The following is a 110,917-nucleotide window of genomic DNA, read 5'->3' on the forward strand; positions in this document are numbered from 1 at the left end:
TGTCAGCGCTGCACGATTCCCGGTTGGGCGGACATCGCCCGTTGGGCCGTGGCCCCGAAGGCCGAGCGCTTCTCCACGCAGCCGGAGAGCTCCGATGAATGGCGGGATTCGCGATATGTCTTGACCGGCTGCGTAAACGCGACATATCGTGTCGCTTGATCGACAAACGCGATACTACTCGTGCCCGGAGGTGGAGGCAATGAGACAAGAGCGAGTGCCCGTGCTGGTGGTCGGCGGCGGGTACGCGGGCCTGAGCGCTGCCGCGCTGCTGGCGTGGCGCGAGGTGCCCGTCATCCTGGTCGAGCGGCACCCGAGCACATCCATCCAGCCCAAGGCGTTCGGCATGGGACCGCGAGCCGTCGAGCTGCTGCGGCCGCTGCCGGGGATCGAGCAGACATTCGCCGACATCTGGATCGGCATCGGCGACTCCATGCGCATCGCGATCGCCAGATCGCTGGCCGACCCCGACCCGCAGATGATCTTTGAGGACACGGGCGAATCCGACGTCCTGGCCGACCTGACCCCCGTGCCCCGCGTGGGCGCCCCCCAGTCGGAGGTCGAGCGGGTGCTGCGCGCCTACGCCGACGAGCTCGGCGCCGACCTGCGCTTCTCCACCGAGCTGATCTCCCTCGACCAGGACGACGACGGCGTCACCGCCGTGATCCGCGCCGCCGACGGCGAGGAGAGCATCGTACGGGCCGACTACGTGGTGGCGGCCGACGGCCACCGGAGCCCGCTGCGCGAGCGGCTGGCCGTGCCCACCTCCGGCAGGGGCGACCTCGTGCAGATGTGCTCCATCATGTTCGACGCCGACCTGACCGGCCTGGTGAACGAGCGCGAGGTCATCATCTGGTACCTCCACAACGACGCGTTCACCGGCGTCATCGTGACCGGCACGGGCGTCGGCGCGCACGTGCTCGGCATCAACCAGACGCCCTCCGCGGACGGCGGCGCCGAGCCCCTCACCGAGGAGCGCTGCGTCGAGCTCATCCGCGCCGGAACCGGCATTCCGGACCTGGACGTGCAGGTGCTCGACACGGCGACGTTCAGCCTGGCGCACGTCGTGGCCGACACCTTCCGCGCCGGACGCGTCTTCTTCGCCGGCGATGCCGCCCACACCATGCCGCCCACCGGCGGCCAGGGCGGCAGCACCGCCCTCCAGGACGGCTGCGACATCGCCTGGCGCCTCTGGCTGGTGCTCAGCGGGCAGGCCGGCCCCGGCTTCCTGGACACCTACGACGCCGAACGCCGCCCGATCGGCGCCCTGACCGCCGACGCCCAGCTCGCCAACCTCAGCGTGCGGATGCCCGTGGACGAACGCTCCGACTACCCCGAGCCCCTGGAGGACTTCCTGCAGGCGATGCTCGGCTACCGGTACCACTCCGCCGCCGTCCTGGAGGAGCCCGGCGACGACGGCTCGCTGCTGGAGGACCCGCGCGTTCCGAGCGGGCGGCCCGGCAGCCGCGCCCCGCACGTCGTGCTCGACTGGGAGGGGCAGCGCATCTCGACCATCGACCTGTTCGGCTCGGGCTTCGTCCTGCTGGCCGACAAGAGCGGCGGCCAGGCGTGGATGGACGCCGGCCGCGTGGTCAAGGAGCGCCTGGGCGTGCAGCTCACCCGCATCCTGGTGGACGACGAGCTGGTGGACGTGGAGGGCCGCTGGCGGGAGCGGTACGGGGTACGGGAGGGCGGCGCGGTCCTGGTGCGGCCCGACGGGTACGTGGCCTGGCGTGCCCCTCGCCCCACGCCGGACCCCATGTCCACCCTCGACCAGGCTCTCACCCGGATCCTGCACCGCTGACCACCTGCCTCTCGCCGGACCCGGGCCCGATGGCCTTCGCCGGGGTCGTGAAACGTGCGTATGAGCGGGGAGGCACGTCCGTGCTCCATGGGTCTGGCCGTCTCGCGGGGGCGGAGGTCAGGCGGCGAGGGCCGGGCGTGCGGCGTGGTCGGCGGAGGTCAGGTCGAGGCTGCCGGCGGCGCGAAGCCAGTCGTTGACCGAGCCGGTGAAGCCGGACGGCGGCCCCACCTTCAGACAGGTGAGCCGGCCGGAGCCGGGGGCGGGGCCCACCTTCAGGCGACGGATGGCGCCCGAGCTGCCCGGCCCGCCGCGGTCGGCGGGGTCGGCAAGGTCCGCGAGGTCCGCGAGGTCGGCGAGGTCGGCGTCGCACGGGGTCAGTCGCACGCCGAACGGCGGGACGCCCCGGAGAGCGCCGGACGGCTGGATCCGCAGGAGGTCGTCGATCTCGTGGCAGGTGGCCAGCGGGTGCGCCCGCAGGTGGGCGAGCTGGTCGGCGACCAGACGATGGGCCACTGATCGGAGGAGGGCGGTCGCGCACAGGCTGTGGGCGCAGGCGGCGCCGTCGAGGGTGATCTCCGGCAGGGCGAAGCGGCGCAGGCCGCGCGAGGTGACGCGCAGGCAGTCGCAGGCGGCCGTCTCGGACGGGTCCCACGGCGGGCAGGTGGCGTCGTCGCGCATCTGCACGTCCCAGGTGAGCCAGTCGTCGGCGAGGCGGAAGTCTCCCGGCTCGCCCGGCGACCTCGGGCAGGCGGGCACGGCCGAGGCGGTGGACGGGTCGATCAGCAGGCCGCCGCACTGACGGGCGAGGGCGCGGGCGACGGCTCTGGCGGTCTGCACGTTGCCGGGCAGGCGGCGTGGGGGCGCGGTGGTGGACACCAGCACGTGGTGACCGGCGCGGCGCAGCCGCCGGCGTTCGTCGCTTGTGAGGGTGAGGCCGGCCGGTCGCCAGGGGGCGGGGACATGGGTGACGGTCAGGGAGGGCGGGGTGTCGAGCGCGTCACGGGCCGCCTTCCGGTACGGCCCGGGCACGCGCCAGGGCACGAACGTGTCGACGTCGAACGGCAGGTGCTCCACGGCTACGACGAACAGTGAGGTCAGCATGGCGGGGAGCGGCAGAACGATCTTCATGAGGTGCCTCGCCTTCGAAACGTGGTGAGGCACCCAGGATCCGGAACCGGGCCGGTTACGGTGCGGCCGAACCCGGTTCTGGGGACGAACCCGCCGACCGGCCCCCACCCTGTGGACAACCATCGGGGAGGCGGAGGGCCTTCGGTCAGGGAGTGGTGCGGGTGATGGCTAGGGTCTGGCCGGGGAGGCGGAGGCCGTCGGGGGCGGCGGCGACCGGGTCGTCCGAGGCCAGGAGGAGGGTGGCGCCCGCCGGTGGCAACGTCAGCGTCTCCGGGGAGAAGTTGACGCTGACGCACACCGTCCCGCGCCACATGACCAGCCACCTGCCCTCCGGATCGCTCTCCACCCGCACCCTGTCCAGCCGCGGGTCCGACAGCTCCGGCAGCGCCTTGCGCAGCGCGATGAGGTCCCGGTACCAGCACAGCAGGGACCAGTTCTCCTCCTCCTTCAGCTCGCTCCAGTCCAGTTTGGAACGCAGGAACGCCTCCTCGTCGGACGGGTTCGGCGCGTCCCAGGCGTATCCGAAGCCGTCGAACTCGCGCTCGCGCCGCGTCCCCTCGCTCTCCCGCAGCTCGGGCTCCACGTGGTCGGAGAAGAACAGGAACGGCGTGCCGGCCCCCCACTCCTCCCCCATGAACAACATCGGCGTGAAGGGCGAGGTCAGCAGCAGCCCGGCCCCCAGCCTGAGTGCGGAGACGGGCAGCCGGTCGCCGCCGGGCCGGTTGCCGATCTGGTCGTGGTTCTGCAGGCAGGCGACGAGCCGGTGGCCGGGCACGCCGGTGAAGGGCTGCCCGTGCGCCCGGTCGCGGAAGCTGGAGTAGCCGCCGTCGTGCAGCACGCCTCGGGTCAGCACCCTGGCCAGCGCCGACGGGTCGGCGAAGTCCTCGTAGTAGCCGTGGCTCTCGCCGCTCACGGCGGTGTGCAGGGCGTGGTGGACGTCGTCGTTCCACTGCGCGGTCATCCCCAGGCCGCCGGCCTCCAGCGGGCGTACCATGCGCGGGTCGTTGAGGTCGGACTCGGCGATCAGCGACAGCGGCCGGCCGAGCGAGCAGGCCAGCGCGTCGACCTCCTCCGACAGCTCGGCCAGCAGGTGGCGGGCGCGCTTGTCGTGCAGCGCGTGGACGGCGTCCAGCCGCAGCCCGTCGATGTGGTAGTCGCGCAGCCACTGGACGGCGTTGCCGATGAAGTACCGGCGGACCTCGTCGGACCCCGGCCCGTCCAGATTGACCGCTTCGCCCCAATAGCTACCAGCAAAGCCGGAAAAGTACGGACCGAAGGGGTGGAGGAAGTTGCCCGACGGCCCCAGGTGGTTGTAGACCACGTCCAGGATGACGCCGATCCCGGCCCGATGGCAGGCGTCCACGAACGACTTCAGCCCGTCGGGCCCGCCGTACGTCTCGTTGACCGCGTAGAGGTCGACGCCGTCGTACCCCCAGTTGCGCCCGCCGGGCACGGGGGCCACCGGCATGATCTCCACGAAGTCCACGGAGAGCTCGACCAGGTGCTCCAGCCGCTCGATCGCCGCGGCGAACGTGCCCTCGCCGGTGAACGTGCCGACGTGCAGCTCGTAGATCACCGAACCGCGCAGGTCGCGGCCCTTCCAGTCGTGGTCGGACCAGGTGAAGCGGTCGTGCTCGTAGACCGCGCTCGGCCCGAACACCCCCTCCGGCTGCCGCCGGGAGCGCGGGTCGGGGTAGGGCCCGCCGCCGTCGAGGACGAAGGCGTACCTGGTGCCGTGGCCGGCCTCGGCGACCTCGGCCCACCACCAGCCTCTCTCCCCCTGGGACATCGGCCGGCGTCCGTCCAGAACGTCGACCTCGACAGCCGTGGCCTTCGGTGCCCAGACCTCAAAGATCATGTCGCTCCAGCAGTGAGACGGGGTACTGATCGAGCAGCCGGGCCAGCGGAACCGTCCCCGAGTGCGGCTCGCCGGTGAGCAGGTCGCGCCAGGATCCACCGGGCAGCGTCAAGGTGGTGTCGCCCCACACCGAGTGGCCGGTGACCGCGGCGCGGCGCGCGAGGCGTACCGGCAGCCTGGTGGCGACCGCCACCGCCCGCGGGCCTTCGCCCCGGGCGAAGGCGATCGCGTGCTCGGCCGCCTCCCCATCGGCCCGCAGCGGCAGGTACGGCGCCGCGCCCCCGAGCCGCCGGCGCAGCCGCAACGCCTGCGTCGTGACCAGGAGCTTGGCGGCGTCCCAGGAGGTCTCGGGCTTGCGCGGGTACGTCACGGGCCGCCGGTTGTCCGGATCGACCAGCGAGAAGTCGGTGGTCTCGTTGCCCTGGTACACGTCGGGCACGCCGGGCATCATGAGCTGCACCAGCTTGGCCCCGAGCGAGTTCGACATCGCGAACGGCTCGATGCGCTCGGTGAACTCCTCCACCGGCAGCCGCACGGCGGCTTGCGCGAACTCCCGCAGCCGTCGCTCGTAACCGGCGTCCGGACGCACCCACGAGATCGCGGTCTTGGCCTCGCGCGCCGCCTTGAGCAGGTAGTCGGTGAAGCGTTCCGCGGAGATCGGCCAGGCCGCCATGAGGTTCTGCCAGGCCAGGTAGTCGAGGTGGGGGTCGAAGGAGAGCTCCCGCGACCACTCGGACACCGTGGACGCCCACTCCCGCGGCATCTCCGACAACACCGACAACCGGGCCCGCACGTCCTCCGACCGCTTGGTGTCGTGCGTGGACAGGGTCGTCATCGTGTACGGGGACATCTCCCCGCAGAAGTCGTGGAACTCCTCGACCGAGACGCCGAACACGTCCGGCTCGCCGCCCACCTCGTTGAGGCACGACAGGGGGAACCACCGGTACAGCGCGGTGTCCTCGACGCCCTTGGCCATGACCGGCCCGCACGTCTGCTGGAAGCGCACGATCGCCTCCGGCGAACCGTACAGGACCTGCTGGACGAGCGGCCGCACGGCGGGCGAGCACTCGGCGGCGGCCAGCTCGACGATCTCCACCGACTCGGGCGGCGGCTCCTCCCCCGGCACCAGGTAGGCGCGGTAGAGCGGCATCGCGGCCAGCAGCTCCGACACCGCTGAGGGCGCGCAACCGGTGACCCTGGCCAGCCGGTCGATCTCCGCCCCGAAGAACAGGTCGAGCACCTCGCGCTTGGCCTGCGTCATCACCGGACGGTAGTCGTCGGGCTGCCCGGTCAGCTCGCTGAACAGCCGGACCAGCGGCTCCTTGCCCGAAGGGTCGACGAACAGGCCGTTGACCCGGTTGAGCACCTCGTAGCCGGTCGTGCCGTCGCAGGCCCAGTCGGGCTGCAGCCGCTCGGGGCCGATGAGGATCTTCTCCACGACCGTCCAGACGCCGCCGGTCCGCTCGCGCAGCCGGTCGAGGTAGCCGCGGGGGTCGGCCAGGCCGTCGGGATGGTCGATGCGCAACCCGTCGACCAGGCCCTCGTCCAGCAGCCAGAAGATCACCTCGTGCGTGGCGGACAACACCGCCGGGTCCTCCACGCGCAGTCCGATCAGCGAGGAGACGTCGAAGAAGCGCCGGTAGCCGGGGCCCTCGCGCCAGTCGACCAGCCGGTAGTGGCCCGGGTGGGGGAAGGCGTGCTCGTGGTAGCGCAGGACGTCGCCGTCGACGACGGGCTCGGTGTCGTCGCCGAGCACCGGCAGCGCCACCTTCCCGTCCACCCATTCGATGTCGAACCAGTTCGCGTACGGCGAGGCGGGCCCGTCCTTGAGCACCGACCAGAACTGGGCGTTCATCGTGTTCATGTGGTTGGGCACGATGTCGATGACGATGCCCAGGTCGTGCGCGGCCAGTTCCTGGGCCATCTCGCGGAAGCCGGTGGCCCCGCCGAACTCCTCCCTGATCCTGGAGTGGTCGACGACGTCGTAGCCGTGCCGCGAGCCGGGCGTGGCCTGCAGCACCGGCGACAGGTAGACGTGGCTGACGCCGAGGTCGCGCAGGTAGCCGGCGATCTCGGCGACCTGCGCGAAACCGAAGTCGGGGGTGAGCTGCACCCGGTACGTCGAGGCCGGCCTAGACACGGCGCAGCACCCGCACGCTGCGTCCGGGGACCTCGATCGCCTCGCCCGCGCGCACCATCCGCACGTCGAGCCTGATGGGCATCGCGGTGTCGATCTCGGTGTGCCACATCTCGCCGTAGTCCTGGGGGATCGTGAACTTGATCGTGTCGTGGTGGGCGTTGAACAGCAGCAGGAAGGAGTCGTCCCTGATCGGGCGGCCGCGCCGGTCGGGCTCGGTGATGGCGTCGCCGTTGAGGAAGACGGCCAGCGACTTGGCGTAGCCGACGTTCCAGTCGCTGTCGGTCATCTCCTCCCCGGACGGGGTGAGCCAGGCGATGTCGCTCAGCCCGCGCACCGGCCTGCCGTAGAAGAACCTCCTGCGCCGGAAGACCGGATGTTTCTTCCGCAGCGCCGCGAGCTCCTGGGTGAACTCCAGCAGCAGCCAGTTCTCCCTGACGTCGGACCAGTCGACCCAGGTCAGCTCGTTGTCCTGGCAGTAGCCGTTGTTGTTGCCCTTCTGGGTGCGGCCCAGCTCGTCGCCGTGCGAGAGCATCGGCACGCCCTGCGACAGGAACAACGTGGTGAGGAAGTTGCGTTTCTGCTGCTCGCGCAGCGACTCGATGGCCAGGCTCGCCGGGCCCTCCTCGCCGCAGTTCCACGACCGGTTGTCGTCGGTGCCGTCGCGGTTGCCCTCCTTGTTCGCCTCGTTGTGCTTGTCGTTGTACGCGACGAGGTCCTGCAGGGTGAAGCCGTCGTGGCAGGTCACGAAGTTGATGGAGGCGGCCGGGCGGCGGCTGTCGTCCTTGTACAGGTCGCTGGACCCGGTGAGGCGGGAGCCGAACTCGGGCAGCGTGGCGGCCTGCCCGCGCCACAGGTCGCGGATCGTGTCGCGGTAGCGGCCGTTCCACTCGGTCCAGCGGGAGGGGAAGTTGCCGACCTGGTAGCCGCCGGGGCCGACGTCCCAGGGCTCGGCGATGAGCTTGACCTGCGACAACACCGGGTCCTGCTGCACCAGGTCGAAGAACGCGCTCAGCCGGTCGACCTCGTGCAGCTCGCGGGCGAGGGTGGAGGCGAGGTCGAAGCGGAACCCGTCGACGTGCATCTCGATGACCCAGTAGCGGAGCGAGTCCATGATCATCTGGAGGACGTGCGGCGAGCGCATGAGCAGGCTGTTGCCCGTGCCGGTGGTGTCGACGTAGTAGCGCTTGTCGTTCTCGACCAGGCGGTAGTAGTTGGTGTTGTCGATGCCCCTGAAGCCCAGCGTCGGCCCGAGGTGGTTGCCCTCGGCGGTGTGGTTGTAGACGACGTCGAGGATGACCTCGATGCCCGCCTCGTGCAGGCTGCGCACCATCGCCTTGAACTCCAGCACCTGCCCGCCGCGCTGCCCGGTGCTGGAGTAGCGGTTGTGCGGGGCGAAGAAGCCGATGGAGTTGTAGCCCCAGTAGTTGGACAGGCCGCGCTGCTCCAGGATGTGGTCGGTGACGAACTGGTGCACCGGCATCAGCTCCAGCGCCGTCACGCCGAGCTTGGTGAGGTGGTCGAGGATCTCGGGGTGGCCGAGCGCCGCGTACGTGCCGCGCAGGTGCTTGGGGATCTTGGGATGGCTTATCGTCAGCCCGCGCACGTGCGCCTCGTAGATCACCGTGTCGTGGTACGGCGTCGCCGGCGGCCGGTCGTGCCCCCACCCGAAGAACGGGTTGATCACGATGGACCGCGGCACGTACGGGGACGAGTCGGCGTCGTTGCGCGTGTCCGGCTGGCCGAACCGGTAGCCGTAGACCGCCTCGTGCCAGTCGACGCCGCCCTCGATCGCCATCGCGTACGGGTCGAGCAGCAGCTTGTTGGGGTTGCAGCGCAGCCCGCGCGCCGGCTCGTACGGCCCGTGCACCCGGTAGCCGTAACGCTGGCCGGGGCCGATGCCGGGCAGATAGCCGTGCCAGATGAACCCGTCGACCTCCGTGAGCGGCACCCGCGACTCGACGTTGTCCTCGTCGAACAGGCACAGCTCCACCGCCTGGGCGACCTCGGTGTAGAGCGAGAAGTTCGTGCCCGCGCCGTCGTAGGTCGCCCCGAGAGGATAGGGGTCTCCAGGCCAGATCTCGATCATCGAGGCTCCCTTGCGGTCTTTCCCCATGTTCCGTTCCCCCGCTCCGCCGGACAAGGCCACCCTGTTCCTTCCCACGCGTCCGTCCGGAATACTCCGAAAAATCGAGTGAGCCGCCTCCGACGGCGCGGTCTCGAAGGCGGCTCACGTGTTCGGCCCGGTGAGGGGTGTGGCGAGGTTCGCGGATCCGGTGCGCGGCCCCCGCGCACCGGTCCGCACCCGCGATCGGACGACGCGACGCTGCGCCCCCGATCCCCCGCGATCAGGACGGTCGATGCTCGCTCTGGCAGGAGCGAACGATCGTGGCGGCCGGGCCGACGAGCCCCCGTCGGCCCAGCCTTATGTGACGGACGGCCTCTGGTGAGCCATCACGCCAGGGAATGAACGCGGCATTTCGATCTCTGGTGGTTTGATCAAATCAGCCCCAGGGCATCCCCCTCTCTTACGGCTTGGCTGACTTTTACCCTCCGACGCCGGAATCCCACCCCGAATTGGCACTTGCCATAGGAACGTGCCGGTGACGATTACCTACCGCACATGCCTTCGAAACCGAACCCGGGGGTACGCTCCGGGGCAACCGGCCAGCGCGCGGGAAGGGAGTGTACGGCGATGACCATCCCCAACCCGACGCTCCGGCAGCGGCAACTGGCGATGCGCTTACGCGAGCTGCGCAACGAGAAGAACCTCAGCATCGCCGAGGTCGCCCAGCTCCTCCTGTGCTCCCCGGCCAAGATCAGCCGGATCGAGACCGCCCAGCGCGGCGTCAGCCTGCGCGACGTGCGCGACCTGTGCCGCCTGTACGAGGTCTCCCCCGCCGAGTCCGCCCAGCTCATGACGCTGGCCAAGGACGCCAGGCAGAAGGAGTGGTGGCAGTTCTACGACAATCGCGAGCTGCGGCAGATGCTCGGCCTGGAGGCGGAGGCCAGCGCCATCACCGAGTACGAGATCACCACCGTGCCCGGCCTGCTCCAGACCGAGGACTACGCCCGCGCCGTGATCCGCGGCTGGCTGCCCCGCATCGCGCCCGACGTGCTCGACGACCGGGTCAGGGTGCGGATGAAACGCCAGGAGTGGCTGCACCGGCCCGACACCCTGCGCTACTGGGTGCTGCTGGACGAGTCGGTGCTCTACCGGCACGTGGGCAGCCGGCAGACCATGCGCGAGCAGCTCGACCGGCTCATCGAGCTGAACGAGCTGCCGCACGTCACCATCCAGGTGATCCCGTTCACGGCGGGGGCGCACGTGGGTTTCGACAGCACCTTCCGGCTCATGGAGTTCGACCACGACTCCGGCATCGCCGACACCATTTTCGTGGAACATCAAATGGGCCTTTTCTACCTGGAGGCCGATAAAGTGGTCCGGCGTTTTCGCGAGATCATCGACCATCTGCGGGCCGAGGCCCTGGGCATCCAGGAATCGAAGCGGCGAATTACCGAGATGGCCGCAAGCTTCGGCTAGCACTCCGTCACGAGATCATCTCTTTTCTCCGGCCACCTGGCATGATGCCGCCGACACATCGAGAGCTCGCTTCCGTGGCAAGTGCCAGGTGCTACTGTTCATCCATTGGGACGCTTTCGCTCTCCACGTGAGATCGCCGGTGTCCGACCAACACGTCCCAGCGCGCCCGGCGAGGTCCGACCGCCGCCGCGCCCATTGTCGATGCACGAGGGGGAGACAATGACGTCCCACCACCCTGACGTCCAGGCGGGTCCGCGGTGGCGGGCCGCCTCGCGCTGCAACAACGGAGAATGCGTCGAGGTCGCGTTGCTGTCCGCCGGCGAGATCGGCGTGCGGGACAACAAGAACCCGGCCGGCCCGGTCCTCACTTTCAGCGCCCGGGAATGGGACGCGTTCCTGCGTGGAATACGTCAGCCCGACTGAGCGCGCGGCGCTTTTCACGGCGGTCGTCCGCACGGACGCCCGCCTTTTGTTTTGTCCGGCTCCGGCGGGTGCACTGCCCCTTTTGTCGCCTGGTCATCCTCGGCTGTCAAGGTAAAATCACCTTCGGCTCAATACCTCTACAGCCGCCTTCAGGAGGTAATGGATGAAACGCCCACCTGCCCTTGACCAGGCACGCTGGCAACGGTGCAACAATGGCGACTGCGTCGAGGTCACCATGCTCGCCGACCGGGTCTGGGTGCGGGGAAGTCAGGACGCCAGCGGTGCCGTCCTGTCGTTCACCACCGACGAATGGGCCGCGTTCCTCGACGGCGTACGGCGCGGCCACTTCGATCTCGAACGGCTCGCGCCCCAGGTCTGACCGGCCACGACGTTCTCCGTCGGGCTTCGTCGGGGGCCATCGGGGTTTCAGGCCGCGGCCCCCGGCAATATGCCGACTCCATGGGCGGTTTCAAGAAGTTCTTACTCCGAGGCAACATCGTCGAGCTGGCCGTCGCCGTCATCGTCGGCGCGACCTTCAGCGGGCTCGTCCAGGCACTGGTCACCGATCTCATCACCCCGCTCATCGGCGCGGTGACCGGCGGCCGGCAGCCGAACTTCGCCGAATACTCCTTCACCGTCAACGGCAGCCAGTTCAAGTACGGCGACTTCCTCAACCACCTGCTGACCTTCCTGGTCATCGCGGCGGTCGTCTACTGGCTGGTCGTGGCCCCGATGACGCGGCTGATCCACCTGTTCGAGCACGACAAGGCCGCGACGACCAAGGAGTGCCCCGAGTGCCTGTCCGAGATCCCGGCCGAGGCCAGCCGGTGCGCCCACTGCACGGTGGAGCTGGTGCCCCAGTCCGAGAAACCGCGCTGAACCGTACATCACGGACTCTTGACCCCAGTGGCGCGCCGGCACGGTGGTCGTTCGGCAAGATGGACCGATGAGCGTTGAGTTGATGGTCTGGGACGAGCCCGTGCCGATCAGCAGGGATCAGGCCCGGGCCACGTATCTGGCGGTGAAGCGGAGCGACCCCGTCGAGGGGGACGCGCCCGACGTCGCCAAGGAGCTGCCCGGGCAGGTCACCCTGTACCCCGGGCACGTCCTGGTGACGATGGACCTGGACACGATGGACGAGAGCTCGGCCCAGGTGTTCACCACAGCCCGCGCGCACGGCCTGGTCTGCTACGACCCCCAGCGCGACCTGGTGCACAACGTGGCCCCGCTCGGCGTGTACGAGGGCATGCAGCTCCACACCGGCGACGGGATGGTCGTGCACGACCCCGACCTCGGGCTGGTCGACGACGTCCTGGCCACCCTGTCGCCGCAGAACCCGTTCGTCGCCCTGGTGAACTTCGGCCGGCACTTCCTCCAGGTCTCCCCCGGCTACGAGCTGGAGTACAAGGAGGGCACGATGGTCCGCGCGGTGGTGCCCGAGCTGGCCGAGGTGCGGCAGGCCTTCCACGAGTACGCCACCGGCGAGCGCGGGTTCCTCACCCGCCACGCCTGGACTCAGGCGTAGACCTGGGCGAACAGCTCCGGATCGACGTTCCCCCCGGACAGCACGGCCACCGTGCGCCCGGCGGGGACGCGGCCCGACAGCAGGGCGGCGGTGGTCGCCGCGCCGCTGGGCTCGGCCACCAGCCGGGCCGTGCGCGCGATGTGCCGCATGGCCGCCCGCAGCTCGTCCTCCGACACGGTGACGATGCCTTCGAGGTGCTCGCGCAGGTGGGCGAAGGTCAGCTCGGACACCTGGTGCACGCGCAGCCCGTCGGCGATGGTCCGGAACGTGCGGGCGGTCTCCCAGGCGACGACGCGTCCGGCCGCCAGGCTCTCGGCGGCGTCGGCGGCCAGCTCGGGCTCCACGCCGTACACGCGCACGTCCGGCCGCAGCGCCTTGACCGCGGCCGCGACGCCGGCGGCCAGCCCGCCGCCGCTGACCGGCACGAGCACCGCCTCGACGTCCGGCAGGTCCTCGACGATCTCCAGCCCGATCGTGCCCTGCCCGGCGATGATCGCGCGGTGGTCGTAGGGCGGGACCAGCGTCAGGCCGCGCTCGCCGGCCAGCCGCTCGGCCGTCACCTCGCGCTGGTCGGGCGGCACGACCACCAGCTCGGCGCCCCACCCCTCGATGGCCGCCGCCTTGACCGCCGGGGTGCCCTCGGGCACGACGACCACGCACGGCACGCCGAACCGCGCCGCCGCGAACGCCAGCGCCTGGCCGTGGTTGCCGGAGGAGTGCGTGACGACGCCGGCGGGACGCAGCTCGGCCAGCGCGTTGTAGGCGCCGCGGATCTTGAACGACCCGACCGGCTGGAGGCTCTCGGGCTTCAGCCACGCCTCGCCCATCCTCAGGAGCGGCGTGCGCACCGCGATTCCGTCGATCCGGCCGGCCGCCGCGCGGATGTCGTCGATCGTCACCAGGTCCATACGGTCACTCTAGGCTCGGACCGGCACAATTCGGCCAGCTCCTGCTCCATGGCAGGATCGCGAGACATGAGAACTCTGTACCCGCCCATCGAACCCTACGAGTCCGGCCTGCTCGACGTGGGTGACGGCAACCAGATCTACTGGGAGGTCTGCGGCAACCCCGACGGAAAGCCGGCCGTCATGCTGCACGGCGGGCCGGGCGCCGGGTGCAGCGCCAACCACCGCCGGCAGTGGAACCCCGAGCTGTACCGCATCGTCCTGTTCGACCAGCGCAACTGCGGGCGCAGCCTGCCGCACGCCAGCACGCCGGGCACGTCGCTGGCCGCCAACACCACCTGGAACCTGGTGGCCGACATGGAACGGCTGCGCGAGCACCTGGGCATCGAGCGGTGGCAGGTGTTCGGCGGGTCGTGGGGCAGCGCGCTGTCGCTGGCCTACGCCCAGACCCACCCCGACCGTACGACCGAGCTGGTGCTGCGCGGGATCTTCACGCTGCGCCCGCACGAGCTGCGCTGGTTCTACCAGGAGGGCGCCAGCTACCTGTTCCCCGACCTGTGGGAGTCGTACCTGGCGCCGATCCCCGTCGAGGAGCGCGGCGACCTCATGGCCGCCTACCGCGCCCGCCTCGAAGGCGACGACGACGCGGTCCGGCTGGCGGCGGCCAAGGCGTGGTCCCAGTGGGAGGGCGCCACGATCACGCTGCTGCCCGACCCCAGCCTGGTGGCGGAGTTCGGCGAGGACAAGATGGCGGTGTCGTTCGCCAGGATCGAGAACCACTACTTCCACCACGGCGGCTGGTTCGAGCCCGAGCAGCTCATCAAGAACGTCGACCGCATCCGGCACATCCCGGCCGTGATCATCCAGGGCCGCTACGACGCCTGCACGCCCATGGCCACCGCCTGGGACCTGCACAAGGCCTGGCCCGAGGCCGACTTCCAGGTGGTGCACGACGCCGGGCACGCGGCGACCGAGCCCGGCATCGTCGACCGGCTCATCGCGGCGACAGACGGCTTCGCGCGAGCCTGACCGCGGGGGTGACCGCGCCGACCAGCAGCAGCGCGAACAGCGGCGCGAGCACCAGACCGAGCAGGAAGCCGCCGGCCACGTCGTGCGGGTAGTGCACGCCGACGAACACCCGGGAGAAGCCCATCAGGGCGGCCAGCGGCAGCACCACCCAGGCCAGGGCGCGCCAGACGAGGATGAGCGTGCCCGCCGCCCCGGCGGCGATCACGGTGTGGTTGCTGGGGAAGGACCAGTCCGTGGAGGGCGGGCAGGCCGCGATCGTGGCGATGCCGCCGCGGCACGGCCGGTCCTCCCGGACCAGCAGCTTCACGCCCTCGCTCACGACGTACGCGCCCACCACCCCGGCCGGCCCGGCGATGGCGAGCGCGAGGTCGCGGGCGGGGGCCTGGCGGGCCCGCCACCAGCACACGAGGAACAGCGCCGCGAAGATGAACAGGCCGGCGTCCGTGCCGAACTCGGCGAGGGCGTGCAGCCACCCGGGCGTGGTCAGGGCGAAGTCGACGATGTCGCGGTACACAGGTGTCCAATCCGTGAACGGGTAGTGGACACGACCTTATGAACTTTGATCGTCAAATGCTTCGACCGAAAGGGCGATTCCGGGCCTTACCCAAGATACTGGCGCACGAGGAGGGCGCGCCGCTGCTCCAGCTCGCCCTCGGTGATGAGGCCGCGGTCGAACGCCTCGGCGGTGGCGTCCCGCTCGGCCATGTAGTACGCGGCCATGATCTCGCTGCGCAGCGGGGTGAAGCCGCGCTCCACGCAGTCGGAGAAGACGGTGACCTTCTGCTCGACGACGCCGGCGGGGACGGTGCACGTCAGGTCGTGCGCCTTGAGCTGCTGAACCGCTTCACGAAGGGTGACCGGGCCAAGGGACCCGTTGAAACGGGTGTCAAGGGTGATCTTCACTGTTTTTACGCCTCCAATCGTTTCAAACGCATCGGCAGAGACCGCGTATTCCCAGTTCAGAGCGGGTAAGGAGGCAAACGTGATCGGAGAGCACGTGATCGTCGGCTACAGCAACGACCCCGGTGGGCGGGACGCCCTCGCGCTCGGGGCCGCCATCACCCGGCTGACCGGGGGCGAGCTCACGGTCGCGTCGATCTATCCCCCGGGCAGCCCCGGGCTGGCCGTCGAGGCCCAGGCCAACCTGGCGCACGCGGGTGAGGAGCTGGGCGTCGTCCCGGCCGAGTACATGGCGTTCGAGAGCCGGGGCACCGGCCGCGGGCTGGCGGTGCTGGCCAGCAGGATCAGGGCCGACCTGATCGTGGTCGGCTCGGCGAGCGGCGGCCAGTACGGCCGCATCGCCGTCGGCAGCACCGCCGACCACCTGCTGCACCTGTCGCCGGAGGCGGTGATGCTGGCGCCCTCGGGCTACGTGCCGCCCGACGAGCCCGCCCGGCTCACCCTGGCCTACGTCCACCGGCCGCAGTGCGACGCGGCGGTCGAGCGGGTGGCCCAGGCGGCGCTGCGGCTCGACGTGCCGCTCCGGCTGATCACCCTCGACCTGCGCACCGAGAACCAGGGCAAGCTGCGCGACGACCTCGCCCTGGCCGTACGGCTGGCCTGGGAGAGCACCGGCATCGAGGCCGAGTCGGAGGTGGCCGAGGGCCACGACGTGCAGGCCGCGCTCAAGGACGTCGAGTGGCTGCCCGGCGAGCTGCTGGTCTGCGCCGCCGGCGAGGACGCCCAGCCCCACCGGGTGTTCCTGGGCGAGCTGGCGATGAAGGTGCTGCGGTCGTCGTCCTGCCCGGTCACCGTGCTGCCGCGGGGGTTCTCCTAAGCTTCTGGGCGTGCGTGTCGCCCGATTGATCGTCGTCGTGGTGCTGGCCTCGCTGGCCGGCGTCTACGTGGTGGCCGGCGCCTGGGGGGCGCTGCCGGTGCTGGCCGCGCAGTGCGCCTTCACGCTGCGGGCCAGGAAGGGGTGGCTGCTCGCCGTCCAGGGCGTGCTGGTCTACGCGGTGACGCTGGGGCAGGGCGCGTCCGTCGCGATCCTGGGCTTCCTCGCCGGATCGCTGCTGGTGACGCGCTGGTGGGCGCTGGCGCCCGCGGTGGCCTTCAGCGGCGTCGTGATCCACCACTGGCGCAATTCCGGGGACGCGGTCTCCACGACGGACCTCGCGATCACCACGGTGCTGGTGTCGCTGGTCGTGTTCGGCCTGATCCGGCTGGTCGAGCGGGTGGCCGAGATGGAGGCCACCCGTCCCGCGCTGGCCGCGGCGGCGGTGGCCGAGGAGCGGCTGCGCATCGCCGCGGAGCTGAGCGACGGCCTCGGCCGCGGCCTGGCCGCGATCGGCGCGGGCGCGCGGCGGGCGCTGGCCGCGCCGCGGGACGCGGCCGGGACGCTCGGCGAGGTGGTCGCGACGGCCCGGCTGTCGCTGGCGGACGCCCGCGCCGCGGCGGCGAGCTACCGCGCGATGTCCCTGGCCCCCGAGCTGACCACCGCCCGCGCCCTGCTGGAGGCGGCCGGCGTCGGCGTGGAGGTGCGCGCCGCCCACAGCGAGCCGCTCGGCCCGGCGGGCGCGCTGCTCGCCTCGGTGCTGCGCGAAGCTGTCACGGACGTCGCCCGCCGCGGCACCGCCACGGTGTGCGTGATCGAGACCTGGGAGGAGCCGGAACGGGCCCAGGTGCACCTGCGCGTGGCCGACGACGGCCGCCGCACGGCCGAGGACGACGACGGCGGGCTCGCCGACCCGGCGGGGCTCGCCCGCCAGGTGGCGGCGGCGGGCGGCGCCCTGACCCGCGGCCTGTCCGGCCGGGGCCGGTACACGGTGGAGGCCGTGCTGCCCGCCACGCGCCCGCCCGCGGCGGCCCGCCGCGAGCCGCCCGACGTCTCGGTGGTCCTGCTGGCCGCCGTGCTGGTCGGGTTCAGCGTCAAGGCGCTGCTGCAGATCCCGGCCGGGCTGCTGGTCCCCGCGGTCGCGGCGCTGACCGTGATCGTCGTCATGCAGCTGCGCTCGGTCGCCGGCCGCCACATGGTGGCGCTGGGGGTGATGGCGGCGCTCACCTTCGCCCCGATCCCGGTGTTCGGGCCGATCTGGCTGGGGACGGCGGGCTTCCTCGCCGGTCCGGTGCTGCTCGCCTTCCGCCCGCGCACGGCCTGGCCCCTGACGGCCGCGATCCTGGCCGCCGTCTGGACCGTCGCCTCCCTGTACGAGCTGCCCGGCCGCGTCAACATCACGGTGAGCACGCTCACCACCGGCCTGGTGGTCTACAGCCTGCTGCGCCTGGCCCAGCTCGCCAAGGAGCTGCACGCCGCCAGGGAGAGCCTGGCGCGTTCGGCCGTCGTCGAGGAGCGCCTGCGGGCCGCCCGCGACCTGCACGACCTGCTCGGCCACAGCCTGGCCGCCATCCTGCTCACCTGCGAGCTGGCCCGCCGCCTGCCCGACCCCGTCCGGGAGCTGGAGAACGTCGTCGCCATGGCCGAGCACGCCGAGCACGACCTGCGCTCGGTCACCGGCGAGCAGCGCGAGCTGTCCTTCGCCGCCGAGGCCGAGTCGGCCGGGAAGGTGCTGGCGGCGGCCGGGGTCGAGGTCACCCTGCGGCTCGCGCACCGCGAGCTGCCGGCCGACGTCGAGACCGTGCTCAGCGCCGTGCTGCGCGAGGCCGTGACGAACGTCCTGCGCCACAGCGCCGCGCGCGCCTGCGTGATCTCCACCTCCGCGGCCGGCGGCGAGGTGAGGCTGCTCGTCCGCAACGACGGCGCGGCCACGGCGGCCCCCCGTCGCGGCTCGTCCGGGCTGGGCAACCTCACCACCCGCCTGGCCACGCTGGGCGGCCGGCTCACGACCGCCTGCGAGGCCGGCTGGTTCCGGCTCGACGCGCGCGCTCCGCTAGATCCAGCCGGCCTCGGTGGCGATGCGCACGGCGTCGGTGCGGTTGCGCGCGTTTAGCTTGGCCACGATGGCCGTCAGGTAGTTGCGCACGGTCCCGGCGGTCAGGTGCAGCCGGCGGGCGATGTCGGGGGCCTCGGCGCCGCCCGCCACCAGCCGCAGCACGTCGGCCTCGCGCGGCGTGAGCGGGTTGTCGGCCAGGTCCCAGGCGGTGACGGCGAGCGACGGGTCGAGCACCCGGCCGCCGCGGGTGACCTCCCTGATCGCCGCGACCAGGTCCTCCGGCGGGGCCGTCTTCAGCAGGAAGCCGTCCACCTGGGCGGCCAGGGCGCGCTTGAGATGGCCGGGCTTGCCGTAGGCGGTGAGCATGAGCGTGCGGCACGAGGGCACCCTGGCCCGGATCTCCGCCGCGGCGGCCAGCCCGTCGAGGGTGCCGGGCATGTCGATGTCCAGCACGGCCACGTCCGGCCGGTGCGCGGCGGCGGAGGCCACGGCGGCGTCACCGGACTCGACCGCGGCCACGATCTCGAAGTCGGCCTCCAGGCCGAGCAGGGTCGCGAGCGCGTGCCTGATCACGGCCTGGTCCTCGGCCAGAAGTACGCGAATCACCGGACATGTCTATCAGTCCGCGCGCAGCACCCGGTCGTACAGGTCGAGGTAGCGGTCGGCCATCACGCCGGGCGAGAAGCGGCGCCGGGCCTCGCGGCGGCACTCCTCCGGATCGATCTCGTCCACCCGCTGGACGTACTCGGCCAGCTCCTCCTCGGTGTCGGCGAGGAAGCCGGTGCGGCCGTGGTCGATGATCTCGGGCAGGCAGCCGCGGCGCAGGCCCACCGGCGGCACCCCGAGCGCCAGGGCCTCGACGACCGCCGTGCCGCCCGGCTCGTCCCACTGGATGGGGAAGAGCGCGGCGCGGGCCGAGGCGTACAGGTCGTCCCTTTCCTGGCCGCCGACCGCGCCGACCCACCTGACCAGGTCGCCGTCGAGGTAGCCGGACACCTGGTCCAGGTGGTAGCGCACGTCGGGGTGGCTGTGCAGCGGGTGGTAGGGGTCCTGCAGGACGACGTCCAGCTCGGCCTGGCTGTCCCGGCCGCAGACCGGACCGGCCACGACCAGCGGCAGGCCGAGTTTCTGACAGATCCGGGCGGCCACGTGCTGGCCCTTGAGTCCGCAGATCCGGCCCATGATCACCAGGTGCTCGCCGCGCTCGGCGCGGACGTCCTGCTCGGCGAGCGGGGTGGCCAGGTAGACGGAGCCCAGCGAGGCCGCGCGCAGGGCCTCCGGGGCGCGGGCGAGCTGCGAGTCCGACACCCCGTTGACCGCGATCGAGCGCGGGAAGTCGCCGTAGAACGCCGGGTGTTTGCGCAGGTCCCAGTGGAGGGTGTGGAGGACCGGCGGCCCGCCCAGCGCGGCCAGCACCGCCGGCCCGACGACCTCCACGTGGTCGTGCACGAGGTCGATGTCGTCGCGGGCGCGCAACTCGGCGGCCACCCGTGCCTGGTGCGCGTGCGCGATCCCCATGACCTGGTTGTACGGCTTCTGCAACTCCGCGAACTGGCCCTCGTCGTAGACGGCGATCAGCTCGTCGGCCTCCAGCGTGCTCGACGCCACGGAGGCCAGCACGACCTCGACGCCGCGTTCGCGCAGCGCCGGGACCAGGGTGGCGACCACATTCTCGATGCCGCCGTAGCCGGGCGGCGGGACCGCCAGCCACGGTCCCGCGTTGATCAGCACCTTCACGCGACGTCCTCCTCCAGCATGAGCGAGGCGAGCGGCGGCCGTTCCGCCACTCCCACGTCCACCAGGCCGGCCCGCCCGTCGAGACCGAACTGCAGCAGCGTGTGAGCCGGGGGTGTCGAGGACACCACGCGGCCCTGGCGTTCCAGCCGGGACCACGCGGTGAGCATGATCTGCCCGGCCATCCGGCCGAGCGCGTTCACGGACTGGTGGCCGTGCGCGCGGGAGCCCAGGTCCACCTGGGCCATCGCGTCGAGTCCCACCAGTTCGAGGAGGTCGACGAGGAGGCCGAACTCCACGCCGTACTCGGTGACGAAGGGGACCTGTTCCAGCACGTCGCGCCGGGCGGCGTACTCGCCGCCGAGGGGTTGGCGAAAGCCCGCCAGCTCCGGCCAGAACAGGTTGATCAGCGGTCTGGCCACCAGCTCGGTGACCCGTCCGCCCGCGCCGCGCCTGGGCACGCCGTCCTCGCCGGTGAAGGGCCGTTCGTACGTCGCCTTGACGAACTGGGTGCCCGGGTTCACCAGCAGCGGACCGACCAGCCCCGACACGAAATGCGCGCCGAAGTTGAGCAGGTCCGAGTCGACGAACGCGACGATGTCGCCGTGGGAGGCGGCCAGGCCCTTCCACAGCGCCTCCCCCTTGCCCGACAGGCGCGGCAGGTGGGGCAGCACCTCGTTCTGCGCCACGACGCGCGCGCCCGCCGCGCGTGCCCGTTCCGCCGTCGCGTCGGTGGAGTTGGAGTCGACGACGAGGATCTCGTCGACGAGTGGCGCCTGCTCCACCAGTTCACGTCTGATCACGGTGACGATGTCCCCGACCGTGCGCTCTTCGTCGCGCGCCGGCAGGACGACGCTCACCGTTGTGTTTCCCTTGGCCTCGATTAAGGCATCCACCGGCCATTCCGCAGCCGTACTGGAATGCGGGCCGCACCACTCCTGGGCCCTGGCCAAGGCTCGCACATCTGTCTCCATGCAGTCAGCCCCATCTCATAGGGGCACGACCCCTGCCCGATCTATGCGCCTTCGAACATCCTTGTTTGTTAACCCCTAGACGTGGCATATGTCGGGTTGTGTCCCCAATTACCCGTGTCGGCATCATTGGTGCCGGAAATGTCGCCGCTCGCCACGCAGATGTCCTGTCCGGCTTCCCCGATGTGACGATTGCCGGGGTGGCCGACACCGATCTCCACAAGGCTGAGGCGTTGGCCTCCGCGCACGGCGCCCCCGCCTACGGCGACCATGCCGGCCTGCTGGAGGCCGGCGGTCTCGACGCTGTCTACGTCTGTGTGCCTCCTTTCGCGCACGGTAACCCTGAATACGACGTCTTGTCGTGCAATCTCCCGATTTTTGTGGAAAAACCCCTTTCTCTCGACCTCCAAACCGCAGAAAACATCGCGGCCGAAATCGACCGGCGCGGGCTGCCGTCCGCCGTCGGCCACCACTGGCGCTACCTCGACATCGTCGACCGGGCCAGGGAACGGCTCGACGGCCGTCCCGTCCAGCTCGCGCTCGGGCACTGGCTGGACAAGGTTCCGCCGGTCGGCTGGTGGCTGAAGGCGAGCATGTCGGGCGGCCAGATCCTGGAGCAGGCGGTGCACGTCCTGGACCTGGCCAGGCTGCTGGTGGGCGAGGTGTCGATGGTGCACGCCGTACCGGCCGGGAACGCCGTGGACGGCGAGATCGACCGCGCCACCTCGGCCGTCATGAGCTTCGCGGGCGGCGCGACCGGCCTGCTGGCCACCTCCTGCCTGCTGCGCCGCAAGCACCGGGTGGGGCTGGAGGTGTGCGCCGACGGCATCGCGCTGGAGCTCAGCGAGACCCGGCTGCTCGTGGACGGCGAGGAGTCCGTCGAGGACGGCGGGCACGCCAAGACCCTCGTGGACCGCGCGTTCATCGACGCGGTGCGCGGGAAGGACGCCGACGTGCGCGCGCCGTACGGCGAAGCCCTGCGAACCCACCGCCTGGCCGTCGCGCTGGCGCGCTCCGCGGCGGAACGGAGGCCGGTGATGCTGGATGACTGAGGCGACGAGCACGATCCTGAGCATCGAGGCGCCCGGCGAGGTGTGCCTGGTCGAGGAGAAGCTGCCCGGCCTGCCCGAGGGCGGGTTCATGGTCGCCACCACGCACAGCGGCGTCTCGGCGGGCACCGAGCTGACCTATCTCAAGGGCGCCAACCCCTACCTCACCTCGGCCTGGGACCCGGCGCTCGGGCTGTTCCTGCCGGGCACGCCGTCGGTGGCGTACCCGGTGCGCGGCATCGGCTACATGCAGGTGGGCGTGGTCGCCGAGACCCGCACCCGGGCCGTGGCCGAGGGCGCGCGGGTCGCCATGGCCTACGGCCACCGCACGGCGTACGTGGCCGACCCGATGGCCGACCGGTTCGTCGTGCTGCCCGGCGACATCGACCCGCTGCTCGGCATCTACGTCGCCCACATGGGCCCGATCTGCGCCAACGGCCTGCTGCACGCGGCCGCCGACCTGCACGGCCCGGCCGTCCAGCACCTGGGCGACGGCGTGCGCGGCCGCCGCGTCGCGGTGGTGGGGGCGGGCGTGGTGGGGCTGCTGACCGCGTCCTTCGCCCTGTCCTGCGGGGCCGCCGAGGTGGTGGTCGTGGACGAGACCCGGGCCAGGCTCGCGGTGGCCGAGGCGATCGGCGCGCAGGTCCTGGCGGCCCCCGACGACGACCCGGCGGTGACGCTGAAGCGCCGCTGGCGGCACGCCCCGGGCGACCGCGGCGCGGACCTGGTCTTCCAGTGCCGCGGCCAACCGCGGGCGCTGGCCCTGGGGCTGCGGCTGCTGCGCCCGCAGGGCACGCTGATCGACCTCGCGTTCTACACCCAGGGCGCCGACGAGGTGCGGCTGGGCGAGGAGTTCCACCACAACGGGCTGGCGCTGCGCTGCGCGCAGATCGGCCGGGTGCCGCGCGGCCTCGCGCACGCCTGGGACCGGGAACGCCTGTCGCACGAGACGATCGGCCTGCTCAGGGAGCGCGGGAGGCTGCTACGCGAGCACCTGGTCACCGACGTCGTCGGCTTCGGGGAGGCCCCCGAACTTCTGACCGATCTCGCGGCCCGACGGCGGCAGGCCGTCCAGGCCGTGCTCAGCCACGACGTCGAGGATGAGGGCCGCTGACCAGCTGAAGTCCCGGCAACCGTGGCCGCGCAGCGTGAACGGGTTGAAGTACTCGCGGAAGCCGGAGTGGGCGACGGCGTGGATCATGCCCTCGGCGAGCAGGTCGGCCAGGTCGGGACGGCGGTCCCGGAGCCCCTGCCAGACCAGCCAGGTCAGGTTGATCCAGCTCGGCCCGCGCCAGTAGCGGGCCGGGTCGAACTCGGCCGTGGCCGGGGCGTGGCTGGGCAGCACGCCGTCCTTGAGGGAGAACTTGTCGAGGGCGGTGCCGATCAGCGCCTCGGCGATCTCCGTCGGCAGGCCCGGGAGCATGAGCGGCACCAGGCCGGCGGCGCTGCCCGAGCGGATCAGCCGGCCGGTGCGCAGGTCGCGGGGGCGGAAGTGGCCGTCCTGGTAGAGGTGGTCGACCATGGCCGCGGTGACGGCGGCGGCCTCGCGCCGGTGGGGCCCGGGATCGTGGCCGCACACCTGCGCGATCTCGGCGAGCGCCGACTCGGCCACGCCGTACGCGGCGTTGAACAGCGGGTCCTCGATCTCGAACGCGCCGGCCCGCTGGTAGCCGCTGTCGCGGTAGGCGCCGGCGAGGGCGACGTACCGCTCGTAGTCGCGGTCGGTGGGGCGCTCGTCGGCGCTGACGGTGTTGAGGTCCCGGCGGACGAAACCCGTCGCGCCGGTCTCCACGGCCCGCAGCGGCAGGTCCCAGGCCGGGCTGTTGTCCATGCCCGACTCCCACGGGTGGACGATCGAGATCAGGCCCTCGGGCGAGCGGCGGGAGGCGCGCAGGAACTCCTGCTGGGCGACGAGCTTGGGGTAGATCCTGGCCAGGAACGCCGGGTCGGGCTCGGCCTGGTGCACCTTCCAGGCGGCCAGCGCGTGCACCGGCGGCTGCACGATGCCGGAGGTCGCCGAGCCGGACGGCGCGCGGGCGCCCCAGAACTGCGGGCCGGGGAAGTAGGCGCCCTCGGGCACGACGGGGTTGAACACGATGTGCGGCACCCGGCCGTCGGCCCACTGGGCGCCGAACAGCGACAGCAGCTCCGCCCTGGCCCGCCGCGGCGACCAGCGGGCGTTGCCGATCGCGATGAAGGCGGAGTCCCAGCTCCACTGGTGGGGGTACAGCCGGCGGGAGGGGACCGTGTGGCTGCCGTCCCAGTTGGCGACGAGCACGCGTACGGCGTCGCGAAGGATCATAGGAATTTCCTGATGAAGGCCGCCGTCTGCGGGAGCACGATCTCGGGCTCGCCCCGCAGCCGGCATTCGAGGGCGAGGTAGCCGTCGAAGCCGACGGCGTCGAGCGTGGCGAGCTGCGCGCCCCAGTCGAGGTGACCGGTGCCGGGCTGGTTCCTGTTGGACTCGCTGATCTGCATGTGCGCGATGTACGGGGCCGCCTCCGCCAGGGCCCGGCAGGGGTCGTCCTCCTCGATGTTCATGTGGTAGGTGTCGCCGACGATCCTGATCGAGTCCATCGAGCAGTACGAGACCGCGTCGGCCAGCGTGTTGACCATGTGGTTCTCGTACCGGTTGAGCGGTTCGAGCATGATCAGCACGCCGTTGCGCTGGGCGTGCTCGCCGAGGATGCCGAGCGCCTCGGCCAGCACCTCGCGGTCGTCCGCGGCGGTGCGCGGCGGCTCGAACGGCGGCAGCCGGAGCGAGAACTGGCCCCATGAGGCCGGGGTCATGACGCCGATGCCGCCCAGCTCGGCGATCACGGTGAGCTGCGACCTGAGCTGCTGGATGGCGTCCTTGCGCCTGGCCGGGTCGAAGTCGCCGATGAAGTGGGGCATCTCGACGCACACCGTCGGCATCACGACGCCGTCGGCCAGCGCCCGCTTCAGCTCGGTCAGCCGGCCGGCGAAGTGGAAGTCGCCCTTCCCCCTCAGCTCGATCGCGTCGAACCCGGCCTCCACCGCGAACGCGAACTTCTCCTGCAGGCTGCGGCCGGGCAGAAGCTGCTCCTGGGCGGCGAGCTTCATCGTGACTCCTCGAAGGTGAAGACGAGCTGGAGGACCTCGGACTGGTGCTTGTCGATCAGGTCGAACGCCTCGGCCGCCTGCTCGACCGGCACGAGGTGGGTGACCAGGTCGCCGACCTCGACCTCGCCCCGGTGCACGAGCTCCATGAACGTGCGCTGGAGGCGTTCGACGTCCCAGCGATGGGCCAGCCAGGAGGCGACGCCGCCGATCTGGGAGGAGACGAGCTGCACCTGGTTGTGGTGGAACTCCTCGCCCAGCCGCAGCCCGATGCCGTCGCCCTGGTAGAAGCCGGCCGCCACGACCCGGCCGCCCTTGCGCACACTCCTGATGGCCTCCTGGAGGCCCAGGTGGTTGCCGCTGAGCTCGATCGCGGTGTCGGCGCCCTCGATGCGCTTGCGCAGGAACTCGGCGACCGAGCCGGACCGCACGTCGAACGTCTCGGCGGCGCCGAACTTCCTGGCGAGTTCGAGCCGGTCGGGGATGGCGTCGGCGGCCACCACCCGGGCGCCGCTGAGCACCGCCATGCGGGTGGCGAGCAGGCCGATGACGCCCTGGCCGAAGATCGCGATCTGGTCGCCCAGGTGCACGTCGGCGGCGTGGACGGCGTTGAGCGCGATGGCGCCGACCCGGGCGAAGACGCCCGCGACGGGGTCGGCCCCCGGCGGCAGGATGTGCCCGGCCAGCTTCTCGGCGGGGACGACGGCCTCGGCGCGGTGGCCCCAGATGCCCCACACGAGGCTGCCGACGGGCGGCTCGGCGACGTCGGGGGCCGCCTCCACCACCTCGCCGACCTCCTGGTAGCCCCAGCCGGACAGGGGGTAGGCGTGCGTCTGGCCTTCGAGGAAGAGCCGGCGCTCGGTGTCCCACTTGCGGGTGAGGTAGGGATTGGTGCCGCGATATGCGGTCAGCTCGGTGCCCGCGGAGACTCCGGAATAGAGGGTCCGCACCCGGACGGAGCCCGGCACGAGTTCGGCGGGCGACTCCAGGCTGACGCTGACACGGCCTGGCTCTTGGAAGGTGATGACGCGCATACCCCACACTTACGCTTTTTGATCAAACAAAAGTCAGAGATTTAGTGTTTGTTTGCACACCATAGTTGCGCTCGAAACACTCGTAAGTCTACGACTTCCGTCGATCGCGGCCGATGGAATCCAGGTTTCCGGTAGGGCGCGTTCTGGAAAGAGACCTTACCGACATGTCACGCCCCGTCTGTCCACCTGATCCGGAAGCGCCGGAAGCACTTGTCCGGGCAGCAACCGGATGACCGAAATGAGATCAGACCAGATCGTTTCGAGGTGGGCGTCCGTGATCGGTTCTGGGGAAGATTTGCCGGATCGCCGACCAACCTTTTACCGAAAGCCCTGATGACGCGCGGGGGCGGCCCGGCGAGGGTACAGGCCGGTCTCGTTCTCGCCTACGCCAGGTGCCTGGCCCTTTTCTGCGGGTAAGTGCGGCATATCCCCAACCAGAGGAGCGTGCCATGCCGAACAGGGTCACCGCCGTCCTCTCCGTCGCACTGCTGGCCTCGGCCGCCCTCACGGCCTGCGGCGACGGCGGCGAGCAGCAGTCCGGCGCGAACCAGATCACCGTCTGGACCGAGGAGAACCTCGGCGACCGGATGGCCGTGCAGAACCAGATCATCGCCGAGTTCACCAGGAAGACCGGGATCAAGGTGAAGCTGGTCGGCGTCGGGGAGGACCAGTTCAGCCAGACCGTGACGGCCGCCGCCGCCGCGGACGACCTCCCCGACGTCATCGGCGCGCTGCCGCTGGCCTCCGTCCGCGAGCTGGAGGCCAACGACCTGCTGGACACCGAGACGCCGGGCCGGATCGTGGACAAGCTCGGCAGGGACTCCTTCTCGCCGCGCGCGCTCGAACTGGACTCCTCGGGCGGCAAGCTGCTGGCCGTGCCCAGCGACGGGTGGGCGCAGCTCCTGCTCTACCGCAAGGACCTGTTCGACAAGGCCGGGCTGGCGCCGCCGGACACCTACGAGGCGCTGGAGGCGGCGGCGGCGAAGCTGAACGCGGGTGGGGTGGCGGGCATCACGCTGGCGATCGCGCCCAAGGACTCCTTCACCGCGCAGAGCTTCGAGCACGTGGCGCTGGCGAACGGCTGCCAGCTAGTCGACAATTCCGGAAATGTCACGCTAGACAGCCCACAGTGCGTGAAAGCCTTCGATTTCTACGCAAAACTGGCGAAGAACTACTCGGTCAAGGGCAAGCAGGACGTCGACTCCACCAGGGCCACGTACTTCTCCGGGAAGGCGGCCATGATGATCTGGTCGTCCTTCATCCTCGACGAGCTGGCGGGGCTGCGTAAGGACGCGCTGCCGAGCTGCCCCGAGTGCCGCGCCGACCCCGAGTGGCTGGCGAGGAACACCGGCGTGGTCACGGCGCTGAAGGGCCCCGGCGCGAGCGCGCCGGCCCAGTACGGCGAGATCGTCTCCTGGGCGGTGCTGCGCGGCGCCGCCGCCGATCCGGCCGCCAAGTTCGTCACGTACATGATGGACGAGGGCTACGAGCGCTGGATCGGGATGGCGCCCGAGGGCAAGTTCCCCACCCGCAAGGGCTTCGCCGACAAGTGGAAGAAGCTGCCCGCGGGCGTGGACGCCAAGAAGCCGCTGTCGGAGGTCTACCCGGCCGACGTGCTCGACGCGCTGCGCAGGAGCCCTGACACCTTCGCCCGCTGGGGCATCCCGCAGGGCCAGGGCAAGCTGGTCGGCGCCACGATGGGCGAGCTGCCCGTGCCCAAGGCCCTCAGCCAGGTGACCGACAGCTCGCTGACCCCGCAGGCCGCCGCCGCCCAGGCCAAGAAGGACGTCGAGACCATCAAGCGCGGGATCCGGCAATGAGCGCACCCCGCACCCTGCGGCAGCGGGAAGGGCGGGCCGGGCTGGCGCTGATCTCGCCCACGCTGGTCATCACGCTGGTCGTGGTGGTGCTGCCGCTGCTGTGGGCGATCATGCTGGCCTTCCAGGACGTACGGCTGATCAACATCCGCCGGGCCGGCGTCTTCGGTCACTACACGCTGGAGAACTTCACGTACGTGATCTCCGAGCCGGGCTTCTGGGCGTCACTGGTCAACACCCTGATCTACACGGTGGCCGGGACGGCCTTGTCGATCGCCATCGGCCTGGTGACCGCGCTCGCCCTGCGCGCCAGGTTCCCCGGCCGCACCCTGGTCAGGGCCTCGATCCTGATCCCGTACGTGGCGCCGGTGGTGGCCGTGGCCTTCCTGTGGGAGACCATGCTGAACCCCCAGTACGGCATCGTGAACACCTGGCTGAAGGAGCCGATCGCCTTCCTCACCCAGGCCCAGGGCGACCTCCTGGGGCTGAAGGTGCCGGTCGCGCTGCTCACGGTGATCGCGTTCGAGGCGTGGCGGTACTTCCCGTTCGCGTTCCTGTTCATCCTGGCCCGGCTGCAGGCGCTGCCGGCCGAGCTGGAGGAGGCCGCGGTCGTGGACGGCGCCACCCCCACCCAGCGCTTCCGGCACGTGATCATGCCGCAGCTCTGGCGCATCGTGGCGCTGCTGGCGGTGCTGCGGTTCGTGTTCACCTTCACCAAGTTCGACGACGTCTACCTGCTGACCGGCGGCGGCGCCGGCACCGAGGTGGTCAGCGTGCGCGTCTACAACTTCCTGACCGCCCGCGACGACATCGGCGCCTCGGCCGCGCAGGCGATCGTCCTGGCCGTCGTCCTCGTCGTGCTGCTGGCCGTGTACCTGCGCTTCTTCTCGGGAGGCGATCGTGAGCAGGGATAGGTTCGAGCGCGCGCTGTTCGCGGTGCTGCGGCCGGTGGTCATCGTGTTCCTCTTCGCCGTCACCGGGCTGCCGTTCCTGTACATGGTGACGCTGTCCGTACGGGACATCCAGGAGCTCATCCTGGAGCCCGGCTCGGTGTGGCCACGGCACTTCACCCTGGACACGTACGTGAACGTGCTGACCACGCAGGGGTTCCTCACGTTCATCAGGAACAGCGCGGTCGTGGCGGTCGCCTCGGTGGCCGCCACGCTGCTGATCTCGATCCCGGGCGCCTACGCCGTCGCGCGGCTGCGCTTCTTCGGCCGGCGGCAGGTGCACTTCCTGTTCCTCGCCGTCTACCTGTTCCCGGCGATCGTGCTGGCCATCCCCCTGTTCGTGCTGTTCACCATGCTGGGGCTCAGGGGATCTCTGGTCGGACTGATCCTGGTTTATATCGCGCAGACCGTGCCCGTCACGGTATACATGCTGCGCAACTACTTCGAGACCGTGCCGCAGAGCGTGGAGGAGGCGGCCGCGATCGACGGCTGCTCGCGGCTGTCGACCATCTGGCGGGTGGTGCTGCCACTGTCCAAGCCCGCGCTCATGGCAACCGGCCTCTACGCGTTCATGATCGCGTGGAACGAGTTCCTGTTCGCCCTGCTGTTCCTCGTGGAACGGCGGGAGAGCTGGACGGTCTCCCTGGGGCTCTCTCAGCTGGCGGGGAGCATAGAGATCCCCACGACGGTGCTGATGGCAGGATCCGTGGTGCTGACGCTGCCGATCGTGATCGTGTTCTTCGCCAGTGAACGCCTGCTGACGGAGGGCCTCACGGCGGGAGCGGAGAAGGGATAGACATGCTGACGGCAGGGCAGGTCCTCCAGCTCATCCGCGATGGCTCCTGCCGTACCCGCAAAGACCTGATCGAGTTCACCGGCCTGTCCCGGTCGACCGTCACCGACCGGGTCGACCGGCTCATCGCCGCCGGCTACCTGCACGAGTCCGGCGTCGGCGCCTCGGGCGGCGGCCGGCCGCCCTCGGTGCTCGACGTCGACGCCGCCCGGCGGCTGATCCTCGTGGCCGACCTGGGCGCCACCCACGCCCGGGTGGCGCTCACCGACCTCGCCGCCCGTCCGATGGCCGAGGAACGCGCCGAGATGCGCATCGACCGCGGGCCCGAACCCGTGCTGACGTGGGTGCGCGAGGCGTTCCAGCGCCTGCTGGACAGGGCCGGGCGGCCGGTCGGCGACGTGTGCGGCATCGGGCTCGACCTGCCCGGCTCGGTCGACCACACCGGCGGACGGGTGATCAGGTCGTTCCTGATGCCGGGCTGGGACGACCACCCGATCAGGGAGGCCGTCGGGCGCACGTACGACGTGCCCATCCTGGTGGAGAACGACGCCAACGCGATGGCCCTCGGCGAGTGGTGGTCGTCCTGGCGGGAGACCGACTCGCTGGTCCTGGTCAAGGTGTCCACCGGCATCGGCACCGGCATCGTCCTCGACGGCCGGATCTACCGGGGCGTCGAGGAGGCCGCGGGCAACATCGGGCACGTCCGCATCCGGGAGAGCGACGACCGGGTGTGCACCTGCGGCTCGCGCGGCTGCGTGGCCTCGCTGGCCGGCGGGCATGCGATCGCGGCCGACCTGGGCCGGGAGACCAGCCGCGACGTCGTGCGCCTGGTGCAGGCCGGCGACCCGGCGGCGATCGCGCGCGTCCAGGAGGCGGGCCGCACGCTGGGCGTGGTGCTGGCCACCGCGGTGAGCCTGCTCAACCCCGGCGTGCTGGTGCTGGCCGGGGACATGGCCGAGACGGAGGAGCACTACCTGACCGGGATCAGGGAGATCGTCTACCGGCGGAGCCTGCCGTACACGACGCGCAACCTGGAGATCGTCACCAGCAGGCTCGGCGACCGGGCGGGGATCGTGGGCATGGCGGTGATCGTCATGGAGCACGTGCTCTCCCCCGCGGCCGTGGACGCCGCGCTGGCCGCCGTCGGCTGATCAGGCCAGCGCGCGCGGCAGGGCGGTGGCGGCCTCGGTGAGCGAGGGGCCGTACCAGGTCAGCAGGCGGCCGCTGACCAGCGCGCAGTCCAGGCCGGGGAACGCCTCGGGGCCGTCGTCCGCGCTGAAGGCGTAGGGCTCGTCGGGCAGCACGACCAGGTCGGGGCGGTTGCCGGTCAGCTCGGGCAGCGGGATCTTCGGGTAGCGGTCGGGGTGGGCAGCGTACAGGTTGTCCACGCCGAGGTGGCGCAGCACGTCCCCGGTGAAGGTGTCGCGGCCCACGACCATCCAGGGGCGGCGCCAGATCGGCACGATCGCGGTGCGGCGCGGGCCGTCCGCGGGGGCTCCCCACGCCTGGCGGGCCTCGGCCAGCCAGGCCGGGCGGTCCGTACGGCAGGCGTGCGCGAACATGCGCTCCAGCGAGGTGAACGCCTGTTCCAGCGTCTCGATCCTGGTCACCCACACCGCCACGCCCGCCGCGCGCAGGGCCTCGACGTCGGGCGCGCGGTTCTCCTCGGCGTTGGCCAGGACGACGTCCGGGCGCAGGCGCAGGACGGCGTCGAGGTCGGGGTTCTTGGTGCCCCTGACCCGGGCCACGTCCAGGTCGGCCGGATGCGTGCACCAGTCCGTCGCCCCGACCAGCGCCTCCGGGACGGTCGCCGCCACGGACTCGGTCAGCGACGGCACCAGCGACACGATCCGCCGGACGGTCTGGGGTACCTCCACAGGGATCCCTGTGTCATCGTGGACCACGGCACCACCTTAGGTTGCGTTTTCCTGAAATATGCGTAGCACCACTCTTATGTCGGTATAGATCCGTAGAATCCCGGTAAAGATCGTTAAAACTCTGTGATCGGGGGCTCGACGGTTGGAGCACGAGGCATCGGACTTCGATCCGAACACGCCGAACGTGGCACGGCTCTACGACTACTACCTCGGCGGCAAGGATCACTTCCCGGTCGACCGCGCGGCGGCCGAGCGCATCCTCGCGGTGGCGCCCGAGGTACGGGCGGCGGCGCGGGCCAACCGCGCCTTCCTCGGCCGCGCCGTACGCCACCTCGCCGAGTCCGGGATCAGGCAGTTCCTCGACATCGGCACGGGGCTGCCGACCCAGGGGAACGTGCACGAGGTCGCCGCCAAGGTCGCGCCCGGCTCCCGCGTCGTCTACGTCGACCGTGACCCCGTGGTGCTGGTGCACGCCAGGGCGCTGCTCACCGGCCACGGCGAGGACACGACAGTGGTCGAGGGCGACCTGCGCAACCCGGGCGACATCCTGCGCGACCCGGAGGTGCTGCGGACCATCGACTTCAGCCGGCCGGTCGCCGTGCTGCTGGTGGCGATCATGCACTTCATCGAGGAGTCCGACGACCCGGAGCGGATACTCAAGACCCTGCGTGAGGCCATGGCTCCGGGTAGTTACCTGGTCATGTCCCACGGCACCAGCGACGCCCGTCCCGACGCGGTCAGCACGGGCACCGAGGTCTACCGCAACGCCACCGCGCGGCTGGCGCTGCGCAGCCGGGCCAGGATCAGGGAGCTGTTCGAGGGGTTCGAGCTGGTGGAGCCCGGCCTGGTGTGGCTGCCCGAGTGGCATCCCGACCAGGCGGACACGATCGACTTCATGGACCACCCCGAGTCGTCGCTCATCGTGTGCGGCGTGGCCAGGAAGCTCTAGGACACGCCCATGGACCTCGGCCTCGCCGTCCCGCAGTACGGCGGGTTCGCCGCGCTGAGCAGCGTGACGCGGGTGGCCCGCGAGGCCGAGGCGATGGGGTTCGCCGGCCTGTGGGCGGGCGACCGGCTGCTGACGCCGCTGCGGCCCAAGGACCGCTATCCCGGGGGCGACGGCAGCGTGCCGCGGGCCCATCGGGTGTTCCTCGACCCGTTCGCGGTGCTGGCGGTGGCCGCGTCCGTGACCTCGTCGGTACGGCTGGGCACCAGCGCGCTCAACGCCTGCTGGTACCCGCCGCCGGTGCTGGCCCGCTCGCTCACCACGATCGACCACCTGAGCGGGGGCCGGCTGGCGGCGGGCCTCGGCCTCGGCTGGTCCTCCGACGAGTACGCCGCCGTGGGCGTGCCCTGGAAGGGCCGGGCCGAACGTTACGAGGCCACCCTCGACGCCCTGGAGGCGATCTGGGGCACGGACCCCGTGACGTTCGAGCACGACCTGTGGACGATCGCGCCCAGCCACATCGACCCCAAGCCGGCCCGCCGCCCGCCGCTGCTGCTGGCCGGGTTCGCCCCGGAGGCGTTGCGCCGGATCGGGCGCAGGGGCGACGGCTGGCTGACGGCCGCGCTGCCCGTGCCCGTGCTCCTGTCGATGTGGGAGACGGTCAGGGAGGCCGCCGAGCGGGCCGGACGCGACCCGGACGCCCTGCGCATGATCCTGCGCTCCAACCCGGTGATCACCGGCGACGGCGCCCCGCCGCGCAGCGGCACGGTCGCCGAGATCGCGGCGTACCTGTCGCGGGCGGCGGAGGCCGGGGTCCACGAGGTCGTCCTGGACCTCCAGCACACCGCCGCCGACGACGACCACCTGCTGGAGCTGGCCGCCGACTTCCGCGAGCGTCTCGGCGCGGTTTGAGCGCGGTTGAGCGCGGTTGAGCGCGGTTGAGCGCGGTTGAGCGCGGGGTTACTTGAGCGCGGACAGCGCGCCCTCGTAGTCGGGCTCCTGGGTGATCTCGGGCACCAGCTCGGAGTAGACCACGTTGTCGTCGGCGTCGATCACGACGACCGCGCGCGCGGCCAGGCCGGCCAGCGGGCCCGACTCCTGGGCCACGCCGTAGTCGGCGAGGAACTCGCGCCCGCGCATGAGCGAGAGCATGGTCACCTTGTCCAGGCCCTCGGCGCCGCAGAACCGGTTCTGGGCGAAGGGCAGGTCGGCCGAGACGCAGAGCACGACCGCGTCGGGGTGCTCGGACGCGACCTGGTTGAAGCGGCGCACCGAGGCCGCGCAGACGCCGGTGTCGACGCTCGGGAAGATGTTGAGCACCTTGGTCTTGCCGGCGAAGTCGGCCAGCGTGCGGTCGGACAGGTCGGTGCCGACCAGCTTGAAGGCGGGCGCGGCGTCGCCGGGCTTCGGGAAGGCGCCGCCCACGGTGATCGGGTTGCCCTTGAAAGTGACGTCGGACATGAAAGCCTCCTGATAGCGATGTTCCCCGACCAGCGATCCTAGCGGCGCGCTCTCCCCTAGACGTTGCGCCGGTACTGGCCGCCGGCTTCGAACAGGGCCTCGGTGATCTGGCCGAGCGAGCAGACCCGCGCCGCGTCCATCAGCACCTCGAACGCGTTGCCGTCGGACATCGCGACCTCGCGCAGCCGGGACAGCTCCGCGGGCGCCTGCGACCGGTTGCGCTCGTGGAAGGCGCGCAGGCGGTCGAGCTGCGACTGCTTCTCCTCCTCGGTGCCCCTGGCCAGCTCCAGCTTGTGCGGGTCGGACTGCTCGGCGCCGGGGTTGCGGAAGGTGTTGACGCCGATGATCGGCAGGGATCCGTCGTGCTTGCGCATCTCGTACAGCATCGACTCGTCCTGGATCTTGCCGCGCTGGTAGCCGGTCTCCATCGCGCCGAGCACGCCGCCCCGGTCCGACAGCCGCTCGAACTCGGCCAGCACGGCCTCCTCGACCAGGTCGGTCAGCTCGTCGATGATGAACGAGCCCTGCAGCGGGTTCTCGTTCCTGGCCAGGCCCCACTCGCGGTTGATGATGAGCTGGATCGCCATCGCCCGGCGCACCGAGTCCGCCGACGGGGTGGTGACGGCCTCGTCGAAGGCGTTGGTGTGCAGGCTGTTGCAGTTGTCGTAGATGGCGATCAGGGCCTGCAGGGTGGTGCGGATGTCGTTGAAGGACATCTCCTGGGCGTGCAGCGACCGGCCCGAGGTCTGGATGTGGTACTTGAGCTTCTGGGAGCGCTCGGCCGCGCCGTAACGCTCGCGCATGGCCACCGCCCAGATCCGGCGCGCCACCCGGCCGAGCACGCTGTACTCGGGGTCCATGCCGTTGGAGAAGAAGAACGACAGGTTCGGCGCGAAGTCGTCGATCCGCATCCCCCTGGCCAGGTACGCCTCCACGTACGTGAACCCGTTGGCCAGCGTGAACGCGAGCTGGCTGATCGGGTTGGCCCCCGCCTCGGCGATGTGGTAGCCGGAGATGGAGACCGAGTAGAAGTTCCTGACCCCGTTCTGGATGAACCATTCCTGGATGTCGGCCATCATCCGCAACGAGAACTCGGTGGAGAAGATGCAGGTGTTCTGCCCCTGGTCCTCCTTCAGGATGTCGGCCTGGACCGTGCCCCTGACCGTGGCCAGCGTGCGGGCGCGCAGGTCGCGGGCCTCCTGCTCGTCGGGCTCGCGGCCCTGCTCGGCGCGGAAGCGGTCGAGGGCCTGGTCGATCGCGGCGTTGAGGAAGAAGGCCAGGATCGTGGGCGCCGGGCCGTTGATCGTCATGGACACCGACGTGTTGGGCGCCGCCAGGTCGAACCCGTCGTAGAGCACCTTCATGTCGTCGAGCGTGGCGATGGACACGCCCGAGGTGCCGACCTTTCCGTAGATGTCGGGACGCAGGTCGGGGTCGTGGCCGTACAGGGTGACCGAGTCGAAGGCGGTGGACAGCCGGGTGGCGGGCTGGCCCTCCGACAGCAGCTTGAAGCGCCGGTTGGTGCGGAACGGGTCGCCCTCGCCGGCGAACATCCTGGTCGGGTCCTCGTCGTCGCGCTTGAACGGGAACACCCCGGCGGTGAACGGGAACGACCCGGGCAGGTTCTCCGAGCGCAGGAAGCGCAGCAGGTCGCCGTGGTCGCTGAAGCGCGGCAGGGCCACCCGCGGGATGCGGTTGCCGGACAGCGTCTCGCGCCAGAGCGGGGTGTGGATCTCCCGGTCGCGGATCTTCACGACCAGCTCGTCGCTGCGGTACGCCTCCTTGATCGCGGGCCAGCCGTCGAGCAGCCGCCGGCTCTCCTCGCTCAGCTCCCCCTCGGCCTGCTCGGCGAGCCCGGCCAGCCGCGCGTCCTCGCCGTCCAGGAGCTCCCGTACGGCGGCGAGCTGCTGACGGCGGCGCGCGACCTCCGCCTGGGCCAGCGTCTCGGCGTGGTAGCTCCGGACGGAGTCGGCGATGTCGGACAGGTAGCGCGCCCGGGCGGGCGGGACGATCGCCGCGGCCGCCTTGGACGTGCGCTCGGTCACCACGGGCAGCAGCCCCGGCCCGACGTCCGCCAGCAGCAGGCCCTTGAGGTGCTGGTAGAGGGCGGTGACGCCGGCGTCGTTGTAGCGGGCGGCGATCGTGCCGAAGACCGGCATGTCCTCCGGCGACTGCCCGAACGCCTCCCGGTTGCGCACGAGCTGGCGGCGCACGTCGCGCAGGGCGTCCTCGGCGCCGCGGCGCTCGTACTTGTTGATGACGACGGCCTCGGCGAAGTCGAGCATGTCGATCTTCTCCAGCTGGGAGGCGGCGCCGAACTCGGGCGTCATGACGTAGATGGGCACGTCGACGTGCGGGACGATGCCGGCGTCGCCCTGGCCGATGCCGGGGGTCTCCACGATCACCAGGTCGTAGCCGGCCGCGCGGCACGCGGTGACCACGTCGTCGAGGCAGGCCGGGACCTCGTTGGCGGCCCCGCGGGTGGCCAGCGAGCGGAAGTAGGTCTGGGGGCCCAGGCTGTTCATCCTGATGCGGTCGCCGAGCAGCGCGCCGCCGCCGCGCCGGCGGGTGGGGTCGATGGCGAGGATGGCGATGCGCAGCTTGTCGTCGTTGTCCACCCGGAACCGGCGGACCAGCTCGTCGGTGAGCGAGGACTTGCCCGAACCGCCCGTTCCGGTGATGCCGAGCACCCGCGCCGGGCGCTCCTGGACGGCGACCGCCGCCTTCAGCCCCTCGGCCAGCCCGGCGGGGGCGCGGCCGGACTCCATGAAGGTGATCGCGCGGGCCAGCGCCGCCTGGTCGCCCGAGAGCACGGCCTCGACCGACGGCGGGTCGCCGAGCTCGTGGTCGCACTCCTCGATCAGCTTGTTGATCATGCCGGGCAGGCCGTACCGCTGGCCGTCCTCGGGCGAGAAGATGCGCGTGACGCCCCGCTCGTGCAGCAGCTCGATCTCCTCGGGGACGATCACGCCGCCACCGCCGCCGTACACCTTGACGTGGCCCGCGCCGCGCTCGCGCAGCAGCTCGACCAGGTAGGTGAAGAACTCGACGTGGCCGCCCTGGTAGGAGCTGATGGCCACGCCCTGGACGTCCTCCTGCACGGCGGCCGTGACGATCTCGTCCACGGACCTGTTGTGGCCGAGATGGATCACCTCGGCCCCCTGCGTCTGGAGGATGCGCCGCATGATGTTGATCGCCGCGTCATGGCCGTCGAACAGCGCCGCGGCGGTCACGAAACGGACAGGGTACGCCGGAACGTGCACGCCTGATCACTCCTTTGTGAGGGGACCCTCCTGCGAAGATACTAGGACGTCCAACTATTTCGGTAGTAGGACGTCCTCGTAGCTCCTTCCGGTCTGGGTAAGGACTGCCCCAGGGGGTGACGCCGATGCGCGCGTTGACGTTCGAGCCGGGCCGGCAGGGGACGCTGGAGGTCGAAGAGGTGCCCGATCCGGAGCCGGGGCCAGGGGAGCTCCTGGTGCAGGGGCTGGCGCTGGGGGTCTGCGGCACCGACAGGGAGCTGGCGGCGGCCGAGTACGGCTGGGCGCCGCCCGGCAGGAGCCGCATGGTCATCGGCCACGAGTCGCTGGGCCGGGTGCTCCAGGTGCCCGACGGGTCCGCCTTCTCCCCCGGCGACCTGGTCGTGGGCGTGGTGCGCCGGCCCGACCCCGAGCCGTGCGGGGCCTGCGCGCGGGGCGAGTTCGACATGTGCCGCAACGGCCGCTACACCGAGCGCGGCATCAAGGAGATCGACGGCTACGCCAGCGAGCGGTGGGCGGTCGAGGCCGGGTACGCCGTCCGCCTGGACCCGTCGCTGGAGAGCGTAGGCATGCTCGTCGAGCCGACGTCCGTGGTAGCCAAGGCGTGGGAGCACATCGAGCGCATCGGCTCGCGGGCCTGGTTCGAGCCGCGCACGGTGCTGGTGACCGGCGCGGGGCCGATCGGGCTGCTGGCGGCGCTGCTGGGCCGGCAGCGCGGGCTGGAGGTGCACGTCCTGGATCGGGAGGCGGGCGGGGCCAAGCCCGCGCTGGTGGCCGACCTGGGGGCGACGTACCACGTCGGCACCGGCCTGGACGCCTTCGCCGACGCCAAACCGGACATCATCATCGAGGGCACCGGGGTGGGGCAGCTCGTCATGGAGGCGCTGACCTGCACGTCGGCGGCCGGGATCGTCTGCCTGGCCGGGCTCGGCGCGGGCGGGCGCACCCACCGGCTGGACGTCAGCGAGATCAACCGGGACATCGTCCTGGAGAACGACGCGATCTTCGGCACGGTCAACGCCAACCTCCGCCACTTCAGGGACGCCGCGACCGCCCTGGCCCAGGCGGACCGGAGCTGGCTCGAACGCCTGGTCACCCGCCGCGTCCCCCTCACCCGGGCGAAGGAGGCCCTCGTCCACGAGCCCGGCGACGTCAAGGTGGTCCTCGACCTCACCGGTTGATCCCCGCGGCCTCAGTTCTCCGGCGCGCCTCAGTTCTTCGGGGTGTAGGGCTTGCGGCGGTTGGCGGGAACCTGGGCCGCGCCCGTCCGGCCGTCGCGCGGGGCGGGCACCTCGGGCGCCGTCGCCCGGACGGCGCGTTGCCGGAGCGCGGCGGAGGAGGACGTCCTGGCCTGCGTGGAGGGACCGGCCGCCGGGGCGGTGCCGACGCGGATCGCGGCGGCCTCGCGCGACGGCGGCGGGGCGGGCGTGGGCACGTTCACCGGCGGCGCCCATTCCTCGTCGTCCCTCGTCCGCGCGGCGCCGCGGCCCTCTGGCGCGTTCCAGAACCGCAGCCAGCCGAAGCGGCGGTGGACGCCACGACGGCGGCCGGTCACGCGTAAGGAGAGCACGACGGTCACCAGCACCATCGCGACCAGCAACGCGGGCGGCGTGCCCAGGACGTCGAGCGGCGAGGACCGGCCCACGTCCGAGCGCGGCGCGGGCACGAAGGGCCGCTCGGTCGACCGGATCTCGGTCGCCTGGTCGGCCGCGGCCTTGACCACCCGGGGAAGGCCGTAGCCGACCACCTTGTCGGTGTCCCTGACCTTGCGCTTGAGCCAGACGCGGTCGACGTTGGCCTCGATGGTGTGGATCTTCTTGCCCTCGACCCGTTCCACGATCCCGACGTGGTCCACGCCCTTGTAGCTCTTGCCGCCGCCCCAGTCGAAGAAGACCAGCGCGCCGGGCTCGGGCCGCTGCGCCCAGGCGTTCTGCTTGATGAACCAGGCGGCGTGCGAGGGCGTCCAGGCGAACTGCCCGACGTACGGGCCGAGGCCGGTCTTGTCGGCCGCCCAGGCGATGAACATGTCGCACCAGGGCGCGTTGCGGTACTGGGTGTCCTGGACGCGATCCGCGTACCACTGGCCAAATTTGGTGGTCTGGCCGCTCTTCTCCTTGTAACCGAGTTCCTGCCGTACCTGCTTCAGCAGCGCGTCCGCGATCGGGTCCAGGGTGACTCCTCCCCGAAAAACCGACAAATCACGATGGACTGTAGTAGCGCCATCGCGGAATTGCTCGAATCATTCAGAAAGTGTCTATTTATCGGCCCATATTTCGGCATTGGGACGCATGTGACTGCTGAGACGGGCGGTGCGCCGCTCGTCAGGTCCCCGCGCCCACGCGGTAGACGCTCACCTCGCCCGCGCCCGGCGCCACCACGTCGGCCACGATCACGGTGACGTTGTCGGGCGAGCCGCCCTCGTTCGCCAGGTCGATGAGCCGCTGGACGGCCGCCGCCGGGTCTGCCACCGTGGTCAGCACCTCGTGCAGGACCTCGGGCCCGAGCACGGTGGTGAGCCCGTCGGAGCAGAGGAGGTAACGATCGTCAGGCTCGGCCTCGCGCAGCGCCATGTCCGGTTCGGCCCTGCCCTCGCTGCCCAGGACGCGCAGCACCATGGAACGCCGGGGGTGCACGGCGGCTTGATCCTCCGTTATCCGCCCTTCGTCCACCATCGACTGCACAAGTGTGTGATCCTTGGTCATCTGATAGAGCGCACCATCACGAAGCAGGTATCCGCGGGAGTCACCCAGATGAGCAAGGGCGAACCGGTAGCCGTCCCACAGCATGGCGGTCACCGTGGTCCCCATCCCCCGGCGGGCGGGGTCGATGTCGGCCAGTTCGACCAGCCTGCGGGCCGCCTCGTGCACGGCGCCCTCCAGGGCCGCCTCCAGGTCCGAGCCGGTCTCGGGAAGCGTGGCATCCAGCTCGCGCATGACGGCGATCGCCGCCGAGCTCGCCAGCTCGCCTGCCGCGTGCCCGCCCATGCCGTCGGCAACCACGAGCAACCGGCCACTCGCATAGCCGGAATCCTCGTTCTGCTCCCTGCGACGGCCCACGTCTGATCCGGCGGCATAGCGGATGTTGTGCTTCATACCCAGCAGTAAATCATTGGTTGAAAGACTTCACAAGCAGATGCGCTGAAGACTCTTGTGAACTACTGTGGCCTCATGAGCCACGACCCGACCGTGAACGCCGGGGACATCGCCCGGCTCGCCGGTGTCGGGCGTGCCGCGGTGAGCAACTGGCGCCGCCGCCACGACGACTTCCCCCAGCCGATCGGCGGAACCGCGAACCAGCCGCTGTTCTCGCTGCGGCAGGTCGAGTCCTGGCTGCGCCGCTATGGGAAGTCCTACCAGGTCTCGCTGGGAGATCGGGTGTGGCAACGCCTGAAAGCCGCCGGCGATCTGCGGCTGGGCCAGCTGGTCGCCCAGGCTGGAACGTTGCTGACCAGCGGTGAGAGCGAGCTGGAGCCCGAGCTGGCCGGGCTCGTGTCGGAGCTGGCCGAGCGCCACGGCGCGCTCACGGCCTACGAGTTCCTCTGCGAGCGTTACCTGGAGGCCCACTCCCGCCAGCTCTCGGTCACCCGCCACGACGTGGCCGAACTGATGCTGCGGCTGGTCCGGGCCGAGGGCGCCACCGTCCTCGACCCGGCCTGCGGGGTCGGCACCCTGCTCCTGCCGCCCGCCGGCACCCTGCCTCCCACGCCGCCCACCGCGCTGCCCGGCGGGGCGGAACGGTCCGAAGCCGTTCCCGGCGACCCCGCGCCCGCCGCGGGCGACGACCCGCCGCCGGGCCGGCCCGCCCGGGTGCTCGGGCAGGAGCTCAGCGAGACCTCGGCCGCCATCACCGCCGCCCGCCTGCGGCTGCGCGGCATCGAGGCCGACATCGTGGCCGGCGACTCCATGCGGCTCGACGGCTTCCCCGAGGTCAAGGCCGACGCCGTGGTGTGCGATCCGCCGTTCAACGAGCGGGCCTGGGGTTACGAGGAGCTGACCGGCGATCCGCGCTGGGAGCACGGCCTGCCGCCGCGCGGCGAGCCTGAGCTGGCCTGGGTCCAGCACTGCCTCACCCACGTCCGGCCCGGCGGCCTGGTCGCCGTGCTCATGCCGCCGGCCGCCGCGAGCCGCAAGGCGGGCCGCCGGATCAGGGCCAACCTGCTGCGCGCCGGAGCCCTGCGCGCGGTGGTGGCGCTGCCCGGCTCCGACCTGTGGTTGCTGCGCCGGCCGAAGGCGGGCGAGCGGCCGCCGTCGGAGGTGCTCATCCTCGACGCGACGGCCGACCTGGCGCCGGTCGAGGCCGCCTGGCTGGCCTACCTCGACGACCGCTCCGACCAGACCGTGCGCATCATCGACCTGCTGGCCGACGAGGTCGACATGACCCCGGCCCGCCACCAGCGCCGCGACGACGTGGGCCGCGCCTTCGCGCAGGCCCGCGACCGGTTCCTGGCCGCCGCGGCCGTCCCGCCCGACCTGAAGGTGCTCGACCAGCCGCTCGACCAGCCGTCCACGACGCTGGGCGACCTGATCAAGGAGGGCCTGGTGAGCACGTCCCAGGCGCCCCCCAAGATGGCCGCCGACGGGGGTGACGTGGCCGTGCTCACGGCCGACGACGTGCTGCGCGGCGGCGCGCCCTCCGGCCTGACCGCCATGCAGCCCGGCCTGATCGTGATCCGTCCTGGCGACGTGGTGGCCTCCTACTCCGGGGTGCGGGTGATCACCGAGGGCGGCGCGGTGCTCGGCCCCCACCTGACCCTCTACCGGGTCGACGCCCGCCGGCTCGACCCCGACTTCCTGGCCGGCTTCCTGCGGGCCGCGGGCGGCCGGGTGACCACCGGGTCCAGCAGGTTCGACGTGCGCCGCACCCGCGTGCCGCGGTTGTCGCTGAAGGAGCAGAAGGCGTACGGGGAGGCGTTCAGGCAACTGGCCGTGCTGGAGGACGCGCTGCGCGAGACGTCGACCCTCGGCCGCACGCTGATCAGGCTCGGCCTCGACGGTCTGGCCGACGGCCATCTGCACCCGCAGTCCTGACGGTGTAGTTTTTCCCGAAAGGCTGCGTGGAGGGGCGAATGGTCATCGGCGACCGCTATGAGCTCGACGACCTCCCCCTCGGGCAGGGCGGGATGGGCGCGGTCTACGCGGGCCACGACCGCCACCTCGACCGCAGGGTGGCGGTGAAGCTGCTCAGGCTGCCGAGCGGCCCCGACCACGAGCTGGAACGCCGGTTCATCCGCGAGGCGCGCATCCTGGCCAGGCTGGAACATCCGGGCGCGCCCGTGCTCTACGACTTCGGCACCCACGAGCAGCGGCTCTACCAGGTGATGCAGTTCATCGAGGGCGTCACCGTGGCCGACGTGGTCAGCGAGCACGGCCCGCTGCCGGTGCCGTGGGCGGCGGCCATCGCGGCCCAGGCGTGCGCCGTGCTGTCGGCGGCCCACGCCCTGGCGATCTGCCACCGCGACCTCAAGCCGACCAACCTCATGCTCTGCCCCGACGGCAGCGTCAAGGTGCTCGACTTCGGGCTCGCGCTGCTGCGGGACGCCGACGTCACCACGTTCACCCGCATCGGCCAGATCCTCGGCACGCCGGCGTACATGGCCCCCGAGCAGATCCAGCACGGCGTGGCCGAGCCGCGCAGCGACCTGTACTCGCTCGGCTGCGTCCTGCACGAGATGCTGACCGGGCACCAGCTCTTCACCGGGCCGACCGACTACGTGGTGTTCGAGCAGCAGGTCAAGGAGCGTCCGCCGGCCATCCCCGGGCTTCCCGACGAGCTGGGCGCGCTCCTGGCCGAGCTGCTGGAGAAGCAGCCGGAGAACCGGCCGGCCGACGCCGACGAGCTGTACGAGCGGCTGGCCCCCTTCGCCGTCGAGCTGCCGATGCTGCCCGGCTTCCTGACCGAGGCGCCGAGCCCCGGCCGCATGTACGCCCGCATGGTGGGCCGCGTGCTCAGCCGCCGGACGTAGCGCCCCCGAGCCCGGCGAAGGCGGCGATCAGAGCGTCCCCCAGGCGGTCGCGCCAGCAGTAGCGGTCGTGGCCGCCCTCGAACTCCCGGTAGTCCGCCGCCGCGCCGAGCACGGCCCGCAGCCGCTCGGTCGGGCCGTGCATGTCGTCGTCCTCCAGGCTGCCGAGCTGGAGGTGCGCGCGCGGCGCCGGGCCCCTGGCCAGCTCGCCCGTCAGCCATTCGGGCTCGGGGCCGTCCGGCCACCAGAACGAGCCCGACTGCGACACCGCCGCCGCGAACCTGCCGGGATGCCGGTGGGCGGCGTAGACGGCGGTGAGCCCGCCGAGGCTCTGGCCGGCGATCACGGTGAAGCCGTCGTGGGGCAGGGCGTCCACGAACCCGGGGTCGCAGGTGAGCCGGGCCGTGCGCTCAGGGCCCGACTCGACCAGCCAGGCCCGGACCGGCGGGATGCGACGGGCGGCGATGAGGTTGTCGAGGATGACGGGCAGGTCCTCGGTCCACTCCTCGCCGTCGAGCGCGACCAGCGAGCCGACCGGCGGGAGAGCGGGCTCGTACCGGAACCCGGCGGGCTCGCGGACGAGCCGGTGGCGGCGTCGGCCGGGGACCAGCCACGGTGACGACGGGGTCGTCTCGGCGATCGAGAAGCCCCGCCACAGGCGGGGGTTGAGCGGGTCGGCGACCTGCGCGCCGTCCACCTGGAGGCGGTAGGAGGCGCGCCAGCCGCGCCGCACGCGGAACGTGCGGCTCCAGAGGCCCGGCGCGCGCTCCAGCAGGGCGTCGGCGCCGTCAGGACGCAGCCTGCCGGCCAGGACGCGCACCTCGCGGGCCGGACCGTGCCACAGGAACGTGACCGCGTCGTGCTCGTCGTCGAGCCGGGCGACGACGGGCGTGACGGGCGTGACGGGGGTGCCGCTCGGGCCGGGCGCACCGGGGCGCGGAACCTGCAGGGTCTCGGGCGGAAGGTCGCTCGTCACGGCGGGCCGCTCCTCAGTCCGGTCGGACACGTTGCAGCACCCTACCCCACCCGCTCCCGGCCCGGCCCTGAACGCGCTCTCTCGGTAACGCCGATCGTTATGCGGACCCCGTTGACAGGGCGGCGTGACGGCCGCGAATCTGGCGAGAGAGCGCTCTCTCACATCCCCCGTTCTCCCCCAGGAGGGTTTCCATGACCCCTCGTGTCCGGCGGCTCGCCCTGCCCGTGCTCGCCGCGTCCCTGCTCGCGCTGGCGACGGCCTGCGGTGGCGGCGGCGCAGGCCCCACCACCGAGGCGAGCGCCAAGCCCGGCGAGAAGATCAAGCTGTCCATCGGCCTCTTCGGCGACTTCGGCTTCAAGCCGCTCTACGAGGAGTACAAGAAGACCCACCCGAACATCGAGATCACCGAGGCCGTCACCCAGTTCAACGACCACCACAACAACCTGGTCAAGCGCCTGGCCACGAACGCCGGCGCCGGTGACGTCGAGGCCGTCGAGGTGGGCTACATCAGCACCTTCACCTCCCAGCCCGGCAAGTTCGTCGACCTCAAGCAGTACGGGCTGGACAAACGCCAGGGCGACTACCTCGACTGGAAGTGGCAGCAGGGCCTCAGCAAGGACGGACAGCAGCTCCTCGGCCTCGGCACCGACGTCGGCGGCCTGGCCATGTGCTACCGCAAGGACCTGTTCAAGAAGGCCGGGCTGCCGAGCGACCGGGCCGCGGTGAGCGCTCTCTGGCCCACCTGGGAGCAGTACATCGAGACCGGCAAGAAGTTCGGCGCCGCGAACGTGGCCGGCGCCAAGTTCGTCGACTCCCCCGGCGAGATCTTCCGCGCCATGGTCAACCAGGCTCCGGTCGGCCTGTACGACGCCCAGGACAAGATCATCGTGGACAGCAACCCCGACGTGAAGAAGGCGTGGGACCTGTCCAACCAGCTCACCCAGGAGGGCCTGACCGCCAAGCTGGCCGCCTTCACCCCGCCGTGGAACACCGGCTTCGCCAAGGGCTCGTTCGCCACGATCATCTGCCCCGCCTGGATGACCGGGTTCATCCAGGAGCAGGCCAAGGACGCCTCCGGCAAGTGGGACATCGCGACCGTGCCGGGCGGTTCGGGCAACAGCGGCGGCTCGCATCTGATGGTGCCCAAGCAGAGCAAGCACCCGAAGGAGGCGGCCGAGCTGATCGACTTCCTGACCTCCAAGGAGAACCAGGCCAAGGTGTTCAAGGAGGAGGGCACGTTCCCGTCGATCCCGGCGCTGTACGACGACCCCTCGATCCAGAACTTCACCAAGCCGTTCTTCGGCGACGCCCCCATCGGCAAGATCTACTCCGACGCCGCCAAGGCGCTCAAGCCGCAGCACCTCGGCCCCAAGGAGGCCGACGTCCGGGTGGCGATCGGCAACGGGCTCGGCCGGGTCGAGCAGGGCAAGCAGACGCCCGACGAGGCGTGGGCGCAGGTCCTCCAGGACGTCCAGAAGATCAAATGAGTACGCTCCCGCTGTCGGCGCCGGCCCGGCACCGGCGGCGTGGCGTGCGGCACACCCTCGACGTGAGGGTGTCGCCGTACGCCTACGTCGCCCCCTTCTTCCTGCTCTTCTGCGCCTTCGGGCTGTTCCCGCTGGTCTACACGGCCTGGGTGAGCCTGCACGACTGGACCCTGCTGTCGGAGGAGCACACGTTCGTCGGCGCGAAGAACTTCCAGACGCTGCTGGCCGACGGCTACTTCTGGAACGCCACCTTCAACACGCTGTCCATCGGCGTGCTGTCCACCGTGCCGCAGCTCCTGCTGGCCGTCTGGCTGGCCCACCTGCTGAACCGGCGGCTGCGTTTCCAGACGCTGCTGCGCATCTCGATGCTGCTGCCCAACGTCACCAGCGTGGTGGCGGTGGTGGTGATCTTCAGTCAGCTCTTCGGCCGCGACTTCGGGCTGATCAACTGGGTGCTGTCGTGGGTCGGGATCGGGAAGATCGACTGGGCGGCCGGCACCGCCACCTCGCACATCGCGCTCTCCGTGATGATCATGTGGCGCTGGACCGGCTACAACGCGCTCATCTTCCTCGCCGCCATGCAGGCCGTGCCACGCGAGCTGTACGAGGCCGCCACCCTCGACGGCGCGAGCAGCTTCACCCAGCTGCGCCGCATCACCATCCCGATGATCCGGCCGACGATCATCTTCGTCGTCATCGTCTCCACGATCGGCGCGATGCAGATCATCGCCGAGCCCCTGCTGTTCGGCCAGAGCAGCGGCGCGGGCGGCGGCGCGGCCAGCGGCGGCCCGGACCGCCAGTACCAGACGCTCGCGCTGTTCGTCTACGAGCAGGGCTTCACCAAGTTCGACTTCGGATACGCCTCGGCGGCGTCCTGGCTGATGTTCCTGGTCGTGGTGGTCGCCGCCGGGATCAACTTCCTGATCAGCCGCCGGGTGAAGGGCGGCACGACATGAGACTGCGCTACCTGACCCTCATCGCGGTCGCCTTCTTCTCCGCCTTCCCGCTCTACTACAGCGTCGTGGTGGCCTCGCGGCACAACTCGGCGCTGGCCGAGGTCCCGCCGCCGCTGCTGCCCGGCGGGAACCTCCTCGCCAACGTCGCCCGGGTGTTCGACACCGTGCCGTTCGGGCTGGCGCTGCTGAACTCGGTCATCGTGGCGGGCTCGATCGCGGTCGCGGTGATGTTCTTCTCGACGCTGGCCGGGTTCGCCTTCGCCAAGCTGAGGTTCCGGGGCAGGAACGCCATGCTGGTGATCACCGTGGCCACCATGATGGTCCCGGCCCAGCTCGGCATCATCCCGCTCTACCTGCTCATGGTGAAACTGGAGTGGACCGGCACGGACTACGCGCTGATCGTGCCGGCGCTGGTCAACGCGTTCGGGGTGTTCTTCATGACCCAGTACCTGACCCGGGCGCTGCCCGACGAGCTGCTGGAGGCCGGGCGGGTGGACGGGTGCACGACATGGGGCCTGTTCTGGCACGTCGTGCTGCCCGCCGCGCGGCCGGCGGCGGCCGTGCTCGGCATGCTGACGTTCATGTCGGCGTGGAACGACTACTTCTGGCCGCTGGTCGTGCTGAACCCGGACAACCCGACCGTCCAGGTGGCGCTGTCCACGCTGGCCAGCGGTTACGTCAACGACTACGTGCTGGGCCTGGCGGGCACGGCGGTCGGCGTCCTGCCGCTCGTGGCGGTCTTCGTGCTGTTCGGCAGGCAAATCATCGGTGGAATCATGCAAGGAGCTGTTAAGGGATGAAGTTTCCCGAGGAATTCGTCTGGGGAGCCGCCACGGCCTCCTACCAGATCGAGGGGGCGGTCAAGGAGGACGGGCGCGGCCGGTCGATCTGGGACACCTTCTCCCACACCCCCGGGAAGGTCGCCGGCGGCGACACCGGCGACGTGGCCTGCGACCACTACCACCGGTACAAGGACGACGTCGCGCTGATGCGCGAGCTGCGGCTGCGGGCCTACCGGTTCTCGGTGGCGTGGCCGCGCGTGCAGCCGGAGGGAGCCGGGCCGATCAACCCGCGCGGCCTCGCCTTCTACGACAAGCTCGTAGATGAACTACTAGCCGCCGAAATTTCGCCCTATGTCACGCTTTATCACTGGGACCTTCCCCAAGCCCTCGAAGACCACGGCGGCTGGACGAACCGCGACACGGCCTACCGTTTCGCTGACTACGCCCAGGCCGTGCACGACCGGCTCGGCGACCGGGTGACCCACTGGACGACGCTCAACGAGCCCTGGGTCTCGGCCTTCCTCGGCTACGGCAACGGCGTGCACGCGCCCGGCCGCCGCGACCCGGGCCAGGCCATGCGCGCGGCCCACCACCTGCTGCTCGGCCACGGCCTGGCGGCGAGCCGGCTGCGGGCGGCGGGGGCGCGCAGCATCATGCTCGTGGTCAACTCCGCGCCCGTGCTCACCCCGGCCCAGGTCAACGACCCTACGGCGGTCGCCGGCGAGGCGGACGCGGCCGCCGCCGAACGTGTCCACGCCCTGCTGACCAGGCAGTTCCTCGACCCCGCGGTGCACGGCAGGTACCCGGAGGAGGTCCTCGCGGCGGCGGCCCGCAACGGCGGGACCGCGCACGTGCACGACGGCGACCTGGAGCTGATCAACGTGCCGATCGACCTGGTCGGCGTCAACTACTACAACCCGTGCGTGGTCGAGTCGGGCCCGGGACTGCCCGCCGACGCCGCCTGGCCCGGCTCCGACGGCGTGCGCTTCACCACGGCGGACGCGCCGGTCACCGCGATGGGCTGGCCGATCGTGCCCGACGGCCTGTCCCGGCTGCTCGTCCGGCTCTCGAAGGACTATCCGCAGGTCGGGCTCATGGTCACCGAGAACGGCGCGGCCTTCGACGACCGGGTCGAGGACGGCAGGGTGCACGACGACGAGCGCGTGGCGTACCTGGACGGGCATCTGCGCGAGCTGCACCGGGCCGTCGAGGCGGGTGCCGACCTGCGCGGATACCTCGTGTGGTCGTTGCTGGACAACTTCGAGTGGGCCGAGGGCTACCGGCGCAGGTTCGGCATCGTGCACGTGGACTACGCGACGCAGACCCGGGTGCCCAAGGACAGCGCCCTGTGGTACCGCGACGTGATCGGCAGGAACGGCCTGTAGATTTTTTCCGTGCTCTCCCTCTTGGTGCAGTCATGAGACGCCCGACGCTGGAGGCGGTCGCCGCCCGCGCGGGCGTCTCCCGCGCGACCGCCTCCAGGGTCGTCAACAACCAGACGACCGTCGCGCCGCACATCCGCGACGCCGTGCAGCGCGCCATCGACGAGCTGGGCTACATCCCCAACTCGGCGGCGCGCAGCCTGGTCACCCAGCGCACCGACTCGATCGCCCTGGTCGTCAGCGAGCCGGGCACCCGGGTCTTCTCCGAGGACCCGATGTTCTCCACGGCGATCAGGTCGGCCAGCTACGAGCTGGAGGCGGTCAACAAGCAGGTCGTGCTGATGCTGGCCTCCTCGCCCAAGAGCCACGCCCGGGTGGAGCGGTACATCTCGGGCGGCCACGTCGACGGCGTCATGCTGATCTCCATGCACGGCGCCGACCCGCTGCCGGCCGCGCTGTCGCGCCTGCGCGTGCCCGTGGTCTCCTACGGGCGGCCGGCCGTGCCGGTCGACATCCCGTTCGTCGACAACGACAACGTGGGCGGGGCCGAGGCGGGCGTCCGGCACCTGGTCGAGTCCGGACGGCGCAGGATCGCCACCATCGCCGGCCCGCAGGACATGATCGCCGGCCAGGACCGCCTGACCGGCTACCGCAACGTGCTGCGCGACTCCGACCGCCGCTCGATCGTGGCCGTGGGCGACTTCACCCGGGAGTCGGGCGCGATCGCGATGCGCCAGCTCCTCGGTGACGACCCCGCGCTCGACGCCGTGTTCGTGGGCAACGACCTGATGGCGGTCGGCGCGCTGCAGGCGCTGCGCCAGGCCGGGCGGCGGGTGCCCGACGACGTCGCGGTGGTGGGGTTCGACGACATCGAGGCGGCCAAGTACACCGAGCCGCCGCTGACCACGCTGCGCCATCCGATCGCCGAGCAGGCGGCGGCCATGGTCCGGCTGCTGCTCGGCCTGTTCGAGGGCGGCTCGCGGGAGCCGGTGATCCTGCCGACCGAGCTGGTGGTCCGTGAGTCGGCCTGAGCCCGCCGCCGCCCGGGTGATCTCCGCCGGCGAGGCCGTGGCCGCCGCCGTCGCGGTGGCCGAGGAGCACGGCCTCACGGTGCGCGAGCCCGTCGTGCTGAAGGACTCCTACAACCTGCGCGTCCACCTGCGGCCGGCGCCGGTCGTGGCGCGGGTGCCCACGGTCACCGCCCTGGCCCGGCTCCGGCCCGAGGAGGCGATGCGGCGGGAGCTGGCGGTCGTGTCGTTCCTGCACGAGCGCGGTGCGCCGGTCGTGCCGCCGAGCGACCTGCTGCCCGCGCGGGTGCACGAGCGCGGCGGGGCGCTGGTGTCGTACTGGCGGCACGTCGAGCACGACGGGTCGCGGCCGGTGACGCCCGAGGTGTTCGGGCGGGCGCTGCGCGAGCTGCACGAGGCGCTGCGCGGCTATCCGGGCGCGCTGCCGCGCCTCGGGCCGGTCCTCGACGAGCCCGGTCACCTGCTCCGGGTGCTCGCCGCCGACCTGGAGCCGGCGGTGTCGGCCCGGCTCGCCGAGGCCCGCGCCGGGCTGGCGGCCCGGCTGCCGGAGGGCGGGCAGGCCGTGCACGGCGACGCCCATCCGGGCAACCTGCTGGTCACGCCCGCCGGCCTGCTGTGGAACGACTTCGAGGAGACCACGTACGGGCCCGTGGGCTGGGACCTGGCCTGCCTGCTCGGGACCGTGCGGCTCGACGGCCGCGCGGCCGTGCGCGCCTACGGCGCCGATCCCGGCGACCCGGCCCTGGCGGTGTTCGCGGAGGCGCGGGCGCTGCAGGCCGTCCTATGGACGCTGGTCAGGGCGCGGCGCTTCCCCGAGGAGCGGGCCGCCGCCCGCGCCGTCCTCGACGAATGGCTGCGCGAGCCCGCCGGCCGCTGACCCGGGCCGTTCTCAGACCGGTACGACGCCCTGCGCCGGGCCGAGGAAGTAGCCGCCGGTGGCGTCGAGCACGTGGCCGGTGATCCACCGGGCGTCCGGCCGGGCCAGCAGCGCCACGGCGTCGGCGATGTCCTCGGGACGGCCGATGCGGCCGAGCGCGGTGACCTCGGTGACGCGCCGCTCGGCGACGCCGTCGTGGTCCTCGCGCAGCCAGGCGTTCATGTCGGTCTCGGTGACGCCCGGGGAGACGGTGTTCACGGTGATGCCGCGCGGGCCGAGCAGCGGGGCGAGGGTGAAGCCGAGCGTGTCCAGCGCGCCCTTGGTCATCGAGTACACGACGTCGGGCAGCGCGATGCGCACGACCGCCGAGGACACGTTGATGATCCGGCCGCCGTCGTTCAGCAGCGGCAGCGCCCGTTCGATCACGAAGTACGGCGCCCGCACGTTCACCGCGAACACCCGGTCGAACTGCTCGGGCGTGACCGAGTTCAGCACTCCGCCCAGGATGGCGGCGTTGTTCACCACGATGTCCAGCCGGTCGTCGCGCAGTCCGTCGAACAGGGCGTCCACGCCGTCCTCGAAGGCGGCCTTGACGGCGTACGCCTGGCCGCCGGCGTGCTCGATCTCGGCGACCGTCTCCTTGGCCAGGTCGTCGTTGGTGGCGTAATGGACGATCACCCGGGCGCCGCCGGCGGCCAGGCGTCGCGCCACGGCCCGTCCGATGCCGCGCGAGGCCCCCGTGACCAGCGCGGTCCTGCCTGCGAACTCACTCAATGCGTGCTCCTTCATCGGTGGAGCTCCATCGTGCGGCGGGGACGTCGCGGGCGTCCAAGACCGGCTGTTATAGCTTCTTGCTATGGATGCCCATATCCGGGATCTGCGGTATTTCGTGGCGGTCGCGGAGGAGTTGAGCTTCACGCGGGCGGCCACCGAGCGGCTGTTCATCTCCCAGCCCTCGCTGAGCAGGCAGATCAGGCAGCTTGAGCTGTCCATGCGGGCCAGGCTGTTCGACCGCGACCGGCGGACCGTCGCGCTGACCGCCGCCGGGGCCGCGCTGCTGCCGCTGGCCCGGCAGATCATCGAGCACTGGGAGGACGCGCGGCGCGCGGTGGCCTCGGCGCGCGAGGAGCGCACGCTGACCGTGGGGTTCCAGACGCGGATCGGGCGGGGGCTGGTGCCGTCCATCGTGGAGGCGCTGCCGGGGTGGGAGCTGCGCTTCCGCCAGATCACCTGGGCCGACCCGACCGTGGGGCTGGGCGACGGGCAGGTGGACGTCGCGGTCGCCTGGCTGCCCGTCCCCGGCGACGGCGTCTACGACTGGACGGTGGTCAGCACCGAGGAGCGGTGGGTGGCGCTGCCCGCCGGGCACCGGCTGGCCGGGCGGGCGGAGGTCGGGCTGGCCGAGCTGGCCGGCGAGCCGTTCGTCGCGCTGCCGCGCACGGCGGGGCCGATGCGAGACTTCTGGCTGGCCGCCGACCGGCGCACCGGCCCGGCGCTGGTCGGGGCGGAGGCGGAGACGGCGGAGGAGGCGTTCGAGGTGGTGGCGTCCGGGCGGGCCGTCGCGCTGGTCTCGGCCGGGAACGCCGAGCTCTACCGGCGCGACGACGTGGTGGCGCGGCCGGTGACCGGCCTGCCGCCGAGCAGGCTGGCCATCGTCTGGCGGCGCGACGACCGCAGGCCGTCGGTGCGCGCGCTGGTGCGGGAGTTCGTCCGCTGCCTGTGCGCGTGAGGGGTCAGGTCGGAATGGTGGCGCGGGCCTCCTCGACGTGGACGGCGACGCTGTCGGGACGACTCCGTCAGCCTCTCGCTCGCACGGCGGCTCCGGTCAGCCGCGGGCCCGCGCCGTCGAGGCCCTGACCACCAGCTCCGGCTCGAACAGCAGCTCGTCGGCGGGCACCACGGCCTTGTCGATCTGGGCCACCAGCAGGTCGACGGCGGCCCGGCCCATCGCGTCGATCGGCTGGCGGACCGTGGTCAGCGGCGGCTCGGTGCAGTTCATCAGCGCCGAGTCGTCGAAGCCGATGACCGAGACGTCCCCCGGGACGTCGAGGCCGGCCCGCCTGGCCGCCCGGACCGTGCCGAGCGCGAGCAGGTCGCTGGCGCAGATCACGCCGGTCACACCCTGTCTGACCAGCCTGGACGCGGCCGCGTGCCCGCCTTCCAGGGAGAACATCGTGTGCTCGACCAGCCGCGGGTCGCCGCCGCGGGCCTGGAACGTCTCCAGCTTGCGCCGGGAGGGCATGTGGTCCTTCGGGCCGAGCACCATGCCGACGCGTTCGTGGCCGAGCGCGCGCAGGTGGGACAGGGCCATCTCGGCGGCCACCACGTCGTCGCAGGAGACCTGCGGGAAGTCCAGCCGCTCGACGGCCGCGTTGACCAGGACGGTCGGCAGCTTGCGCTCGTGCAGCAGCTCGTAGTGGTCGTGCGAGGCGTCGGCCTGGGCGTAGAGGCCGCCGGCGAAGACCACGCCGCTGACCTGCTGCTGGAGCAGCAGATCGACGTAGTCTGCCTCGGAGACGCCGCCGACCGTGCGGGTGCAGAGCACCGAGGTGAATCCCTGCTGGGCCAGCGCGCCGCCGACGACCTCGGCGAAGGCGGGGAAGATCGGGTTCTGCAGCTCGGGGAGCACCAGTCCGACCAGGCGGGCGCGGTCGCCGCGCAACTGGGTGGGACGTTCGTAGCCGAGCACGTCGAGCGCGGTCAGGACGGCCTCGCGGGTGGCGTCGGACACACCCGGCTTGCCGTTGAGCACGCGGCTGACCGTCGCCTCGCTCACCCCGACCTTCTTCGCCACCTCTGCGAGTCGTCGCGTCATGCGCAAACTATACGGCCTCCCGCGCAAGCGCTTGCGATCACTTACGTAACCCTCGCCACCCCTTCCCGCTCCCGCCCAGAGCGGCCTTCCCGGCAATTTCGGCGCATCGGACGGGGGAAATGTGGAGTGCCGCACGACAATGGCCAGTCAAATGTTTGCGCAATCACGTCAAGCGGTTGCGAAATCCTGCGTCACAACTCCGCCCTGGACGGCAAGCCTTGCCAGTCGCTCACACTCGTCATCGCCGCCGCGCTCAGCAGCGCGCCCCGGTGCAGCCGTTCCTGCGGCGTCAGGCCGTCGAGCGCGGCGCTGATGTAACCGGCCGCGAACGCCTCCCCCGCGCCCGCCATGTCCACCACGGGCACCTGCGGGACGGCCACGTCGTAACGCATGCGGTCGGCGCGCACGCTGGCGCCCTTGGCGCCCCGGTCGACCACCACCTCGCGCTCGGGGGTGAGGGCCGGCTTGACCAGGTCCAGCTCGTCCTGGGCGAGGAAGAGCAGGTGGGACCGGCAGGCCAGCTCGCCGAGCACCTCCTCGGCCTCCCGGACCGAGGGCCACAGCTCGGGCACGTAGTCGACGGCGAAGGAGATCATCACCCCGGCCGTCCGGGCCGCGCTCATGGCGGCGTGCACGGCGTCGAGCGCGTCCCTGCCCAGGGCCGCCGTGACGCCCGTCACGTGCAGCATCTTGGCGGCGCCCACCCGGTCCATCGGCACGTTGCCGGGCGACAGCCGGGACCCGGCCGAGCGGGTGCGGTACTGGGCGGTCACCGGCTCGCGGCCGACGCGCACCTCCCTGAGCACCATCCCGGTACGCGCCCCTTCGACCACCCGCACGTCCTCGACGTCCACGCCCTCGCCCTTGAGCACGGTCAGCGCCCTGGCGCCCAGCTCGTCGTCCCCCACCCGGGCGGCGTACGCGCATCGGTGGCCCAGCCTGGACAGGGCGATCACCAGGGTGAACTCGGGGCCGCAGACGTCCAGTCTGGCCTCGTTCTCGTGCCGCACCCGGCCGCTGGAGACCACCCCGAGCGGCTCGCCGAGCGCGTAGACGTCCGTCATGAGCCAGACTGTAGTTGGTCACGACTGCGCGGATTGATTTTTTCGCATAAGTCCTGGTTGAGGCCGTGATCAAATATTTTCTGTATCTTTAGCGAACCTTTTCCCCAACTCGTGCCTCAAAGTAGTAGAGGAAGCCGGCGCGCCCCGGTGCCGGCTTCGAGTCGATACGGGGAGAGGAATCAGCACCCTCATGAGAAAGATCGCAGTAGGAATCATCACCGCCTTCGTCGGCGGGGCCATGTTGGTTTCCGGCGCGGGCGCCGCCTCCGCCACCGCGACCAAGCACGCCACCGAACTCAAGATCCGTGACATCACCCCCAACCCGGTCGTGGTGAAGGCCGGCAGCGAGACCACCGCGTACTTCGACATCGGCGCCAGCTCCGACGTCAAGAAGGTCACGCTGAGCGTGGCTCCGGAGGGCGACGTCCGCACCTTCCGTGCCAAGGACGTCAAGGACCTCGAGGGCTGGCGCTTCGCCGTCCCGTTCACCGAGGGCGACTTCGCCGGCAAGTGGAAGGCCACCGCCGTGGCCTTCGACAAGGACAACAAGCAGGTCGCCACCGACTCGGCGTTCTTCGCCGTCGAGATCCAGAAGGGCAAGGCCGACACCCGCATCACGCGCTTCACGGCCGACCCCTACAAGGTCCGTCAGGGCCGCTCGATCTACTTCTCCGGTCGCCTTCAGGTCGATGACGAAGGCTGGGAGGGCCTGCGCGGCGAGAAGGTCAGCGTCTACTACCGCGCCGACGGTTCCAGCGGCTGGAAGTGGGTCGCCTCGGCCAAGACGTCCTGGGGCGGCAAGTTCGCCACCAAGACCCGCGCCTGGAAGAGCGGCACGTTCAAGGCCGTCTTCGAGGGTGACGACGAGCTCAACAGCTCCGAGAGCCGTCGTGACTACGTCAAGGTCTACCGCTCCTGGCACCACCACTGATTGATCGCCGAGGCCCGGTTCCCCTGCGGGGAGCCGGGCCTCCGGCTTTTCCGGATTCTTTTGCCGGAGAGGTTTATCGATCAGCGGATCGCCGCATGGACTGACCCATTTGCAAAAGAGGCGACCCGCCGCCTCGCGGTCCCCGGCGTCGATCCGACAGGAGCTCCCACATGCCCCACCCCCTGATCGCCCTCGTCCTGAGCCTGACGAGCACGTTGGGGGCGGCCCCTTCGGTCCGTTACGAACCCGCCGGCACGGCCCGCGAGCAGCACGCGAGGAAGCTCCTGAAGGACAGCGGCGTGCTGCGCACCCGGCTCGGCGGCGTCCAGGTCGTCGCCCGCGGCTGCGACGCCCCCCGCGCCACCTGGAACGGCGACCGGCGGCGGATCACCATCTGCTACTCGCTGGTCGCCAAGATCGACCGCACGCTCACCGGCATCTCCGAGACGGAGGAGGCCGACCGGCGCACCACCGCCATCCGCGTGGACGGCGCGCTGGCCGCCCTCTACCACCACCAGCTCGGCCACGCCCTGGCCGCCCTCAACGGCCTGCCCGCCGGCGAGCCGCAGGCCGACCGGTTCGCCGCGCTGACGCTCGCCGCCCGCGACGGCGGCCACGTGGTGGCCGCCGCCGAGGCCCGCCACCTGCTGGCCGCCCACACCCACGCCGACCACCTGTCGGGAACGGCCGCCGCCGCCACGTTCGCCTGCCTCCTGTACGGCGCCGACCCCGTCAAGTACGCCCGCATCGCCAAGGGCGGCTGGGTGCCGGCCCAGCGCGTCCCGTCGTGCCGCGCCGAGTACGAGCGGGCCAGGGCGGAACTGGGGGCGCTGGCCGTGAAAGTCGGGGCCTGAGGGGTACGTCCGGATGTATGGCTGAGGAGCTGCTCAGGGACTTCGACCCGTTCGACATCTTCGACACCGAGGCGGCCCGGCTCGACCGGTTCTTCGACGGGCTCGACGAGGCGGGCTGGGCGCGTCCGTCCCGCTGCGCCGGGTGGTCGGTGCGCGACGTGCTGGCCCATCTGGCGGGCGAGGAGGCGTACAACCACGCCTGTCTCGACGGCACCGTGCAGGAGCTGCTGACCCGGGTGGCCGCCGAGGGGGTGACCGGGTTCAACGACTTCAACGAGTGGTCCGTACGGCAGCGCCGCGACGTGCCCGTCGAGGAGGTGCTCCAGGAGTGGCGCACCAAGAACGGCGAGACGCGCGAGCGTATGCGCGCCCTCGGCCCCGACGCGCTGATCGACACGGCGGCGGGCCCGTACCCGGCGGGGTTGCAGACCTTCCACTACGACTCCGAGTACGCCACCCACGCCGACGACGTCGGCGCGCCGGTGGCGCAGGAGGAGATCGACGACCGGACGTTCTGGCGGGTCGCCGTCGGGCGGTTCGTGCTGGCCGAGCAGGAGTCGAGGGCGCAGGTGGAGCAGACGGCCGAGCAGATCTGGGTGAGCGTCGACCAGGGCAGCGCGTCGTTGTCGTACCCGGAGTTCGTGGAGGCCACCGTGGGGCGGCTGCCGACCGACGGGCTCGACCCGCGGGTCGCCGCCGCGCTGCGGTGCCTGGCCTGAGAGGAGAGCGGGATGTGGCTGCGTAACCGCGCGGGCACCGAGCCGGTGACGGCGCGCAGCCCGCTGCGCGCGAGGCGGGTCCTGTCGTGGATCGCCCTGGTGGTCGCCGCGGCCGCGGCGGTCTTCTTCGTGATCCGCGCGATGGCCACGGGTGAGCAGGTGTGGGTCTGGGAGGCCGCCCTGGCCGCCGCGGTGGCCGTGGTGGCCGCCGTGGACCTGGCGGTGCTCAGACGCCGGCGCGCCGGGCCGTCAGGCGGCGGGCACGGCCGGTCAGACGGCTAGCACGGTGGGTCAGGTCGTGACCACGGCGGGTCACGTGGTGAGCACGGCCAGCAGGAGCAGCAGGATCACCGCGGCGGCCACCCCGAAGATGATCCAGACATGGGTCAGCGCCCACACTCGCAGCCGGTCACCGTAGGCCTGCGGGTAGTCGATGCCCTCGGACTCGATCCTGTTGATCGCCGCCACGCGCCGGGCCAGTTCGGGGTCGTCCCGTTCGAGCCCCTGCTCGATCTCAGCGAGGATGCGGCGTTCCCTTCCAGAGAGACCCATCGCGATCACCATTGCTCCCACGCCGGTGAAAGCCTTGTACCCACCGGTAGCCCCGGCATGCCCGCCCGGCGCCTCCTTGGCGTGACATGCCGAAACCCCCGGCCGTTCCGGCCGGAAGGCGCGGAACGGACGGGGGCGGGTCAAGCCTTGGCTGTCATTTCTTGCCGTAACGCTGGTTGAAGCGCTCGACGCGGCCCTCGGTGTCGAGGACGCGGCTGCGGCCGGTGTAGAACGGGTGGCTGGCCGACGACACGTCGACGTCCACGACCGGGTAGGTCCTGCCGTCCTCCCACTCGACGGTCCTGCTGCTCGTCAGGGTCGAGCGGGTGAGGATGGCGAAGCCGGCGCTCGGGTCGCGGAAGACGACCGGACGGTACGAGGGGTGCAGGTTCTTCTTCATGCCCCTCTCAACCCGGTGGCAATGGTTTTCATTCCCTCGCTTCAGGGTCCATCCCCAGCACGGTCCGGCCGCCGTCCACGGGGATCGTCGCCCCGTTGACGAACGAGGCGTCCGGCGAGAGCAGGTGCGCCACGACCGCGGCCACCTCGCCGGGGAAGGCGACCCGGCCCAGGGGGTGCACCCTGGCCATCTCGCGCTCGACGTCCACCACCTCGTCCGCGGTCCTGGAGGCCAGGAAGTCCTCGTAGCGTTCGGTGGCCACCGAGCCGGGCGCGACGGCGTTGACCCTGATGCCGTACCGGCCGTACTCGACGGCCAGCGACCTGGTCAGGCCCTCGGTCGCGGCCTTCGCGGTGGCGTAGGGCAGGCTGCCGGGGACCGCCCGCGTGGCCTGGTGGGAGGTGACGTTGACGATCGCGCCCGGCGTGCCCGCCGCGAGGAAGCGGCGTACGGCGACCGCGCAGCCCACCAGCGCCAGGTCCAGGTTGGCCGCGATCAGCTGCCTGACCTCGGCGATCGGGGCGTCGTGCACGGAGGCGTCCCGGAAGATCGCCGCGTTGTTGACCCAGCCCGCCAGCGTGCCGGCCTCCTCGGCCCGGTCGGCGGCCCAGGAGACCAGTTCCTCGTCGGCCGCGTCGCCCACCACGGGGATGACGCGGGGGCCCGTCCAGGACAGCGAGCCGCCGTCGCGGTCGATGACGACGACGGTGTCCTTCTCCCCCAGGAGCCGCTGGACCACGGCCTTCCCGATGCCACGCCCGCCGCCGGTCACCACGTAGGAAAGACTCATGCGTCCGACGCTACTCGCTCCCGGAGTGACCCTTCTCACCGTATTTCCGGCTGGTGAACGGGAACGAACCAGGACGTGATCGCCGTATCCGGTCCGAGGTCGCCGGCCCGCGTGGTCGGGGCGCTCGCGATCACGCAGACGGCCGGCTACGGCGTGCTCTACTACGCGTTCTCGGTGTTCATCCCGCCGATGGCCCGCGACCTGCGGACCGGGGTCGCCCAGCTCACCGGCGCGATCACGGTGTCGGTGCTGGTGTCCGCGCTGGTCGCGCCCTTCGTCGGACGCCTGCTCGACCGGCACGGCGGGCGCGCGCTGATGACGGCCGGATCGCTGCTGGGCGGGCTCGCGGTGCTCGCCTGGTCGCAGGTGCGCACCGTGACGCAGCTCTACCTGGCGTGCGCGGCGCTCGGGATCGCCTCGGCCATGGTGCTCTACGAGGCCGCCTTCGCGGTGATCGTCGCCGGTTTCGACCCGGCCCGGCGGGCGCGCGCGCTGCTCGCCGTGACGGTGGTGGCCGGGTTCGCCTCCAGCATCTTCCTGCCGCTGACGGGGTTCCTCGTGGACCGGTACGGCTGGCGGCAGGCGCTGGTCGTCCTGGCCGCCGGGTACACGCTGACGGCCGTGCCGCTGCACGCGCTGGCCGTGCGGGGGCGGGGGACGTCCGCGCCGCCGGCCCGGCGTCGCGCGATCGTCGGCTCCGCGCTGCGCGAACGGCCGTTCTGGCTGCTGGTGGCCGCCTTCCTGGCCCAGACGGGCGCGGTGGCGGTCATGGGGGTGCTGCTGGTGACGTACCTGATCGCGCTCGGGCATCCGCCGTTATTCGCGGCGAGCGTGGCCGGGCTGCTCGGCGTGTTGTCGGTGACCGGGCGGCTGGTCACGACGGGGCTGCAGAGCAGGTGGCCGGTGGCGCTGGTCACGGCGGTGATGTTCGCCGTCCAGGGGGTGGCCGCGCTGCTGCTGCCGCTGGCGGGCGACAGCGCGGCCGGGGCGGTGGCCGGAGTGGTGCTGTTCGGGCTGGGGTTCGGGGTGGCCACGATCGCCCGTCCCGCCCTGCTGGCCGACCGGTACGGCACGGCCGCGTACGCGACGCTGAGCGGCGCGCTCGCCCTGCCCGTCACGGTGTCCAAGGCCGTGGCCCCGCTGCTGTCGGCGGCGGTGGCGCAGGTCGCCGGATACCCGGCGGTGATGGCCTCGGTGGCGGCGGCCTGCGTGCTCGGAGCGCTCTCGCTGGTGGCCTACGATCGGTACGGGCGGGCGCCGGAGCGACAGGCCGCGTTGCCAGCCGAGCCGACCTGAGACCCGCGGTCCGCCGTCGGCGGAACTGACGGAACGTCGGCCGACGACCACGTAAGGTAGCCGCATGGATACCCCCACCGAGGCTCTCCACCGCGTCTTCGGTTACGACTCGTTCAGGGCGGGTCAGCAGGAGATCATCGACCACGTCGTCGGCGGCGGCGACGCGCTGGTGCTCATGCCCACCGGCGGCGGCAAGTCGCTGTGCTACCAGATCCCCGCGCTCGTACGCCCCGGGGTGGGGGTCGTCGTCTCGCCGCTGATCGCGCTCATGCAGGACCAGGTCGATGCGCTGCGCGCGCTCGGCGTGCGGGCCGGTTTCCTCAACTCCACCCAGGACTTCGACGAGCGCCAGCTCGTGGAGGCGGAGTTCCTGGCCGGCGAGCTCGACCTGCTCTACCTCGCCCCCGAGCGGCTGCGCGTCGAAGCCACGATGCGGCTGCTGGCCAAGGGCGAGATCTCGTTGTTCGCCATCGACGAGGCCCACTGCGTGGCGCAGTGGGGCCACGACTTCCGCCCCGACTACCTCGCCCTGTCGGAGCTGCGCGAGCGCTGGCCGCAGGTGCCGCGCATCGCGCTGACCGCCACCGCCACCCCGGCCACCCACGCCGAGATCTCCACCCGGCTCGGCCTCGACCAGGCCCGCCATTTCGTGGCCGGCTTCGACCGGCCCAACATCCAATACCGCATCACGTCCAAGAGCGACCCCAAGCGGCAGCTCCTCGACTTCCTGCGCACCGAGCACCCGGGCGACTCCGGCATCGTCTACTGCCTGTCGCGCTCGTCGGTGGAGAAGATCTCCGCGTTCCTGACCGACCACGGCATCGCCGCGGTGCCCTACCACGCGGGCCTCGACGCCCGCACCCGCGCCGCCCACCAGTCCCGCTTCCTGCGGGAGGACGGGCTGATCGTGGTGGCCACCATCGCGTTCGGCATGGGCATCGACAAGCCCGACGTGCGTTTCGTCGCCCACCTCGACCTGCCCAAGTCGGTCGAGGGCTACTACCAGGAGACCGGCCGCGCCGGGCGCGACGGCCTGCCCGCGACCGCCTGGATGGCCTACGGCCTGCAAGACGTCGTCCAGCATCGACGCATGGCCCTGGAGGGCGACGAGGCCCACCGCCGCCGCCAGGTCCTCCACCTCGACGCGATGCTGGCGCTGTGCGAGACCGCCGGCTGCCGCCGGGTCATGCTGCTCGACTACTTCGGGCAGAAGGGCGCCGAACCCTGCGGCAACTGCGACACCTGCCAGAGCCCGCCCGAGTCCTGGGACGGCACGATCGCCGCCCAGAAGGTGCTGTCCACCGTGCTGCGGCTGAAGCGGGAGCGCGGCCAGAAGTTCGGCGTCGGGCAGGTGGTCGACATCCTGCTCGGCAAGAAGACGGCCAAGGTGCTCCAGCACGGCCACGACTCGCTGTCCGTCTTTGGCGTGGGCACCGACCTGGGCAACGCCGAGTGGCACGGCGTGGTCCGGCAACTGCTGGCGCAGGGCCTGCTCGCGGTGGAGTCCGACCACGGCACGCTGGTGCTCACCGACGCCAGCGCCGACGTGCTGCGCGGGCAGCGGGAGGTGCCGTTGCGCCGCGACACGGCCCGTCCGGCGTCGCGGGCGTCCAGGTCGTCGTCCGGGTCGTCCGGGGCGAAGGGCCAGCCGGCCGCCGAGCTGCCCGCCGAGGCGGTGCCGCTGTTCGAGCGGCTGCGGGCCTGGCGGGGCGCGGTCGCCAAGGAGCAGGGCGTGCCCGCGTACGTCATCTTCCACGACGCCACCCTGCGGGAGATCGCCACGTCGTCGCCGTCCTCGCTGGCGGAGCTGAGCAGGGTCAACGGGGTCGGGGAGAACAAACTCGCCAAATACGGAGAGCAGGTCCTGGAGGTGGTCGGGGCGGCGGGCGCCGAAGACGCCTGACGCCGTCCCGGTCAGCTCTGTCCGGCTCCGCTTGGCGTTGGGCGGGCCACGGTTCGGGGTGATGGCGACGGCCGCACGAAGAACGGTCGTCGCCATCACGCTGGCCGACCTGGTCGAGGCGCGTGGCCCGCGACCGGCCGGACGGATGCCGGGCCCCGGTGTCCCTCTTTGATCGTACGGGGTGCCGCCGCCGGGTGGGGGGCCGGTCATGCCGTCAGTTCGGGTCGCGGCCGAGGTAGGCGAGAAGGTGGTCCTGCGCGGTGCCCAGCGGGGGCGGCCGCAGCCGGGCGGCGAACCGGAACGGGCGGTCCTCGTCGGTGACGAAGAGCTGGGCCAGGTCCAGCAGCTCTTCGGCGAGGGCGTGCGGGATCGGGCGGCGTTCGCCGCAGGCCCGCGCGATGTCCCAGCCGTGCACGGTGATCTCGATGGCGCCCGCCGCGGCCACCATCGGCGTCGTCATGGGCACGTTCCCCACCGCGATCATCCCGGCCCGGATCGTGCCCGTCCACGTGCCGAGCACCTCCGTCGCGCCGTCCCTGAGCAGCAGCGCCGGGTTCCCGGACGCCGGCCCGCCGACCGGCACCGGCCTGCGGGCGGTGGCGATGCGGCCGAGCGCGGCCTCGTTCAGTGCCTCGAAGGAGTCCTGCATGTGGTCCAGGAGCTCCTGGAGGTTCCAGCGGGAGCACGGGGTGGGCCGGCACAGGACGTGTGGGCTCACCACGCGCAGGCTGCCCAAGGTGTAGTGGATGGCCCGCTCCAGCAACGCCACCCCTGCCGTCAACGCCCGTGCCCGTTCGTCCATGTCGCCTCCTCGATACATACAGACCTTGAGGGAAGCGGAAAATCATCGGCCCTGGCGACGATGTGCCGTTCACGCCCGGCGGGCAGAGCGGATGGGCGGGGCCCTCCAGCGGTCGCCGGCGGCGGCACGATGGCGCCGTCCGGGGGGCGCCGGGAGGAGCGCGAGTGCGGGCTTCTGGTGCGGCGGCCGGATCGTCCTGGATCGGCAACGAGCGGGTGCCGCTGGTCGGGCCTGGTGCTCCCCCGTTGGAACCTTTCGAGCGGGTGGGGGGTAGGTGAGGGCATGAGGAAGATGGCGGTGGTTGCGGTGGCGGCGCTTCTGGCGGGGGCCGGGTGTGCGACGGCCGGGGGTTCCGGGACGGCGACGGGGGCAAGTGGCGGCGCCGGGTCCTCGTACGGAGGTGAGGGCGGCGCCGGGCCCTCGTACGGAGGTGAGGGCGGCGCCGGGTCCTCGTACGGAGGTGAGGGCGGCGCCGGGTCCTCGGTGAGCGCGTCTTCGGGCATCACGCCGAGCGGAGACGGGAGCGGGCCCTCAAGCCCGACCGCCGACGCCACTCCGCCCGCCGCCTCCGGCCCGACCGCCGACGCCACCCCTACCGCCGACGCCACCCCTACCGCCGCCTCCGGCCCGAGCACCGGCGCCGGCCCCCTCCCTGGCCCGAGCCTGACCCCCACCGCCACCCTGAGCATCGACGCCCGCCCGAGCCCTGGTACCGGTGGCGGGAGGGGGAGGTCGAGTGCGGGGGTGAGGTGCCGGGGGGCGTTGGTGGGTGGCGGGAGTGGGTTTCCGGAGGTGCGGGGGGTGTCGGCGGACGCCGAGGTGTGGGGGTTGTTGTTCGTGTCCGGGCTGCCGCTTCGCCGGCAGGAGACCATCAAGATCGTGTGGCGGATGACCGGGGACGGGCCGCTGACGGTCAGGGCGTCCCTTCCTGACGGCACCGCCGCCCGTCTCGCCTGGGGGCCAGAGGAGCACAGCGGGTCGTCATGGCACCGGCCGGGAGACGAGTGGGGCACCGGGCTCGTCTTCCCCAAGCCCGGCTGCTGGAAGATCGAGCTCAGCCGCGCCCACGGCAAGGGTCACCTCTGGCTACCGGTCGCCCAACAGCCCCCGACACCCCGCCGCACGAACCACCGCTGACTTCCAGCCACCCGCCACGCGAACCACTGTTGACGTCCGGCCCCCACCGCACGGGCCACCGCTGATGTCGGGCCCCTCGCCGCGCGAACCACCGCTGACGTCCGCCCACCCGCCACGCGAACCACCGCTGACGTCCGCCCACCCGCCACGCGAACCACCGCTGACGTCCGCCCACCCGCCACGCGAACCACCGCTGACGTCCGGCCCCTCGCCGCACGCGCCGCCCTGGCTACCGGTTGGCCAGCGCCCGGTCCACGAAGGTCTGGACGTCGGTGAGGACCTCGTCCCGGTTGGTCTCGTTGAAGACCTCGTGGCGGGCGCCGGCGTAGATGCGTTCGGTCAGGTCGGTGCCCTTGACCGCCGCCACCCCGGCCCGACTGCCGTCCAGCGGTACGAGCTGGTCGTCGTCGCCGTGCACCCACAACGTGGGCAGGGCGCCGAACGTGCCGCCCTTGGCGATCGTGTCCAGCATCGTGGCGAACGCCTCCACCGTGGCCCGCTTGAACGGCCCGTGCCAGACCAGCGGGTCGTCGGCGTACGCCGCCCCCACCGACGGATCGCGGGAGAGCGTGGCCGGGTCGATGGGGACGTCGGGCAGCTCGTCGAGCGCCATCAGCGCGGGGATGACCGCCCACTCGCCGATCACCGGGCCCGACAGCACCAGCGCGGTCAGGCCCTCGGCGTAGCGCTGGGCGTACCGGGCGGCGATCATGCCGCCCATGGAGTGGCCGATCAGCACGACCGGGACGCCCGGGTGGTCGGCTCGGGCACGCTCCTCGACGGTGTGCACGTCGGTGACGACGTCCTCGAAGTCCTCGACGAGCACGCGTTCGCCCGCCGACCTGCCGTGGCCCATGTGGTCGAGCCCGTAGACGGCGGCGCCGTGCCGGACGAGACGGTCGGCGACGTACTCGTAGCGGCCGATGTGCTCGCCGTATCCGTGGACCAGGAGGGCGAGGTAGCGGGGCCGGTCGTGCGGCCATTCGCGGACGACGTTCAGCCCCCGCGTGCCGGTGAAGGTGTGCTCTCTCGACTCGGCCATGAACTTCCTCTCCCATCCAGCCACGACGTCCGAAAACCGCTGACTTCCGCGGGCGCGCCGGTGTTGTAGAGAGTATGGACATCCACACCACCATCGACAGTCCGCTGGGCGAGATTCTGCTCGTCGGCGACGGCGCGGGACGGCTGACCCGCGTGTCGTTCGACGTGGGCGCGCCACCCGGACGCCGGGAGCCGGCCGCGTTCGAGGAGGCCGAACGGCAGCTCGGCGAGTACTTCGCGGGCGGGCGCACCTCGTTCGACCTGCCCCTGGCCGCCCGCGGGACGGCGTTCCAGCAGCAGGTGTGGGCGCAGGTGGCGGCGCTGCCGTACGGGACGACGACGAGCTACGGCGAGCTGACCGCCCGCGCCGGCGTGGCGCGGGACCGGGTCCGCGCGGTCGGCGCCGCGATCGGCGCGAACCCGCTGCTCGTCGTGGTCCCCTGCCACCGGGTGGTCGCCGCGGACGGCGCGCTGACCGGCTACGCGGGCGGCCTGGAACGCAAATGCGACCTGCTCACCCTCGAAGGCGTCCTGCAGCCGCAGCTCTGGAGCGTGTCGTCATGACGCCGCAGGTCGAAGGGGCCGACTGGGAGCGGCTGGCCGGGGAGCTCGACGCCCACGGCTGCGCGCTGACGCCCAGGCTGCTCTCGCCCGGGGAGTGCGCGGAGATCTCCGGCCTGTACGACGAGGCCGGCCGGTTCCGCTCGACGGTCGACATGGCCCGTCACCGGTTCGGCTCCGGCCAGTACCGGTACTTCCGCCGGCCGTTCCCGCCGCTGGTCGAGGAGTTGCGGGCGGCGTTCTATCCCCGTCTGCTGTCGATCGCCCGCGACTGGGCGGCCCGGCTGGGGCAGCCCGCGCCCTGGCCGGACGACTTCGGCGAGTGGCTGGACATGTGCCACGCGGCGGGACAGACCAAGCCGACCCCCATCCTGCTGCGCTACCGGGAGAACGACTGGAACGCGCTCCACCGCGACCTGTACGGCGACCTGGTGTTCCCGCTGCAGGTCGTCATCGGGCTCGACCGGCCCGGCGAGGACTACACCGGGGGCGAGTTCCTGCTGGTGGAGCAGCGGCCGAGGGCCCAGTCGCGCGGCACGGTGACCACGCTGCCGCAGGGTCACGGGCTGATCTTCACCACCCGCGACCGGCCGGTGCGCTCCTCGCGCGGCTGGTCGGCCTCGCCGGTGCGGCACGGGGTCAGCACCGTGCGTTCGGGGCTGCGGCACACCCTCGGCCTGGTCCTGCACGACGCGACATGACGGACCGGCGAACAACCGAGCGCACGACCGAGCGCACGGCCGAGCGCGCAACCGAGCGACCGGACGAACAGACGGCCGGGCGACCGGACGGACGGACGGCCGAGCTGGAGGCGCTGCTCGCCCTCGTCCGGGCCCAGCGCCCACGGGCAGGCGCCGTCGTCGTCGGCCACGGCCGGGACGGCGCCCGCCTGGCCGAGGCGTTCGCCGGCGCCTGGGACGGGACGGTGCTCGCGGTGGTCGCCTGGCCGGAGACGGCGGCGTCGTGGCTGCGCCAGGCCAGACGGTTCACGGCGGGTGAACCGGACGCCTGGGTGGTCGCGGGCGCGCCGGCCGGATGGGCCGGGATGAGCGAGCGCCTGCGCCGCAGCACCGACTGGGATCCGCGCCGGACGTACGGTTCGGCGGCCACGGCCCGCGCGGTCGCCCTGGCCGCTCCTGGGACACTGGAAGGCATGCGCGGAGCCGACACCGACGGCACAACATGGCGAATAGGCCGAAACCTGATATATCGGGACCCGAGATGATCCCTCTACCCATGCGGGAGATCGCCCCGGGCGCGGTGCACGTCCCCGGCTGGCTGTCCCTCGCCGAGCAGCAGGACCTGGTGCGCGCCTGCCGGGCGTGGGCGACCGGCCCGGTGCCGATCCGGCACACCGTGCTGCCCGGCGGCGGCGTGATGTCGGTGCGGACGGTGTGCGTCGGCTGGCACTGGCAGCCGTACCGGTACACGCGTCTGGCGCACGACGTGAACGGGCGGCGGGTCGCCGCGTTCCCCACGTGGCTCGGCGACCTCGGCCGCCGCGCGCTGGCCGACGCCTACGGCCGCCCGGACGACGGCTACGACCCCGACACCGCGCTGGTCAACTTCTACGACGGCCAGGCCAGGATGGGCATGCACCAGGACAAGGACGAGCGCTCCGACGCCCCGGTGGTGTCGCTGAGCGTCGGCGACACGTGCCTGTTCCGCTTCGGCAACACCGAGACGCGCGGGAAGCCGTACACCGACGTGGAGCTGGCCTCGGGTGACCTGTTCGTGTTCGGCGGCGCGTCCCGCTTCGCCTACCACTGCGTGCCGAAGGTCTACCCGGGCACCGGCGACCCGGCCACCGGCCTGGCCGCCGGGCGCCTCAACGTGACGATGCGGGTGACGGGTCTTCGATGAAGTAGTCGAACTGGTCGTCGGTGAGGGTGCGGCGCAGGATGCGCAGGACCTTGCCCGGGTCGTCGTGCGGGCCCGGGGTGTAGAAGGGCTTGCCGTCGCGGCCGAAGGTGATGGCCGAGCCGCCCTCCCACTTGCCCAGCAGGTCGCTGACGGGCGAGAAGTCCTCGTGGGGCTCGAAGCCGAGGGTGCGGGCGTAGTCGATCGAGCCGAAGACCAGGTGCTGGGCCAGCTCGATCGGCACCTCCTGGTAGCCCGCGTACTCGCCGAAGAAGTACTCGCGGAACCTGCGCAGGTCGCGCTCGTCGAGCACGTCCGGGCCGATGGTGTTCTTGATGCCGAGGCAGTAGACGTCGGCGAGGTAGCCGGCGACGGTCATCCGGTCCCAGGTGTGGCGGCGGGCGACCAGCACGCACACCATGCCGCCGGCGCCGGACTCCGGGGCCTCGTCGACCCAGCCCTTGGCCGGGTCGACGCCCAGCCCGGCGCTCCAGCCGACGTTCATCCAGCAGCCGACCACCTCGGGCTCGGCCGACGTCACGTTCTCGGCGGCGATGGCGCGCACGAGGGGCGCGACGACCGACGGCGACACCTTGAGCGCCCGGGCGATCTCCTTGGGAGACCTGCCCTGGGCGCGCAGCTCGCGTACCTGATCCTTCAACTCCACACGCGGCAGCCTAGCGCCCGGCGTCCCGTCAGGCGGACAGGTCGCGGGCGAGCCACGCCAGGAGCCGGGGCAGCCGGGCCTCCCCGTCCGGCTCAGCCGACGGACGAGGTCACGGTGTCCACGTGCTTCTGGCCGACCGAACGTCCCGACACCAGCACGAGGTCGAGCGCGCGCAGGTCGGCCAGGCGGTCGAGCGGGTTGCCGCGGACCGCGATGACGTCGGCGCGCTTCCCGGCCTCCAGGCTGCCGGTCTCGGCCCCGGCCCCGCACGCCTCGGCGGCGCGTACGGTGGCCAGCTCGACGATCTCCGCGTTGCCGAACCCGGCCTCGGCGAAGACCTCCAGCCCCGAGACGTAGTCGTCGGTGCGCTTGTCGAGCCCGGCGATGGCGAACCCGGTGTCGGTCCCGGCGACGAGCCTGATCCCGGCCTCGCGCATGGCGGCGAGGTTGCCCAGCCAGCGGTCCATCGGCTCGGCGCCGACGAGCGCGCGCAGGTTCCAGAACTGGCCGTGCACGGTCGGGCACACGTACGTGCCGCTCGCGGCGATGCGGTCGGCCAGCCGCGCGTCGTAGGCCGGGCCCGCCGGGGTGTGGAACGTGCAGTGCTCGATCGTGGTGACCCCGGCCTCCAGCGCGTTGCCGATCGACTCGGGGGCGTGGGCGTGGGCCGCGACGGTCTTGCCGCGCGTCGCGGCCTCCTCCACGGCGGCCCTGATCAGCGCGGCCGGGTACTGGGCCCGCCAGCTCGGCACCGAGCCGGGCGACATCTCGCCGCCCGAGGCCATCACCTTGAGGCAGTCGGCGCCGGCCCGCAGGTTCTCCCTGGCCACCCGCCGGACGGACGGCTCGTCGTCGGCCTCGCCGCCCATGTACCAGCAGTGGCCGCCGGTGACCGTGATCGGCCGGGTCGCGGCGATCAGGTGGGGGCCGACGGCGAGGCCGCTCTCGATCGCGTCGCGCAGGGTGAGGTCGAGGAAGTCGCGTCCGCCGAGGTCGCGGGCCGTGGTGACGCCCGCGGAGACGAGCTTGCGGGCGTTCTCGGCCATGCGCAGCAGCAGGTGGCCGTCGCTCACGGCGCTGCGCCGGGTCACCGGGTCGACCGTGCCGTCGAACCCGAGGTGCACGTGCGCGTCGACGAGGCCGGGCAGCAGGGTGTGGCCGGGCAGGTCGAGCGTCTCGGCGGCCTGGCCCGCGCTGCCGCGGGGGCCCACCGAGACGATGCGCGAGCCGTCGATCAGCACTTCGCCGTTCGTGATGACCTCTCCGGGACGCCCGGTGAGCACCGTGCCGGCACGGATGATCCGCATGCCCTCCACAGTGCCACACGCGGCCCCGCCGCGCCCGCCCCCCGCCGGGTGCCGGAGACCCGACCCCAATTGATAGGAAGGTTTACTTATTACGGCATGATGGCCGTCCATGTGGACGCGCGACTTCGTGCTCTTCTTCACCGCCCGCACGGTGTCGATGCTGGGCTCGGCGATGATGCCGGTGGCCACCGCGCTCGGCATGCACGACGCCGGTTACGGCGCCACCGGCGTCGGCCTGGCGCTGGCCGCCTGGATGGTGCCGATGGCCGGGCTCATCCTGTTCGGCGGCGTGCTCATGGACCGGTTCACGCCCCGGCGCATGATGGTCGGCGCCGACCTGGCCAGGACGGCGACGCAGGCCGGCACGGCGGCCCTGTTCGTGCTGGGCCGGCCGGAGTTGTGGCAGGTCGTGGCGCTGTCGGCGGTCGCCGGAGCGGCGGCCGCCATGTACACGCCGGGCGTCGCGGGCACCATCTCCCGGGTCGCGGCCGACGTGCAGCGCGCCAACGCCACCCTGCGCATGTCCGAGGCGATCATGCAGTTGCTCGGGCCGGGGCTGGCCGGGGCGCTGGTCGGGCTGGCCGGGGTGGGCGTGGTGTTCGCCGCCGACTCGGCCGGGTTCGCGATCAGCGCGGTGTGCCTGCTGCTCATGCGGGTGCGGGTGGCGGGCTCCGGCGAGGAGCCGGTGCTGGTGCGGCTGCGCGAGGGCTGGCGGGAGTTCCGGTCGCGCACGTGGATGTGGAGCGTCATCCTGATCTGGGTGGTCTTCGGGATCACCCTGTTCGGGCCGCTGATCCCGCTGGGCTCGGTGGTGGTGACCGACGCGTACGGGCAGACCGCGTACGGGCTGGTGATGTCGGCGAGCGGGGCGGGGACGATCGTGGGCGGCCTGGTGGCGCTGCGGATCAGGCCGGCCATGCCGCTGGCGGCGGGCGGGATCGGCATGTTCCTGTTCGCGCTGGAGCCGCTGAGCTTCGCGGCCGGCCTGCCGCTCGGCGTGATCATGGCCTGCCACGTGGTGGGCGGCGCTGGGTGGGCGTTCTGGTCGGTGATGTGGGCGACGAGCGTGCAGACGCTGGTGCCGGCCGAGGCGCTGAACCGGGTCAGCGCGTACGAGATCGGCGGCTCGACCATGTCGCTCCCGATCGGCCAGGCGCTGGCCGGGCCGGTGGCCGCCGTGGTGGGCTCCCGCGAGGTGCTGGGCTTCTCCGCGCTGGTCACGGTCGTCGGCTGCCTGGTGCTGCTGTCCCTGCGGCCGGTGCGGCAGATCACCGTAAGGCCGCGGGAAGAGGATCGTAAGGCCGCTCCCGCATCGTAGAGGCATGACAACGACGCAGACCGCGCAGTACGAGATCGTCCGCACCTTCGACGCCCCCCGCGAGGACGTCTACGCCGCCTGGACCGAGCCCGAGCGTTTCTCCCGCTGGTTCGGCCCGCGCATGCTGGCCACGCCGGTCGGCCGGATCACCCTCGACGCCCGTCCCGGCGGCCGGTGGCGCGCGACGCTCGTCGGCGAGGAGGGGTTCGAGGCGACGCTGGAGGGCTCCTACCGCGAGGTGCAGGCGCCCGCCCGGCTGGTGTTCACCACCGGCGACCCCGACAACCCCGGCGACGGCCCGGCCTCGGTCGTGACGCTCGACCTGCTCGACCGGGACGGCGGCACCGAGATGCGCTTCCACCAGTTCGGCGTCAACACCGACCAGGAGCACGCCGAGCAGGCCAGGGCCGGCTGGGACGAGTTCTTCGACCGCCTGGCCGAGCATGTCGCACGCTGACCCTCGACACGCTGACCCCCGACGACACGCTGAACCTCGGCATGCTCAGCCTCAGAACAGGCCGAGGGCGTCGTCCAGCTTGTACGTGCCGCCCCGCTCGTACGCCGCGGCGAAGGCGCGCTCACCGAGCGCGTCCCGGACCCGTGCCGTGACCCGCTCCTCCTCCGCGCGTTCGGCGGCGTTGGCCGGGGTCTGGATCTGCTCGCGGATCGCGGCGGCCAGCCCCAGCAGCACCGCCGCCCGCTCGGTCGGCCCGGCCGCCGACGCCGCGCCCGCGACGCACGCCGCCGCCGTGCGCGGGTCGCCGACCCTGATCGCCGCGGCCAGCGCCTCCCGGTGCAGCTCCAGGGCGGCGGCCGGGTCGCCGCGCTGCTCGGTGAGGTGGCCCAGCTCGACCAGCAGGTCCGGCAGGTGCAGCGGCGGCTCGACGGCGGGGTCGCGCGGCAGGCCCGCCAGCAGGTGGTGCAGGTGCGACTCGGCCAGGTCGAGCAGCCCGGCGCGGCGCGCGGCGAAGGCCAGGCCCATCTCGGCCATGGTCTCGCCGATCTTGTAGCCCTGGCCGAGCGCCAGCTTCAGCGCCCGTCCGCACAACTCCATGGCCTGGTCGTACGCGCCGCCGTGCAGCGCCGTCCAGCCCAGCCAGGCGGTGCGCCCGGCCACCTCGGGCCACAGGCCGAGCTCCTCGGCCATGCGCAGCCCCTCGGCGAACAGCCGCCGCGCCCGCTCGTGGTCGCCGGCCATCTCGGCCGCGCCTGCCAGCCATTCGGTGGCCTGCAACATGCCCCAGCGGTCGCCCAGCTCGCCGAACAGCCGCGCGCTCTCCCCCGCGTCGCGCTCCAGCGCCTCGGTGTCGCGCATGGTGAACGCGTCGCGCGCCTGCCTGGCCAGCGCGACGGCGACGCCCCACGTGTCGCCGAGAGCACGGCAGGCGGCCAGCGCCCGTCCGGTCAGCTCCTGGCCGGTGACCATGTCGGGCACGCTCATTCCGGCGAACAGCTCGGCCCTGGCCCGCTCGCCCGGGTCGGCGACGCGCTCCAGCAGCGGCTCCCACGCGACCTGCTCGCCCAGCAGGAGCGCGAACCCGGCGTGCCAGGCCGCCGCCCGGTGCCTGGCCGGACCGTCCGGCCCCGCGACGGCCAGCGCCGCGCCCAGCGAGCGCCTGCCCTCGGCCAGCCGGCCGCGCAGGAACCAGTACCAGGCCAGCGCGTTGACCAGGCGCGCGGCGGTGTCGGCGGCCCCCTCGGCGATCGCGGTGTCCAGCGCGGCCCGCATGTTGGCCGACTCGGCGTCCAGGCGCAGCAGGCGGTCCCGCTGCTCGCCGCCGTACAGGCCGGGTTCGGCCGCGACGGCCAGCTCCAGGTAGTGGCGCAGGTGGGCGCGGCGCACGTCGGCCAGCTCGCCGGCGTCGGCCAGACGGCCCACGCAGTACTCCGACACCGACTCCAGCAGCCGGTACCTGACGCCCGTCGTGCTCTCGGCGACCACCACGAGCGAGCGGTCGACCAGCCGGGCCAGCAGGTCGAGCACGTCGAGCCCCGGCTCGGCGCACACCGCCTCGGCCGACTCCAGGGTGCAGCCGTCGGCGTGCACGGCCAGGCGGCGCAGCACCACCCGTTCCTCGTCCGACAGCAGGTCCCAGCTCCAGTCGATCACGGCGGTGAGCGTCTGCTGCCGGGCGGGCGCGCCCCTTCGCCCGGACGCCAGCAGCCTGAACCGGTCGTCCAGCCGGTCCACCACCCCCTGGACGCCCAAGGCCCGCACCCGCGTCGCGGCCAGCTCCAGGGCCAGCGGAATGCCGTCGAGCCGCCGGCAGAGCTGGGCCACCGCCTGCGCGTTTCCCGCCTCCAGCGCGAACCCGCGGGCCGAGGCGGCCGCCCTGGCGACGAACAGCCGGACGGCGTCCGAACGGGCCATCTCCGCCAGGTCCGTGCCCGCCGGCAGGTCGAGCGGCGGGACGCTCCACAACACCTCGCCGTCCACGCCGAGCGGCTCCCGGCTGGTGGCCAGGACGGTCAGGCCCGGCACCGCGGCCAGCAGCGCGTCGACCACATCGGCGACCTGCTCGACCACGTGCTCGCAGTTGTCCAGCACGAGCAGCACGCGCCTCGGCCGCAACGCCGCGGCCAGCCGTTCGCGCACGTCGCCGCCCGACGGGTCCTCCCGGATGTCCAGGGCGGCCATGATCGCCTCGGCGGGCGAGTGGGTGGCCGCGTCGAGCGCGACCAGCCAGGCGCCGTCGGCGAAGCCGTCCAGCAGCCGGTGCGCCGCCTCCAGCGCCAGCCTGGTCTTGCCGACCCCGCCGGTGCCGGTGAGCGTCACCAGCCGCTCGGCGGCGACCAGCGAGCAGACCTCGGCCAGCGCCTCGTCCCTGCCGACGAGCTTGCTGACGGACGCGGGCAGGTTCGTGGTGGGCCGCTCGGCGGGCAGGCTCAGCGCCGGGTCCTGGCCCAGGATCGCCTGGTGCAGCGCGACCAGCTCAGGGCCGGGATCGAGGCCCAGCTCGTCGGCCAGGCGCTCGCGCAGCTCGGCGAAGCTCGCCAGGGCGTCGCTCTGCCGTCCGGCCCGGTAGAGGGCGCGCATGTGCACGGCGCGCAACCGCTCCCGCAGCGGATGCCGGGCCACCAGGTCGCCCAGCTCGCCCACGAGCAGCCCGTGCTCGCCCAGTTCCAGCCGGGCCTCGGCGCGCTGCTCCAGCGCCGTCAGCCGCTGCTCCTCCAGCCGGACGATCGCCGACCTGGTGTACTCCTCGTCGGCGAAGTCGGCGTACGCCGCCCCCCGCCACAGCGCCAGGGCGTCGGCCAGCAGCCCCGCCCTGGTCCGCGGGCTGTCGGCGGCCTCGGCGCGGGTCAGCAGGCCGGCGAAGCGGTCCGCGTCGAGCGCGCCGGGATCGGTGCGCAGCAGATAGCCGGGCGCCCGCGAGACCACCAGGTTCTTGCCGCCCGGCTCGGCGTCCTCCAGAGCCTTGCGCAACTGGGAGACCCGCACCTGGAGCGCGCCCGCCGGGTTGCCCGGCGGCTCCTCGCCCCACAGGTCCTCCACCAGCCGGTCGGCCGAGACCGGATGTCCCTCGTGCACGAGCAGGTCGGCGAGCAGCGCCCGGACCTTGAGCCCGGGGATCGTCACGGGCTCCCCCGCATCGGTCCACACGGCCAGCGGCCCCAGCACCCCAAATCGCATGTCCGTCACCTTATGCGCCGCCGTAAGTCCTCGAGAAGCGCACCGGAAGCGCCCTCCGGCACGGTGAGATCGACGAAAGGGGAAACGACATGAAGACCGGCACCCTCGCTGGACGGCGTGAATGGACGGGGCTCGCGATCCTCGCCTCGGTGGCCCTGCTGCTCTCCGTCGACCTGAGCGTGCTCTACCTGGCGCTGCCGCACCTGAGCGCCGGGCTCGGCGCCTCCGCGCCGCAGCAGCTGTGGATCCTGGACATCTACTCGTTCATGCTGGCCGGGTTCCTGGTGACGATGGGGACGCTGGGCGACCGGATCGGGCGGCGCAGGCTGCTGCTGATCGGCTCGGTGGCCTTCGCCGCGGCCTCGGTGGCCGCCGCGTACTCGGTGAACGCGGAGATGCTCATCGTGTCGCGGGCGCTGCTCGGCGTCTCGGGGGCGACGCTGCTGCCGTCGTCGCTGGCGCTGATCCGCACGATGTTCACCGACGGCCGGCAGATGGGCACCGCGATCGGCCTGTGGTACGGCTGCTTCATGCTCGGCATGGCGGTCGGCCCGCTGGTGGGCGGGCTGCTGCTGGAGCACTTCTGGTGGGGGTCGGCGTTCCTGATGGGCGTGCCGTTCATGGCGGTCGTGCTGGTCGCCGGACGGCTGCTGCTCCCCGAGTACCGCGACCCGAACGCCGGCCGCCTCGACCCGGCCAGCGTGGCGCTGTCCCTGGCGACCATCCTGCCGGTCGTCTACGGGCTGAAGGAGGTCGCGCGCGGCGGCTGGCAGCCCGTCCCCCTGATCGCGATCGCCGCCGGGACGGCCTTCGGCGTGGTGTTCGTCAGGCGGCAGCGCAACCTCGCCAGCCCGCTGCTGGACCTGCGGCTGTTCGGCAACCGGGCGTTCGCGGCGACGCTGGGCATCATGTCGCTCGGCGGGATCGTCATGGCCGGGACCACGCTCATGACCACCCAGTACCTGCAGACCGTGGCGTCGTTGTCGCCGCTGGGCGCCGGGTTGTGGCTGGTGCCGCAGAACCTGGCGATGATCGTGGCCCTGTCGGTCGCGCCGCGGCTCGCCGCCCGGATCGGCACCGCGTACGTGATGGCCGCCGGGCTCGCGCTGGGCGCCGTCGGGCTGTTCCTGCACACGCAGGTCCCCAGCGTGGGCGGGACCGGGCTGGTCGTCACCGGGCTGGTCCTGGCCTCGGCGGGCATCGCGCTGCCGATGGGCGCGGGCAACAGCGTGATCATGACGGCCGCGCCCGCCGAGAAGGCCGGCTCGGCGGCGTCGCTGACCGAGACGAGCGGCGAGTTCGGGGTGGCGGTCGGGGTGGCCGCGCTCGGCAGCCTCGGCACGGCCGTCTACCGCGGGCGGCTCCCCGAGCACCTGCCGGTGGAGGCCGTGCGGGAGAGCATCGGCGCGGCGGTGACCGCCGCCAAGGACCTGCCCGGTCTGCTGGACGTGGCGCGGGCGGCGTTCACGGCGGGGCTGAACACGGTGGGGGCCGTGAGCGCGGTGGTCTTCGCGGGGCTGGCCGTCTTCGCCCTCCTCACCCTCCGCCACCACCGCCCGACGCCCTGACCCCCTCCTGCCCTCTCGCCCTCTCCTTGTCCCCTGACCGCCCTCTCGCCCTCCTTGTCCCCTGACCGCCCTTCAGCCCTCTTTGCCCGCTGACCCCCCTCCAGCCCCTTTGCTCGCTGACCGCCGGCCTGGCCGGCGGTCCTTTGCCGTTCCGGGCATGCCGTTCGTACGCCCGGTCAGCCGGACGGCGGCGCCTTCCTGGCCGAGCCGCGGTAGCCGGCCGCGTCGTAGCGGCGTTCGTTGTCGGCCAGCTTGGCGGTCGCCGCCGCCACCAGATCGACCCCCAGGACGTCGGCCAGCCGGACCAGGTACAGGGTCACGTCGCCGAGCTCGGCGCGGATGCGGGCGAGCGTGTCGGGGTCGGGGCTCGCGGACTCCTCGGCGGTCAGCCACTGGAACTCCGCGACCAGCTCGCCCGCCTCCCCCGCCAGCGCCATCGCCAGGTTCTTCGGCGTGTGGAACCTCTCCCAGTCGCGGGCCCGCACGAACTCCCGCAGCCGTACGGCCAGCCCTTCCAGCTCCTCGCTCACGCCACCCGACCCTACTGGCCCGCCGGCCGATCCATCACGACCGGTGATGACAGTCCGGGCGAACCCCGTCTAATTCCCCGGCGACCCTTCGACCGCGCCGACCCGGACTTCGCGATGGTCGAGATCCGCCGCCTCGGCGGCGCCCTGGCCACCGCTCCGGACGTCCCGAACACGATCGACCACCGCACGGCCGCCTACAGCCTGACCACGATCGCCTTCGCGGGCACGCCCACAGGCCCCCGCCCCGGCCGCCGAGGCGTACACCCATCCACCTGGACCAGACTCACCTCCCTCAAAACCACCCACGGCCCCGAGAACCTGTTCCTCTGACAGGCACCGCCAGGCCGCAAGCGCCCATTTGACGCCCTCACGCGAACGAAACGCACGCCAGACGGCTTCAAATGGGTAGGGTGATCCTGACAAGGGAGACACCGTGCTTCTCAACTTCCGGTTGGCCAACGTCCTGTCGTTTCGTGACGATCAGCGTCTCTCACTGATCGCGACGGAGCTGAACGACGGCACCGCCCGCCCCATCCCGGTCCGGGAGGGAGGGCGGCCGCTGTCCGTGCTCCCGGTCCTGGGGATCTACGGAGCCAACGCCTCGGGAAAGACCAACACGCTCGCCGGCCTGCGGCTGATGCGGCAGGCCGTGCTGCACTCGGTGGCGTGGATCAGCGAGGAGAAGCCGACCCGCCGGATCCCCTTCGCGCTCGACCCGAGCTGCGCGGACGAAGACTCCTTCGTCGAGATCGACCTCGAACTGGCGGGCGTCCGCTACACCTACGGGTTCGAGCTGGACGACGAACGCGTCCACGCCGAATGGCTGCACGCCTACCCCAAGGGCCGGCGCCAGGTCTGGTTCGACCGCGACGGCGACGACATCCGCTTCGCCGGGGAAGGGCTGCGCGGCGAGAAGCAGGACCTGGCGCGGAAGACCCGCCCGGACTCCCTCTTTCTCACGGTGGCCGCCGAGTGGAACAACGAGCAACTGCTGCCCGTGTTCGAGTGGTTCCGCGACAATCTGTGGCTGATCAGCCCCGAACAGGACCTGCCCCAGCGCCAGGAGTTCACCAAGGCCAGAGCCCTTGCGGACGAACGGTTCAGGGCTCAGGTCGGCCGCCTGCTGACCCGGGCCGACCTCGGCATCGTCGGTTTCGACGAGGCCGCCCTGGCACGTGGTGACGTCCGGCTGCTCCACCGCGCCGGCGATCACACGGCCTCTCTGGACTTCGCGCACGAGTCCATGGGCACGCGCGCCTGGTTCGCGATGCTGGGGCCCCTGATGGAGGCGTTCCAGCAGGGCACCACGGTGCTCGTGGACGAACTGGACGCCAGCCTGCACCCCGCACTCGCGGCCGAGGTGATCAGGATGTTCGAGGACCCCGAGGTCAACGCGCGAGGGGCACAGATGGTGTTCACGACGCACGACGCGTCGCTGCTGCGTCCGCTCGCGGGCGGGGAACGGATCCTGGACCGGGACGTGGTCTGGATGGCGGAGAAGGACCCCAGGGGCTCGACGGAGCTGTATCCGCTGTCGAGCCTGCGTCCACCGCCCCGTCCGAACGAGAACCTCGAACGCGGCTGGCTGCTCGGCCGCTTCGGCGGCGTACCACGGGTCGCCCCCGGCGAGCTGGCACGCGAGGCGGGAGAGGCCCTCGCATGAGCCCCGACAAGGTCAGGAAGAAGCGCCAACGCGGCTCCAGCCTGACGGCACAGCCGCCGCCCCGCGCCGCGAATCGCATCTTCTACGCGGTCGCCGAAGGCGCGGTGACCGAGTACGACTACCTCACGATGCTGCAGAACGCGTTCTCCCGGCAGTGCTCGTTCCGCATCGACATGCCGAAGTACCGGCCCGACGACATGAAACCGTGGAAGGTCGCCCAGCGCGCCCTGACCGTGGCCGAGGAAGACGCTCTTCGACCGGACAACGAGCAGTACGCGGAGATCTGGGCACTCTTCGACCGTGACCAGCATGGTGACCTCGACGCCGCCCTGAACGCGCTCAAGGAGCACCGCAAGATCAGAGTCGCCCTGTCCCATCCGTCCTTCGACTTCTGGCTCTACCTGCACTACGGCCTCTACGACCAGCCGCAGGACGGCCGCAACCACCAGATCCACCAGTTGTTGTCACAGCGGCCCGGCTTCGCGGGGTTCGGGCCGAGGGACAAGAGGATCACCAAAGCGCGCGCCGATCACCTCATGCCACGCCTCAAGACCGCGTTCGACAATGCGCGAAGCCTGGAGAGGCGCTGCGCTTCCGGCGAGTGCTCCCATCCGCGAGGCCCCGAGCCACGTTGCGGGCTCATCGATCAGGATCCGTCCAGCGGGATGTGGCGCCTTCTGGAGAGCCTCGGCATCCCGCCGTTCCTCTGAGGCGGCCGGAGAGACGGGCTCGGCGAGCGCGCAATGAGCAGCCGCACAGGTGACCAGAGCCGTCGAGCAGGCGGGCGTGAAAAGGTCTCGCAGGTCAACCCGTGGGGGGCCAAGGCGCCGGAGGCGCGGGGGGGGGTGCGCCGGAGGCGCCAGAAGAAGGGCGCCTGAGCCCGGAGGGCGAAGACCGCTCAGGCCGGCCCCACCGCTCAGGCCGGGTCCCACCGCTCAGGCCGGGCGGTTCTGGCCCACCCCGTCACTCCACCGCGGCCGTGCTCTCGCGGACGATCAGTTCCGTAGCCAGTTCCACCCGTTTCGTCTCCGGCACCTCGCCCTTCCCCATCCCCAGCACCGTACGGGTGGCCAGCGCCGCCATCTCCTGCAACGGCTGGCGCACGGTCGTCAGCGGCGGCCAGGCCGACTTCGACAGCGGCAGGTCGTCGAACCCCACCACGCTCAGATCCTCCGGAACGCGCAACCCCCGCTGCCGGGCGGCCTCGAACACGCCGAACGCCATCAGGTCGCACCCGGCGAAGATGGCCGTGGGCGGTTCGTCCAGTGACAGGAGTTCGTGGCCCTGGTCGTGGCCCGAGTCGACGAGGAAGGTGCCGCGCCGAACGAGTTCGGGGGCGAGCGGCACGCCGGCCGTCTCCAGGGCGGCCCGGTAGCCGTCGACGCGGGCCTGGCTGCACAGCATGTCGGCGGGGCCGCTGATCATGCCGATCCGGCGGTGGCCGAGTTCGAGCAGGTGGCGGGTGGCGGCCAGGCCGCCGTTCCAGTTGGTGGCGCCGACCGAGACGATGCCGGGGGCCGGCTCGCCCTCGGGGTCGACCACCACGAACGGCAACGACCGCGCGCTGAGCTGGGCCTGCACGCCGGTGGACAGGCGCGAGGCGACGATCACCACGCCGTCGGTGCGGCGGGCGGCCAGTCGTTCGAGCCAGTCGCGGCCGGGACCGGCGTGGGTGTGCAGCACCGAGATGACGACGCTGGCGCCGGCCTCGTGGGCCGCGCTCTCCGCGCCGCGCACGATCTCCATGGCCCACGGCGACTCGATCTCGGCGAACACCAGGTCGACCAGGCCGGCGGGGGTGTCGTCCTGGCTGACGCGCCGCTGGTAGCCGTGTTCCTGGAGCAGCCGTTCGACCTTGTGACGGGTCGCCGGCGCCACCTCGGGCCGGCCGTTGATGACCTTGGAGACCGTGGGGATGGAGACTCCGGCCTCTTCTGCGATCAGTGCGATCGTCACGCGCCTCTTAGCTGACACGTTCGGGAGTGTATCCGAAAGTTTCGGACTGGGATCGCTCCCAAAACAGCTATTGACGCCCTCCACAGCACGTACCTATGCTCCGACCAACGAAATTATCGGGGGCTATACGAAACTTTCATACCGCTCGTGCCCGATGAAGGGACCCCTGGATGAAACGCGGTCTGATCCTCATGGCCACCGCCGTGCTCGTCGCCGGATGCGGCAGCGGCGGGAGTGGCGAGAACGGCGGGCAGCCCGGCGCCTCGCAACCCGGCCAGAAGCCCGCCAAGGTGACGCTGGAATGGTGGCACCTGTCCACCGCCGAACCGCTGAAGTCCCTGTGGGCGCAGCGGGCCAAGGACTTCGAGGCCGCGCACCCCGACGTCACCATCAAGGCGACGGTGCTGGAGAACGACGCCTACAAGGCCAAGCTGACCACGATCACCCAGTCGGGCAAGGCTCCCGACGTCTTCGTCACCTGGGGCGGCGGCGTGCTCAAGCAGCAGATCGACGCCGGCCTGGTCAAGGACCTCTCCGCCGACGTCGCGCCCGTGCTGGGCACGTTCACCCCCGCGGCGCTGAGCGCGTACCAGTTCGACGGCAAGACCTACGGGCTGCCGACGGACATCGGGCTGGTCGGCTTCTGGTACAACAAGAAGCTCTTCGCCAAGGCCGGCATCTCGGCCCCGCCCGCCACCTGGGCGGAGTTCCTCGACGACGTCAAGAAGCTGAAGGCGTCCGGCACCACCCCGATCGCGCTGGCCGGCAAGGAGAAGTGGCCGGGCCACTACTACTGGGCCTATCTGGCGATGCGCATCGCCGGCCTGCCCGCGCTCACGCAGGCGGGCGTGGACCACGACTTCACCAAGCCCGACTTCGTGGCCGCCGGGCAGCAGGTCAAGGCACTGGCCGAGCTCCAGCCGTTCCAGAAGGGCTTCCTCGGCGCGGGGTACGGCACCCCCGACGGGCAGGCGGCCACGGTCTCCAACGGCAAGGCCGCCATGGAGCTGATGGGCCAGTGGGCGCCCGCCGTGCAGAAGGACTCCGGCAAGGGCCTCGGCGACGACCTGGGCTTCTTCCCCTTCCCCGCGGTCGAGGGCGGCAAGGGCTCGATCGGCGACGCCTTCGGCGGCGGCAACGGCCTGTCGGTGGGCGCGGACGCGCCCCCGCAGGCCGTGGAGTTCGTGAAGTTCATGACGCAGATGGACCAGCACACCAAGGCCGTGGCGGCGGGCGGCGTGCTGCCGGTGCTCAAGGGCGAGGAGAGCGCGGTCAAGGACGCCAACCTCAAGCAGGTCGCGACCCTGCTGGCCGGGGCCTCCGGCTACCAGCTCTACCTGGACCAGGCCTACCCGCCGGCCGTCGGCCAGCAGGTCAACGACAGCGTGGCCGAGCTGATCGCCGGGACCAAGACGCCGGAGCAGATCGGCCAGGACATCAGCGAAGTGGCCAAGAGCGAATGACGACGCTGACCCGAGGGCGGGCGGCGGTCGCGCCGCCGGCCGCCGCCCCGCCGGGGCGGCGGCGCGGGCGCGCGGTGACGATCGCGCTGTTCCTGCTGCCCGCGCTGGTGCTCTTCCTGCTGCTGGTGGTGACGCCGATCCTGGTGGCGGTCTACGCCAGCGCGTTCAAGTGGAACGGGTTCGGCGGGCTGCCCACCCAGTTCGTCGGGCTGGACAACTTCACCAGGCTGCTGTCGTCCGGGATCTTCGCCACCGACCTGTGGCACCTGGTGGTCCTGGTGCTGTTGTCGGTGCTGGTCCAGCTCCCGTTCTCGCTGGCCGTGGCGATGCTGCTGAACCAGCGCATCCGGGGGCGGGCGGTCTACCGGCTGGTGTTCTTCGCCCCGTACGTGCTGTCCGAGGTGATCACCGGCGTGCTGTTCTCGCTGATCCTCGCGCCGGACGGCGGCATGGCCAACCAGCTGCTGTCGGTGTTCGGCCTGGAGTCGGAGTTCCTGGCCGATCCGGACACCGTGATGCCCGCGATCTTCCTGGTCATGACGTGGAAGTACTTCGGCTTCCACATGATGATCTACCTGGCCGGCCGGCAGGGCATCCCGGACGAGCTGATCGAGGCCGCGCAGATCGACGGCGCGACGTCCTGGGAGACGTTCCGGCACATCACGCTGCCGCTGCTCGGGCCGACGATCAGGATCAGCGTGTTCCTGTCGGTCATCTACACCATCCAGCTGTTCGACCTGGTCTGGATCCTCACCGGCGGCGGCCCGTCGCACTCCTCGGAGACGATGGCCGTCACCATGATGGAGTTCGGCTTCAAGCGCTCCCAGGTGGGTTACGCCAACGCGATCAGCGTCGTGATGTTCGCGCTCAGCCTCGTCTTCGCCCTCGTCTACCAACGTGTGGTGCTGCGCCGGGACCTGGAGGGAGCGACGACGTCCATGGGAGGCCGCCGATGAACCACGGAAGGCCGCCCGCGCGGCGGCGCCGGCCGACCCTGCCCCTGCACGCGATCGCCTGGCTCGTCGGCGCGTTCATCCTGGTGCCGATCGTGTACGCGCTGCTCGGCGGGTTCAAGAGCAACAGCCAGCTCTCGGGCAACCCCTTCGGCCTGCCCGACCCCTGGATCACCGCCAACTACACCGACGTGCTCGGCTCGGGGTCGTTCTGGCGGCAGGTGTGGAACAGCACGTTCATCGCGGTCGCCACGACCGTGGTGATGGTCGGGCTGGCGGCACTGGCCGCGTTCGTCTTCGCCAGGTTCGCCTTCCGGGGCAGGGAGGCGCTGTTCACGCTGTTCACCGCGGGGCTGATGTTCCCGTTCGCGGTGGCCATCCTGCCGATCTTCGTGCTGCTGCGCACGTTCGGGCTGCTGGACGACCCGCTCGGCGTCATCCTGACGCAGGCCGCCTTCGGGCTGCCGCTGACGATCATCATCCTGCGGGGCTTCTTCCGGAGCATCCCGGGCGAGATCGAGGAGGCCGCGATCATCGACGGCTGCTCGCCGTTCGGGTTCTTCTGGCGGATCCTGCTGCCGATGGCCCGCCCGGCCATGGCGACGGTCTCCGTGCTGGCCGTCGTGGGGAGCTGGAACAACTTCATGCTGCCCCTGGTGGTCTTCAGCGACGAGTCGAGCTGGACGCTGCCGCTCGGCATCCAGCAGTTCCAGGGCCAGTACGCCACCGACACCGCCCGCGTCCTCGCCTACCTGATCCTGGCCATGGTGCCGGCGCTCGGGTTCTACGCCATCGCTGAACGTCACCTGGTCGGTGGGCTCACCGCGGGTGCGACGAAAGGGTGAACATGCTCCACGTCTCAGGAAGCCGGCTCCTCACCCCCGAAGGCACGCCCGTCCGGCTCAGGGGGGTGGGCCTCGGGGGCTGGATGAACATGGAGAACTTCATCACCGGCTATCCCGCCAATGAGAGCTCGATGCGCGCGGCCGTGACCGGCGTGCTGGGCGAGGAGCGGGCCGAGCTCTTCTTCGACCGGCTGCTCACCTCGTTCTTCACCGAGAGCGACGCCGGGCTGCTGGCCGGGCTGGGCATGAACTGCGTGCGCATCCCGGTCAACTACCACCACTGGGAGTCCGACGACCGGCCCATGGAGATCGACCCGAGGGGCTTCCGGCACCTCGACCGGGTGATCGGCCTGCTGGGCGAGCGCGGCCTCTACAGCGTGATCGACCTGCACGCCCTGCCCGGCTCCCAGAACCAGCACTGGCACAGCGACAACCCCACGCACGTGGCGGCGTTCTGGCAGCACCGGCACTTCCAGGACCGGGCCGTGCACCTGTGGGAGGCGCTGGCCGACCACTACCGGGGGCATCCGTGGGTGGCCGGGTACAACGTGGTGAACGAGCCGGGCGACGTCTCGGGCAAGGTGGTCGGCCCGTTCTACGACCGGCTGGTCAAGGCCGTACGGGCCGCCGACCCCGACCACGTCCTGTTCCTGGACGGCAACACCTACGCCACCGACTTCTCGATGTTCCGGGAGATGTACGAGAACACGGTGTTCGTCATGCACGACTACGCCCTGGCCGGGTTCGCCCACGGCGGCCCGTACCCGGGGCTCACCAGGGGCGAGTGGTGCGACCGCGGCCAGCTGGAGGAGACCTTCGCCCGGCGGTCCCGGTTCCAGCGCGAGACCGGCACGCCGTTGTGGGTGGGCGAGTTCGGCCCGGTCTACACCGGCGACCCGGACCGGGACGCGCAGCGCTACCAGGTCCTGCGCGACCAGCTCGACATCTACGACGCCCACGAGGCGGGCTGGTCGCTCTGGACGTACAAAGACGTGGGCCTGCAGGGGCTGGTGCACGCGTCGGGGGCGTACCTGGACAGGTTCGGCGCGTTCATCGCCAAGAAGCGGCGGCTCGGCGCGGACCGGTGGGGCTCGACCATGGAGGAGTGCGCCGACGTGCTCGCCCCGCTGCACCGGCTGGTCGAGACCGAGTTCCCGGACTGGGCGCCCTACCCGTGGGGCGCCCGCTACCAGACCGACGACCTGATCAGGCACATCCTCCTCGCCCAGGCCCTGCTGCCCGAGTACGCCGGGCTGTTCGGGGGGCTCGGCGACGACGAGCTGCTGGCCCTGGCCGACTCGTTCACGCTGGAGCAGTGCGTACGGCGCGAGCCGCTGCTCGACCTGCTGGCCGGCAATCTCACTGGGTGACAAACCGCTCATACAGTCGGGTGCGTCACACCACCGGGCAAACTATCGCCATCACTGCTTGCGCTAGGTATGCTTCGGCTGCCCTAATTTAGGTAAGCCTTTCCTCAGCCAGCAGGAGTGACGGTGTTCGCCAGCTACCTCATCGGACTGCGCGAGGGACTGGAGGCGACACTCGTCGTCTCCGTCCTCATCGCCTTCCTCGTCAAGAGCGACAGGAAGGACAAGCTTCCCCAGGTCTGGACAGGCGTCGCCGCGGCGGTCGCGCTGTCCGTCGGCTTCGGCGCGCTGCTGACCTTCACCGCCGCCAACCTCGGGCACATGGGGCAGGAGCTGTTCGACGCGATCACCTCGCTGCTCGCCGTCGCGTTCGTCACCTGGATGATCTTCTGGATGCGGCGCACCGCCCGCGCGCTCTCCGGGGAGCTGCGGGGCAAGCTCTCCGACGCGCTGCAGATGGGCTCGCTCGCGGTGGTCGTGATGGCCTTCCTGGCCGTGGCCCGCGAGGGGCTGGAGACGGCGCTGCTGTTCTTCGCCGCCGTCCAGGGCGCGACCGCCACCATGGATCCCCTGCTCGGCATCGCGCTCGGCCTGCTCACGTCGGTGGTCATCGGCTGGGGGCTGTACAAGAGCGCGCTGAAGATCAACCTCACCAAGTTCTTCACCTGGACGGGCCTGCTGCTCATCCTGGTCGCCGCCGGCATCTTCAAGTACGGCGTGCACGACCTCCAGGAAGCCAACATCCTGCCCGGCCTGAGCTCCTACGCCTTCGACATCAGCGCCGTCCTGCCCGCCGATTCCTGGTACGGGGCGCTGCTTTCCGGCATGCTCAACATCACGCCGCAGCCGAGCATCGCCGAGGCCGTGGCCTGGATCGTCTACCTCGCGCCCACTCTTTTCCTCTTCCTGCTGCCACAGCGAGTGAAGACCACTCCCGCCTCCACCGCACCCGCGGCCTGAACAGGAGCATCATGCGTACCGCCATCAGCCTGTCCTTCGGCGCGCTCGCCCTCGCGGGCCTGACCGCGTGCGGCTCGGGCACCACCGCCACGCAGGCCGCCAAGGGTCCGGCCGGCGCGCCCGGCAAGATCACCGTGGCCGCGTCCGACACCGAGTGCAAGGTCGCGGCCACCGAGGTCGCGGCGGGCACGAGCACGTTCACGATCACCAACGGCGGCTCCAAGGTGACCGAGTTCTACGTGTACGCCCCCGGTGACCGGGTGATGGCCGAGGTCGAGAACATCGTGCCCGGCCTGACCAGGGAGCTGGTGGCCGAGCTGCCGGCCGGCGCGTACGAGGCCGTCTGCAAGCCCGGCATGGTGGGCAAGGGCATCCGCAACGCGCTGAAGGTGACCGGCGAGCACAAGGCGCTCACCTCCGACGCCCAGCTCGCCGACGCCGTCGCCAGCTACAAGCGCTACATCAAGTCGCAGAGCGACACGCTGCTGGTCAAGACGCAGGAGTTCGTGGACGCCGTCAAGGCCGGCGAGATCGGCAAGGCCAAGGAGCTGTACCCGGTCTCACGGACGTACTGGGAGCGCATCGAGCCGGTCGCGGAGATCTTCGGCGACCTCGACCCGGCCATCGACGCCCGCGAGGCCGACCTGGCCGACGGCGAGGAGTGGACCGGGTTCCACCGGATCGAGAAGGATCTGTGGATCAAGAAGGACATCAGCAAGGACGGCCCGGTCGCCGACAAGCTGATCGCCGACGTCAAGACCATCGTCCAGAAGTCCAACGCCGCCGAGCTGACCCCGCTCAACCTGGCCAACGGCGCCAAGGGACTGCTCGACGAGGTGGCCTCCGGGAAGATCACCGGCGAGGAGGACATCTGGTCGCACACCGACCTGTGGGACTTCGACGCCAACCTCCAGGGCTCCAAGGCCGCCGTGCAGTCGCTGCGCCCGGTGCTGGAGCAGCGCTCCCCCGACCTGGTCAAGACGCTGGACGAGAAGTTCGCCGCCGCGGAGGCCGCCCTGGGCGCCCACCAGAAGGGCGACGGCTGGAAGCTGCACGACGAGCTGTCCAAGGCCGAGCTGAAGGCGCTGTCCGACGCGATCAACGCGCTGGCCGAGCCGATCAGTAAGATCGCACCGGTCATCGCCAAGTAACGGGAGGTGGGGGCGATGTCGCAGGCCGGCGGGCGGATGAGCCGCCGCAAGCTGTTCGGGCTGGGCGCCGCGGGAGCGGCCGTGCTGGGGGCGGGGGCGGTGACGACCAGGTCGCTGCTGGAGGATCCGCCGGTCGCGCACGCCGCCTCGACGTCCGATCCGTTCCCGTTCTACGGGCAGCACCAGGCGGGCATCGTCACGCCCGCCCAGGACCGGCTGCACTTCGTCGCCTTCGACGTCATCACCGACAAGAAGGCCGAGCTGGTCGACCTGCTCCAGGAGTGGACGGCCGCGGCGGCCCGGCTGACGCAGGGCAAGGAGGCCGGGACGTTCGGCGCGGTGGGCGGGGCGGCCGAGGCGGCGCCCGACGACACCGGCGAGGCCCTGGGGCTGCCCGCCTCGGGGCTGACGCTGACGATCGGGTTCGGCCCGTCGCTGTTCGACGACCGGTTCGGGCTGGCGGGCAGACGGCCTGCCGCGCTGGCCGACCTGCCGAAGTTCCCCGGCGAACAGCTCATCCCGGAGATCTCGGGCGGGGACATCTGCGTCCAGGCGTGCGCGCACGACCCCCAGGTGGCCGTGCACGCCATCCGCAACCTGGCCAGGATCGGCTTCGGCAAGGTCTCGGTGCGCTGGTCGCAGCTCGGTTTCGGCCGTACGTCGTCCACGTCGCGGGCCCAGGCCACGCCGCGCAACCTCCTGGGCTTCAAGGACGGCACCAACAACATGAAGCTGGAGGACGCCGACCTGCTGCGCGACCACCTGTGGGCCGGCGGCTCGGACGGCGCCGCCTGGATGGCGGGCGGCACGTACATGGTCACCAGGAAGATCCGCATGACGATCGAGACCTGGGACCGCGCCTCGCTCGCCGAGCAGGAGCAGATCTTCGGCCGGGACAAGGGCGAGGGCGCGCCGCTGGGCAGGAAGGCCGAGTTCGACCCCGTCGACTTCGCCGCCAAGGGCCCCGACGGGCAGCCGCTGATCAAGGACGACTCGCACGTCAAGCTGGCGCACCCCAGCAACAACGGCAACGCCCACCTGCTGCGCCGCGGCTACAACTTCGTCGACGGCTCCGACGGCCTCGGCCGCCTGGACGCCGGGCTGTTCTTCATCGCCTACCAGCGCGACCCGCGCAAGCAGTTCGTGCCGGTGCAGATGAACCTGGCCCGGCACGACGCGCTCAACGAGTACATCAAGCACGTCTCCAGCGGCCTGTTCGCCTGCCCGCCCGGCGTCCAGGACGCGGGCGACTACTGGGGCCGCACCCTGTTCGCCTGACCCTCCTCAGCGTGCTCGCCGTCAGCGGTGGCGAGCGCGTGAGGCCTGGGCGTGGGCGCGGTTGGCGCAGCGGGTCGAGCAGAACTGCCGCTTGCCCGGCCGGCTGCGGTCGACGAAGGCGTCGGTGCACGGCGTGGCGGCGCACTGGCGCAGCCGTTCCCAGTCGCCGGCCGCGGCCAGTTCCAGCAGCTCGGTGACGGCCCGTACGGCGAGCCGGCCCGCCGCCGTCGCCCCGTCCGGCGCGACCAGCCGCAGCCGGGGCACGCCGCCCGCGGGCTGCACCGCCGCCCGCGCCGGCAGCCCGGCCACCCACTCCGCCAGCGCCCCCGCCCGGCCGTCGGGCTCGGCGGCCAGCACCGCGCGCAGCCGCTCGCGCACCTGCCTGACCTCCCGCAGGTCCGCCTCCTCGAGACCGTGGTCGTTCTCGCCCAGTTCGCGGCAGAAGCGGCGCAGCTCCGGCACGTCGGGCAGCCGCTCGGGATCGTCCAGGTACTCGTCCCACGTGTTGGCCAGATCGACGGCCACGAGACCCGTCTCGATGAACTGGCGCATCCCTCACCCTCCTGCTACCGTCACGACTATGAGCACTCTAACCCCTGACAGAAAATTGACCGTCCTCGACGCGCCGTCCAACCTCGGCCTGCGTCCACTCGCCGAGGATGTCATCCCCGGCTGCTACAAGGCTCCCTGGGCGTTGCGGGACAACGGGCTCGTCGCGCGGATCGGCGCGGCCGACGCCGGCGCGCTGGTCCCGCCCCGCTACGTGGCCACCTGGAAGCCCGGCGACGGCGTGCGCAACGGCGCGGCCATCGCCGCCTACACCCGGCGGCTGGCCGACCGCGTGGCCGGGATCAGGGCGGACGGCGGCTTCCCCGTCCTGCTCGGCGGCGACTGCTCGATCCTGCTCGGCTCCGCGCTCGCCCTGCGCAGGACGGGCCGCTACGGGGTGGCCTACCTCGACGCCCACACCGACTTCCGCCACCTCGGCAACTCGCCCCACGTCGGCGCGGCGGCCGGCGAGGACCTGGCCCTGGTGACCGGCCGCGGCGACGACTACCTGACCGACATCGACGGCCTGCGCCCGTACGTCCGGGACGAGGACGTCATCGTGCTCGGCGTCCGGGACGACGACGACGCCAAGGAGCTCGCCGCCGAGGGCATCGCCTACGTCGCCGGGAACGACATCCCCCTGGAGGCCGCCGAGCGCGTGCTCGTGCGCGACGACCTCGACGGGTTCTGGATCCACGTGGACGCCGACGTGCTCGACCCGTCCGTGCTGTCGGCCGTCGACTCCCCCGCCCCCGGCGGCCTGACCGGCGACCAGCTCGCCGGCCTGCTCCGCGGGCTGCTCGCGCTGCCCGGGGCGGCCGGGATCCAGTTCACCATCTTCGACCCCGACCTCGACGAGGACGGCGGCCAGGCGGCCACCCTGACCGACATCCTCGTCTCAGCCCTGACCTGACCCGTGGCCGTCCGGGGCGGAGCCGTCCGCCCGCACGATGCGGAAGACGGGATCACCGCGCCCTCCTCCACAGCAGCACGACCGCCGCGAGCCCCGGGACCAGCGGAAGCACCTGCAACCAGCCGAGCAGCGGCGCCAGGCCGACCTCGCCGTTGCTGTCCCGGACGGTCAGGCCCGCGAGCGCGAGACACGACGCCACCACGAACAGCCCGGCCCCCAGCCACCGGGCCCACCCCCTGCCCGCGCCGGCCGCCCGGACGGTGACGAGCCAGCCAGCCAGCCCGAGCGCCCCCACGACCGACAGGATCACCGTGTACGTGGTGACCCCCTCGTCGATCTTCCCCGGTCCCAGCTCCGGATAGCCCGCCCTGAGGTACTCGGCCAGCCCGGAGCGGTAGGCGAAGGCGAAGAGGGTGACGAGCACCGTGAGCGCGGCGCCGCCGTACAGCAGGGCCGAGGCCCCGCGCGGCTTTCCTGTCATGACATGGGTCCCTTCCGGACGACATTCTTACAAAGTATGTTTTGACTATACTTACCATGTAAGAATCGAGAAAGGGCACCATGTCCCCGAAGCGCACCCGCGGCCAGAACGCCGGCCTGACCCGGCAGGCCATCCTGCGGGCCGCTCTGGCGCTGGCCGACCGCGAAGGGCTGAAGGCGCTGTCCATGCGCCGCATCGGCCAGGAGCTCGGGGTCGAGGCCATGTCCCTCTACCAGCACGTCGGCAGCAAGGACGCGCTGCTCGACGGCCTGGTCGAACAGGTCGTCACGCAGGCCGCGCCGCTGCTGACCGAGGCCCCTTCATGGCAGCAGGGCCTGCGCGAGTACGCCCACGCGCTGCTGCGGGCGCTGCTCGCGCACCCGAACGTGCTCCCCCTGGTGGTCAGCCGCCCCGCGATCACGCCCGGGAACCTGCGCCTGATGGAGGAGGGGCTGCGCGTGCTGCGCGCGGCGGGGCTGCCGCCGGACCGCGCGCTGGACATGCTCTACGCCGTGACGGGTTTCGTCGTCGGCCACGTCGCCGTCCTGGCCGCCGGTGAGGTCGCCGGTGAGGTCGCCGGTGAGGTCGCCGGTGGGGCCGAACGGGCCGCGCCCGCGATGCGCGACATCCCCGAGCCGGACCTGGCGGAGACCCCGCTGCTGGCCGAGGCCACACGGGCGCGGCGTGCCCAGCCGTCCTCGGGGACTGACCGCCGCTTCGTCTTCGCGCTCGAAGCCATGCTGCGCGGCTTCGGCAGCGAACCCGGCGCAAGCGGCGAACCCTGACGGAAACGGCGAACCCTGACGGGGACGGCGGGCGCTAGCGGAAGACGTACCCACTCGTGCTGGTGCGGCCGGCGGCGTTCGTGGCGGTGACCGAGGTCCACGGGCCGGACGGGACGTAGGGGGCCCACGCCGACTCGGGACGGCCCGGCCCGTGCCACCGCTGGGCCACGCCGACCTCATGGCCGCCGGGCGAGGTGAAGCGCAGCGTGCCGCCGCGCAGGTTGTAGCCCTCGACGGTGACCCCGGGCCGTCCGTCCCGCTCCTCGCGGTAGGCGTTCACGATGATCGGCTCCCGGCCGCCGTTCGCGATGTCGTCGGCCAGCGAGGGGGTGGACGGGCTCGCCTGGCAGGTGAAGAAGGGCTCCCAGCCGTAAGAGATGATCTTCGTGGCGTGCCCGCCCGTCGCCATGATCTGCTGGTCGAGCCGGGTCTTGCTGGTACGTCCCCGCAACGGCAGCGGCTCGACCCGCCCGCACTCGCCGTCCGCGGGGGCGGGCTCGAAGCCCTCGACGTTCACCCACAGCTCGACCCCGGCGGGCACGCTCCTGGCCGCCGCCTCGATGTAGTCCCTGGTGGGCCCGTAGTAGCCGTCGGCGTTGCGCACCCGGCCGACCACCGGGACGAGCCGCGGGGCGACCATGGACCCGCCCTCCTCGATCCCGTGCACGGGGACCTTGCCCGTGCCCCGCCCGTCCTGCACGGCGACGGCCATGGGCGCGCCGGCGCGGGTGGCGGCGATGCCGGCCAGCCCGCCGGGCACCTGGCCGGGCGGGAAACCGCGGCCCCTGCGGGCGTCGATGTAGGGGCTGACCAGGATCTTCCTGCCGGGCAGCGCGGCGGCGACCGCCGCGTGCTGGGCCGCGTACAGGGTCAGGACGGGGTCGCGCGGCCCCCGTTCGCGCATGGCCAGCTCGAACGACTGGTAGACCCCGCCGAAGGCGGCCGACCCGCCGAACCGCTCCCGGTAGCCGGCCAGCACCCGCGCGGTGAAGGCGTTCAGCGCGGCGAGGTGCGCGAGGTCGGGCTCCCACGGCTTGCCCCGCCGCTGCGGCGCGGCGGGCAGCCCGGGGAACACCCTCATCCCGTACGCCGCCGCCTCCTCGACCAGGTTGCCCAGCCCGTCGCCGTCGGTGGAGACCAGCACCAGGTCCTGGACGCGCGCGGCGCACGACGCGGCCAGCGACACGCGGTAGAAGACCCGCCCGCCGCTCTCGATCCGCCGGTCGAGGCCCGGGCAGCGCAGCACGGAACGCCCGAACTCCTCGCTGGTCACGTACGTGTAGACGTGCCGGACGCGGGTGCCGGGCACCCGCGCGCAGGGCCGTCCGTCCACCCGGCAGGCGGCGAACTCGGGCTCCATCGGCCCGACGTCGAAGCGCGGCCCGAACGTGACGAGCGTGTCGCCGCCGAGCGAGTGGATCGCCTCGACCGTCCGCCGCGTGACGCACACGTCGGCCCGCGGCATGACCCAGTAGCCGGTGATCGCGTACGGCGAGGTCACCCGCGTGTCCCTGGGCGGGCACCCGTCGTCGCCGGCGCCCGGCCCGGCCGGGACCACGACGAGGACGGCGAGGACCGCCATCACGACCAGCCACCGTAACCGGCGCACCCATGCTCCCCTCGACGTACCGACCAGAGTAGGCATCTACCCGATCCGCGGCCGGTAGTGCCCCGGTGCCGGCCGGCCGCGGGGCGGCACGGACAATGGAGTCATGGTGAGCATCGACCTCAGCGGGAAGACGGCGCTGGTCACGGGCTCGACCCAGGGCATCGGGGCGGCCATCGCGACCGGTCTGGCACGGGCGGGCGCGCGCGTCGGCGTCAACGGCCGCAGCGAACGCTCGGTGGCCGCGGCCATCGAGCGCATGGACCATCGCGGCCTGGTCGCCGCGCCCGGCGACGTCGCCACCGACGAAGGGCTCCAGCGGGTCCTCGACTCGCTGCCACAGGCGGACATCCTCGTCAACAACCTGGGCATCTTCGAGGCCAGGCCGGCGCTGGAGATCGACGACGCGGAGTGGCGGCGCTTCTTCGAGGTCAACGTCCTGACGGCGGTGCGCCTCACGCGCGCCTACCTGCCCGGCATGATCGAGCGCGGCTGGGGCCGGATCCAGTACATCGCCAGCGACTCGGCCATCGTCACGCCCACCGAGATGATCCACTACGGCATGAGCAAGACGGCGCTGCTGGCCGTCTCGCGCGGGTTCGCCAAGGAGGCCGCCGGCAGCGGGGTGACGGTCAACTCGGTGATCGCCGGGCCCACGCACACCGGCGGCGTGGAGGAGTTCGTCTACCAGCTCGTGGACCGGGAGCTGCCGTGGGAGGAGGCGCAGCGGGCGTTCATGCGCGAGCACCGTCCGCAGTCGCTGCTCCAGCGGCTGATCGAGCCGGAGGAGATCGCCAACATGGTCGTCTACCTCAGCTCGCCGCTCGCCTCGGCCACCACCGGCGGCGCCCTGCGCGTGGACGGCGGCTACGTGGACGCCATCCTGCCCTGACCGCCCGCCCGCGCTCAGTACGACTGGAGCTCGATCAGGTTGCCCTCCGGGTCGCGCAGGTGGGCGGTGCGCAGGCCGGGCCCCCAGGCGGGCCGGTCCTGCGGCGGCGCGGCGAGGGTGGCGCCCAGCCCGACCAGCCGGTCGGCCTCGCCGTCGACGTCGTCGACCCGCATCACCAGCATCACCGTGTCCTGGGCGCCCGCCGCCGGCAGCCCGGACGTGCCGACGACCTCGGCGACGTGGTCGCGGCCGAAGAGCACGAGCCCGGCCTGGCCGTCGAGGTCCCAGTTGGCATACGCAGCCTCCGTCAGCACCTTCACCGGCTCCAGCCCGAGGGCGGCCCGGTAGAAGGCGACGCTCGCCGGGAAGTCGCGCACCAGCAGCCGAGGGTAGAGGGCGTCCATCCTGATCCTCCGAAATTAGTGGGTAGTAACCAACTGTTGGGAACAACCTACACTTCTCGATGAGATGGAACTGCCGCCCACCCTGCTCGGGACGACCACCTTCGTGCTGCACAAGGTCGGCGTCGCTAACCGGCGTGCCCTGGCCGCGCGGCTCACCGCCGAAACGGGGCTGAGCCTGTGGGAGTTCGCGGCGCTGGCGACGCTCGACGACTTCGGCCCGGCCGCCCAGCGGGAGGTCGGCGACCGGCTGGGCCTCGACCCGAGCGACATGGTCCGCCTGATGGACGCCCTCATGGCCGAAGGACTGGCCGCCCGGGAACGCGACCCCGCCGACCGCCGCCGCTACCGGATCTCGCTGACCGCCGCCGGCCGGGACGCCCTGGAACGGGCCCGCGCGGTGGTGGCGGACGTCGAACGCGAGACCCTCGCCCCGCTGACGGACGCCGAGCGCCGCGACCTCCACAGCCTGGTGACGAAACTCTTCTCGCCCTGACAAATTGCATAACTGGCGTCAACTGACGAACAACTGTCACAACAACTGCCCTCTTTGCACAAAGAATCAGATCATGTTAGATGGAGGGCAAGCTCCGGGAGAGAGGACCGGGCATTGTGACGCTGATCCTCGATGGCGTCCGCGTACGGCAGCGCGGGGAGACCTGGCTCGACGACATCCACCTGGAACTACCTCACGGACTGACCACCCTCGTCGGCCCGCTGAACTCGGGAAAGACCACGCTCATGCGGGTCGCCGCCGGTTTGCGGCCACCCGATTCCGGGCGGGTGCTGGTCAACGGAAATGACGTCACCTCGATTTCCGTGCGAAAGCGCTCGGTCGCCTTCGTCTATCAGCAATTCATCAATTACCCGTCCCTCACCGTTTACGAGAACATCGCCTCGCCGTTGCGGCTGGACCGGTCGTACCGCAAGGACGGCATCGACCGGCGGGTGCGGGAGGTGGCCGCGGTCATGGGCCTCGGCGGCCTGCTGGGCCGCAGGCCCGCGGAGTTGTCGGGCGGCCAGCAGCAGCGCACGGCGATCGCCCGCGCGCTGGCCAGGCCCGTGGACGTGCTGCTGCTCGACGAGCCGCTGGCCAACCTCGACTTCAAGCTCCGGGAGCAGTTGCGCGAGGACCTCAAACGCATGTTCACCGGCTCGCCGGGCGTCGTCCTCTACTCCACCGCCGACCCCAACGAGGCCCTGGCCTTCGCCGCGCCCGCCGTGGTGCTCGGCGAGGGCCGGGTGCGGCACGTCGGCGACCCGGCCGCCATGTACGCCGAGCCGCCCACGCTCGCCGTCGCGGCCACGCTCAGCGACCCGCCGCTGAACCTGCTGCCCGGCACGGTCAGGGACGGCCGGATCGAGGTCATGGGCGCCTCCTTCCCCGCGCCGGACGCCGCCGCCGCCGGTCAGGAGGTCGTGCTGGGCATCCGCCCCCACCAGGTGACGATCACCAGGACCGGCCCCGGCCTGCTGGAGCTGCCCGCCGAGATCAGGCTGGCCGAGGTGACCGGCGGCGCGACGTTCCTGCACCTGCTGCTGGCGGGACGCCGGCACCTGGTCGCCCATCTGCCGGGCACCCGCCCGTTCACGCCGGGCCAGGCGGCCACCGCGTACGTGGACCCGCGGCACGTCTTCGTGTTCGACGAGGCCGGGGGCCGATTACCGGTCGCCCCGGCGGCGGGGGCGGGACGGCATGGCTGACATCCGCCTGGAGGGCGTGGGCCACAGCTACGACGGCGGCCGCACGTGGGCGCTCAGGCCGACGACCTGGACCTGGCGCGGCGGCCGGGCCTACGCCCTGCTCGGCCCGAGCGGCTGCGGCAAGACGACGCTGCTGAACATCGTCTCGGGGCTGCTCACGCCCACGGCGGGCCGGATCTGGTTCGGCGACCGCGAGGTCACCGGGGTCCCCACGGCCGGCCGCAACATCGCGCAGGTCTTCCAGTTCCCCGTCCTGTACGAGGAGATGTCGGTCTACGACAACCTGGCCTTCCCGCTGCGCAACAGGAAGGTCCCGGCCGAGGAGATCCAGCGGCGGGTGCTGCGGGTCTCGGCCATGCTCGGCCTGGACGACGTGCTGCGCCGCCGGGCGCGCCGGCTCGACCCGGGCCGCAAGCAGATCGTCAGCCTGGGCCGTGGCCTGGTGCGCGAGCAGGTGGCGGCCGTGCTGCTCGACGAGCCGCTGACCGTGGTGGACCCGGCGCTGAAGTGGACGTTGCGCAGCAAGCTCAAGGAGATCCACCGCGACACCGGCCACACCCTGGTCTACGTCACCCACGACCAGACCGAGGCGCTGACCTTCGCCGACGAGGTGGTCGTGCTCAACGACGGCGAGATCGTGCAGGCCGGGGAGCCGGCCGAGCTGTTCCTGTCGCCCGCGCACGAGTTCGTCGGCCACTTCATCGGCTCGCCCGGCATGAACGTGCTGCCCGCCGAGATCGACGGCGGCGTGGTCAGGATCGGGGACTCGGAGGTCGGCGCCGTGGCCGGCGCGCTGCCGCCGGGGCCGGTGCGGATCGGCGTGCGGCCCGAGTTCGTCCGGGTCGGCGGGCCGCCCGACGGGCCGGGCGTGGCGGCCAGGGTGACCGGGATCGACCGCATGGGCTCGCACGACCTGGTGCGCGCCGAGGTCGGCGGCCATCCGGTGATCGCCAGGACCGAGGCGGGCTCGTCCTGGACGCCGGGCACGGTCGAGTTCCTGCATTTCCCCGCGGACCGGACGTTCCTGTTCCGCGACGAGGTCAGGTGCGGCTCGCTCGCACCCCTGGACGGAAGGGGGCAGGCGTGAGCGACCGGACCGCCGTCGCGGGCAGCCAGGCGGATGGCGAGGTCGTACCGGCCGCCGCCGATGCCGCCGCCGCAGAGGCCGCAGCGGCCGCCGGGCCGCGCGCCGATCCCCGCCCGCGCGACAACCGGGCCTGGCTGCTGGTGCTGCCGGTCGTGGTGTCGGTGGCCTTCACCGCGGTGATCCCGCTGATGACCGTCGTGAACTTCTCCGTCCAGGACGTCTTCAGCCCGGTGGACCGGGTGTTCGTCGGCCTGGACTGGTTCCGGCAGATCGCCCGCGACCCCGAGGTGCGCGCCGCGCTCGTGCGCACGCTGCTGTTCTCGGCGCAGGTGCTGCTGGTGGAGGTCCCGCTCGGGGTGGCCATCGCGGTCTGCATGCCGCGCCGCGGGTTCTGGGTGTCGGTGGCGCTGGTGCTGGTGGCGCTGCCGCTGCTCATCCCGTGGAACGTCGTGGGCACGATCTGGCAGATCTTCGCCCGCGGCGACATCGGGCTCGGCGGCTGGGTGGTCAACAACGTGCTGCGGGTCAACTTCAACTACACGCTCGACTCGGCCGACGCCTGGATCACCGTCCTGGTCATGGACGTGTGGCACTGGACGCCGCTGGTGGCGCTGCTGGCCTACGCGGGGCTGCGGTCGATCCCGGAGCCGTACTTCCAGGCGGCGCAGATCGACGGCGCGTCGGCGTGGGCGACGTTCCGGCACATCCAGCTGCCGAGGCTGCGCGGGGTGCTGACGATCGCGATCCTGCTGCGGTTCATGGACAGCTTCATGATCTACACCGAGCCGTTCGTGGTGACCGGGGGCGGGCCGGGGAACGCGACCTCGTTCCTGAGCATCCTGCTGTCGAAGATCGCCGTCGGCCAGTTCGACCTGGGCCCGGCGGGCGCGTTCTCGCTGCTGTACTTCCTGCTCGTGCAGATCGCCTGTTACGTCTTCTTCACCGTGCTGACCAGGGCGGGGAGGTGAGTTCCACGCGCCATCGGCTGCCGTGGGCGCGCACGGTCTTCTGGCTGTACGCCGCCACGCTGATGTTGCCGCTGCTGTGGATGTTCGGCATGTCCATCCGCCCGAACGAGGACATCCTGGGCAGCTTCTCGCTGCTCCCGCAGCGGGTGACCTTCGACAACTACGTCACGTTCTTCACCGACCCGTCGTGGTATTCGAGCTACCTCAACTCGATCGTCTACACCTCGATGAACGCGGTCATGTCGCTCGTCGTGGCGCTGCCGGCGGCGTACGCGTTCTCGCGCTTCCGCTTCGCCGGGGACAAGCACCTGTTCTTCTGGCTGCTGACGAACCGGATGGCGCCGCCGGCGGTGTTCCTGCTGCCGTTCTTCCAGATCTACCAGGCGGCCGGGCTGTTCGACACGCATCTGGGCGTGGCGATCGCGCACATGCTGTTCAACGTGCCGCTGGCGGTCTGGATCCTGGAAGGCTTCATGTCGGGGATCCCCCGGGAGATCGACGAGACCGCGGCGATCGACGGCTATTCGCTGCCGCGCTTCTTCGTCCGGATCTTCCTGCCGATGATCCGGTCCGCGCTCGGCGTCACCGCGTTCTTCTGCTTCATGTTCAGCTGGGTCGAGCTGCTGATCGCCAGGACGATCACGTCGGTGGACGCCAAGCCCATCGCGGCCACCATGACGCGGACGGTGAGCGCGGCGGGCGTGGACTGGGGGCTGCTGGCCGCGGCCGGCGTGCTGACCATCGTCCCGGGGGCCGTCGTCATCTGGTTCGTGCGCAACTACATCGCCAAGGGGTTCGCCCTGGGGAGGGTCTGACCGTGCAGTGGATGGTGTGGACCACCCCCACGGCCCTGGTGTTCGCCGGGCTGGCGCTGCTGCTGTGCGTGATGGCCGCCTGGGGACGGCTCTCGCCGCCCGTGGCCAGGCGCGGGTTCCTGCGGATCGAGACCGACCGGGGCGACCGGCTGTACATCGGCCTGATCAGCGCGGCCGTCGTGCTGGCCCTGTGGATTGCAGTCACCGACCTGTCCATGTGGGCGGCGCTCGGCGTCGCGCTGCTGGTCATGGTCGTGATCGGGATATGGGGCTGAGAGGAAGAGGAGCCAGGCGATGAGGCATGCGGTGGGTGTCGCGGCGGCGGTCGCGGCGGCGCTGGCGCTGGTGGCGGCCGGTTGCACGGGCGGGGAGGAGAAGCCGAAGAGCGACTTCAAGGAGGCCGACGGCAGGGCCGCGGCGCAGCGGTGGGTGTCGGCGGAGTTCACGCCGAGCACCCTGTCCAAGGACCGGCAACTGGCGGAGATGGACTGGTTCATCAAGGCGGCGGCGCCGTACCGGGGCATGCAGATCAACGTGGTGTCCGAGACCATCACCACGCACGAGTACGAGTCCCAGAAGCTGGCCAGGGCGTTCACCGAGATCACCGGGATCAAGGTCAAGCACGACCTGATCCAGGAGGGCGACGTCATCGAGAAGCTCCAGACGCAGATCCAGGGCGACCAGAACATCTACGACGCCTACGTCAACGACTCCGACCTCATCGGCACCCACTCGCGCGGCACGTACGTGTTCCCGCTGTCGGACTACATGGCCGGAGAGGGCAGGAACGTCACCTCCCCCACCCTCGACCTGGACGACTTCATCGGCATCAGCTTCACCACCGGCCCCGACAAGAAGATCTACCAGCTCCCCGACCAGCAGTTCGCGAACCTCTACTGGTTCCGCTACGACTGGTTCACCGACCCGGCGATCAAGAAGCAGTTCAAGGACGCCTACGGCTACGACCTGGGCGTGCCGGTCAACTGGGCGGCCTACGAGGACATCGCCGACTTCTTCAGCAACAAGGTCAACGGCAACGGCACCGTCGAGGGCCGGAAGGTCTACGGCCACATGGACTACGGCCGCAAGGACCCCTCGCTGGGCTGGCGCTTCACCGACGCCTGGTTGTCCATGGCGGGCAACGGCGACCCCGGCATCCCCAACGGCCTGCCGGTGGACGACTGGGGCATCCGGGTGGAGAACTGCCGTCCGGTGGGCTCGTCGGTGACCCGCGGCGGCGACACCAACGGCCCGGCCTCGGTGTACGCGCTCACCAAGTACGTGGACTGGCTGAAGAAGTACGCGCCCCGCGAGGCCGCCGGCATGAACTTCAGCGAGGCGGGCCCGGTCCCGGCGCAGGGGAACATCGCCCAGCAGATCTTCTGGTACACCACGTTCACGGCCGACATGACCAAGAAGGGCCTGCCGGTCGTCAACGACGACGGCACCCCGAAGTGGCGCATCGCGCCCAGCCCGCACGGCGTCTACTGGAAGGACGGCAACAAGCTCGGCTACCAGGACGCGGGCTCGTGGACGCTGCTCAACAACACCCCGAAGGACCGCAGGGCCGCCGCCTGGCTCTACGCCCAGTTCGTCACGTCCAAGACGGTGTCGCTGAAGAAGTCGATCACCGGGCTGACCTTCATCCGCGACTCCGACATCAAGAGCGACTACTTCAAGGACAACGCCGCCAAGTACGGCGGCCTGATCGAGTTCTACAACTCCCCCGCCCGCAAGCAGTGGACCCCGACCGGCACGAACGTGCCCGACTACCCCAAGCTGGCCCAGCTCTGGTGGCAGAACGTGGCCACCGCCGTCACCGGCGAGACCACCCCGCAGCAGTCGATGGACAACCTGGCCAGGCAGCAGGACGAGATCCTGGCCCGGCTGGAACGCCTGTCGCGCGAACGCCAGGGCTACGGCGGCCAGTGCGCGCCCAAGCTGAACCCCGAGCGTCCGGCCCAGTACTGGTTCGACCAGCCGGGCGCGCCCGCGCCGAAGCTGGCCGACGAGCGCGGCAAGCCGGCCACACTCGACTACGACAAGCTCATCGCCCGGTGGAAGGCGGGCGGCTGACCAGCTCCCGCGCCAGCCAGTCGAAGGCGCCGAGCAGCGCGGCCCGCAGGCCGCCGCGCGGTCGTACCGGTCGGCGCGGCCGCCCTCGCCCTCCTGGACGTCGAGCGCGAAGCGGCGGCTGCCCCAGGTGAGTACGTCGTGGGCGAGCACGGCGAACCCGCGGCGGGCCAGCTCGCCGGCGAACGCGCGGCCGCCGTAGACGTCGTGCGCTCGACCCGCACGTCCGCGGCGGTCAGGGCGGGCACCCCGATCGCCTGCCGGGCCGCCGCCCGCAGCCGCGGCCCCGGCAGGGACGGGAACAGCTCCCACTGCCCGCCGACGACCTCGGCCAGCTCCCCGAAGACCGCCGGGGCGGATCCGTCAGGCAAGGCGGGTGCCGGCGTCGGCCAGGTGCACGGGGGCGCCCGAGGCGGCCGACAGGTTGGCCGCGACGCCGGTCAGGACGCTGCGGATGCCGTCCAGGTAGCCCGCCTGCCGGGCCAGCGGGTCGCCGGAAGGGCCGCGGAACACGTCGTCCAGCAGCAGCCGGTCGCCGCCGCCGTGGCCGCCCGCGCCCGCCTCGATCGGCACCTCGCGCGGCTCGGCCCAGTGGGGGCGCAGGGTCAGCCGCTCCCATGCCCCGGCGGCGTGCTCCTTGGACGCGGCGCTGGGGTCGATCGCCGCGTGCGGCGGCGTCCAGGCCCGCTCGACCACCTCCAGCTCCAGCCGTCCCGCCGTGCCGTTGAAGGCCACCCGGTAGCCCTCGAAGGGCGCGTGGGCATTCAGCGAGTACGTCAGCAGCGCCCCGCTGTCGTACCGGACCAGCACCGCCATGTTGTCGTCGATGGTCACGCCGTCGCCGAAGACGTCCTGATCGCGGACGTAGCCGTCCTCGTGCTCGGCGTCCAGGTAGAGGCGCTTGAGCCGGGGATCGGCGGCGATGTCCAGGATGAACGGGTCGCTGCCGAGGCCCGGCGCACCCTGGCCGCGTTCAGGACGGCCGGCCAGCCCCCGCGACCGCGCGTTGGCCGAGCCGTAGAACCGCAGCGAGGTCTGCGCGAAGACGGTCTCCGGCGCCGCCCCGAGCCACCAGTTGACCAGGTCGAAGTGGTGGGTGGACTTGTGCACGAGCAGGCCGCCGGAGCTGGCCCGGTCGCGGTGCCAGCGGCGGAAGTAGTCCGCGCCGTGGATGGTGTCGAGCGTCCACTCGAAGTGCGCGGACGTCACCTCGCCGATCGCGCCGTCCATGAGCAGGCGGCGCACGGCCGAGTTGCGCGGCGAGTACCGGTAGTTGAAGGTGACGATCAGCCTTCCGGTGCTGCGCCGCGCCGACTCGGCGATGGCCGCGCAGCTCCCGGCGTCCACGGTGAGCGGTTTCTCCACGATGACGTCGCGGCCCGCGTCCAGGGCCGCGCACACGTAGCGGGCGTGCGCGGCGTCCACGGTCGCGACCACGACCGCGTCGGCGAGTTCGAGCACCTTGCCGAACTCGGCGGGGGCGAAGCACGGCACCTCGTGGCCGATCCGCTCGGCGTAGTAGTCCATGCGGGTCCGGTTGGTGTCGCACAGGGCGACGACGGCGCCGGTGTCGCGCCACTCGCCGAGCAGCGCGTCGACGTACAGCTGCGCGCGGTGCCCGAGCCCGACGAACGCGTACCTCATGGTCGTCCTCTCAGCCGCCGAGGGCGGCGTTGGCCTCGGTCAGGAACTTCTGGGCGGCGACGTCGGGGGCCATCCGGCCGAAGAGGACCTCCTCGGTGTACCGCTTGAGCATGTCCTCCAGGGCGCTGGCGCCCTTCGGCGGCGCGGCGGGCGGGTCGGCCAGCTCGCCCTTGATGGACTCGACGAACTGCAGCGTCTTCTGGTCCGCGGGCGGCAGCTTGTCCTTGACGGCGGCCAGCACCTTCGAGCTGGCGGGCAGGCCGCGGTCGCTGAGGACGATCCCGCCGACCTCGGCGTCGTTGATCATGAAGTCGATGAACTTGGCGGCCTCGGCGGCGTGCTCGCTCTGGGCGGAGGCGGTGTAGAACATCGCCGGCTGGAGGAACATGCCGCCGGTGGTGGCGCCCTCCGCCTTGGGCAGGCGCAGCAGGCTCATCTCCTTGCCCGACGCCTTGGCGACCGCGCCGAGCTGGTTGCTCCACCACATGCCGGACGCGCCGGTGTTGGTGGCCAGCAGCGACTGGTCCACGCTGGTCGCGCCGACTTCGGCGGTCTTGGCGGCGTCGGGGCTGCCCTTGGCCTTGATCGTGTCCAGCATGACCTGCCACCAGGCCACGATCGTCCCGGGCGTGACGGCGATCTTGTTGCCCTGGTAGAAGGGCTCGCCGCGCTGGGCGGCGAAGATCTGCAGGAAGGCGGGGTTCCAGTTGAGCTGGGTGCCGTAGACCGTGCCGCCGCCCTTGGCGGTGATCTTCGAGCTGAGGTCGACGTAGTCCTTCCACGTCCACTTCGTGTCGTCGGGCACCTTCTGCCCGGCCGACTGCACCAGGGCCGGGTTGAGCACCACCGAGAAGACGTTCGCGCCGGTGGGGACGGCGAACTGCTTGCCGTCGATGCCGCCGGTGCCGAGCAGCTTGGGGTCGATGTCGGCGGTCTGCACCTTGCCGGTCAGGTCGGCCAGGGTGCCGCGGTCGGCGTACTCGCGCAGGCCGCGGATCTCCAGGGTGATGACGTCCGGGGCGTCGCTCGCGGCGACCTTCGTGGACAGCGTCTCGTAGTAGCTGGCGAAGTCGGAGAACTCGCCCTCGACGTCGATGCCCGGGTTCTTGGCCTCGAACTTCTTGATGGCCTCCTCGGTCATCTTCTGCCGCGCGTCGCTGCCCCAGTAGGAGAAGCGCAGCCTGACCTTCCCGCCGGCGCCGTCGTCGCCGCCGCTGCCGCAGGCCGCGGTGACCGCCAGCACGGCGGTGGCGAGCAGGGCCGCCGACCACGTCTTCTTGCCAGAGCTCACGGCTCTACCTCCTGTGGGATTCGTCTGTGTCGGGGGGTGGGGGAACTACTTCAGTCCCGTGGTGGCCACACCACGGATCAGGTACTTCTGGCCGGCCAGGAAGAAGCCGAAGATGGGCCCGAGCGCGACGATCGACATGGCGAACATCGGGCCCCACGACGAGTCGCTGCTGGCGTCGAGGAAGGTGCGCAGTGCCACCGGAGCGGTGAAGTTGTCCGGGTTGTTGAGGTAGAGGAGCTGGCTGAGGAAGTCGTTCCACGTCCAGATGAAGGTGAAGATCGCCGTCGTGGCCAGCGCCGGGGTGCAGAGCGGGATGATCACCCTGATGAAGGTGCGCCAGTAGCCGGCGCCGTCGATCTCGGCGGCCTCGTCCAGCTCCCTGGGGAGCGAGCGGATGAACTGCACCATCAGGAACACGAAGAACGCGTCCGTGGCCAGCACCTTCGGCATGACCAGCGGCCAGATCGTGTTGATCAGCCCGAGCTTGGAGAACATGACGTACTGCGGCACGATCAGCACGTGGTGCGGCAGCATGATCGTGCCCAGCATGAGGGTGAACCACAACTTCTTGAGCGGGAAGTTCAGCCGGGCGAAGGCGTAGGCGGCCAGCGAGCAGGCCACCAGGTTCGCCACCACCGACAGCACGGTGATGACCGCGGAGTTCCACAGGTAGTAGCCGAAGGGGTGCTTCAGCGCGGTCCAGCCCTCGGTGTAGTTCTCCAGCGTGACCTCGCTCGGCCACAGGCCGGGTTGCCGGAAGATCAGTTCCTCGGGCTTGAGCGAGCTGGAGATCATCCACAGCAGTGGATAGAGCATGACCAGGCCGAACCCGATCAGCAGCACGTGCTTGACCACCCGGCCGCCCCTGAGCGGGCGGAACAGGACGGGCAGCGGCCTACTTGGTGTCGCCATAGAAGACCCAATACTTGGACGCGAGGAAGTTCACCCCGGTGAGACCGGCGATGACGAGCAGCAGGACCCACGCCATGGCGGCCGCGTAGCCCATGTCGAAGCTCTTGAAGCCCTTGAGGTAGAGGTAGAGCGTGTTGAACATCGTGGAGTCGGCCGGCCCGCCCGAGCCGCCGCTGACGATGAACGACTGCGTGAACGACTGGAACGACTTGATGATCTCCAGCACCAGGTTGAAGAAGATGATCGGCGTCAGCAGCGGCAGCGTGATCGAGCGGAACTGGCGGAACACGCCGGCGCCGTCCACCGCGGCGGCCTCGTAGTAGCTGGCGGGGATCTGCCGCAGCCCGGCCAGGAAGATGATCATCGGGGCGCCGAACGTCCAGACGTGCAGGATGATCAGCGTGCCGAGGGCGGTGTCGGGGTCGCTGACCCAGCCGGGCCCTTCGATCCCGAAGACCGCCAGCACGGCGTTGACCAGGCCCTCGGCCCCGAAGACCTTGCGCCACAGGATCGCGATCGCCACGCTGCCGCCCAGCAGCGAGGGCAGGTAGAAGATCGACCGGTAGAGCGACAGGCCGCGCAGCCCGCGGTCGAGCACCAGGGCCAGCGCGAGCGCGAAGGCCAGTTGCAGCGGCACGGAGACGACCACGTAGATCGTCGTCACCTTCAGCGAGTTCAGGTAACGGGGATCCTCGGTGAACATCTTGACGTAGTTGTCGAACCCGACCCACGTGGCCTCCTCCAGGAGGTTGTAGTCGGTGAACGACAGGTAGAGCGAGGCGACGACGGGACCGATCGTGATGACGAGCAGACCGGCGAACCAGGGCGCCAGGAACAGGTAGGCGGCCCGCGCCTCGCGGCGGGAACGTCTGGACGCGCGAGGCTCTCCCCGCTCGGGCGGGGTCGCGGCGTCCGGGAGTCGCACCGCCACCGAGTCAGCCATGACGGAACTCATTCGTCATCACGGACCTTCCGGCGAGATGTGAATGGATAGCGCTTTCCTATAGCTGCCGGGAAAGTTCCGTCAACCCTTTGCAGGCGTTACATCGCCGTTATCGATATATCGACATCATGTTTTCCCTGGTGACAAGCGCTTACCACGTAGAGGTAGGACGAATATTGCGGCGATTTAGTACAACCGTTTGCAGGTCACCGAGGCGGTGCCGTCGACTCCCGCACCACCAGCCGGGTCTCCAGCGAGGTCGTGGCGCTCACCTCCTGGATCAGCAGGTCGACCGCCAGCCGCCCGGCCGCCGCGGTGGGCATGGCGACCGTGGTGAGCTTGGGACGGTTGAGCCGCCCCGGCACGATGTCGTCGATGCCCACCACGCTGACGTCCGCCGGCACGCTCAGCCCTAGCTCGCCCAGCCCCTCGACCAGGCCGATCGCCATGAGGTCGTTGTAGGCCAGCACCCCGGTCACCCCGGCCTCGCGCACCGCGGACGCGGCGGCCAGGCCGCCCTGCTCGGTGGGCGCGTTCGGCCCGAGGACGACCAGCTCGACGCCCGGCACCCGCTCGGCGGCCGTCCGGATCTCGCCGCTCGTCCAGGAGCCCGGCGGGCCGGACAGCAGCGCCACGCGGCGGTGCCCGAGCCCGGCCAGGTGCTCGACCGCCAGCCGCGCGCCGTGCCCGACGTCCATCAGCACCGTGGCGGCGCCGCGCAGCCGCCGGTTGACCACCACGAGCGGCACCCGCTCGGCCAGCCGCTCCAGCACCTTGTTCGACGAGCGCGGGCTGCACAGCACCACGCCGTCCACCTGCTTGGAGAACGCCTGGATCAGCTCCTCCTCGGCGGCCGGCTCCTCGTCGGTGTCGGCCACGAACAGGTGGTAGTCGCGCTGCCGGGCCGCGGCGTGGGCGGCCTTGATCAGCGGCGGGAAGAACGGGTTGGCGATGTCGGCCACGATCAGGCCCAGGTTGTGGGTGCGCCCGGTCGTGAGCGCCCTGGCCGCCCTGTTGGGCCGGTACCCCAGCTCCTCGGCCACCGTCAGCACTCTGGTCCGGGTGGCGGCGTTCACCATGTGCGGCGCGGAGAACGTCCGCGACACGGTCGATACGTGCACACCGGAAGCGCGGGCCACATCACGAATCGTCACTGTCACAACCACCCACCCTAACGCAACCGCTTGCAGGCGCCCGAGCAACGGTGAAAGCGCTTGCCGCTCGGGTCGACATCTGACCGTCCCGCATATCCGCAGCTAGACGCCCTGGTCGAAAATCGGCTCTTGACGCCCCGCCCTGCCTGGCCCATAGGTTTGGTGCAACTGTTTGCAGTCCTGAAGGAGTCCCCCACGGTGAGCAGAGTGCTCGTCACCGGCAGCGCCGGACGCCTCGGCCGCAGCGTCGTCACCACGCTCGCCGCCGCCGGGCACGAGGTGATCGGCGTGGACCAGGCCCCCGGCACGCCGGTCGAGGCCGCCGCGACCTCACCGGCCGACCTCACCGACACCGGCCAGGCGTACGAGGTCGTCGCCCGGTTCCGGCCGGAGTCGGTGATCCATCTGGCGGCCATCGCGACGCCGTTCAGCCGGCCGGAGTCAGTGATCTTCCAGGTGAACACCCGGCTCGCGTTCAACGTCTGCGCGGCCTCGGTGGAGCTCGGCGTGTCCGGCGTGGTGGTGGCCAGCAGCCCCACGGTGATCGGGTACGGCGCGCCGGGCGGCTGGCGGCCGTCGTACCTGCCGATCGACGAGGAGCACCCGGCGCTGCCCTGGAACGCCTACAACCTGTCCAAACTGGTGGCCGAGCAGACCATGCGCACGTTCGCGCGGGCGGGCCGGACGAGGATGGCGGCCGTCCGGCCGTGCTTCGTCATCCCGCCCGAGGAGTGGGCGGGCGCGCCCACGCAGTCGGGGCACACCGTCAGGGAGCGGCTCGACCAGCCGGAGATCGGCGGCGTCTCGCTGTTCAACTACATCGACGCGCGCGACGCCGGCGAGCTGTTCGCCGTGCTGGTCGCGGCGTTGCCCGAGCTGCCGGCCGGCGAGGTCTTCTTCGCCGGCGCGGCCGACGCCCTGGCCAGGAAGCCGCTGGCCGACCTGCTCCCGCAGGCCGTGCCGGGCACCGAGGAGCTGGCGGCGGCCCTCACCGGCACCGCTCCCGCCTTCTCCACGGACAAGGCCCGCCGCCTGCTCGGCTGGGAGCCCAAGCGAAGCTGGCGAACCGAACTCAAGGAATCCGAATGAATCTCAGCGGTGTGCTGTTCTTCCCCGTCACCCCCTTCGACGCCGGCGGCGCGCTCGCCGAGCAGGTGCTGGCCGAGCACATCCGGCGCGGCATGGCGCACGGCCCCGGCGGCGTGTTCGTGGCCTGCGGCACCGGCGAGTTCTCCGCGCTGTCGGAGGCGGAGCACGCGCGGGCCGTCCGGGTGGCGGCCGAGGTGGTGGACGGGCGGGTGCCGGTGTTCGCCGGGGCGGGCGGCCCGATCGGCGCGGCGCTGAACCAGGCGCGGGCGGCCCGCGCGGCCGGCGCCGACGGCCTGCTGCTCATGCCTCCCTACCTGACGCAGGGCCCGGCGCGCGGCTTCGCCGCGTACGTGGCCGCCGTCGCCGCCGAGCTGCCGGTGATCGTCTACCAGCGCGGCCCGGTCGTGCTCGCCCCGGACGCCGCGGTGGAGCTGGCCGGCGTCCCCGGCGTGATCGGGCTCAAGGACGGGCTCGGCGACATCGACCGCATGCAGCGGACCGTCCTCGCGGTCCGCGAGCAGCACCCGGACTTCCTGTTCTTCAACGGCCTGCCGACCGCCGAGCTGACCATGCCCGCCTACCGCGGCATCGGCGTCGACCTGTACTCCAGCGCGGTCTTCGCCTTCGCCCCCGAGATCGCCGTGGCGTACCTGAACGGCGACGAGCGGCTGCTGACCGAGTTCTACGCGCCGCTGGTCCGGCTGCGCGACCAGGTGCCCGGCTACCCGGTGGCCCTGGTCAAGGCCGGCGTACGGCTGCGCGGCCTCGACGTCGGCCCGGTGCGCCCGCCGCTGGTCGACGTGGCCGAGGACCACCTGGCCGAGCTCGACGCGCTGATCAGGTCCGGGCTCGCCCTGGCGGCCTCGTGATCACCGGCCTGCGGACCGAGCTGCGCACGGTCCCCCTGCCCCGCCCGTGGGGCCCGGACGTGCCCGCCAACCACGTGATCGTCTGCCACGTGACGCTGGCGGACGGCCGCACCGGCACCGGGTTCTCCTGGACGCCGCAGATCGGCGCGCACGCCGTCCATGCCCTGCTGGAGCACGACCTGCGCGCGGCGCTGATCGGCCTGCCCGCCCGTCCCGAGCTGGTGTGGGACCGGTTGTGGCGGCACCTGCGCGAGGCCGGCCCCGGCGGGATCACCACGGTCGCGCTGGCCGGCATCGACCTGGCGCTGTGGGACCTGCGCTGCGGCACGGCCGGGCTGGCCGACGTGCTGGGCCGGCGCCGGGACCGGGTCCCGGCCTACGGCAGCGGCGTCAACCTGCACTACTCCCTGGAGGAGCTGACCGAACAGGCGCGGCGCTGGGTGGCCGCCGGGTACCGCGGCGTCAAGATCAAGGTCGGCCGTCCCGACCTGGCCGAGGACGTGGCCCGGGTGGCCGCCGTCCGGGAGGTGATCGGGCCCGACCGGCTGCTGATGATCGACGCTAACCAGCGGTGGGACCTCCACCGGGCCCGGCGCGCCCTGTCCGCGCTGCGCGAGTTCGACCTCCACTGGATCGAGGAGCCGCTGCCCGCCGACGACGTGGCCGCGCACGTCGAGCTGCGCCGCTCGACCGACGTGCCGGTCGCGGTGGGCGAGAACGTCTACACCGTCTACGGCTTCCGCGACCTGCTCACCGCGGGGGCCTGCGACGTCGTCCAGCCGAACGTGGTGCGCGTCGGCGGCGTCACGCCGTTCCTGCGGATCGCCGAGCTGGCCAGGGCGTTCGACGTGCCGGTCCATCCGCACCTGCTGGGCGAGGTGTCCGGGCAGCTCGCCCTGGCGCTGCCGCTGCCGCCGCTGGCCGAGGACGTCGAGGACGCCTCGTTCGCCCGGCTGGGGCTGCTGGCCGAGCCGTACCCGGTGCGGGTCGAGGACGGCGTGCTGCGCGTGGGCGGCCACGCGGGACTGGGGTTGCGATGGGCGTGAGGACGGACCCGGTGAAGGTCGTCCTGGCCGGGGCGACCGGGCACGGGCGGCACCACCTGGACAACCTGCGCAGGCTCGCGGCCACCGGGCTGGTCGAGCCCGCCGGGATCTGCGACGTGCGGCCGGTGGAGCTCGACATGGAGCTGGGCGTGGAGCTCGGCGGCCCCCTGCCGCAGTCGGCGGACCTGGGCGAGCTCGTCGCCGCCACCGGCGCGGAGATCACGATCGTCTGCACGCCGATCCACACGCACGCCGACCTCGCGGTCACGGCGTTGCGCGCCGGGTCGCACGTGCTGCTGGAGAAGCCGCCCGCGGCGAGCCCCGAGGCGCACGCGCGGATCGCCGCAGCGGTGGCCGAGACCGGGCTGGCCTGCCAGGTCGGCTTCCAGAGCCTCGGCTCGCGGGCGGTGCCCGCGCTGCGGGAGCTGATGGCGAGCGGCGCGCTCGGCCGTATCCGCGGCATCGGCGGCGCGGGCGCGTGGGAGCGGCCCTCGTCGTACTTCACCCGCTCGGCCTGGGCCGGACGGCGCAGGCTGAACGGCGCGGACGTGGTGGACGGCGCGCTCACCAACCCCTTCGCGCACGCCGTCGCGACCGCCCTCGCCCTGGTGGACGGCCCGGTCGAGGCGGTCGAGACCGAGCTGTACCACGCCCATCCGATCGAGGCCGACGACACCTCCTGCCTGCGGGTCCGGATCGCAGGCGGGCCGGTCATCACGATCGCGGTGTCGTTGTGCGCGACCGGCCGCAGCGAGCCGTACCTGGTGGTGCACGGGGAGGCGGGGCGGGCGACGCTCACGTACACGCTGGACGAGCTGCGGGTCGAACGGGCCGACGGCTCGGTGGAGACCACCGTGCACGAGCGCGACGGGCTGCTGGAGAACCTGGTCGCGCACATCCGCACGGGGGCCGAGCTGCTCGTCCCGCTCTCCCGCACCGAGACGTTCACCCAGGTCCTGGACGCGGTGCGGCTGGCCCCCGAGCCGCTGCCCATCGCCGAACGGCACCAGGTCGTGGAGCGCGACGGCGACGGCGAGGTCACTCACCGGTTCCTGCCCGGCATCGCCGAGCTGACCGCGCGCAGCGCCGCGGAGCTGGCGCTCTACTCCGAACTCGGCGCGCCCTGGACGGAGGTCGAGCTGCGGGTGGCGGGCACGCCGGTCGCGGCCTACGAGTGGCGGCCCGACCTGCCCGCCGCCGACTCTCCGCGGCCGTACCTGCATCCGGTGCGCACGCTGGGCGGCGTCACCGTCACCGAGGTGCGTCCCGACGACCACGTGCACCACCTCGGCGCCGGCGTGGCGATCGCCGATTTGGGCGGCGCGAACTTCTGGGGCGGCCGCACCTACGTCAGAGGCCGGGGACCGGCCTGGCTGGACGACCACGGCAGGCAACGGCACGTCGCGTTCACCCGGCTGGCCGACGACGGCTTCACCGAGGAGCTGGAGTGGATCGGCCCCGGCGACCGGCTGATCGCCCGCGAGCGGCGCACGGTCACCGCCCGGCCGGTCGGCGGCGCGTGGGCCCTCGACCTCGCGTTCACGCTGACCAACCTCACCGGCTCGCCGCTGGAGGTCAACAGCTCGGCCACCAAGGGCCGGGCCGGAGCGGGCTACGGCGGGTTCTTCTGGCGCGCGCCCGGCGCCTCGACCGGCCGGACGACCTTCCCCGGGGACGAGGAGGCCGTGCACGGCAGCCGGGGCCGCTGGG

General features: G+C 71.7%; 105 protein-coding genes and 1 pseudogene (1 of these 106 only partly in view). 65 read left to right on the top strand and 41 right to left on the bottom strand.

The genetic code is table 11. The features are described from left to right. Positions 1–199: 199 nt before the first annotated feature. Positions 200–1,801, top strand: a complete 1,602-nt coding sequence (locus ACFYYW_RS07150) for an FAD-dependent monooxygenase (RefSeq protein WP_387646038.1) — start codon at positions 200–202, stop codon at positions 1,799–1,801. Positions 1,802–1,918: 117 nt separating this feature from the next. Here ACFYYW_RS07150 and ACFYYW_RS07155 read toward each other — a convergent pair whose 3' ends face one another. The 4 genes from ACFYYW_RS07155 to glgX all read right to left on the bottom strand — a co-directional run bounded on the left by ACFYYW_RS07155 (position 1,919) and on the right by glgX (position 9,013). Further along, the gene (locus ACFYYW_RS07155) at positions 1,919–2,929 is read right to left on the bottom strand and encodes a hypothetical protein (RefSeq protein WP_387646040.1); all 1,011 of its coding nucleotides are present in this window, start codon (positions 2,927–2,929) and stop codon (positions 1,919–1,921) included. A gap of 145 nt (positions 2,930–3,074) precedes the next feature. Next, positions 3,075–4,787: a malto-oligosyltrehalose trehalohydrolase gene (gene treZ / locus ACFYYW_RS07160; RefSeq protein ID WP_387646043.1), complete on the bottom strand. Its 1,713-nt coding sequence runs from the start codon at positions 4,785–4,787 to the stop codon at positions 3,075–3,077. Next, positions 4,777–6,927, bottom strand: coding sequence for a malto-oligosyltrehalose synthase (treY, locus tag ACFYYW_RS07165; protein WP_387646046.1), 2,151 nt, complete (start codon positions 6,925–6,927; stop codon positions 4,777–4,779). The genes treZ and treY overlap by 11 nt, the downstream gene beginning before the upstream one ends. Continuing rightward, positions 6,920–9,013, bottom strand: a complete 2,094-nt coding sequence (gene glgX, locus ACFYYW_RS07170) for a glycogen debranching protein GlgX (RefSeq protein ID WP_352320335.1) — start codon at positions 9,011–9,013, stop codon at positions 6,920–6,922. Before glgX ends, treY begins: the two co-directional genes overlap by 8 nt. Before the next feature lie 606 nt (positions 9,014–9,619). On the opposite strand from glgX, the gene ACFYYW_RS07175 reads away from it, so the two are divergent. The 5 genes from ACFYYW_RS07175 (at position 9,620) to ACFYYW_RS07195 (ending at position 12,416) form a co-directional block, all read left to right on the top strand. Next, positions 9,620–10,468, top strand: coding sequence for a helix-turn-helix transcriptional regulator (locus ACFYYW_RS07175; protein ID WP_352324307.1), 849 nt, complete (start codon positions 9,620–9,622; stop codon positions 10,466–10,468). Between the two features lie 219 nt (positions 10,469–10,687). Further along, positions 10,688–10,891: a DUF397 domain-containing protein gene (locus ACFYYW_RS07180; protein WP_352324308.1), complete on the top strand. Its 204-nt coding sequence runs from the start codon at positions 10,688–10,690 to the stop codon at positions 10,889–10,891. Positions 10,892–11,054: 163 nt separating this feature from the next. Beyond that, positions 11,055–11,270 carry a DUF397 domain-containing protein gene (locus ACFYYW_RS07185; RefSeq protein ID WP_358283366.1) on the top strand — a complete coding sequence of 72 codons (216 nt, stop codon included), beginning with the start codon at positions 11,055–11,057 and terminating at the stop codon, positions 11,268–11,270. A gap of 80 nt (positions 11,271–11,350) precedes the next feature. Beyond that, positions 11,351–11,770, top strand: a complete 420-nt coding sequence (mscL, locus tag ACFYYW_RS07190) for a large conductance mechanosensitive channel protein MscL (RefSeq protein ID WP_364416252.1) — start codon at positions 11,351–11,353, stop codon at positions 11,768–11,770. 67 nt (positions 11,771–11,837) lie between these two features. Beyond that, on the top strand, positions 11,838–12,416 hold the full coding sequence (locus ACFYYW_RS07195; protein ID WP_387646052.1) for a hypothetical protein: 579 nt from the start codon (positions 11,838–11,840) through the stop codon (positions 12,414–12,416). Here the strand turns inward: ACFYYW_RS07195 and ACFYYW_RS07200 are convergent. Beyond that, entirely contained in the window at positions 12,407–13,324 is a 918-nt protein-coding gene (locus ACFYYW_RS07200) for a threonine/serine dehydratase (RefSeq protein WP_387646054.1), read from the bottom strand. The genes ACFYYW_RS07195 and ACFYYW_RS07200 overlap by 10 nt on opposite strands. Before the next feature lie 66 nt (positions 13,325–13,390). Between ACFYYW_RS07200 and pip the strand changes: the two genes are divergently transcribed. Further along, positions 13,391–14,350, top strand: a complete 960-nt coding sequence (gene pip / locus ACFYYW_RS07205) for a prolyl aminopeptidase (protein ID WP_352324313.1) — start codon at positions 13,391–13,393, stop codon at positions 14,348–14,350. Here pip and ACFYYW_RS07210 read toward each other — a convergent pair. Together ACFYYW_RS07210 and ACFYYW_RS07215 are read right to left on the bottom strand one after the other, a co-directional pair. After that, complete coding sequence (locus ACFYYW_RS07210) at positions 14,316–14,864, bottom strand: phosphatase PAP2 family protein (RefSeq protein WP_352324314.1); 549 nt, start codon at positions 14,862–14,864, stop codon at positions 14,316–14,318. The two genes, pip and ACFYYW_RS07210, sit on opposite strands and share 35 nt — an antisense overlap. A gap of 86 nt (positions 14,865–14,950) precedes the next feature. Next, positions 14,951–15,253 (bottom strand): hypothetical protein, encoded by a 303-nt coding sequence (locus ACFYYW_RS07215; RefSeq protein ID WP_352324315.1) that lies wholly within the window; start codon positions 15,251–15,253, stop codon positions 14,951–14,953. Between the two features lie 79 nt (positions 15,254–15,332). Between ACFYYW_RS07215 and ACFYYW_RS07220 the strand changes: the two genes are divergently transcribed. After that, positions 15,333–16,127, top strand: coding sequence for a universal stress protein (locus tag ACFYYW_RS07220; protein WP_387646057.1), 795 nt, complete (start codon positions 15,333–15,335; stop codon positions 16,125–16,127). A gap of 10 nt (positions 16,128–16,137) precedes the next feature. Beyond that, positions 16,138–18,237, top strand: coding sequence for a histidine kinase (locus tag ACFYYW_RS07225; RefSeq protein ID WP_387646059.1), 2,100 nt, complete (start codon positions 16,138–16,140; stop codon positions 18,235–18,237). Here the strand turns inward: ACFYYW_RS07225 and ACFYYW_RS07230 are convergent. The 3 genes from ACFYYW_RS07230 to ACFYYW_RS07240 are packed head-to-tail and all read right to left on the bottom strand — an operon-like array spanning position 18,178 to position 20,888. Continuing rightward, a complete protein-coding gene (locus ACFYYW_RS07230; RefSeq protein WP_352324318.1) occupies positions 18,178–18,786 on the bottom strand; it encodes a response regulator transcription factor in 609 nt (202 codons plus the stop codon). The two genes, ACFYYW_RS07225 and ACFYYW_RS07230, sit on opposite strands and share 60 nt — an antisense overlap. A gap of 12 nt (positions 18,787–18,798) precedes the next feature. Then, positions 18,799–19,917, bottom strand: coding sequence for a glycosyltransferase (locus tag ACFYYW_RS07235; RefSeq protein ID WP_387646061.1), 1,119 nt, complete (start codon positions 19,915–19,917; stop codon positions 18,799–18,801). Beyond that, positions 19,914–20,888, bottom strand: coding sequence for a glucosyl-3-phosphoglycerate synthase (locus tag ACFYYW_RS07240; RefSeq protein WP_387646063.1), 975 nt, complete (start codon positions 20,886–20,888; stop codon positions 19,914–19,916). The genes ACFYYW_RS07235 and ACFYYW_RS07240 overlap by 4 nt, the downstream gene beginning before the upstream one ends. Positions 20,889–20,986: 98 nt before the next feature. On the opposite strand from ACFYYW_RS07240, the gene ACFYYW_RS07245 reads away from it, so the two are divergent. Then, entirely contained in the window at positions 20,987–21,937 is a 951-nt protein-coding gene (locus tag ACFYYW_RS07245) for a Gfo/Idh/MocA family protein (RefSeq protein WP_387646065.1), read from the top strand. After that, positions 21,930–23,048, top strand: coding sequence for a zinc-binding dehydrogenase (locus ACFYYW_RS07250; RefSeq protein WP_352324323.1), 1,119 nt, complete (start codon positions 21,930–21,932; stop codon positions 23,046–23,048). The genes ACFYYW_RS07245 and ACFYYW_RS07250 overlap by 8 nt, the downstream gene beginning before the upstream one ends. 9 nt (positions 23,049–23,057) lie before the next feature. On the opposite strand, the pseudogene ACFYYW_RS07255 reads toward ACFYYW_RS07250, so the two are convergent. The 3 genes and pseudogenes from ACFYYW_RS07255 to ACFYYW_RS07265 form a co-directional block, all read right to left on the bottom strand. Next, a pseudogene (locus ACFYYW_RS07255) lies at positions 23,058–24,302 on the bottom strand (hypothetical protein); the annotation flags it as partial. Next, positions 24,233–25,018: a sugar phosphate isomerase/epimerase family protein gene (locus ACFYYW_RS07260; protein ID WP_352324324.1), complete on the bottom strand. Its 786-nt coding sequence runs from the start codon at positions 25,016–25,018 to the stop codon at positions 24,233–24,235. The gene ACFYYW_RS07260 and the pseudogene ACFYYW_RS07255, both read right to left, overlap by 70 nt. Further along, positions 25,015–26,049: a zinc-binding dehydrogenase gene (locus ACFYYW_RS07265; RefSeq protein ID WP_352324325.1), complete on the bottom strand. Its 1,035-nt coding sequence runs from the start codon at positions 26,047–26,049 to the stop codon at positions 25,015–25,017. Before ACFYYW_RS07265 ends, ACFYYW_RS07260 begins: the two co-directional genes overlap by 4 nt. A gap of 449 nt (positions 26,050–26,498) precedes the next feature. Here ACFYYW_RS07265 and ACFYYW_RS07270 point away from each other — a divergent pair, with 449 nt between their 5' ends. The 4 genes from ACFYYW_RS07270 to ACFYYW_RS07285 are packed head-to-tail and all read left to right on the top strand — an operon-like array spanning position 26,499 to position 30,760. Continuing rightward, on the top strand, positions 26,499–27,869 hold the full coding sequence (locus ACFYYW_RS07270; RefSeq protein WP_387646068.1) for an ABC transporter substrate-binding protein: 1,371 nt from the start codon (positions 26,499–26,501) through the stop codon (positions 27,867–27,869). After that, positions 27,866–28,780 (top strand): sugar ABC transporter permease, encoded by a 915-nt coding sequence (locus tag ACFYYW_RS07275; RefSeq protein ID WP_352324329.1) that lies wholly within the window; start codon positions 27,866–27,868, stop codon positions 28,778–28,780. The genes ACFYYW_RS07270 and ACFYYW_RS07275 overlap by 4 nt, the downstream gene beginning before the upstream one ends. Then, on the top strand, positions 28,767–29,612 hold the full coding sequence (locus ACFYYW_RS07280; RefSeq protein WP_364416235.1) for a carbohydrate ABC transporter permease: 846 nt from the start codon (positions 28,767–28,769) through the stop codon (positions 29,610–29,612). Before ACFYYW_RS07275 ends, ACFYYW_RS07280 begins: the two co-directional genes overlap by 14 nt. Before the next feature lie 2 nt (positions 29,613–29,614). Then, the gene (locus ACFYYW_RS07285; protein WP_387646071.1) at positions 29,615–30,760 is read left to right on the top strand and encodes an ROK family transcriptional regulator; all 1,146 of its coding nucleotides are present in this window, start codon (positions 29,615–29,617) and stop codon (positions 30,758–30,760) included. Here ACFYYW_RS07285 and ACFYYW_RS07290 read toward each other — a convergent pair whose 3' ends face one another. Continuing rightward, complete coding sequence (locus ACFYYW_RS07290) at positions 30,761–31,486, bottom strand: helical backbone metal receptor (protein ID WP_387646073.1); 726 nt, start codon at positions 31,484–31,486, stop codon at positions 30,761–30,763. A 142-nt stretch (positions 31,487–31,628) separates the two neighbouring features. Between ACFYYW_RS07290 and ACFYYW_RS07295 the strand changes: the two genes are divergently transcribed. Together ACFYYW_RS07295 and ACFYYW_RS07300 are read left to right on the top strand one after the other, a co-directional pair. Further along, entirely contained in the window at positions 31,629–32,435 is an 807-nt protein-coding gene (locus ACFYYW_RS07295) for an SAM-dependent methyltransferase (RefSeq protein ID WP_352324333.1), read from the top strand. Positions 32,436–32,444: 9 nt separating this feature from the next. Then, complete coding sequence (locus ACFYYW_RS07300; protein WP_387646075.1) at positions 32,445–33,344, top strand: TIGR03619 family F420-dependent LLM class oxidoreductase; 900 nt, start codon at positions 32,445–32,447, stop codon at positions 33,342–33,344. A 48-nt stretch (positions 33,345–33,392) separates the two neighbouring features. Here the strand turns inward: ACFYYW_RS07300 and tpx are convergent, their stop codons facing one another. Together tpx and icmF are read right to left on the bottom strand one after the other, a co-directional pair. Beyond that, positions 33,393–33,893: a thiol peroxidase gene (gene tpx, locus ACFYYW_RS07305; protein ID WP_352324335.1), complete on the bottom strand. Its 501-nt coding sequence runs from the start codon at positions 33,891–33,893 to the stop codon at positions 33,393–33,395. Between the two features lie 56 nt (positions 33,894–33,949). Continuing rightward, positions 33,950–37,156 (bottom strand): fused isobutyryl-CoA mutase/GTPase IcmF, encoded by a 3,207-nt coding sequence (gene icmF / locus ACFYYW_RS07310; RefSeq protein WP_387646079.1) that lies wholly within the window; start codon positions 37,154–37,156, stop codon positions 33,950–33,952. 125 nt (positions 37,157–37,281) lie between these two features. Between icmF and ACFYYW_RS07315 the strand changes: the two genes are divergently transcribed. Beyond that, on the top strand, positions 37,282–38,334 hold the full coding sequence (locus tag ACFYYW_RS07315; protein ID WP_387646082.1) for a glucose 1-dehydrogenase: 1,053 nt from the start codon (positions 37,282–37,284) through the stop codon (positions 38,332–38,334). Between the two features lie 29 nt (positions 38,335–38,363). Here ACFYYW_RS07315 and ACFYYW_RS07320 read toward each other — a convergent pair whose 3' ends face one another. Next, a complete protein-coding gene (locus ACFYYW_RS07320) occupies positions 38,364–39,350 on the bottom strand; it encodes a CHAP domain-containing protein (protein WP_387646085.1) in 987 nt (328 codons plus the stop codon). Between the two features lie 124 nt (positions 39,351–39,474). Next, a complete protein-coding gene (locus ACFYYW_RS07325; RefSeq protein ID WP_357970990.1) occupies positions 39,475–40,245 on the bottom strand; it encodes a protein phosphatase 2C domain-containing protein in 771 nt (256 codons plus the stop codon). Positions 40,246–40,320: 75 nt separating this feature from the next. Here ACFYYW_RS07325 and ACFYYW_RS07330 point away from each other — a divergent pair, with 75 nt between their 5' ends. Both ACFYYW_RS07330 and ACFYYW_RS07335 read left to right on the top strand, forming a co-directional pair. Next, positions 40,321–42,180 carry a class I SAM-dependent DNA methyltransferase gene (locus ACFYYW_RS07330; RefSeq protein WP_387646089.1) on the top strand — a complete coding sequence of 620 codons (1,860 nt, stop codon included), beginning with the start codon at positions 40,321–40,323 and terminating at the stop codon, positions 42,178–42,180. Positions 42,181–42,218: 38 nt separating this feature from the next. Beyond that, complete coding sequence (locus tag ACFYYW_RS07335) at positions 42,219–43,115, top strand: serine/threonine-protein kinase (protein ID WP_387646092.1); 897 nt, start codon at positions 42,219–42,221, stop codon at positions 43,113–43,115. Here the strand turns inward: ACFYYW_RS07335 and ACFYYW_RS07340 are convergent. Then, positions 43,099–44,118 (bottom strand): alpha/beta hydrolase, encoded by a 1,020-nt coding sequence (locus ACFYYW_RS07340; protein WP_387646095.1) that lies wholly within the window; start codon positions 44,116–44,118, stop codon positions 43,099–43,101. The genes ACFYYW_RS07335 and ACFYYW_RS07340 overlap by 17 nt on opposite strands. 161 nt (positions 44,119–44,279) lie before the next feature. On the opposite strand from ACFYYW_RS07340, the gene ACFYYW_RS07345 reads away from it, so the two are divergent. The 6 genes from ACFYYW_RS07345 to ACFYYW_RS07370 are packed head-to-tail and all read left to right on the top strand — an operon-like array spanning position 44,280 to position 50,600. Further along, positions 44,280–45,575 (top strand): extracellular solute-binding protein, encoded by a 1,296-nt coding sequence (locus ACFYYW_RS07345; protein ID WP_387646098.1) that lies wholly within the window; start codon positions 44,280–44,282, stop codon positions 45,573–45,575. Beyond that, a complete protein-coding gene (locus ACFYYW_RS07350; protein ID WP_352320107.1) occupies positions 45,572–46,531 on the top strand; it encodes a sugar ABC transporter permease in 960 nt (319 codons plus the stop codon). The genes ACFYYW_RS07345 and ACFYYW_RS07350 overlap by 4 nt, the downstream gene beginning before the upstream one ends. Beyond that, positions 46,528–47,331: a carbohydrate ABC transporter permease gene (locus ACFYYW_RS07355; protein WP_352320105.1), complete on the top strand. Its 804-nt coding sequence runs from the start codon at positions 46,528–46,530 to the stop codon at positions 47,329–47,331. The genes ACFYYW_RS07350 and ACFYYW_RS07355 overlap by 4 nt, the downstream gene beginning before the upstream one ends. After that, positions 47,328–48,698: a GH1 family beta-glucosidase gene (locus ACFYYW_RS07360; protein ID WP_387646102.1), complete on the top strand. Its 1,371-nt coding sequence runs from the start codon at positions 47,328–47,330 to the stop codon at positions 48,696–48,698. The genes ACFYYW_RS07355 and ACFYYW_RS07360 overlap by 4 nt, the downstream gene beginning before the upstream one ends. 32 nt (positions 48,699–48,730) lie before the next feature. Further along, on the top strand, positions 48,731–49,726 hold the full coding sequence (locus ACFYYW_RS07365; RefSeq protein WP_352320101.1) for a LacI family DNA-binding transcriptional regulator: 996 nt from the start codon (positions 48,731–48,733) through the stop codon (positions 49,724–49,726). Next, positions 49,713–50,600 carry an aminoglycoside phosphotransferase family protein gene (locus ACFYYW_RS07370; RefSeq protein ID WP_387646106.1) on the top strand — a complete coding sequence of 296 codons (888 nt, stop codon included), beginning with the start codon at positions 49,713–49,715 and terminating at the stop codon, positions 50,598–50,600. The genes ACFYYW_RS07365 and ACFYYW_RS07370 overlap by 14 nt, the downstream gene beginning before the upstream one ends. 12 nt (positions 50,601–50,612) lie before the next feature. Here ACFYYW_RS07370 and ACFYYW_RS07375 read toward each other — a convergent pair whose 3' ends face one another. After that, entirely contained in the window at positions 50,613–51,374 is a 762-nt protein-coding gene (locus ACFYYW_RS07375; RefSeq protein ID WP_352320098.1) for an SDR family oxidoreductase, read from the bottom strand. An 82-nt stretch (positions 51,375–51,456) separates the two neighbouring features. On the opposite strand from ACFYYW_RS07375, the gene ACFYYW_RS07380 reads away from it, so the two are divergent. After that, positions 51,457–52,329: a LysR family transcriptional regulator gene (locus ACFYYW_RS07380; RefSeq protein WP_387646109.1), complete on the top strand. Its 873-nt coding sequence runs from the start codon at positions 51,457–51,459 to the stop codon at positions 52,327–52,329. 96 nt (positions 52,330–52,425) lie between these two features. Here ACFYYW_RS07380 and ACFYYW_RS07385 read toward each other — a convergent pair whose 3' ends face one another. Next, entirely contained in the window at positions 52,426–53,415 is a 990-nt protein-coding gene (locus ACFYYW_RS07385; RefSeq protein ID WP_387646112.1) for a LacI family DNA-binding transcriptional regulator, read from the bottom strand. A gap of 191 nt (positions 53,416–53,606) precedes the next feature. After that, a complete protein-coding gene (locus ACFYYW_RS07390) occupies positions 53,607–54,479 on the bottom strand; it encodes a PfkB family carbohydrate kinase (RefSeq protein WP_387646114.1) in 873 nt (290 codons plus the stop codon). Between the two features lie 190 nt (positions 54,480–54,669). Here ACFYYW_RS07390 and ACFYYW_RS07395 point away from each other — a divergent pair, with 190 nt between their 5' ends. The 4 genes from ACFYYW_RS07395 (at position 54,670) to ACFYYW_RS07410 (ending at position 57,265) form a co-directional block, all read left to right on the top strand. After that, a complete protein-coding gene (locus tag ACFYYW_RS07395; protein WP_352320088.1) occupies positions 54,670–55,410 on the top strand; it encodes a hypothetical protein in 741 nt (246 codons plus the stop codon). Between the two features lie 170 nt (positions 55,411–55,580). Further along, entirely contained in the window at positions 55,581–56,264 is a 684-nt protein-coding gene (locus tag ACFYYW_RS07400) for a DUF4344 domain-containing metallopeptidase (RefSeq protein ID WP_387646117.1), read from the top strand. 17 nt (positions 56,265–56,281) lie between these two features. Beyond that, positions 56,282–56,983 carry a maleylpyruvate isomerase family mycothiol-dependent enzyme gene (locus ACFYYW_RS07405; protein WP_387646120.1) on the top strand — a complete coding sequence of 234 codons (702 nt, stop codon included), beginning with the start codon at positions 56,282–56,284 and terminating at the stop codon, positions 56,981–56,983. 12 nt (positions 56,984–56,995) lie between these two features. Continuing rightward, positions 56,996–57,265, top strand: a complete 270-nt coding sequence (locus tag ACFYYW_RS07410; RefSeq protein ID WP_387646122.1) for a DUF6343 family protein — start codon at positions 56,996–56,998, stop codon at positions 57,263–57,265. A gap of 30 nt (positions 57,266–57,295) precedes the next feature. On the opposite strand, the gene ACFYYW_RS07415 is transcribed toward ACFYYW_RS07410, so the two are convergent. The 3 genes from ACFYYW_RS07415 to ACFYYW_RS07425 form a co-directional block, all read right to left on the bottom strand. Next, the gene (locus tag ACFYYW_RS07415; protein WP_387646125.1) at positions 57,296–57,535 is read right to left on the bottom strand and encodes a DUF3040 domain-containing protein; all 240 of its coding nucleotides are present in this window, start codon (positions 57,533–57,535) and stop codon (positions 57,296–57,298) included. Between the two features lie 154 nt (positions 57,536–57,689). Next, the gene (locus tag ACFYYW_RS07420; RefSeq protein ID WP_352320080.1) at positions 57,690–57,935 is read right to left on the bottom strand and encodes a type B 50S ribosomal protein L31; all 246 of its coding nucleotides are present in this window, start codon (positions 57,933–57,935) and stop codon (positions 57,690–57,692) included. Between the two features lie 28 nt (positions 57,936–57,963). Further along, on the bottom strand, positions 57,964–58,725 hold the full coding sequence (locus ACFYYW_RS07425) for an SDR family oxidoreductase (RefSeq protein ID WP_352320078.1): 762 nt from the start codon (positions 58,723–58,725) through the stop codon (positions 57,964–57,966). 75 nt (positions 58,726–58,800) lie between these two features. Here ACFYYW_RS07425 and ACFYYW_RS07430 point away from each other — a divergent pair, with 75 nt between their 5' ends. Both ACFYYW_RS07430 and recQ read left to right on the top strand, forming a co-directional pair. After that, positions 58,801–60,021, top strand: a complete 1,221-nt coding sequence (locus tag ACFYYW_RS07430) for an MFS transporter (protein WP_387646128.1) — start codon at positions 58,801–58,803, stop codon at positions 60,019–60,021. A gap of 64 nt (positions 60,022–60,085) precedes the next feature. Beyond that, a complete protein-coding gene (gene recQ, locus ACFYYW_RS07435) occupies positions 60,086–61,924 on the top strand; it encodes a DNA helicase RecQ (protein WP_387646130.1) in 1,839 nt (612 codons plus the stop codon). Between the two features lie 214 nt (positions 61,925–62,138). Here recQ and ACFYYW_RS07440 read toward each other — a convergent pair whose 3' ends face one another. After that, positions 62,139–62,726, bottom strand: coding sequence for a TIGR03086 family metal-binding protein (locus tag ACFYYW_RS07440; RefSeq protein WP_364416207.1), 588 nt, complete (start codon positions 62,724–62,726; stop codon positions 62,139–62,141). An 801-nt stretch (positions 62,727–63,527) separates the two neighbouring features. On the opposite strand from ACFYYW_RS07440, the gene ACFYYW_RS07445 reads away from it, so the two are divergent. After that, positions 63,528–63,863 (top strand): hypothetical protein, encoded by a 336-nt coding sequence (locus tag ACFYYW_RS07445; RefSeq protein WP_387646133.1) that lies wholly within the window; start codon positions 63,528–63,530, stop codon positions 63,861–63,863. 229 nt (positions 63,864–64,092) lie between these two features. On the opposite strand, the gene ACFYYW_RS07450 is transcribed toward ACFYYW_RS07445, so the two are convergent. Then, on the bottom strand, positions 64,093–64,905 hold the full coding sequence (locus ACFYYW_RS07450; RefSeq protein WP_387646136.1) for an alpha/beta hydrolase: 813 nt from the start codon (positions 64,903–64,905) through the stop codon (positions 64,093–64,095). Between the two features lie 74 nt (positions 64,906–64,979). Here ACFYYW_RS07450 and ACFYYW_RS07455 point away from each other — a divergent pair, with 74 nt between their 5' ends. Genes ACFYYW_RS07455 through ACFYYW_RS07470 form a run of 4 tightly spaced genes read left to right on the top strand, consistent with a single transcriptional unit; the run spans position 64,980 to position 67,328 of the window. Further along, positions 64,980–65,468: a methylated-DNA--[protein]-cysteine S-methyltransferase gene (locus ACFYYW_RS07455; protein WP_387646139.1), complete on the top strand. Its 489-nt coding sequence runs from the start codon at positions 64,980–64,982 to the stop codon at positions 65,466–65,468. Further along, positions 65,465–66,166, top strand: a complete 702-nt coding sequence (locus ACFYYW_RS07460) for a 2OG-Fe(II) oxygenase (protein ID WP_387646142.1) — start codon at positions 65,465–65,467, stop codon at positions 66,164–66,166. The genes ACFYYW_RS07455 and ACFYYW_RS07460 overlap by 4 nt, the downstream gene beginning before the upstream one ends. Further along, on the top strand, positions 66,163–66,690 hold the full coding sequence (locus tag ACFYYW_RS07465) for a hypothetical protein (protein WP_387646145.1): 528 nt from the start codon (positions 66,163–66,165) through the stop codon (positions 66,688–66,690). The genes ACFYYW_RS07460 and ACFYYW_RS07465 overlap by 4 nt, the downstream gene beginning before the upstream one ends. Next, on the top strand, positions 66,687–67,328 hold the full coding sequence (locus ACFYYW_RS07470) for an alpha-ketoglutarate-dependent dioxygenase AlkB family protein (RefSeq protein WP_387646148.1): 642 nt from the start codon (positions 66,687–66,689) through the stop codon (positions 67,326–67,328). Before ACFYYW_RS07465 ends, ACFYYW_RS07470 begins: the two co-directional genes overlap by 4 nt. Here ACFYYW_RS07470 and ACFYYW_RS07475 read toward each other — a convergent pair. Together ACFYYW_RS07475 and ACFYYW_RS07480 are read right to left on the bottom strand one after the other, a co-directional pair. Then, positions 67,294–67,992 (bottom strand): helix-turn-helix domain-containing protein, encoded by a 699-nt coding sequence (locus ACFYYW_RS07475; protein ID WP_352320058.1) that lies wholly within the window; start codon positions 67,990–67,992, stop codon positions 67,294–67,296. The genes ACFYYW_RS07470 and ACFYYW_RS07475 overlap by 35 nt on opposite strands. 92 nt (positions 67,993–68,084) lie before the next feature. Continuing rightward, positions 68,085–69,299 carry an amidohydrolase family protein gene (locus ACFYYW_RS07480; protein WP_387646150.1) on the bottom strand — a complete coding sequence of 405 codons (1,215 nt, stop codon included), beginning with the start codon at positions 69,297–69,299 and terminating at the stop codon, positions 68,085–68,087. Between the two features lie 109 nt (positions 69,300–69,408). Here ACFYYW_RS07480 and ACFYYW_RS07485 point away from each other — a divergent pair, with 109 nt between their 5' ends. Together ACFYYW_RS07485 and ACFYYW_RS07490 are read left to right on the top strand one after the other, a co-directional pair. Beyond that, complete coding sequence (locus ACFYYW_RS07485) at positions 69,409–70,617, top strand: MFS transporter (RefSeq protein ID WP_387646153.1); 1,209 nt, start codon at positions 69,409–69,411, stop codon at positions 70,615–70,617. A gap of 4 nt (positions 70,618–70,621) precedes the next feature. Beyond that, positions 70,622–71,074 (top strand): SRPBCC domain-containing protein, encoded by a 453-nt coding sequence (locus tag ACFYYW_RS07490; RefSeq protein ID WP_352320052.1) that lies wholly within the window; start codon positions 70,622–70,624, stop codon positions 71,072–71,074. 51 nt (positions 71,075–71,125) lie between these two features. Here the strand turns inward: ACFYYW_RS07490 and ACFYYW_RS07495 are convergent, their stop codons facing one another. Then, positions 71,126–74,251, bottom strand: coding sequence for a BTAD domain-containing putative transcriptional regulator (locus ACFYYW_RS07495; RefSeq protein ID WP_387646157.1), 3,126 nt, complete (start codon positions 74,249–74,251; stop codon positions 71,126–71,128). Positions 74,252–74,340: 89 nt separating this feature from the next. Between ACFYYW_RS07495 and ACFYYW_RS07500 the strand changes: the two genes are divergently transcribed. Continuing rightward, positions 74,341–75,819: an MFS transporter gene (locus tag ACFYYW_RS07500; RefSeq protein ID WP_387646160.1), complete on the top strand. Its 1,479-nt coding sequence runs from the start codon at positions 74,341–74,343 to the stop codon at positions 75,817–75,819. Between the two features lie 176 nt (positions 75,820–75,995). Here the strand turns inward: ACFYYW_RS07500 and ACFYYW_RS07505 are convergent, their stop codons facing one another. Then, positions 75,996–76,349 (bottom strand): nucleotide pyrophosphohydrolase, encoded by a 354-nt coding sequence (locus tag ACFYYW_RS07505; protein ID WP_387646163.1) that lies wholly within the window; start codon positions 76,347–76,349, stop codon positions 75,996–75,998. A 114-nt stretch (positions 76,350–76,463) separates the two neighbouring features. Here ACFYYW_RS07505 and ACFYYW_RS07510 point away from each other — a divergent pair, with 114 nt between their 5' ends. The 3 genes from ACFYYW_RS07510 (at position 76,464) to ACFYYW_RS07520 (ending at position 78,722) form a co-directional block, all read left to right on the top strand. After that, positions 76,464–76,679, top strand: coding sequence for a hypothetical protein (locus ACFYYW_RS07510; protein ID WP_387646166.1), 216 nt, complete (start codon positions 76,464–76,466; stop codon positions 76,677–76,679). A gap of 103 nt (positions 76,680–76,782) precedes the next feature. Beyond that, positions 76,783–78,012: an ATP/GTP-binding protein gene (locus ACFYYW_RS07515; protein ID WP_387646168.1), complete on the top strand. Its 1,230-nt coding sequence runs from the start codon at positions 76,783–76,785 to the stop codon at positions 78,010–78,012. Further along, a complete protein-coding gene (locus ACFYYW_RS07520; protein WP_387646171.1) occupies positions 78,009–78,722 on the top strand; it encodes an RloB family protein in 714 nt (237 codons plus the stop codon). The genes ACFYYW_RS07515 and ACFYYW_RS07520 overlap by 4 nt, the downstream gene beginning before the upstream one ends. A gap of 253 nt (positions 78,723–78,975) precedes the next feature. On the opposite strand, the gene ACFYYW_RS07525 is transcribed toward ACFYYW_RS07520, so the two are convergent. Beyond that, positions 78,976–79,986, bottom strand: a complete 1,011-nt coding sequence (locus ACFYYW_RS07525; RefSeq protein ID WP_352320041.1) for a LacI family DNA-binding transcriptional regulator — start codon at positions 79,984–79,986, stop codon at positions 78,976–78,978. A 152-nt stretch (positions 79,987–80,138) separates the two neighbouring features. Here ACFYYW_RS07525 and ACFYYW_RS07530 point away from each other — a divergent pair, with 152 nt between their 5' ends. From ACFYYW_RS07530 to efeB, 7 genes are all read left to right on the top strand, one after another. Beyond that, positions 80,139–81,431 carry an extracellular solute-binding protein gene (locus tag ACFYYW_RS07530; RefSeq protein ID WP_387646173.1) on the top strand — a complete coding sequence of 431 codons (1,293 nt, stop codon included), beginning with the start codon at positions 80,139–80,141 and terminating at the stop codon, positions 81,429–81,431. Further along, positions 81,428–82,387, top strand: coding sequence for a carbohydrate ABC transporter permease (locus ACFYYW_RS07535; RefSeq protein WP_387646176.1), 960 nt, complete (start codon positions 81,428–81,430; stop codon positions 82,385–82,387). Before ACFYYW_RS07530 ends, ACFYYW_RS07535 begins: the two co-directional genes overlap by 4 nt. Beyond that, entirely contained in the window at positions 82,384–83,229 is an 846-nt protein-coding gene (locus ACFYYW_RS07540; protein ID WP_352320035.1) for a carbohydrate ABC transporter permease, read from the top strand. Before ACFYYW_RS07535 ends, ACFYYW_RS07540 begins: the two co-directional genes overlap by 4 nt. Positions 83,230–83,231: 2 nt before the next feature. Then, complete coding sequence (locus tag ACFYYW_RS07545; protein ID WP_387646179.1) at positions 83,232–84,599, top strand: glycoside hydrolase family 5 protein; 1,368 nt, start codon at positions 83,232–83,234, stop codon at positions 84,597–84,599. A 123-nt stretch (positions 84,600–84,722) separates the two neighbouring features. Then, a complete protein-coding gene (efeU, locus tag ACFYYW_RS07550) occupies positions 84,723–85,556 on the top strand; it encodes an iron uptake transporter permease EfeU (protein WP_352320032.1) in 834 nt (277 codons plus the stop codon). Positions 85,557–85,567: 11 nt separating this feature from the next. After that, complete coding sequence (gene efeO, locus ACFYYW_RS07555) at positions 85,568–86,707, top strand: iron uptake system protein EfeO (protein ID WP_387646183.1); 1,140 nt, start codon at positions 85,568–85,570, stop codon at positions 86,705–86,707. A 15-nt stretch (positions 86,708–86,722) separates the two neighbouring features. After that, the gene (efeB, locus tag ACFYYW_RS07560) at positions 86,723–87,985 is read left to right on the top strand and encodes an iron uptake transporter deferrochelatase/peroxidase subunit (RefSeq protein WP_352320028.1); all 1,263 of its coding nucleotides are present in this window, start codon (positions 86,723–86,725) and stop codon (positions 87,983–87,985) included. A 21-nt stretch (positions 87,986–88,006) separates the two neighbouring features. On the opposite strand, the gene ACFYYW_RS07565 is transcribed toward efeB, so the two are convergent. Then, a complete protein-coding gene (locus ACFYYW_RS07565) occupies positions 88,007–88,537 on the bottom strand; it encodes a CGNR zinc finger domain-containing protein (protein ID WP_387646188.1) in 531 nt (176 codons plus the stop codon). Between the two features lie 28 nt (positions 88,538–88,565). Here ACFYYW_RS07565 and ACFYYW_RS07570 point away from each other — a divergent pair, with 28 nt between their 5' ends. Then, positions 88,566–89,447, top strand: coding sequence for an arginase family protein (locus ACFYYW_RS07570; RefSeq protein WP_387646190.1), 882 nt, complete (start codon positions 88,566–88,568; stop codon positions 89,445–89,447). 52 nt (positions 89,448–89,499) lie between these two features. Here the strand turns inward: ACFYYW_RS07570 and ACFYYW_RS07575 are convergent, their stop codons facing one another. Beyond that, entirely contained in the window at positions 89,500–89,928 is a 429-nt protein-coding gene (locus tag ACFYYW_RS07575; protein ID WP_387646192.1) for a hypothetical protein, read from the bottom strand. An 80-nt stretch (positions 89,929–90,008) separates the two neighbouring features. On the opposite strand from ACFYYW_RS07575, the gene ACFYYW_RS07580 reads away from it, so the two are divergent. Beyond that, positions 90,009–90,713 carry a TetR/AcrR family transcriptional regulator C-terminal domain-containing protein gene (locus ACFYYW_RS07580; protein WP_387646195.1) on the top strand — a complete coding sequence of 235 codons (705 nt, stop codon included), beginning with the start codon at positions 90,009–90,011 and terminating at the stop codon, positions 90,711–90,713. Between the two features lie 34 nt (positions 90,714–90,747). On the opposite strand, the gene ACFYYW_RS07585 is transcribed toward ACFYYW_RS07580, so the two are convergent. Then, complete coding sequence (locus ACFYYW_RS07585; protein ID WP_387646197.1) at positions 90,748–92,322, bottom strand: DUF4434 domain-containing protein; 1,575 nt, start codon at positions 92,320–92,322, stop codon at positions 90,748–90,750. Positions 92,323–92,428: 106 nt separating this feature from the next. Between ACFYYW_RS07585 and ACFYYW_RS07590 the strand changes: the two genes are divergently transcribed. Further along, on the top strand, positions 92,429–93,211 hold the full coding sequence (locus tag ACFYYW_RS07590) for an SDR family NAD(P)-dependent oxidoreductase (RefSeq protein WP_387647282.1): 783 nt from the start codon (positions 92,429–92,431) through the stop codon (positions 93,209–93,211). Positions 93,212–93,225: 14 nt separating this feature from the next. Here ACFYYW_RS07590 and ACFYYW_RS07595 read toward each other — a convergent pair whose 3' ends face one another. Next, entirely contained in the window at positions 93,226–93,615 is a 390-nt protein-coding gene (locus ACFYYW_RS07595; protein ID WP_387646200.1) for a VOC family protein, read from the bottom strand. 64 nt (positions 93,616–93,679) lie between these two features. On the opposite strand from ACFYYW_RS07595, the gene ACFYYW_RS07600 reads away from it, so the two are divergent. From ACFYYW_RS07600 to ACFYYW_RS07630, 7 genes are all read left to right on the top strand, one after another. Continuing rightward, positions 93,680–94,108: a MarR family winged helix-turn-helix transcriptional regulator gene (locus ACFYYW_RS07600; protein ID WP_387646203.1), complete on the top strand. Its 429-nt coding sequence runs from the start codon at positions 93,680–93,682 to the stop codon at positions 94,106–94,108. Between the two features lie 116 nt (positions 94,109–94,224). Then, on the top strand, positions 94,225–95,316 hold the full coding sequence (locus ACFYYW_RS07605; protein WP_387646206.1) for an ABC transporter ATP-binding protein: 1,092 nt from the start codon (positions 94,225–94,227) through the stop codon (positions 95,314–95,316). Beyond that, complete coding sequence (locus ACFYYW_RS07610) at positions 95,309–96,403, top strand: ABC transporter ATP-binding protein (RefSeq protein ID WP_387646208.1); 1,095 nt, start codon at positions 95,309–95,311, stop codon at positions 96,401–96,403. The genes ACFYYW_RS07605 and ACFYYW_RS07610 overlap by 8 nt, the downstream gene beginning before the upstream one ends. Beyond that, a complete protein-coding gene (locus tag ACFYYW_RS07615) occupies positions 96,400–97,371 on the top strand; it encodes a carbohydrate ABC transporter permease (RefSeq protein ID WP_387646210.1) in 972 nt (323 codons plus the stop codon). The genes ACFYYW_RS07610 and ACFYYW_RS07615 overlap by 4 nt, the downstream gene beginning before the upstream one ends. Positions 97,372–97,433: 62 nt before the next feature. Then, positions 97,434–98,186 (top strand): carbohydrate ABC transporter permease, encoded by a 753-nt coding sequence (locus tag ACFYYW_RS07620; protein WP_387647284.1) that lies wholly within the window; start codon positions 97,434–97,436, stop codon positions 98,184–98,186. An 11-nt stretch (positions 98,187–98,197) separates the two neighbouring features. Beyond that, positions 98,198–98,461: a DUF2160 family membrane protein gene (locus ACFYYW_RS07625; protein WP_387647287.1), complete on the top strand. Its 264-nt coding sequence runs from the start codon at positions 98,198–98,200 to the stop codon at positions 98,459–98,461. A gap of 19 nt (positions 98,462–98,480) precedes the next feature. Next, positions 98,481–100,262 carry an ABC transporter substrate-binding protein gene (locus ACFYYW_RS07630; protein ID WP_387646212.1) on the top strand — a complete coding sequence of 594 codons (1,782 nt, stop codon included), beginning with the start codon at positions 98,481–98,483 and terminating at the stop codon, positions 100,260–100,262. A gap of 360 nt (positions 100,263–100,622) precedes the next feature. Here ACFYYW_RS07630 and ACFYYW_RS07635 read toward each other — a convergent pair whose 3' ends face one another. The 5 genes from ACFYYW_RS07635 to ACFYYW_RS07655 all read right to left on the bottom strand — a co-directional run bounded on the left by ACFYYW_RS07635 (position 100,623) and on the right by ACFYYW_RS07655 (position 106,209). After that, complete coding sequence (locus ACFYYW_RS07635) at positions 100,623–101,903, bottom strand: Gfo/Idh/MocA family protein (protein WP_387646214.1); 1,281 nt, start codon at positions 101,901–101,903, stop codon at positions 100,623–100,625. 10 nt (positions 101,904–101,913) lie between these two features. Further along, positions 101,914–103,194, bottom strand: a complete 1,281-nt coding sequence (locus tag ACFYYW_RS07640) for an ABC transporter substrate-binding protein (RefSeq protein WP_387646217.1) — start codon at positions 103,192–103,194, stop codon at positions 101,914–101,916. Between the two features lie 45 nt (positions 103,195–103,239). Further along, positions 103,240–104,106 (bottom strand): carbohydrate ABC transporter permease, encoded by an 867-nt coding sequence (locus ACFYYW_RS07645; protein WP_352319678.1) that lies wholly within the window; start codon positions 104,104–104,106, stop codon positions 103,240–103,242. After that, on the bottom strand, positions 104,090–105,049 hold the full coding sequence (locus tag ACFYYW_RS07650; RefSeq protein WP_387646219.1) for a carbohydrate ABC transporter permease: 960 nt from the start codon (positions 105,047–105,049) through the stop codon (positions 104,090–104,092). Before ACFYYW_RS07650 ends, ACFYYW_RS07645 begins: the two co-directional genes overlap by 17 nt. Positions 105,050–105,255: 206 nt before the next feature. Continuing rightward, positions 105,256–106,209 (bottom strand): LacI family DNA-binding transcriptional regulator, encoded by a 954-nt coding sequence (locus ACFYYW_RS07655; RefSeq protein ID WP_352319675.1) that lies wholly within the window; start codon positions 106,207–106,209, stop codon positions 105,256–105,258. A 192-nt stretch (positions 106,210–106,401) separates the two neighbouring features. On the opposite strand from ACFYYW_RS07655, the gene ACFYYW_RS07660 reads away from it, so the two are divergent. The 4 genes in view from ACFYYW_RS07660 to ACFYYW_RS07675 are tightly spaced (each overlapping or abutting the next) and all read left to right on the top strand, a layout consistent with a single transcriptional unit that may run on beyond the window. Continuing rightward, positions 106,402–107,292, top strand: coding sequence for an NAD(P)-dependent oxidoreductase (locus ACFYYW_RS07660; protein ID WP_352319673.1), 891 nt, complete (start codon positions 106,402–106,404; stop codon positions 107,290–107,292). Beyond that, on the top strand, positions 107,289–108,161 hold the full coding sequence (locus ACFYYW_RS07665; RefSeq protein WP_387646222.1) for a 5-dehydro-4-deoxyglucarate dehydratase: 873 nt from the start codon (positions 107,289–107,291) through the stop codon (positions 108,159–108,161). Before ACFYYW_RS07660 ends, ACFYYW_RS07665 begins: the two co-directional genes overlap by 4 nt. Further along, positions 108,158–109,207, top strand: a complete 1,050-nt coding sequence (locus tag ACFYYW_RS07670; protein ID WP_352319670.1) for a mandelate racemase/muconate lactonizing enzyme family protein — start codon at positions 108,158–108,160, stop codon at positions 109,205–109,207. Before ACFYYW_RS07665 ends, ACFYYW_RS07670 begins: the two co-directional genes overlap by 4 nt. Further along, positions 109,198–110,917: the 5' portion of a DUF6807 family protein gene (locus ACFYYW_RS07675; RefSeq protein ID WP_387646226.1), read on the top strand. It continues 329 nt past the right edge of the window; only the first 1,720 of its 2,049 coding nucleotides appear in the window; it begins with the start codon at positions 109,198–109,200; its stop codon lies off the right edge, out of view. The genes ACFYYW_RS07670 and ACFYYW_RS07675 overlap by 10 nt, the downstream gene beginning before the upstream one ends.

This window comes from Nonomuraea sp. NPDC001831 (assembly GCF_042892035.1).
Taxonomy (GTDB): Bacteria; Actinomycetota; Actinomycetes; order Streptosporangiales; family Streptosporangiaceae; genus Nonomuraea.

Excerpts from the sequence above, each read along its gene's own strand:
- ACFYYW_RS07150 (WP_387646038.1), top strand. The coding sequence starts at position 200 with ATGAGACAAGAGCGAGTGCCCGTGCTGGTGGTCGGCGGCGGGTACGCG.
- ACFYYW_RS07155 (WP_387646040.1), bottom strand. The coding sequence starts at position 2,929 with ATGAAGATCGTTCTGCCGCTCCCCGCCATGCTGACCTCACTGTTCGTC.
- treZ (WP_387646043.1), bottom strand. The coding sequence starts at position 4,787 with ATGATCTTTGAGGTCTGGGCACCGAAGGCCACGGCTGTCGAGGTCGAC.
- glgX (WP_352320335.1), bottom strand. The coding sequence starts at position 9,013 with ATGATCGAGATCTGGCCTGGAGACCCCTATCCTCTCGGGGCGACCTAC.
- ACFYYW_RS07175 (WP_352324307.1), top strand. The coding sequence starts at position 9,620 with ATGACCATCCCCAACCCGACGCTCCGGCAGCGGCAACTGGCGATGCGC.
- ACFYYW_RS07180 (WP_352324308.1), top strand. The coding sequence starts at position 10,688 with ATGACGTCCCACCACCCTGACGTCCAGGCGGGTCCGCGGTGGCGGGCC.
- ACFYYW_RS07185 (WP_358283366.1), top strand. The coding sequence starts at position 11,055 with ATGAAACGCCCACCTGCCCTTGACCAGGCACGCTGGCAACGGTGCAAC.
- mscL (WP_364416252.1), top strand. The coding sequence starts at position 11,351 with ATGGGCGGTTTCAAGAAGTTCTTACTCCGAGGCAACATCGTCGAGCTG.
- ACFYYW_RS07195 (WP_387646052.1), top strand. The coding sequence starts at position 11,838 with ATGAGCGTTGAGTTGATGGTCTGGGACGAGCCCGTGCCGATCAGCAGG.
- ACFYYW_RS07200 (WP_387646054.1), bottom strand. The coding sequence starts at position 13,324 with ATGGACCTGGTGACGATCGACGACATCCGCGCGGCGGCCGGCCGGATC.
- pip (WP_352324313.1), top strand. The coding sequence starts at position 13,391 with ATGAGAACTCTGTACCCGCCCATCGAACCCTACGAGTCCGGCCTGCTC.
- ACFYYW_RS07240 (WP_387646063.1), bottom strand. The coding sequence starts at position 20,888 with ATGGAGACAGATGTGCGAGCCTTGGCCAGGGCCCAGGAGTGGTGCGGC.
- ACFYYW_RS07250 (WP_352324323.1), top strand. The coding sequence starts at position 21,930 with ATGACTGAGGCGACGAGCACGATCCTGAGCATCGAGGCGCCCGGCGAG.
- ACFYYW_RS07260 (WP_352324324.1), bottom strand. The coding sequence starts at position 25,018 with ATGAAGCTCGCCGCCCAGGAGCAGCTTCTGCCCGGCCGCAGCCTGCAG.
- ACFYYW_RS07265 (WP_352324325.1), bottom strand. The coding sequence starts at position 26,049 with ATGCGCGTCATCACCTTCCAAGAGCCAGGCCGTGTCAGCGTCAGCCTG.
- ACFYYW_RS07270 (WP_387646068.1), top strand. The coding sequence starts at position 26,499 with ATGCCGAACAGGGTCACCGCCGTCCTCTCCGTCGCACTGCTGGCCTCG.
- ACFYYW_RS07275 (WP_352324329.1), top strand. The coding sequence starts at position 27,866 with ATGAGCGCACCCCGCACCCTGCGGCAGCGGGAAGGGCGGGCCGGGCTG.
- ACFYYW_RS07285 (WP_387646071.1), top strand. The coding sequence starts at position 29,615 with ATGCTGACGGCAGGGCAGGTCCTCCAGCTCATCCGCGATGGCTCCTGC.
- ACFYYW_RS07300 (WP_387646075.1), top strand. The coding sequence starts at position 32,445 with ATGGACCTCGGCCTCGCCGTCCCGCAGTACGGCGGGTTCGCCGCGCTG.
- tpx (WP_352324335.1), bottom strand. The coding sequence starts at position 33,893 with ATGTCCGACGTCACTTTCAAGGGCAACCCGATCACCGTGGGCGGCGCC.
- ACFYYW_RS07315 (WP_387646082.1), top strand. The coding sequence starts at position 37,282 with ATGCGCGCGTTGACGTTCGAGCCGGGCCGGCAGGGGACGCTGGAGGTC.
- ACFYYW_RS07325 (WP_357970990.1), bottom strand. The coding sequence starts at position 40,245 with ATGAAGCACAACATCCGCTATGCCGCCGGATCAGACGTGGGCCGTCGC.
- ACFYYW_RS07330 (WP_387646089.1), top strand. The coding sequence starts at position 40,321 with ATGAGCCACGACCCGACCGTGAACGCCGGGGACATCGCCCGGCTCGCC.
- ACFYYW_RS07335 (WP_387646092.1), top strand. The coding sequence starts at position 42,219 with ATGGTCATCGGCGACCGCTATGAGCTCGACGACCTCCCCCTCGGGCAG.
- ACFYYW_RS07345 (WP_387646098.1), top strand. The coding sequence starts at position 44,280 with ATGACCCCTCGTGTCCGGCGGCTCGCCCTGCCCGTGCTCGCCGCGTCC.
- ACFYYW_RS07350 (WP_352320107.1), top strand. The coding sequence starts at position 45,572 with ATGAGTACGCTCCCGCTGTCGGCGCCGGCCCGGCACCGGCGGCGTGGC.
- ACFYYW_RS07355 (WP_352320105.1), top strand. The coding sequence starts at position 46,528 with ATGAGACTGCGCTACCTGACCCTCATCGCGGTCGCCTTCTTCTCCGCC.
- ACFYYW_RS07360 (WP_387646102.1), top strand. The coding sequence starts at position 47,328 with ATGAAGTTTCCCGAGGAATTCGTCTGGGGAGCCGCCACGGCCTCCTAC.
- ACFYYW_RS07365 (WP_352320101.1), top strand. The coding sequence starts at position 48,731 with ATGAGACGCCCGACGCTGGAGGCGGTCGCCGCCCGCGCGGGCGTCTCC.
- ACFYYW_RS07380 (WP_387646109.1), top strand. The coding sequence starts at position 51,457 with ATGGATGCCCATATCCGGGATCTGCGGTATTTCGTGGCGGTCGCGGAG.
- ACFYYW_RS07385 (WP_387646112.1), bottom strand. The coding sequence starts at position 53,415 with ATGACGCGACGACTCGCAGAGGTGGCGAAGAAGGTCGGGGTGAGCGAG.
- ACFYYW_RS07390 (WP_387646114.1), bottom strand. The coding sequence starts at position 54,479 with ATGACGGACGTCTACGCGCTCGGCGAGCCGCTCGGGGTGGTCTCCAGC.
- ACFYYW_RS07395 (WP_352320088.1), top strand. The coding sequence starts at position 54,670 with ATGAGAAAGATCGCAGTAGGAATCATCACCGCCTTCGTCGGCGGGGCC.
- ACFYYW_RS07400 (WP_387646117.1), top strand. The coding sequence starts at position 55,581 with ATGCCCCACCCCCTGATCGCCCTCGTCCTGAGCCTGACGAGCACGTTG.
- ACFYYW_RS07405 (WP_387646120.1), top strand. The coding sequence starts at position 56,282 with ATGGCTGAGGAGCTGCTCAGGGACTTCGACCCGTTCGACATCTTCGAC.
- ACFYYW_RS07410 (WP_387646122.1), top strand. The coding sequence starts at position 56,996 with ATGTGGCTGCGTAACCGCGCGGGCACCGAGCCGGTGACGGCGCGCAGC.
- ACFYYW_RS07415 (WP_387646125.1), bottom strand. The coding sequence starts at position 57,535 with ATGGGTCTCTCTGGAAGGGAACGCCGCATCCTCGCTGAGATCGAGCAG.
- ACFYYW_RS07420 (WP_352320080.1), bottom strand. The coding sequence starts at position 57,935 with ATGAAGAAGAACCTGCACCCCTCGTACCGTCCGGTCGTCTTCCGCGAC.
- ACFYYW_RS07425 (WP_352320078.1), bottom strand. The coding sequence starts at position 58,725 with ATGAGTCTTTCCTACGTGGTGACCGGCGGCGGGCGTGGCATCGGGAAG.
- recQ (WP_387646130.1), top strand. The coding sequence starts at position 60,086 with ATGGATACCCCCACCGAGGCTCTCCACCGCGTCTTCGGTTACGACTCG.
- ACFYYW_RS07440 (WP_364416207.1), bottom strand. The coding sequence starts at position 62,726 with ATGGACGAACGGGCACGGGCGTTGACGGCAGGGGTGGCGTTGCTGGAG.
- ACFYYW_RS07450 (WP_387646136.1), bottom strand. The coding sequence starts at position 64,905 with ATGGCCGAGTCGAGAGAGCACACCTTCACCGGCACGCGGGGGCTGAAC.
- ACFYYW_RS07455 (WP_387646139.1), top strand. The coding sequence starts at position 64,980 with ATGGACATCCACACCACCATCGACAGTCCGCTGGGCGAGATTCTGCTC.
- ACFYYW_RS07460 (WP_387646142.1), top strand. The coding sequence starts at position 65,465 with ATGACGCCGCAGGTCGAAGGGGCCGACTGGGAGCGGCTGGCCGGGGAG.
- ACFYYW_RS07465 (WP_387646145.1), top strand. The coding sequence starts at position 66,163 with ATGACGGACCGGCGAACAACCGAGCGCACGACCGAGCGCACGGCCGAG.
- ACFYYW_RS07470 (WP_387646148.1), top strand. The coding sequence starts at position 66,687 with ATGATCCCTCTACCCATGCGGGAGATCGCCCCGGGCGCGGTGCACGTC.
- ACFYYW_RS07480 (WP_387646150.1), bottom strand. The coding sequence starts at position 69,299 with ATGCGGATCATCCGTGCCGGCACGGTGCTCACCGGGCGTCCCGGAGAG.
- ACFYYW_RS07485 (WP_387646153.1), top strand. The coding sequence starts at position 69,409 with ATGTGGACGCGCGACTTCGTGCTCTTCTTCACCGCCCGCACGGTGTCG.
- ACFYYW_RS07490 (WP_352320052.1), top strand. The coding sequence starts at position 70,622 with ATGACAACGACGCAGACCGCGCAGTACGAGATCGTCCGCACCTTCGAC.
- ACFYYW_RS07495 (WP_387646157.1), bottom strand. The coding sequence starts at position 74,251 with ATGCGATTTGGGGTGCTGGGGCCGCTGGCCGTGTGGACCGATGCGGGG.
- ACFYYW_RS07500 (WP_387646160.1), top strand. The coding sequence starts at position 74,341 with ATGAAGACCGGCACCCTCGCTGGACGGCGTGAATGGACGGGGCTCGCG.
- ACFYYW_RS07510 (WP_387646166.1), top strand. The coding sequence starts at position 76,464 with ATGGTCGAGATCCGCCGCCTCGGCGGCGCCCTGGCCACCGCTCCGGAC.
- ACFYYW_RS07520 (WP_387646171.1), top strand. The coding sequence starts at position 78,009 with ATGAGCCCCGACAAGGTCAGGAAGAAGCGCCAACGCGGCTCCAGCCTG.
- ACFYYW_RS07530 (WP_387646173.1), top strand. The coding sequence starts at position 80,139 with ATGAAACGCGGTCTGATCCTCATGGCCACCGCCGTGCTCGTCGCCGGA.
- ACFYYW_RS07535 (WP_387646176.1), top strand. The coding sequence starts at position 81,428 with ATGACGACGCTGACCCGAGGGCGGGCGGCGGTCGCGCCGCCGGCCGCC.
- ACFYYW_RS07540 (WP_352320035.1), top strand. The coding sequence starts at position 82,384 with ATGAACCACGGAAGGCCGCCCGCGCGGCGGCGCCGGCCGACCCTGCCC.
- ACFYYW_RS07545 (WP_387646179.1), top strand. The coding sequence starts at position 83,232 with ATGCTCCACGTCTCAGGAAGCCGGCTCCTCACCCCCGAAGGCACGCCC.
- efeO (WP_387646183.1), top strand. The coding sequence starts at position 85,568 with ATGCGTACCGCCATCAGCCTGTCCTTCGGCGCGCTCGCCCTCGCGGGC.
- efeB (WP_352320028.1), top strand. The coding sequence starts at position 86,723 with ATGTCGCAGGCCGGCGGGCGGATGAGCCGCCGCAAGCTGTTCGGGCTG.
- ACFYYW_RS07565 (WP_387646188.1), bottom strand. The coding sequence starts at position 88,537 with ATGCGCCAGTTCATCGAGACGGGTCTCGTGGCCGTCGATCTGGCCAAC.
- ACFYYW_RS07570 (WP_387646190.1), top strand. The coding sequence starts at position 88,566 with ATGAGCACTCTAACCCCTGACAGAAAATTGACCGTCCTCGACGCGCCG.
- ACFYYW_RS07575 (WP_387646192.1), bottom strand. The coding sequence starts at position 89,928 with ATGACAGGAAAGCCGCGCGGGGCCTCGGCCCTGCTGTACGGCGGCGCC.
- ACFYYW_RS07580 (WP_387646195.1), top strand. The coding sequence starts at position 90,009 with ATGTCCCCGAAGCGCACCCGCGGCCAGAACGCCGGCCTGACCCGGCAG.
- ACFYYW_RS07595 (WP_387646200.1), bottom strand. The coding sequence starts at position 93,615 with ATGGACGCCCTCTACCCTCGGCTGCTGGTGCGCGACTTCCCGGCGAGC.
- ACFYYW_RS07600 (WP_387646203.1), top strand. The coding sequence starts at position 93,680 with ATGGAACTGCCGCCCACCCTGCTCGGGACGACCACCTTCGTGCTGCAC.
- ACFYYW_RS07610 (WP_387646208.1), top strand. The coding sequence starts at position 95,309 with ATGGCTGACATCCGCCTGGAGGGCGTGGGCCACAGCTACGACGGCGGC.
- ACFYYW_RS07620 (WP_387647284.1), top strand. The coding sequence starts at position 97,434 with ATGTTGCCGCTGCTGTGGATGTTCGGCATGTCCATCCGCCCGAACGAG.
- ACFYYW_RS07625 (WP_387647287.1), top strand. The coding sequence starts at position 98,198 with ATGGTGTGGACCACCCCCACGGCCCTGGTGTTCGCCGGGCTGGCGCTG.
- ACFYYW_RS07630 (WP_387646212.1), top strand. The coding sequence starts at position 98,481 with ATGAGGCATGCGGTGGGTGTCGCGGCGGCGGTCGCGGCGGCGCTGGCG.
- ACFYYW_RS07635 (WP_387646214.1), bottom strand. The coding sequence starts at position 101,903 with ATGAGGTACGCGTTCGTCGGGCTCGGGCACCGCGCGCAGCTGTACGTC.
- ACFYYW_RS07645 (WP_352319678.1), bottom strand. The coding sequence starts at position 104,106 with ATGGCGACACCAAGTAGGCCGCTGCCCGTCCTGTTCCGCCCGCTCAGG.
- ACFYYW_RS07650 (WP_387646219.1), bottom strand. The coding sequence starts at position 105,049 with ATGGCTGACTCGGTGGCGGTGCGACTCCCGGACGCCGCGACCCCGCCC.
- ACFYYW_RS07665 (WP_387646222.1), top strand. The coding sequence starts at position 107,289 with ATGAATCTCAGCGGTGTGCTGTTCTTCCCCGTCACCCCCTTCGACGCC.